Here is a 115,343-nt window from a genome sequence, read left to right as displayed (position 1 = left end):
CGCGGCGGGCCTGAAGGTCGTGCTGGGCACGCCGACGGCGACGCCGCCGAAATGGGTGTGCAAGAAGCATCCGGACATGTTTGCGGTGGATGAGAACGGCCATGTGCGGGGCTATGGCTCGCGTCGGCACTATTGCTTTTCCCATCAGGGATTTCTGGAAGAGAGCTGCAAGATCGTGCGCGCAATGGCGGAGCGCTATGGACGCGATCCTCATGTGGCCGCGTGGCAGACCGACAATGAATACGGGTGCCATGACACCGTCCTCAGCTATTCGGATGCCGCCCGCGACGGGTTTCGCGACTGGTTGCGCGCACAATTCCCAGGGGAAGGGAATGACGGCGATATCGACGCGCTGAACGCCGCTTGGGGCAATGTGTTCTGGTCGATGGACTACGATGATTTTGACGAGATTGGCCTGCCCAATCTGACGGTGACCGAAGCCAATCCGGCGCATGTGCATGCGTTTCGGCGGTTTTCATCTGAACAGGTTGTCCTTTTCAACCGGGTGCAGGCTGAGATTATCCGACAGTTTTCCGACGCGCCCATTGCGCATAACTACATGGGCCGCGTGACCGAGTTTGATCATTTCAAGGTCGGCGATGATCTGGATATTGCGTCGTGGGACAGTTATCCGCTGGGCTTTCTCGAGGACCGTGTCGGGGCTGATGCGGCGCACCAGCGCGCCTATGCCCGGCAGGGTGATCCGGATTTTCAGGCGTTTCACCATGATCTGTACCGTGCCGTTGGCAAGGGCCGGTGGTGGATCATGGAGCAGCAGCCGGGCCCGGTGAATTGGGCGCCCTACAACCCGTCGCCGTTGCCCGGCATGGTGCGCCTATGGTCGTGGGAAGCCTTTGCGCATGGGGCCGAGGCCGTGTGCTATTTCCGCTGGCGGCAGGCACCCTTTGCCCAAGAGCAGATGCATGCAGGGCTATTGCGCCCGGATTCGGTCGAGGCGGAAGCCTTTGGCGAGGCGGCTGAGGTGATGGCGGAATTGGCCGAAGCACCGGAGGTGTCGCCGGTGCAGGCGCCTGTGGCCATTGTCTTCGATTACGATGCGGATTGGGCCTGGTCGGTGCAGCCGCATGGGGCGGGCCTGAGCTATTTCGGGTTGGTTTTTGACTGGTATCGGGCCTGTCGCAAACTGGGGTTGTCCGTTGATATTCTGCCGCCTGACGCGCGCGACTTTGCGGGCTATGCGCTGGTGTTGGCGCCCGGCATGATGCACATGCCGGACGAGTTGAAGAGTGCCCTTCAAAACGCTGACGCAGAAGTGATTTTCGGACCGCGCGCAGCGGCGCGGGATGTCGATTTCAACATTCCGACGCCTCTGCCCCCGGCCTGGCCAGGCAGCGATCTGACGGTCGCGCGGGTGCAGTCCATGCGCCCTGACCTGCCCGTACCGGTCCAAGGTGGCGGGGCGGTGTCCCGATACCTCGAGCAGTTGGAAGGTGGCGGCGATGTGGTGATGACAACCGATGACGGTGCGCCCATCGCCGTGCGCTGCGCACCGCACGTTACTTATGTCGGTGGCTGGGGTGACGACGCCGTTCATATGCGGTTGATCGAGACCCTCGTACCGGCCCTCGAGGTTGATCGGATGCCCGAAGGCGTCCGCCGCCGCGACACAGCGACCGAGCGGTTCTGGTTCAACTATTCGGACCGGCCCATGCAGGTGGGAGGACGGGACATGCCCCCCGCAGGTGTTTCGCGGCAGACGCTTTAGACGTATTGCCTCCGGTCAAACGCCTTGTCATATATATTTCATGGAATCGTGAAATAGGCATGTGCCATGCTGCTCGACCAACTCTCGACCCTGAGCCATCCGGAGCGGATGCGCGTGTTTCGCCTGCTGATGCGGCGCTGTCCGGATGCTGTTCCGGCCGGTGAGGTGGCGCAGGTGCTGGGGTTCAAGCCCTCGACCACATCCGTTTATCTATCCGCGCTGCACAAGGTCGGTTTGATCGGCCAGACCCGCGACGGGACATCGTTGCGCTATGCGGTTGATCTGGGTGGCGCCCGCGAGATGGTGGCGCAGCTGTTTCTGGACTGTTGCAATGGGCGGCCCGATCTGTGCCCGCTTGCAATGGTCGATCCCAGCACGAGGATTGCGCCCATGTCTGACCAAAAGCACACCGTCCTTTTCATCTGTACGGGCAACTCCGCCCGCTCCATCTTTGCCGAGGCAATCATGCGGAACGAGGCGGGGGACCGTTTCAATGTACACTCGGCGGGCACGAAGCCGACGTCGGAACTGAACCCGTTTGCAGTCGAGATGCTGCAGCAGAAGGGTATAGATCCGGGCGACCTGCGTGCTAAGAATGTTTCGGAGTTTCAAGGCCCGGATGCGCCGCATCTGGATTTCGTGTTCACGGTTTGCGATCTGGCCGCGAACGAGGAATGCGCGCCCTGGGAAGGGCAGCCCATCAGCGCTCATTGGGGGCTGCCCGATCCTGTGAAGGCCGAGGGGACGGACGCGGAAAAAAGGCTGGCATTCCAACAGACCTTTGGCGCGATGCGTAACCGTATCCTGGCCTTTGCCGCGCTGCCGCTCGGCACGCTCAGCCGGACATCATTGCAACACGAGGTCGATCAGATCGGCCGCACCAAGGAAGACTAGATGACGACATATGCCCTGAACGGCTTGGGCCGCATTGGAAAACTGGCCTTGAAGCCGCTGCTGGATCGGGGGTGCGAGATCGCCTTTGTCAACGATGCGGTGGGCGATCCCGCGATGCATGCGCATCTGTTGGAGTTTGACACGGTCCACGGGCGCTGGGATGCGAAGTTTGCTGCGGATGACAGCAGCATCACTATCGACGGCACGCGCATTCCCGCGCTGTCGGTGTCGCAGATTGAGACGCTACCGCTAAACGGGGTCGATGTGGTCATTGACTGCACGGGTGTGTTCAAGACTGAGGGGAAGCTGGCCCCGTATTTTGCAGCTGGTGTAAAGAAGGTGGTCGTGTCGGCGCCCGTCAAAGATGGGGACGCCGCGAACATCGTCTTTGGGGTCAATGATGACGCCTATACCGGGCAGTCCATCGTGACGGCGGCATCCTGCACAACCAATTGCCTGGCCCCTGTCGTGAAGGTGATACACGAGGGCTTGGGGATCAAGCACGGGTCCATAACGACCATTCATGATGTCACCAACACGCAGACCATTGTGGACCGTCCAGCCAAAGATTGGCGGCGTGCGCGGTCGGCCTTGAACTCACTGATTCCGACGACCACCGGCTCAGCCACGGCGATCACGCTGATTTACCCGGAACTGACGGGCAAGTTGAACGGGCACGCTGTGCGGGTGCCTTTGCTGAATGCGTCGCTCACCGATTGCGTCTTCGAGGTTGAGCGGGAAACCACCGTTGAAGAGGTGAATGGCATGTTCGAGGCGGCGGCGAACGGGCCGTTGAAGGGTATTTTGGGCTATGAAACCCGTCCGCTCGTATCCACGGACTACACCAATGACCCCCGGTCGAGCATTGTGGATGCGCCCTCGACCATGGTGGTGAACGGGACGCAGGTGAAGGTCTATGCCTGGTACGACAACGAGTGGGGCTATGCTCACCGCCTTGTCGATGTGGCGCAGATGGTGGGCGCCAGCCTGTGAGCCGACCAGAGGGGTTCGCGGCTTACGTCGCTGTGACGGCGGCCTATTGGGCGTTCATGCTGACGGATGGTGCCCTGCGCATGTTGGTGCTGTTGCACTTCAACACGCTGGGCTTTTCACCGGTGCAGTTGGCGTATCTCTTTGTTTTATATGAGATCGCGGGCGTCGTCACGAACCTGAGCGCGGGATGGATCGCGGCGCGGTTCGGTCTGACCTCGACCTTGTATGTCGGCCTTGGCTTGCAGGTGGTCGCCCTGCTGGCGCTCGCGCAGCTTGATCCTGCGTGGTCTGTGGCGGCGTCGGTTGTGTTTGTGATGGCGGTGCAAGGGCTGTCAGGTGTGGCCAAGGATCTGGCCAAGATGTCGTCAAAGTCTGCCGTTAAACTGCTCGCCCCGACCGAGGGCGACGGGCTGTTTCGCTGGGTCGCGCTGCTGACGGGATCGAAAAACGCCGTGAAGGGTTTTGGCTTTTTGCTGGGGGCCGCGGCGCTGGCGCTGTTTGGATTTGTGCCGTCCGTGCTGGGCATGGCCGCGATCCTGGCGCTGATCCTGCTGGTTGTCCTGCTGCGGATGCCTGCGGGTCTGCCTGGCGGGCGCAAGGATGCGAAGTTCAAAGAGGTGTTTTCGAAGAACCCGCGCGTGAATTGGCTGAGTGCGGCGCGTGTGTTCCTGTTCGGCGCGCGGGACGTGTGGTTCGTCGTGGGCATCCCGATCTATTTCTATTCCGTGCTGAGCGACGGCACGCCCGATGGGCAGCGCGCGGCGTTCTTCATGATCGGCATCTTCATGGCGGTTTGGGTGATCCTGTACGGCGCCGTGCAGGCGAAGGCGCCGACCCTGTTGCGCAGCGCGCAGCGGTCCGAGGCAGATCTGTCAGGGGCGGCGCGGTTCTGGGTTGGTACGCTGTTTTTTGTGCCTGCCGTTTTAGCTTTTGCCGTCTGGGCCGTGGGCACACCGACCTTGTGGTTGACCGGGTTTGTCGTAGTGGGTCTGTTGGCGTTTGGCGTGCTCTTTGCCGTGAACTCATCGCTGCATTCCTACCTGATCCTGGCCTTTACGGATGCCAAGCGGGTCACGATGGATGTAGGATTTTACTACATGGCCAACGCCGCTGGGCGCTTGATTGGCACGGTGCTGTCAGGCCTCACCTATCAGTTGGGCGGCGTTCCTTTGTGTCTGGCAACCGCGGCGGTGATGATCCTGCTGAGCTGGCTGTCAATCGGGCGCATCAACCAAAGCGTTGCATCCAACCCAGCGTAGCATCGGTGTCGCTGCCTGGTTTGTATTCCGCTCCGAGCGGGCTTGGCCAGTCGGTGAGTGCGCCTAAGATCGTGGCGTAGTCAAGTTCTCCGTGATCCGGGGCGCCGCGATCGGGGACGGACGCAAACTGGATGTGGCCGATGATGTCGTTCAGATCCTTCAGGCGGGTCAGGATGTCCCCTTCGGTTCGGCCCACGTGGTAGCAGTCGAACATGAGTTTGATGTTGGGCCCGCCGACGTCCGCGATGATCGCGCGGGCTTGATCGGTGGTTTGCAGGAAGTAACCGGGCGCGTCGTGGCGATTGAGCGGCTCAATCAGGATCGTGCGCTGGGTTGCGGCGCAGGCATGGCGAAGGTTGTCGATAAACGTCGTATGCGCGTCGGAACCGCTGGCGAAGCCGCACATGACGTGGATGGCGCCTGCATCGACGATGGCGGCATAGGCTATGGCTTGGTCGATCGCGGCGCGGGCGTCGCGGGTGCGGTTGGGCAGTGCAGCGAGGCCGTTTTCTCCGGCGCTGACATCGCCGCGCGAGGTGTTGAGACCGAGCATCGGCAGGCCTGTCGCATCGAGCGCTGCGCGCACGTCTTCGGCAGGTGTGTCGTAGGGCCAGTGGCATTCGACGGCATCGAAGCCTGCTGCTTTTGCGGCGTGGATTGCGTCAGGCAGCGGCCGGTCAGCCCAGAGAAATCCGAGATTGGCGGAGAATTTCATGTGTCTTCTCCGGGCAGCGTGAGGCCTGCGTTTCGAGCGTATACCTTGGCCACCGCGGCATCATCCTCGGCCCCGAGCCCCATGCCGGCAGCGGCGATGAATTGCTGCAGAGCAGTTGCCGTAATGGGGGCGGAGAAGCTGGCGGATTTGGCGATGTCGAGGACGATACCAAGATCCTTGGGCCAGATATTGACGGATGAATGGGGTGTATAATCGCCCTGCACGATGTGCGGCGCGCGATTCTCGAGCATCCAAGACGAGCCGGCGCATTTCGAGATCACGTCGAGGAATTGGTCGGGCGTGACGCCTTGGGTCATGCCGAAAGTCAGCGCCTCGGCCATGGTGGCGATGTGAACGCCTGCGAGCAGTTGGTTGACGGCTTTCATGGCGGAGCCGGGGCCAGCTTTGTCGCCGAGTTCGAAGACGGTTTCGGCCATCGCGTCGAGGGCGGGGCGTGCAGCGCTGAACGCGTCGGGCGTGCCTGCGGCCATGATGGACAGCGCGCCTTGAGCCGCTTTGATGGATCCACCGGAGATTGGGGCGTCGAGGTAGTGGACGCCGTGGGTGGCGCAGCGGGCTTCCATGTCGCGGGCGAAGTCCGGAGGAACGGTGGCGCAGGCCATGACAACCGCGCCGGGCTTGAGGTGCGGGACGATGCCTGCGTCACCAAAGAGCACGCTTTCGGTTTGCGCGGCGTTCAGCACGACGACCACGACCGTGTCCACGGTGCCAGCAATATCGGCCAAGTCTCCGGGCGCGCCGCCTTCCGCACGGAAGCGTTCGGTTTGTGCAGGGTTAAGGTCGAAGCCGTGGGTGATGTGCCCGGCGGCAAGGCAGGATTGCGCCATGCCGTAGCCCATTGAGCCAAGGCCGATGACGGCGGTTGTGTGGGGCATTTGGCTCTCCTGTCCTTGGTGTTGGCGCCATCATGAGCATCGCGCGCAGAAGGGCAAGGGAGCGGTCCCCGGCGCAGACGCCGGGGACGTTGGGTCAGACGAAGGACACGCCGTTGTCGTCCATGGGCAGCGTTGCCACATGCATGTCGCTTGCCGCAGCGATGGCGTTGGCAAGGGCAGGGGCCGCAGGCGGTGTGCCGGGTTCGCCCACGCCTGTAGGCGCTTCGGCAGAGGGCAGGATATGCACTTCGATTGCGCCGATATCGCTGATGCGCAGTGGTTCGTAGTCAGGAAAGTTGTACTGGTCCACGACGCCGCCCGTCAGTGTGATCTGGTCGCGCATGTTGTGGCCGATGCCATAGCCAATGCCGCCCTCCATCTGCGCCTTGATGATGTCGGGGTTCACGGCGATCCCGCAATCGACGGCACAGGTGACCTTTTCGATCTTTATGCCGTCCTCTGCCGTGCCGGAGATTTCCACGACCTCGGCCACGTAGGAGCCGAAGGATTTGTGCACCGCGATACCCTGGCTGCGTCCGGCAGGCGGGTTGCCCCAATTCGCCTTTTCGGCGGCCAGCTTCAGGACCCCGGCTTTGCGCGTCTGATCCGCGCCATTGCCGGTGAGGTAGGCGAGACGGAAGTCGACCGGGTCGATGCCTGCAGCCTTGGCGGTCATGTCCATCATCACCTCCATCACATACGCCGTGTGGGTGTGACCCACGGCCCGCCACCATAGCGTGCTTGTCGCTTTTTCAGTATCCGTGAGGCCGAAGGCGGCGGTCGGGATCTGATAGGGGCTGTCGGCGGTGCCCTCGACCGAGGAGTGATCGACGCCGTCCTGGATGGTGAAGGCTTCGAAGGGCGTGCCCTTCATGATGGATTGACCAGCGATCCGGTGTTCCCACCCGACGATGCCGCCGTTGGCATCCAGTCCAACGCGGACCTTGTGGCCGAAGGCAGGGCGATAATAGCCCGAGCGCAGGTCATCTTCGCGCGACCAGACAAGGTGTACAGGGCGCGACCGATCAGTGAGCGAGAAGGCCAGCGCCGCCTCGACTTGGTAGTCAGCTTGCGGCGTGGCGCGGCGACCGAAGGAGCCACCAGCGAGGACTGTTTTAATCTGCACCTTTTCGAACGGAATGCCGAAGATTTCAGCGATGGCGCCGTGCGGGATCGTCGGGAATTGGCAACCATCGTGCAGCAGAATGCCGCCGTCTTCGGTTTGCTCTATGGTGCAGTTCAGCGGCTCCATGGGGGCGTGGGCGAGGAGGGGGAAATAGAATGTCTCCTCGACAATCGTTTCCGCGCCATCGACCGCGGCCCGCACCGCGCCCAAATCCGCACCGTTCACGTTGTAGGTCGGTTCGGCCTCAAGCGCGGCCCGAATTTCCGCCTCGATCTCGTCGGAGCTGCGGGTTTCCGCAGCGCTTGTGTCCCATTCCACCGAAATGGCATCGCGTGCCTGCATTGCGCCCCATGTCGTTTCGGCAAAGACGGCGACACCCGCCGCATTGGGCAGGATTTGCGCGTCGATGAACCCCTTGATCCCTTCGGCCCCGCTCACATCGACGCTGACGGCGGTGGCGCGTTGCTGTTCAGGACGGGCGATCATGGCGATCATCTGGTTGGGGCGTTGGATGTCCATGGCGAACATGGCGGTGCCATCGCCCTTGGCCGCACTGTCGAGGCGCCGGACATCCGGGTTGCCGATCAGTCGGAATTCGGATGGATCCTTGAGCGGTGGGTCCGCCGGGGCGTCGAGCGTGGCAGCCGCTTCGACGAAGTCTCCCAGCGGGGCAGAGTTGCCTGCACCCGAGATGACGCCGTCTTGCAAGGTCAACGCAGAGGCATCTGCACCCCAGGCTTGGGCTGCAGCTTGCAGTAGCATCTCGCGGGCGGCCGCACCTGCCTGCCGGTACTGCATGAACGAATTGGCCATGGCGGTCGAGCCGCCCGTGCCCTGCATCGGGCCGAAGAGCGTGTTGTTGTAGACTTGCGGGTTCGAGGGCGCGAAGTCATAGCCGATCTGGTCCATCGTCAGGCCCATCTCTTCGGCAATGAGGGTGGTCAGGCCGGTCGAGGGGCCTTGGCCCATCTCGAAATGCTTGACGATGGCGGTGACGGAGCCGTCGCTGCCGATCTGCACGAAGGGCGTCAGCATGGAGGGCGTGCCGGACGCGGCCAGAGCACCATTGGGGCGGATGCCCACGACGAGAACCGCACCGACAGCGGCGGCGGATTTCAGAAACCCGCGGCGGGATGTATCAATGGTCATGATTACGCCTCCAGAATCTCGGACGCGCGCTGGATGCCCGCCCGAATGCGTTGGTAGGTGGCGCAGCGGCAGGCGTTGCCCCACATGTAGTCATCAATCTCTTGCGCTGATGGCGTAGGGTTCTCTGACAACAGGCCCACGGCGGACATAATTTGCCCGGACTGGCAGTAGCCACATTGGACCACGTCCAGTTCGATCCAGGCCTGCTGCACGGCAGCGCCGATGTCGTTTTCGCTCATCGCCTCGATCGTGGTGATGTCCGCGCCTTCGACGTCTTCGATATAGGTTTGGCAAGACCGAACCGGTTCGCCGTTCAAATGCACAGTGCACGCGCCGCAGGATGCGACACCGCAGCCAAACTTTGTGCCGGTCATCTTCAATTCGTCACGGATGACCCACAGCAGCGGTGTGCCGGGCTCCGCCTCGACCGTTTGGTCCTTGCCGTTCAGTTTCAGTGAAATCGCCATGCCTACTCTCCCAGATGGACGTCGGTACCCGAAAGATAGGGCCGCAGTCGCCTGGCGTCACACGGAAAAATAGAATTTCCCTGAGCGGCAAGGTGTTGCCACTGGCCCAAAGCGAGCAGGCTGGGCAGTTGGCAGACGGATTTTAGGCCACATCAATGACCTTGTGTTTGCCCAGTGCAGAGCCAAAGTCATTCAAACGGTCATTCATATTTGCTGTGTTTTCGATCTCGTTGGGAATGCTGACTCGTGCTGCCAGGGATCGGCCCAGAACAGTTTCGCATGTCGTGAAACAATTGGTTTGCTCTTTCGAGCGACCACAGCTGAGAAGGACACCTACGGGAACCTCCAGCTTGGCGAGTGCGACCAGAACACTGCGCAGGGGCGCCGCAGGTTCATCGGCCCACACGGGCCCAGCCGCAACAATCCATGGTCTTTGCGCAGGGACGATGTTTCCCGTGAGCAGTGGCGGCGCTGTCTTGCGCCGGACATCCCAGATTGCGCGCGCAATCCATAGAAAAGGAACCCGGTATCGGTCCACCTCGACGGAAATGATATCGGCGCCGGTATGGTGCGCCAGCGCCCCTGCAACCCGTCGGCTGTGGCCAGACTTTGAAAAACAGTAGATGGCGGGTTGGTGTTTTACTGGCATCGGTCTGGATCCTTCCGGATCAATTCTATGGCGCCCTGTCGCCGCGCTACTTGACCAAAATCAAAATCGGGCGGTGCGGCCCATGGCACTCAACGTGAAGACCCAATGCGCAAGGAACCTGCATATGCTCGACACATTGCCAAAGACGATGAAAGCTGCCGTCGTGACGAAGCTTGGCCAGCCGCTCGATATTCGCGACGTGCCGGTGCCCGAGATCGGCCCGCGCGATGTGCTGGTGCGTGTGAGGGCGTCGGGCGTCTGTCATACCGATCTGCACGCAGCAATGGGCGACTGGCCCGTCAAACCCACGGCTCCGTTCATTCCGGGCCATGAAGGCGTGGGGGAGGTGGCTGCGCTGGGTCGCGATGTTTCGCATCTGAAAGAGGGCGACCGCGTCGGCGTGCCGTGGTTGCACACCGCCTGTGGCCGGTGCGAACACTGTTCCGGCGGGTGGGAGACACTTTGTGAGAGCCAGCAGAACACAGGGTACTCCGTCGATGGAGGCTATGCCGAGTTTGTCCGCGCGGACGCTGATTATGTCGGGCACTTGCCGGGGGCGATGGAGTACGGTCCGGCCTCGCCCGTGCTCTGTGCGGGTGTGACCGTCTACAAGGGCCTGAAAGAGACAGAGGTGCGCCCCGGTCAATGGGTGGCCATCAGTGGCATCGGGGGCCTGGGCCATATGGCTGTCCAATATGCCAAGGCCATGGGCATGCACGTGGTGGCCGTCGATGTGGCCGACGACAAGCTGAGCCTTGCCAAGACGCTCGGGGCGGATGTCGTGGTGAATGCCAGCAAGGTTGATCCGGTCAAGGAGGTGAATGGGCACATTGGCGGCGTTCACGGTGCGCTTGTGACCGCCGTAAGTACCGAAGCCTTTGCCCAAGCCACGGGCATGCTGCGTCGTCATGGCACCATGAGCCTCGTCGGCCTTCCACCGGGAACCTTCCCGTTGCCGATCTTTGACGTCGTTCTCAAACGCTTGACCATCCGCGGGTCCATCGTGGGCACGCGCCTTGATCTGACGGAGGCGCTGAGTCTGGCCGCCGAAAGCCGCGTGACCACCCATTTTGAATGGGACAAGTTGGAGAATATCAACGCTATTTTCGACCGGATGAAAGAGGGACAGATTACGGGGCGGATTGTTCTGGAGATCTGAGGCGGGCTTTTGACGCCACTCTGACCGCAAAGACCAGTGGATTGAGGTATGTCAAAGGGCATCGCGCGATGCGTCGTTAGGTTTGCCGACAACAAAAGAGGCGAGCAAGAAATGATACCCAAAGACGGATTGATCCCGGCGCTTTTGGCTGTGTGCCTTGCAGCTGGGTGTGCCCCGGATCTGCGTGAACCCGATGTGAGTGCGGCGCATGGCGAGCGTTTGTATCTGCAGAAATGCGCGGTGTGCCATGGCAATGATGGGACGGGCGCAGGTGTTGCATCGTTGGGCTTGGGCGGTCCACCGCCTGACCTGACGAGGCTGGCGGCCCGGAATGACGGGGTGTTCCCGGAGACCTTTGTGATGAGCGTCATTGACGGTTTCAACCGCCGTGACCATCCATCCTCCGCCATGCCCGAATTCGGGAACGAAGATCTGGGCCCCATGGTGCAAGTGGAGGAAGACGGCCTGTCGACACCCATCCCATCTGACCTGATTGCACTGTCCGCCTTCCTGGAAAGCATCCAGCAGTAGCACCGCGCCACCGTCAGCATCACACTCTATCGCTTGATACTCCAAGCAGCCAGTAGATTGGGCAGAAGCGGACCAGGGACGTTGCGATCAGGAAACCGCCTACCACCAGAACCAGCGGCGCAAGCGGCATGTCAGGCCATATGGCGGGTATGAGTTCAGTTGCCGACAGCAACAGCAGCACGCCCACGGTGGATCTAAGCAACTGATCCAGATGTCCGAGGTTTGGTTTCATTCGCGTCCTTTTGTGCGGCTAATGCAACACCACCGGATATGCGGGGATCAACGGCGACTGGTGCGTGTGAAACAGTCGGATGCGACCGGTCATGGCGGCAAAAAACAGGTCACGGCAGGCCTTGTGTCGAGCAACGAGGGCCGCGCATGTCTCGTAGCTGAGGGGCAGCACATATAGGTCGTCTTCTGCCGTCGCGCGCGCAGAATCCGTCTCGGATCGAAGAAGAACGGATGGTGCGGCGAGCGTGATTGACGGACCGTGCGCCCGTTCCATGCGCGCCTGGCCCGCCGCGATCAACCCGAGGTCGGCGCGGGACGCAAATTCGATCACCTCGCCCGCGACATATGAGGTCAGTGCGGCATGGCGGGACAGCGTCTGCAGTTCGTCCGGTACGCGCGAGGTCGCGAGGATATCCATTGACCACTCCAAGACTGTGTCAGCCTCAGCTTAGGTCGTGCGCGCCAAGTTATGTTGAGAATTGTCAACCTTTGCACATTGACCCTTGGCCCGTGTCTTTCCACTGTCAGGTGCCTCGGGTTGAGCCATATCAACAAATTCCTCTCCAAAGCGATTAGTCTCAGCCGCGAAAGGACCGTCGCTATGTTTGCCAATGCCCGCACCATCGTGACCCTGTTCGGCTTCAATATTCGGATTGATCCAAGCTGGATATTGATTGCGGGTTTGATCACGTGGAGCTTGGCCACATACAGCTTCCCCGCAGTGCTGCCCGGACGGTCGCAATGGACCTATGCGGGCTTGGCGGTCTTTGGCGCGGCCCTGTTCTTTGTGTCGCTCTTGGCGCATGAGTTGGCCCATGCGCTTGCCGCACGGCGGTTCGGCATCCGCACGCGGAGCATCACGCTTTTTTTGTTCGGTGGCGTTGCCGAACTGGCGCGTGAGCCATCGAAGGCCGTGCATGAATTCTGGATTGCTTTGGCTGGACCCGCGATGAGCTTGGTTCTTGCCGTGGTTTTCGCTCTGCTAGCTGACATGGTGATTACGGCGGTGGGTCAGGTGCCCACCACCGCTTTGTTGCACTATCTGGCGCTTGTGAACGCGGTTCTCGCTGTGTTCAATCTGTTGCCGGCCTTTCCCCTGGACGGCGGCCGCATCTTGCGCGCGTGGTTGTGGTGGCGTCGTGACGACTTGCTGTCGGCAACCGAAACAGCCGCCAACACCGGTCGAATACTGGCTTACGCGTTGATGGCGCTGGGACTTTTGGGCCTGTTCCAAGGCATGATTGTCGCGGGTTTCTGGCAGATTTTGATTGGACTGTTCATTTTGGGTGCCGCGAACACGGCGCTTGAAAACCAGAGGATCAGGGCATTGATGGGCCATCGTCCGGTGCACTCCGTTATGTCCGCGCCGCCGGTGATCACCGCATCGGAGGTGACCCTCGCTGCGCTGGTGAACCAGGTGATGCTTGCGCACCGTGTGAGCTTTGTCCCGGTTGTCGAGGGCGGGCGGGTATTAGGGCATATCGATGCGGACGTTCTGCAAGGCATTGATCGGGAGAATTGGGCCAACACGACGGTCGGCGATGTCTTTGTGGAAGTGGGTGAAACCGTCTGCGTTGCACCCGACATGCCGGTGCTTGAGCTGTTGGAGAGGATCGCAGATACCGGACAGCGGAAGTTTATGGTTTTGGACGAAGGGCATCTCGTCGGCGTGGTCAGCCTGTCTGACCTGACCCGTCAGCTTGGATTGCTGACCCGCATCGGCAAAAACAGGCCAAACACGGCCGAAGTGTACCCGTGAACGTGTCCGCGCTTGACCCGTGCGCGGCCGCTTGGGTCAAAGCGTGCTTACACGTCATTTGAACAAGGTCTTTACCACGTGACGCCTGCCAGTGACCCCGCACTTCTGACCGCCCTGATGGAAGCGGCTGCCGACGCGGTTATAGTTGCGGATCGCAATGGCTGTATTCTGCGCGCGAACCCGGCCACGGCCCGGCTTTTCGGGTATTCCGAGGGAGAACTTGCTGGGCAAAGGATAAACATTCTTATGCCAATGGCCTTGGCCGATTTGCATGACGGGTTCATGGCGCATCACCTTGCTACAGGCGAGCAGCGGATCATCGGGAAAGGACGAAATGTCGAGGGCATGCGCCAAGATGGCACAGTCTTTCCGCTGCACCTGTCCGTCGGTCGGGCCGACATCGACGGTGAGCCCGTGTTCATTGCAATCCTGCACGACCTGACCGAGCGCCACATTGCGGAAGAAGTCCTCGCCCGATCACAGCGTTTGGATGCGGTCGGTCAAATGACCGGTGGTATTGCGCATGATTTCAACAACTTGCTGACGGTCATCATTGGCAATCTCGAACTCCTGCAAATGCGCGGCGCGGACGAACGGCAACGCGGATTGATCGAAGATGCGTTGGCCTCTGCGGAATTGGGGGCTGATTTGACGTCCCGCCTGCTTGTGTTTGCTCGCAAGGGCAACCTGAAGCCCGTTCAGGTGGATTTGCGTGAGCAGTGCCAGGATGCGCTGGCCCTGCTGAGCCGCACGATTGGCGCGCGTTACACGATACGGACGGACTTCGCCACGCGCGTCAGCAAGGTGATGATTGATCCGGTGCAGTTGCAATCGGCGCTGATCAATCTGGCGTTGAACGCGCGCGATGCGATGCCGGACGGGGGCGAGTTCCTGATCTCGGTGGCGGATGTGATCATTGACGATGACTACATGGCGCAGGAAACCGATATCGTTCCGGGTGAGTATGTGCGACTGTTTATCAGCGACGACGGTGCAGGTATGACACTCGAAGCGCAGCGTCGTGCCTTTGAACCCTTTTTTACGACCAAGGCAAATCGGGGAGGCACCGGCCTGGGGCTTGCCATGGTGTACGGCTTTGTGCGGCAATCGGGGGCCACATCACGCTGTACAGCGAGCTGGGCCACGGGACGAGCTTTGGTCTTTACTTCCCGGCCGTCCGAGACGCCAAAGCTGTCAGTGACGGGATCACGGTCGCGACATCAGCCGCCATACCGCGTGGCAGCGCCGAGGTCGTTCTGGTGGTGGAAGACAATCCCCGTGTGCGCAAGCTGTCCATCGAACGCATCCGCGATCTGGGGTACCGGACGCTTGAGGCGGCCAGTGGTGATGACGCGTACGTGCTGTTGCAGTCCGGTGTCGACGTCGACATCGTGTTTTCCGACCTGGTGATGCCCGGAACACTGAACGGGTATGATCTGGCCGCGAAGATACGTGCCGAGTTTCCCACGGTCCGTGTCTTGCTGACCTCCGGTTACGCGAGCGACGTGGTCACAAGCAAGCTAGGGGGGACGTCGGATTACGAAGTATTGCACAAACCCTACAGGCAGTCGGATCTCGCAGAACGTCTTCAGGCGCTTCTGTAATGTGCGTCTTCCAACGGCTTGCGTTCGACCGAGCAGGCAAAAGTGTAGCCGACGCCGCGCACCGTCTTGATCAATCGCGGTTCTGATGGGTTGCGCTCGATCTTCTTGCGCAGGCGGGCCACCTGGTTGTCAACCGTCCGGTCCAGGGGTGACCATGTGGCACCCTGTGTCAGATCCATCAGCTGGTCGCGCGACAAGACCCGCATGGGCCGTTCCAAAAACACCTTGAGCAAATTGAAATCGCCGCTCGTCAGGGCGCAGTCAGCGCCGCAGCGGTCAATGACCTGCATCCGGTCTGGAACGGCAATGACACCGTCGAAATGGAAGGCCGCGGTGTCGGCGTTTGCGTCTGGTGCCAGTTTTGTACGGTGCGCGTCTTCTGCGGCAAACTGGTGGCGTCGCAAGACCGCGCGAATGCGTGCAATGACCTCGCGCACATGAAACGGTTTGGTAATGTAGTCATCCGCCCCGACTTCCAGACCGACGACCCGGTCGATCAGGTCATCCTTGCCCGTGACCATCACCATCGGGACAGTGGACAGCTTGCGGATTTGCCGGGCGAGGTCCAGGCCACTTTCGGCGCCCAGATGGATATCTAAGGTGACAAGGCTCAAGTCCTGCGCCGCGATACACTCCAGCGTTTCTGCGGCAGACGTCGCTTCAATGACGTTGAATCCATCATCCTCAAGCAGGTTGCGCAGCACTGCGCGCACCTTTGGATCGTCTTCAACAATGAGTGTGGACGGTCTTTGGTCCAACTTGCGCTCCAGCATATTGGTGCAGATGCACGAAAGTCCCGCAGACCCGAAGTCCGCTTGGCGAAATTACAAATTGATACAAACCGCACAGGTACAACCATATGTAGGAATACACATGTCGTTCACCAAGACCCTGTGCGCAATCAGGGGGCCAAAGATGTACGTCACGCTGTCTGCGGAAAACCGTCCGGTCCACGGCCCGCTTTCCGCGCGAGGGACCACTTCTGCCGGTTTGCCCACATTGGTCAAGGCTGGCCAGCATCTTTACCGTGAAGGCGACGAGGTTGAACGGTTGTACCAGGTCTCGAACGGTGTCGTCAGACTGACCCGGATGTTGGAGGACGGGCGCCGCCAGGTGATCTCCTTCGGGTATCCTGGCGACATCATTGGTTTCCCAGCGGACGGGCGCCACCACACCGACTGTGACGCCTTGGTAGATACGACTCTTTTCGCTTACAGGCGCACGGCGCTCGACACCGGGGACGGGGACCCGGACCTGCACCTTGCCCTGCTTGAAGCGGCCTTGCGCGAGATCAGCGCGATGCAGGATCACGTTATGATGCTTGGCCGTAAGTCGGCGCTGGAGCGGGTAGCGTCCTTTCTGAACGTGCTGACCATCAGCTACGGAGAGGATATTGACACGCATCGGCGGATTGACCTGCCGATGTCCCGCAGCGATATCGCCGATTTTCTGGGCCTGACGACCGAAACAGTCAGCCGTGCCTTCACCACGTTGCGGAAGGCTGGCGTGATGTCGCTGGACGGGGCGCAAACCATTGTTGTGCGCGATCCTTGCTTGCTTGCTGAGATGGCGGCCGGAGAGGACTAAAGCGCCGTGCGCTTGATTGCCAAAGAGGGTCGGCAAGCCAGTTCGAACGTACTGACGCATGCCACTGTGTTGCGTTCAGCGCACGACAAACGGGTTCGCCACTGATCCGTCAGAGGTGTTGATCCATACGGTCTTTGTGCGCGAGCAGTCATTGATCGCCTCAGTCCCTGCTTCGCATCCATAACCGGACTGATTGTACCCGCCGAATGGGGCGATGGGCGATACGGCGCGGTAGGTGTTGACCCAGCATATGCCTGCCCTGAGACATGCGGATGCGCGATGTTTTCAGTTAAGATACCCGATCCCTGACCAAACGGTGCCGAGTTGGCAAAGGCGATGGCATCGTCTTTGGCATCGAACCGCAGCAGGGACACGACCGGGCCGAACATCTCCGCCTTCAGGGTTTCGGCCTTTCGCTGACAGATGACGGGCGCAGGCTTTTGTGGCAAGTTGACGCTGCACTCGAAACACTTGCGGCTGCTGCCGGGACATTTCAAACTGGGCCCATCTGCCAATCCTTAGACCGTGACGACATCAACCGGCGTCGCGCAATGGCTGATCACGCTCCATCTGCCGTCTTTTGCAGCGCGCTACCCGGAAACCCGAATGCGGCTGTTGAGTGCCGTCTGGCCTGACGCCCTTCACATCTTGCGCGGCGATGTGAAAATCCGCTTTGGATATCAAAGCAGGTGGGCGAGGGGGCGCAGGCGCTTATGCCGAACAGGCTTGTGCCGCAAAAACGCGCCCAATGAAGGGTGGTAAGCATTTGGTTGCAAGCCTGAAGCGGTCCTTGAGGTTGTCAAAACCGTCTGGTGCTTTCGACCGCGCCCGGAGGCTGCTCCCGTTGCGCCAGACACCTCAAAGGAAATCATCGCGCCGCGGGGTAAAGCAATCAATCAAGGTGCCCGGTTCCAAGCACACGCATCCATGCGTCATGCCTGTCGGAACGACAAAGCTGTCGCCCGGACCGACCTCACGTTTTTCATCACCTAGGGTGAACCGAAACCGCCCCTGCTCAACATATGTCGATTGAACATGAGGGTGATCATGGAGCGCGCCAACAGCCCCTTTGTGCTGAAAACGAAAGGCGACGACCATCAGGTCGGGGTGATCCGCGAGAACCTGTCGTGTGACGCCGTCTCCTGTGACGACGATGGGAAATTTGCTCATCCTAACCTGGCCGTTAACGCGTCACGAAAACAGCATGCCGCCGTTGATGTCGATATTGGCACCAGTGATGAATGCCGAGTCGTCACAGGCGAGGAACAGGATCAGATTGGCAGTATCCTCTACGGTCCCCTGCCGTTTGACGGGAACGGCGGCTTCGTACCCGCGGCGTGCTGCATCCGCTGTGTGAACGTTGTGAAAATCGGTGTCGATCATGCCGGGACACACGGCATTCACACGGATGTCCGGGCCAAGCTCCTTGGCTAGGCCGCGGGTCATCGTTGTGAGCGCACCTTTGGACGTGGCATAAGCCACGGCGCCAGCCCCCCCACCATCACGCGCCGCCTGACTTGCCAGGTTCACGATTGCGCCCGTTTTCATGTGCGCAAGGCACGCCTTAGTGATCATGAATACGCTCGTGAGATTCAGATCCATCACGGCATTCCAATGGTCCAATTCCATCTCTGCGATCGTTTTCCGGGCGATCAAGCCGCCCGCGTTGTTCACAAGAATGTTGATGTCACCGAAGGCTTCGACCGTTTTGGCCACGAGGGCCTCGACGTCCTCTTGCCGGGTCAAGTCACCCTGCAAAGCAAAAGCGTCGCCGCCCTGTTCCTTGATCCGGGCAACGGCGGCGTCGGCACCTGTACCGCTTGAGTAGTAGTTGATTGCGACCTTCGCGCCTTCGGATGCAAGTTTGAGCGCTGCGGCAAGGCCGATATCGCGACCGCCCCCCGTCACGATAGCTGTCTGTCCCGCGAGTTTCATGGTCAGTGTCCTTGGTCCGTTCTGTCCGCTGAAGCAGCCGTGACGCGTTGGTGCCAGCGGTTTGCATCCAGATTCGCGTTCACTTTTGGCTGAAACTGGTATACTAGTCAATCAGTGCTGCGGTCACGGCCCTTTGAGTGACCTGAGCAACTGGCTTACAAACTGAGTGTTCGTCATGCAGCAAACGCAGTAGACCGAGCCAAAGACGAAAATGACGGAGGCCGCCACATGGCTCAGGCAACTCAAATAGGTGCGCGGCGCACCAGCGTTGATGATATCTATGCCTATCTTTACGAAGAGATTGCTGCACTGCGCCTGCGTCCCGGCGACAAGATTTCCGAGGCGGACATCGCCACAAAGTTTGGAGTGTCCCGCCAACCTGTGCGGGACGCATTCAACCGGTTGGCGACGCTGGATCTGTTGCTGATCCGCCCGCAACGCGCCACCGAAGTGAAACGCTTTTCCATGCGCGAGATTGTCAAATCGCGGTTTGTTCGGCTGTCGGTTGAGAAAGAGGTTCTGCAGCGGGCTGCCGCGCAGTGTGACGCAGATGATGCCGCACAGCTCGATGCCGCGCTGGAAGAGCAGGAGCGGTCCGTTCGGGATCGCGACGTCGACCGTTTCAATGCGCTGGACTATGAGTTTCACAAACTGATCTGCCAGATTGCGCGGTCCGAATTCGCCTTTGACGTCATCCTGTCGGAAAAATCGAAAGTGGACCGTCTATGCACGCTCAGCCTGTCCAAAGGGGATCGCATGCCTGAACTGGTCGAAGATCATCGCGCCATCGCAACAGCGATCCGAACTCACGACGCGGCCTGCGCGATGAAGGCCGGTGTCCACCACCTGTCGCGGCTGGACGAGACCATCGACCAGATTTGGGAAACGAACGCGGATTATTTTACGCCCGAAGATACCTGATGCCAAAGGATGCAAGATGACCGCTAAGCCACGTGTCGGGGAACCCGTCGCGCCCATGGATTTTCTGACCGTGAATTCCGGTAAGATTTCCATTGGCCAAGCCAAGGACCGCTGGACCATGCTGTTTGTCTATCGCGGTCGGCATTGCCCACGGTGCAAGAGGTTCCTGAACAAGCTCGATAAAATGCTCAGCGACTGGACCGCAATCATGGATGTCGTTGTCGTGTCTGCTGACACAGCGGAAAAGGCGCAGCAGGACAAGGATGAGTTCGGATGGACGTTCGACCTGGCCTACGGTCTGACCGAGGCGCAGATGCGGTCACTTGGGCTCTACGTGTCGGACCCCCTGTCCGAGGCGGAGACATCGGACCGTTTTGCAGAACCGGGTGCCTTCGGCATTCGGCCAGATGGTACGCTGATGCTGGTCGATATCTCCAACGGCCCTGCTGCCCGTCCCGATCTTGCTGAGCTGTTGGACGGGATGGCGTTCAATATCGAAAATGATCGCCCCGTGCGGGGCATAGCGTAACGCTATCCGCAAACGACGCGAAGATGGCTTGCGATTGCTGCAAAACATTTCAGTTGACAAAACTGGTATACTAGTAATCCTTTGAGCCATCAAACGCCAAGCTGTCGTTTCGCGCTTCGGTGATCAGGAGACCCCTGCACCCAAAGCAAGACACGGCAAGACAAGAATTTGGCTCTGGTCACTAGGGAGGACACCATGTTCCAGAATATCACGAAATCATTGGTCGGCGCGGCAGCAGTCGCAGTTATGGCCGTCACCGCAAATGCAGCGGATTGGCGCGGATGGAATATCCATACAGACGGGTATCCAAACACGATTGCGATGGACAAGTTCGCCGAACTTCTAGCGGAAAAAACCGGCGGCGAGGTTACGCTGCAAATGTTCCACGGCGGAACCTTGGGCAGCCAGCCCGACGCCGTTGAGCAGGTGCGCGCCGGTGCGCTTGAGGTGGGCAATTTCAACCTTGGTCCCATCGGCCCGATCGTCGCGGAAGCCAACGTTGTCTCGTTGCCCTTCATTTTCAAGGACGTACCCCACATGTTCCGGGTGCTTGAAAGCGAGGGCGGTGCGGCCATTGCCGAAGGCATGGCTGCCAAGGGGCTAAAGCCGCTGGCCTGGTATGACGCGGGCGCACGGTCATTCTACAACGGTGAAAAGCCGATCAACACACCTGCCGATGTCGAAGGCATGAAGGTCCGGGTCATGAACAACGACCTGTTCACCGGGATGATCGCGGAACTGGGAGGCAATCCGTCACCGATGGCCTTTGCCGAAGTGTATCAAGCGCTGAAAACCGGCGTTGTGGATGGCGCCGAAAACAACTGGCCGTCTTACGAATCCACCGGCCATTTCGAGGTTGCCGGTTACTACTCGCTGTCTCAGCACCTGATCATTCCCGAGTGCATCTGCGTCAACACAGCTGCATTCGACGCTCTGTCTGCTGACATGCAAGCCGCCGTTACCGAGGCCGCACAGGAGTCGGCGATCCTGCAGCGGGAGTTGTGGGCCGCGCGTGAGGCGGCAAGCCGCGAAGCCGTCGAAGCCGGTGGCGTGGTCGTGAACGAAGTCGCGGACAAGGGGCCGTTCCAGGACGCGATGGCACCCGTTTACGAGGCTTACTTCGAGACCAATCCGAGCCTGCGCTCTTTGGTCGAGTTGATCCAGGCAACTGAATAGCCGGTTGCCCAACCACGCTCTGAGAGCCCGGTTCCGCATCGTCGGAGCCGGGTGTCTTTATCTGAGGGGCTTTTGATGAGCGACGTATTGCACAAATCGACACGTTTGCGGCGTATGTCCACGGCGCTCGATGCGATTGCGCTAATATGCAAGATCGTGACAGGCATCGCGCTGGTGGTGCTGACCGTCATTTTCGGGTGGCTTGTGTTCGGCCGTTACGTGCTGAACGCGACACCGACCTGGGTGGAACAGGTGGCGCTTTTGCTGGTCATGCTGATCGCGTTTCTTGGTGCCGCGGTTGGCGTGCACGAGCACACGCATTTGTCGGTGTCCATCCTGCGCAGTTCGGTCCCACGCCGCGTGCGGTCCGTCCTGGTTGTGATGTCGGACATTGCGATGGCGGGATTTGGTGGGCTGATGCTCTGGTATGGGTGGCAGCTGACACTCTTCAAATGGGGATCGCTGATTCCACTCATCCAAGTGCCCGAGGGGTTGCGCTCGTTGCCATTGACGGTCGGGGGCGCCTTGATCCTGCTTTTTTCACTTGGCCATCTCATCCGCCTGTTTCTGGGTGCGGACGAACGCAGCGACAGCATCGAATAGGATCTGATCATGGGAATTGCCGTCCTTCTGGGGGCCTTTGCCTTCTGCGTTGTGATTGGAACGCCTGTTGCCTTCGCGCTTGGCATCTCGGCCATCGTGGCCTTCTGGTTCGAAGGACTGCCGTTGATGATCGGTTTCCAGCGGATCATCAGCGGTATCAACGTGTTCGCGCTCATGGCGATCCCGTTCTTTATCTTTGCGGGAGAGTTGATGTTCCATGGCGGGATCGCCATGCGCCTTGTTCGATTCGCTCAAGCAGCGGTTGGGGCCGTACGGGGCGGTCTGGGCATCGTGAACGTGTTTTCCTCCATGCTGTTTGGCGGCATCTCCGGCTCTGCCATCGCAGACATCTCGGCCCTCGGTTCCATCCTCGTCCCGGTGATGAAGGAAAAGGGGTATGATGCGGACTACGCAGTCAACGTCACTGTGACGTCTTCGATCGCGGGCATCATCATTCCGCCCAGCCACAACATGATCATCTTTGCGATTGCTGCGGGCGGTGGGATTTCAATCTCCAAGCTGTTTCTGGCCGGCGTCGTGCCCGGCATTCTGATGTGCGCGTGCCTTGCAGCGGCGGCTTACGTTGTTGCTGTAAAGCGCGGCTACAGCGCCGAGAAGTTTCCGGGTTGGACGGCCCTTTTCATCGCCTTTCTTGGTGCGATACCGGGGCTTCTGACGGCGGTAATTATTGTTGGTGGGGTCCTGTCGGGCGTGTTCACAGTGACGGAGTCCGGTGCCTTCGGCGCAATCTATGCCTTTGTGGTGACCTTGCTGGTCTACCGGTCCATCACCCTTGACAAGTTCAAGACGGCGGTCGTGCAATCGGTCCGTACGACAGCGATGGTCATGATCCTGATCGCCTGCGCGGGCGCCTTTGCGTATATGCTGACTTTCTACAGCGTTCCCGCCAAGACGGTGGACCTGCTGACGGGGCTGACGGAAAACCCCATTCTCATCCTGTTGATGATCAATCTGGTCCTGCTGATCCTTGGCATGATCATGGACATGGCGGCCCTCATCCTGATCTGTACGCCTATCTTTCTGCCCGTGGCCAACAGCCTTGGCATCGACCCATTGCAATTCGGTATGATCCTACTAGTCAACCTGGGCCTTGGACTGTGCACTCCGCCTGTGGGATCATGTCTGTTCGTTGGATGTGCGGTTGGGAAACTGCCGATGGAGACGGCGGTCAGGACAATCTGGCCGTTCTACATCGCGATCCTTGTTGCTTTGATGCTGATCACATTCGTTCCAGCGATCTCACTGACGTTGCCGTCGCTTATCGGTGGGTAGCTGTCCAAGGCGCTCAGTAGTGGGATGCGGTGCGCCATACCATCGGCTACGCCGGCCTCTGTCTCTCATCGTCGCGTTTGGTGAAGAACCTGATCAAGATTTTCGGGGTCATCCTCGACCGTAAACGGAGCGCATAGGAGTATAATGACGATGGCGGCGCGCAGGTTCGAGATGGGCGCGCCGCTTGTAACCAGCAAACGCCCCGGTGCGTCCGCATGAACCGCCACTGCCATGGCCGGGGCCGCTGTACTGATGCCCCTGAACTGCAGAGCAGGGTGATCCGGCTCGCCGAACACGGCCAGGCGCTCACCCATGCGCACACGCACATAGGAGAGTTCCGCAGCACGGTAGCGTGAATTGTTCCAGTCCGTCAGCCACCGGGTTATCGATTGGCAGTCTTCGGGCAAGGCGGACCAACATGCACTGATCCGGGCACCATAGGCGCTGTCGCCTAAGTCAGCTTCACCGATCTCGTCGTGCTGCACGGCAGTGCCTACGTCCGGGGACATGTGTCAGGGCCCGGACCACGCAGTAGCGCCACCCCCGTGCCGGGGATAGCACCCCAAGGGTTTGCGTTGCTAAAGACGGCCCCGTTGGTGTGATCCATTGGGGCCATGAGTTGGTCGTGGCAGGCAAACGTACCGACTGAAAGGCACAGGCGAAGCACTCTTTCGGGCGCCTTGCCGTACTCGGTCATGGCGCTCTCTAGTTTTGTTGACCCGTGCGGCGTCCATGTCGGTCAACTCTTCGCCGTTTATCTTGACGTGCACGCCGGTCAGGCTGATCACGCAGTCTTCCGTCGTTGTGAGCTTGGACTTCCCGACACGCAACTCATAGATCTTGCCGACGACAATGGATTTGTTGTGGCCCACTTCTTTCAAGGCACAGATGCCGATGGACCGGTTGTGCACGCCGCTCACTATCCCTTGATATCCGCCGCCGACGGTGACCGCCTTATCAGCGCCCACGACTTGGTTTGAACTGACTATCACGGTCTCAGCCGTGTTGTTGCTAGCACCAATAATCAGGTTGCCGCCGATGATACGGCCAGTCGTTTCCTTGAACTGTATCAAGTCGCGATGCGCGGGCGCCGGGTCTGTCAGCCAGCCGCCGCCTGTGCCGGAAGTTTGTTGACGAGCGGGGAAGCGTCGTTCAGCGCGCGCAGCGCTTTTGCGCTGTTGCGCATCGCTGTGGCGTCGACATCTGAACCAAACGGACCCGTCTCGAAGAATGAACGGTCGCGGATCAATTCTCTTGGTAAGTCCTTCAGCTTTACAAGCGTGTCGCTTGCGTCCAGTTCCTTGCCCATAAGTTCGTTGATCCGATCCTCGACCTTGTTGCCGGGATCGCGGTAGACGACGCGTTGGCCTTCTTGAGAGTGTTGCTTGGATGTGTTGCGCGGATAGCTCGGCGATCCAGGAAGGTCCGGGATCCCTGACGACGTCGTCGTGTAGACCGCAATCGCATCCTTCCGCGTGTGGTGGCTGAATTTTGTAACCTCCAGCCGGTCAAATTGCATCAGATAGTCCAGGAACAGAGCGAGTTCAAAGCGCCGACGCATGGTGGCCAGCGTTCCTTCGTCAATTGTTGGCGGCCGTTTCAAGAACGGATGCTTGTCCAGATCATCGGCAAACGCTTTGAGGATGTCTTCGGGGCCGTCACCGGCAATGGCGGCTTCAATTTGCGCTTCCAGATAGGCGTAGGTGTTCTTCACATACGCCGTCATCGCGAGGAGCAGGGAACTCGGGTTCCCGGTTTGAATCTCAAGCCCGGGCACCTCCGTCGTTACTTTTGTTGCCTGCTTTGCCGTCTGTTTGCGCACGTAGCTTGCGACCTCTGAGCGGACGGGGGCCCAGATGGCCTTTACCACGGTTCGATTGGACAATTGGTTGGTCGCGGAATGCAAAGCCCCGCCTTGTGAGACGGCCCATCTTGCCATCTTCGACGTGGCAAGGCCCGATGACGCAACGCGTGCCGAATAGGTCGCCATTGTTTTGCCCACCGCAGTCCCAGCAAGGATCGTCACGGCGCTGCCAGCCGCAATCGGTGCTGCGGCAACAGCGGCGACGATCAGGACCGTCATCGCCAGTTCCATCTTCAGGTCATCGGCGGCCTTCTGTTCGTCCAGTTTCTTGTTGAACGCATCAAACGCATCCGAGTATGCCCCGGCGACCGCCTGAAAGACATGCCCATAATAGTCGGACTTGATCGAACCGAGGCGCCGCGCATGCGCTTCAAGCCTCGTTTTTGCATCGGTGGCCATGATGTGGCGTCCCTCTTTTCGCTGACAACAGGAGTTCGGACGGAAAAGTGAGGCCGATCCCCGAAAACATGGGAATCGGCCAGAGGCGCCTTAAGCAGCCTTGGTCGTGGTCAGATCATAAGATGCGATCATCGGCGACTGCGGGCTGTGGTTCTCGTCGTGTGGGATGTACTTCACTTCCATCTTGGTGAAGTTCAGACGAATGGTTTCGACCGGACGGTCACCCGACGTGTCGACCGAATAGTTTGAGACCAGCGTGTTCGTCAGTTTGTACTCCACATAGGTGTCGCCGGGGTTGCCGGTGGTCACCAGGTGGATCGTGCACAGCTTGCCTGTCCGACCGGTGCAGGCCTCGGCGAACAGTTTGGTTGAGGAGCTGTCCGTGACTTTTGTCAGGACCACTTCACTGACCGTCGGCTCGGACGCTTCGCGGTTCGCGGTGGAACCGGCCTGCGTGTTCATGTTGCGCGCGACGTTCCAGTGCAGTGTTTCGATGTCCATCCACTCTCGATGAGTCTCATGGGTCGCATCACCAGGCACACCGTCGAGTTGCATGTAGATTGGCATTTTGTATTGCTCCTTGGGTCAATTGGTTTCAGTCGTTCGTCGTTCCGATTTCGGCAAGCAGAGCGGCGGCTAGCCTGCCAGACGTCTCCTTTTTCCGAGCGCGGCGACCGTAATTTCGCCACTCTCATCGACGCCCATTTCGACCGCCCGCGGCACAAGTCCGCGCGTGACCGAATCCAAGAAAAGGTCTGCCAGTTGTGGAAGAGCCTTCTGTGAAATCATCGCCTCGATGGCGCGCGCCCCCGTTTCGCTTGACTTTGCGCGGGCGCCGAGTGTGTCGCGGGCGGCATCGGTGATTTTGAGCTGTGCATCGTAGTTCGCGGCCAACCGGTCCGCGATGCGGGTGATCTGCAAATCGACGATGCCCTTCAACGTTTCGGTGTCGAGCGGTTGGTATGGCACGACCGTCAACCGCCCCAGAAAGGCGGGTTTGAACTGCGTCAGAAGCTCCGGTCGGATCAGATCGGGCAGTGAGTCCGGCGAAGGCATCGCATCGGGATCTTCTGCCAGCGTCGCAAGTGTTTCCGTGCCGGAGTTGGCGGTCATCAGGATCGTTGTGTTTCGGAAGTCTACGTCACGGCCTTCGCCGTCCCGCAGCACGCCCTTGTCGAAAACCTGATAAAAAATGTCCTGCACCGCTGGGTGCGCCTTGTCGATCTCATCAAGCAACAGCACGCCGTAGGGTCTGCGCCGCACCGCTTCTGTCAGCACGCCACCCTCGCCATAGCCGACATAGCCCGGCGGTGATCCCATGAGCAGCGAAACCTTATGCTCTTCCTTGAATTCCGACATGTTGATGACGCTCAGCGCTTGCTGGCCGCCGTAAAGCTCATCGGCGAGCGCCAGGGCAGTCTCGGTCTTGCCGACCCCGGACATGCCAGCCAGCAGAAATACGCCTTGCGGCCTGCGCGCGTCACCCAGCTGCGCACGGGCCACACGCATCGCTCTGCAAAGCGCGTCAATCGCGGCATCCTGGCCCAGCACGCGTGCCTTCAGGCGTTGATCAAGCGTGCCGACTGCGTCGATCTGGCTGCGCATCAGGCGACCGGTCGGGACACCTGTCCAACGGCCAATCACTTGTGCGACGGCCTCGGCATCGACGACGCGGTGCACAAGGGGGTCTTCTCCCGCCGCCTTGGCGAGCGCCTTTTCCGCTTCGGCCAGTCTGGGCAGGTCTGCATGTCCTGCGGCGGCGACCGCGTCTGCTTTAGCCGCCAGCGCTCGTTGTCTTTCAAGTTGCACGGCGACGGCTCTTGCGGCGCTTTCCTCCACCGCATGTGCCGTGCGGAGTGACTTTAGGCTGGTGTCTTTCGCGCCTGAGACGGATGGCTCGCCTTCCAGCCGGTCTATCTCGACTGACAAATGCTCCGCTTCGATTCTGTGCCGCTCCAGTGCTTCCGGGGCGACGTCACGGGACAGGCGTACCGCCGCTGCGGCGGTGTCGATAACGCTGACCGCTTTGTCGGGCAATTGGCGTTCCGGCAGATAGCGCGCGGACAACTCGACCGCGGCGCGCAGCGCGCTTTCGCGGATCGAAACGCCGTGGTGCGCCTCGAACTTGCCCGCAACTGCGCGCATCATCCGCACCGCCGTTTCGATGTCCGGCTCGTCAACCTTGATCGGTTGGAACCGACGCGTCAGGGCCGCATCCTTTTCAAAATATTTTTTGTATTCGCCCCAGGTCGTCGCTGCGATGGTGCGCAATTCTCCGCGCGCAAGGGCTGGCTTCAGGATGTTGGCCGCGTCACCCTGACCGGCCTGCCCACCAGCGCCGATCAAACCGTGCGCTTCATCGATGAACAGGATCACCGGGCTGGTGGTTGCCTTGACTTGGTCAAGAATACCTGTGAGCCGCCGCTCAAATTCGCCTTTTACACCGGCACCTGCCTGAAGCAGGTTCAGGTCGAGCATATAAAGCGTCACGTCTTTCAGCGGTCCCGGTGCCAGTCCTTCGGCGATCATCATGGCAAAGGCTTCGACGACTGCTGTTTTGCCCACGCCAGCCTCTCCCAGAAGGATCGGATTGTTCTGTCGCCGCCGCAGCAGGATATCGACCATCTGACGCAGCTCGGAATTGCGCCCGACGATCCGGTCCATCTTTCCCTCGCGGGCCTGTGCCGTCAGATCCTGGGTGTAAAGTGCGATGAAGTCTTCCCCGCGAACGGTTGGCTGGGGGTCGCTTTGCACCGGGGTGTCTGCCGCTGCCGCGATCCGATCTTCAAGAACGGATTTGTTCAATGTCAGTAGGGTCGGTGCAGTGCGCCGCAGGTTTGCACGCAGGGCGGTGTCGTTGGTCAGCACGTGCAACAAGATTTCTGCCGACACTAACCGCTGGGCAAATCGTAGGCTGGCGGCGGTCCAGCTTTCTCGTGCGAGGTCAACGACGGAGCATGCCATCGTCGGCGTTGCTGCAGCTCCGCGGGTCAATGCATCGACTGCGCCCTGCGCCTCGGCTCGGACTTCCGCAGGATTAGCACCAGCAGCTTCGATCGCAGCCGCCGCCATGTTCGAGTTACACAATGCCACGATCCAATGTTCCGGCTCGATGGTTCCGTGACCGTTGCGAACCGCGATTCCCGCTGCGGCTTCCAGCGTTGCGGCGACGTCCGGCGCCAGTCGTGAAATCAGAATGTGCAGATCAATTTCGGGCATCAGTACACATCAATCAAATCAAATCGCTCACTGTTACAGCGCAAGAAATTGCGCATTAAAGCACATCTTTAGGTTGCAAGAAATGACCCCGGAAACAGGCTGATCTGCTCCGCGAAAGTCCGACGCTTTGACGTCGCTCACAACCATAAAGGTTTCAGCCGATCAGTCATTCTTCAAGCATATTATCCATTCGGAATTCCCGAATTGCTCAGGTACGGTTTTATACGAATCGAGAAACGAAATCTATTAACTCTTGGTTTTTATTGAAGAAACGAGATTGGCGGCAGGAGAGAAATACAGTGCCTGATGACAGTAGGCTTCCTCCAATCACCCTCCCGGTTGGCGAGAACCCGCGGGAATCCAGTTCAGCGCTAGCGGATTACCGCCGCCTTCGAGACGCAAGGTCAGCTGCGCGAGCGGAAGAACGCCGACAGGAGGGGGCGGAACCCGCAATACGTGTACTCAAGATCGCTCCCGAGTGGCTGGAAGTTACCGATACGGCAGCGCATTTGCTTGACCACGTTGGGCTGGATATAGAGGTCGCAGTCTGGCTGATCGAGGCGCGCACGCGGCTTGAGGGGTTTGCCGGATTGGCCGAATCGCTTCGGCGGCTCGCGGACATGGTTGAGTCCCACGGAACCGATCTCCATCCACAACCCGAAGACGCACTCGATCGCCCGTTCGACATAATAGGCGCGCTGAACGGGGTGGGCCGGGAAGGCACGCTGATCGCTCCGCTGCGCCTCGTGCCGCTGCCCGCGGACGGGAATTATGGTGAGCATGGAGTGTGGAATGTGACGGATGGCGGGGCAGGCCCTGCTGTTGCAACTGCTCTGGCCCAGGCTGGGCCAGCGGCGATTAGCGCGCAACTCCGCGCAATAGAAACGGCCGGCGCTCAACTTGAGCGATGTGATGGCCTTCTGAGTGATCTGCTCGGCCCAGAGGCCCCGCCATTTAACAAGATCGAAGACGCGTTGGACGAAGCGGCCCGGACCATTCGCAGTCTGGCGGCCGATAGTCTCGTGCAGGATGCGGGCAGTGATGCTTTGCCGGGTGACGGTACTGCTTTGTCAGCGCGCGGATCGCCTGCGGATATGCCCGCCTTAGCAAAAATCACGTCGCGCGAAGACGCTTTTGACCAGATGTTGCGTATCGCGGCGTACTTTCGTCGCGCCGAACCGCATTCACCCATTGCAGATGCCCTCGACACGCTCGTGCGCCGCGGGCGCATGGATTTCGCAACGCTGCTGGCTGAATTGATCCCGGACGATCATGCACGCCGTGCCGTGATGACAACAGCGGGTATCGGTCGGCGACCCGACAACAACCAGAACGGAGAATGACCTGACGCAACTGGCGGCAGCCATGCCGCACGATCACGACCAAATCCGCGAAACGCATTTCAATTGCAGGTGAAAATTCACCTCACGCCAACGCCAGAATTTAAGGAGGCCACACATGGCAAGTATTCACGACAAGCTCGACAAGGTGCGTAAACCGCGCGTCCACATCAAGTACGAGATCGAAACCGAAGGCACGATGGTCGAAAAGGAACTGCCCTTTGTCGTCGGTGTTCTGGGCGATTTTTCGGGTGATCCTACTGAAAAGCTCAAACCGTTTGGCGAGCGCAAGTTCGTTCAGATCGACAAGGACAACTTTGACGATGTGATGGCCAAGATGACACCGGGTCTGAATTTCCGGGTCGAAAACACGCTGAGTGATGCGGATGAGGATATGAAGGTGCAACTGTCCTTTTCCCGTCTCGAAGACTTTGAGCCAGCTCAGGTCGTGAGCCAGGTGCCCGCTCTGAACAGTCTTCTCGAAAGCCGCAATCAGTTGCGCGACCTGTTGTCCAAGGCTGACCGTTCAGAAGAGCTCGAGACGTTGCTTGAGAAGCTGCTGCAAGACGATGCGGCGATCAAGGACGTAGTGGATCAACTCCAAGCGCAAACCGCTGACCAGGGAGACAAGTAATGGGTACTGAATTTCAAGCCGAACCGGGTGCAGCCCAAGCCGTCAAAGACCAGTCGCTGCTCGACAGCGTTATTGGCGCGACGCGGCAGACCGAACCAGACCGCACCAAGGAACTGCTCAAGACACTGACCGATGCTGCACTTGACGGCACCGTCAGCTACAATCGAAACCTGACGATCACGCTGACCAAGGCGATTGAGGCGCTGGACGAGAAGATCTCGGTTCAATTGGCGGCGATCATGCAAAGCCCGGAGTTTTCCAAGCTGGAGGGATCGTGGCGCGGTCTGTGGCACCTTGTGCAGAACTCGAACACCTCTGCCAATTTGAAGATCCGGGTGCTGAATGCGTCCAAGACCGAAATTGGGCGGGATCTGGCCAAGGCGGTGGAATTCGACCAGTCGCGTCTGTTCAAGTCGATCTACGAAGACGAGTTCGGCACGCCTGGCGGTGAACCGCTGGGTGCGATGATTGGTGACTTCGAGTTCGACAACAGCTTTGAAGACCTCGAGTGCCTGCAGGGCATCAGCCAGGTTTCGGCCGCCGCCTTCGCTCCGTTCATTTCGGCGGCCGCGCCGCAGCTGTTTGGCTTCGACGACTATACGGAACTGGCTAAGCCGCGAGATTTGTCAAAGATCTTCGACGCGTCCGAGTATTCAAAATGGCGCAACTTCCGCGCATCGGAAGAAAGCCGTTTCGCAACGTTGACCATGCCACGGGTGCTTGCACGTATGCCCTATGGCCCAGACACACGCACGATTGACGAATTCAGCTATGACGAGGCTGCGTCGTTCGAAGGCGACCGCATCCCGCACAACAATTACTGCTGGATGAACGCGGCTTATGCCATGGCGGCCAGTCTGACCGAAGCGTTTAACCAAACCGGTTGGTGCACAGCGATCCGCGGGGCCGAAAACGGCGGCAAGGTCGAGGGACTGCCCATGCATCTGTTTTCGACCGATGGGGGGGATACCGACATCAAGTGTCCCACTGAAATCGCCATCACGGATCGGCGCGATTCAGAACTTGGGGCAATGGGTTTCCTGCCGCTCTGTTACTATAAGAACCACGACTACGCTGTCTTCTTTGGTGCGCAGACAACACACAAACCAGCCAAATACGATCGGCCCGAAGCCACGGCGAATGCAGCGATTTCGGCCCGTCTGCCCTACATGATGGCGACGTCGCGGTTCGCGCATTACCTGAAGGTGATCGGGCGCGACAAAATCGGGTCCTTCATGGAGCCGGAGGATTGCGAAGCCTGGCTGAACCGTTGGATCAACAACTACGTGAACGCCAATGACGACGCGGGCCCTGAGATGCGGGCGGCTTATCCGCTTCGCGATGCACGCGTTTCGGTCGAGGAGATCCCAGGCAAACCGGGCAGCTACAACGCCGTCGCCTGGCTGCGGCCCTGGCTTCAGATGGAAGAGCTGACAACGTCATTGCGGATGGTCGCGCGGATCCCGGAGAAGCAGTGACATGAACACCGTTACCGTCATCGCCCCGCCAAGCGCGGGCGGTGCTGGGGCGGCGTTGTTCGATGAACCGGACCAGGCCGCAGCGCATATTGCCGCTCGGGTTGACAGGCTCATTTCCGCAATCGACGCCGCCCTGACCCGTCAAGTCAACGCGATCCTCGGGGCACCGCAGGTCCGTGCACTGGAAGCGCGCTGGCGCGCTCTTGCACGGCTGGTTGAACAAGCGGGGTCTGACGGGCAAGTCGTCGTGCGTGTGCTCGACGTCGCTTGGCCAGATCTGGTGCGCGATCTGGATCGCGCGGTGGAGTTTGACCAATCCCATCTGCACCGCGTCGTGCATGACAACGAGTTCGGGATGCCCGGTGGGGTGCCCTTTGGTCTGATTGTCGGGGACTATGCTGTGTCTTCGGCCACGGATCGCGCGCGCGGTGATCAGGTCGAAACGCTGGCGCGACTGGCTGCGGTTGGTGCGGCCGCGTTCTGCCCCATTGTGCTGGGTGCTGCGGCGGATCTCTTGGGGGTTGAGTCGCTTGACCGGATCGCCCCGCACACCGATCTGTCTGAGCGTCGGCCAGGGCGGGGAGAGGAAGCGCATGCCATGCGGTGGGCCGCGCTTCGTAGGCGGGAGGATACCCGGTTTTTGGGTCTTGTGGCACCCGACCTTGTTATCCGCGCGCCGCGTGCGCGGCTGGCGCCTGACCGCGCAGACGGGTTCACTTTTGACGAGGAGATGCGTGCCCCGCTGACGGTGATCGGCGCCTTTGGCTTTGCGTCCACTGTGATGGCGGCCTACCTCCGATCCGGCTGGTTTGCCGCAATACGTGGTGCCGACGATGACGGGCAGGGTGGTGGCACGGTTCCGAACTGGCCCGGGCATGATTTGGGTGTGGACCGTCATGGATTGTCGTGTCAGCCGCCCGCGACGTTGCGACTGACCGCCACGCAGGAGGACGCCCTGATCGCACGCGGTGTCATACCGCTCAGCACGCTGCCACTGAGTGGAACGGCCGTCTTCAACGCCAATCCATCGCTGCATCTGCCAACCCATTTCGACAGCGGGGCCGTAACTGAAAACGCGCGCATTTCCGCCATGTTGCAATATGTGCTCTGCACTTCGCGCTTTGCCCATTATCTCAAGGTTTTGATGCGTGACGAGATCGGCTCGATTGCCCCACGAGAAGCGATTGAAAAGGGCCTGAGCGATTGGTTGCGGGCCTATTGTCTTGGCAATGAAGATGCCGATGCGGCGCTTAAGGCAGAGTATCCGCTGCGCGATGCGTCTGTCACGGTCGCGCCCTTGCCGGGCCGCCCCGGCGCGTATGCCGCCACGATCCGGCTGCAACCGCATTTTCAACTCGACGACATCTCGACCAGCTTTCACCTCGTCTCCGAGGCGCCGGCTGGCGTGGAAAGGAACATCGCGTGAGTATTTCAGTTCGTGAACTGTTGCTGCAGGACGCCGTTTCAGAGGCGGTGGATGTCGCCGTTTCAGGTGTTAAATCGACGCCGCAGGATGTTGATTTGCGTATAACGCTGGCGCAACTATTGGCGCTGTCGGGAGACTTGGAACGGGCAGAAACCCATGCCAAGATGGCGCAGCTGCAGGATGTCCAGCGTGCCACGGCATTGTCGGAATTCCGACAATACCTGCGTGCATTGCACGCCCGTGACGCGTGGTGGTCGCATGGGGCCGCTCCAGATTTTCCAGGCGAACCGACGTCCGCTGATGCGATCGCCATGGCGCTGCATGTTGCGCTGCGCGCTGATAACTTGGCCGAAGTGTCCGCATTGGCTGATAGACTAGAAGACGTCCGTACATCCCGTCCGGCCATTTGGGATGACCTTGAGGTCGAAGACCTGCGCGACGTCGATGATCGCCTGCCGCACGCGTTGGAGGCCCTGACATCGGGTGGCTACTACCTTTGGATTGACCTTGCGCGTGTCGCTCTGATTGATCTTAGCCGCATCGCGGCCCCTTTCGATGTGCTGGCACGACCCGCACGCCTTGGTTTGCGCGATGGGTCGACAGCTGATCTGCGATTGGTCGCTATCTATGACGCACCGCGCACAGGGGCGGAGAGGCTTGGTCGGGTCACCGAGTTTTCGCAGTTGGCCCCCGGCGTGACACGCGCCCATGGGCAGCGATCTTATCTGTTGAATGACACACTCGGCGGTCTGCTGGATGCATCGCAGGTGGTGCTCAATGGTTAATCAGATACGACACACAAAGGCGCATAGGGACCGCGCTGCGCCAGCTTTACTTGACCGGTTAATCGACCTTGATCCCGATCTGTCGGAAGACGCCGCAATGACCGAAGCGGACACGATTGCCGGTTTGCGTGCCGCGCTGCGCCGAGATCTGGAAATGCTTTTGAACACCCGCTCCGCCCCGGGCCATCGTCCAAAGCATCTGGCTGAGCTTGGTGACAGCGTGTTGAGTTACGGCACGGGCGATTTTTTTTCCGCGGAACTGGTGACCCAAGCGCAGCGCACGGCATTTTCCGAAGAGATCCGCAAACGGATCGAGACGTTTGAACCGCGGTTGATCAATCTGACCGTGGACCTCGTGTCCGACCCCGTACCGTCTCGTCGTCATCTGCGATTGCGGATCAAGGCGCGCCATGTGGCGCGTCCGGGTCTGCCGCCGGTTGTGTTTGAGACGTCAATGGATCCGATTGCCGGGCGTTTCAGTGTCAGCGATGCCGCAACGGGCGGCGGAGCGGGAAGGGGAGAGCGCCGTGACTGACCGTTTCCTCGATTTCTACAATTCCGAGCTTGATGCACTGCGACGACGTGCGGCGCGATTTGCGGCAGCGCACCCCAAGATTGCCGCCCGGCTGCGCCTGTCCGACGATGCCGCAGATGATCCAAACATCGAGCGGCTTATCCAGTCGTTTTCCTACACCGCTGCGCGTGTCCGCCAGAAACTCGAGGATGGGTTGCCTGAGCTGACAGACGGCTTGCTGGAAACTCTTTACCCGCACTATCTGGCGCCACAGCCCGCATTCACAATCCTGTCCTTGTCCCCAGACCCGGCGCTGGACGGCGCGTTGTCGGTGAAACGGGGGACTGAAGTGGTTTCAGAGCCCATTGATGGCGACCGCGTTCGATTTGCGACGACGCAGAACGTGAATCTGGCGCCCATTCGGCTCACCGACACACGCCTGCGCCCGCGCCCGTTCGAAGCTCCACCTGCACCGGCTGGTGCGGCTGCGTGCTTGCGGCTTACCATTGAAACGACGGGCTCAGTCCCGCTCCGCGATATGGGGCTGGACAGACTTCGGCTGTTCCTTTCGGGACCAACAGCGCAGGCACAGGGGCTGGCGCGTCTGATGCTGCAATCGATTCTGGGGGTGACGCTCGCGGCCCATACGTCAGACCCGTATGCGCGCCGCATGCCCGCCACGTCCGTCAGGCCGGTGGGCTTTGACGCTGAAACGGCTTTGACACCGTGGCCCGAGGGCAGTTTTGCTGGCTATCGCACCCTGGCCGAGTTTGCAGCGCTGCCTGAGAAGTTCCTGTTCTTTGACATCGACCTTGGCCCGCTGCGGGAAACCAACAGGTTGGATGTCTACGTGTTTTTCGATCGCCCGCCGGACGATACCCTGACGCGGGTCGGGGCGGGGTCGATCACATTGCATGCCACGCCTGCCGTAAACCTGTTCCCAGCGCGCGCAGAACCCATCGCGTTGGATGGCAGCCGCACGGCATATCCCCTGGCCGCCGACGCACGCCGCCCCCGGACGCGCACGGTTCATTCCGTAAGACGTGTCACCATCGCCGGGGCGGACGGCAAAACGCAGACTGCCCCGCCTCTGTTTCACCGACTGACGGACCGCAGGGCGGGCGAGGTCTATTGGCACTTGCGTCGCCATGCATCCGAAGATGAAAAGCACCTCGGAAGCACCACACTAGCCTTTGTGGACCGGCGCGGCATCGACGCAACGTCGGAGCCGGGTACAGCTGGTGTCGATATTCTTGCGACAAATGGAATGCTCTCGCGAAAGCTGCCTTTTGGAGGTGGTCAACCCGCGCTTGGCCTGTCGTCGCCGATCGACCACGTCACCGCAGTTACGTGTTTGCGCGCGCCTACCAAACCGCGACCGCCTGCATCAGATGATGACCGCGCCTGGCAGTTGATGTCGCATCTGTCGCTGAACCATCTGTCGCTGCAATCGGGCGGTGCCGCGACGCTGCGCGATATTCTGCGGCTCTACGATCCCGGTGACGGGCCCGACATCACCCAGATGATTGATGCCATCGACAGCGTTGACACCGCCACGGGTCTTGCACGCATCGACGGTGTAAATGTCACCGGGACGGACATCACCCTGACGCTGGATGACAATTGCATCGCGGCTGGGCAAGCGGTTGTCTTTGCTTCTGTTCTGGACCGATTTTTCGGGTGTTACACGACACTGAACACCTTCACCAGATTGCGTGTTCGCCTCAAGAACCGGCTCGATACACTTGCGCATTTCCCGGCGCGTGCTGGCGAGGGAGCATTGATTTGATATGACCGAACCGCGCGCCCTCTTTGATAGCCTGTGTCAGTCCCCCCATGCGTTTGAGCCATTGACGGCGCTCAGACTGGCGCAGATGGAAGCGAAGCAGCGTGGCATTCCGATCCAGATCACTGCCCCCCCAACGGGCACACTGGCGCCGACGGCGATTGCGCGCGTATCCGCAGATGCGACAGCGGTTCGGGTGGAAGCGAATTTTGCCGGACTGGTTGGCCCACTGTCTCCGCTTCCACCCGCATGGACTGAACTCGCGGCTGCGGACCGTCGGCGCCGCGCGGGCGGTTTGAGCGCTTTTCTCGATCTGTTCTCGGCTCGGCTGGCAATACTGTTCGCCCGAGCGGCGGCAAAATATGATCTGCCCGTGCTTTTGCAATGGGCGCCGCGTCGGGCCAACCGTGTGCTGACGGCACTGCACGCTCTGATCGGGCTTGCGACTCCTGGACTTGAGACACGTGCCCCCCTGCGGCAGGACGCGATACTTTTGCATTCAGGTCTGCTTGCAGGGCGCACTCGGTCGTCTGTAGCCGTTGCTGCCATCGCCCGCAGACACCTTGGCTTGCCTGTTCAAATCAAACAATTCCAGCAGAGATGGCGGGAGGTGCCACAAGCAGAGCAAACCCGACTGAATGGCAGCAGAAGTCTGGGATCTGACGCAAGCACAGGATCATGGATACGTGACCGTACGGGGCAGGTCCGGGTGATCATTGGGCCAGTGCGCTACTCGGATTTCCTTTCACTGGAGCCCGGCCAGCCGCGCTTGCGCGACTTTGCGCAGCTTGTCCGGTTTGCGATTGGTCCTGTTTTGGATTTTGACATTCAGGTTGTCCTGGACCGACGCGATATTCCGGAAACCCAGCTGGGCGGTGATGGTCCGCAGCCACGGCTGGGTTGGAACAGCTGGGCGCGCGATGCGGAGGCGGCCGACGACAGTTTCGAAGCGATCATCGACGGCAAAAAGGCGATGTGTGCATGACGCTGGTTCTCGAACATCTTGAAGCGGGCGACAGGCGGATCGTGCAAGCCGGGCAGCCCTTTACGCTTGGCACCTTCCCTGACGCGACTTGGTCGCTGGCGCATAGCGGAAAGGATGGTGGAGGAGAGCTGCGCGTGACGGCAGATGGTGGTGGCGCAAGCGTTGTGCTGGTGCGTGGCACGGCCCATCTGGACCAACGGGCACTGCCAGCAGGAGAGGCGCGCGCGGTTTCGGATGGCGCGGTGATCGGTCTTGGCGCGCATCGCATCGCTGCGCGCTTTCGCACTGACTTGACCGACGCCCGCGCGACAACCGCACCAACGATCAGCGCGATCCTTGCTGATGTCGCGCCGGGCGGCATCACGGCGGAAAGCCCGGTCCCTGCGCGGTCTGACGACGACTGGATTGCCAGATTGACCGGCGAAAGAAAAACCAAGCGCCCTGACTGGGACCGACTGGGCAGTTTTGAACACCGTTCTGAAGTGACTGCGGAGAAAGGCGAACGCGACGTGTCGCTTGACACCTTGCGCTCCGGCGGGGCGTTCCTACCGGACGATTGGGATATGGAAGCATCCGAAGGCGCGGTATCGGACGCGGATGCGCGCGCCAGCCAGTCGCGCGCGACCGGTCATGTGGTCCCGGCCAAAGCGCTGAGCCAAAAGAACGTGCAGGTGGACCGCCGCGTAGGACCCGACGGATTGGCCTTTCTGCGTGGTGCCGGGCTGTCAATCAACGAACTCGACGATCTTACGCAGGATGCGATGTATGCGCTCGGTGCGATGTTGCGGACTGCGCTCGACGGAGTTGTCGACATGGAACGCGCCGCCTTGAGCCGTGCCGCGGATCATGGCGATGAGGCGGCGAACTTAGTGCCTGGCGACTCGATCCGAATGATTTTGGGCGCGGTGCAAGCTGGCGGCGAAGCGTCGGCGGATTTGGATGCGCGGTTGGATGCCCTGGCGCGCACCCACGCAGCCACCCATAGTGGTGCATATGCCTTTGCCGCAGCGGCACGCGTGTTGCTTGATCCCGACAGCCTGCGCGCGAATGCCACCAATGCGCTTCGGGTAGGCACAGCCACGCGCGCATGGGCGCTTTATGAACAGCGCTTTGCCGGGGGCGGTGACGTCCCGCCGCTTTCGGACCGTGCCCTCAACGCCGCAATCCGCGCGAGCTATCTTGAAACGGAAGAGAACGGGACGGCCGACGAAGTCGCTTCCCCGCTGCCGACACCCGGTGGCCTACCGCGCAAATGACAGGAGAAGACGTTTCGTGAAGACTGACAACCGTGTCGCCTGGACTGAGGGTATGTTCCTCAAAGTACAGCATTTTCAGCAGGCTGACCGATGGACCGAACGGATGCTGCGCGACCGCACTGCGGCGATGCGTCCCTACTCGTGGGGCTTTACCCGTTTGGAGATCGACCGCTCGGCTCTGGGCGTCGGACGCGTGGCCTTGTCGGCGCTCTCATGCGTGTTGCCGGATGGCACGCCTGTTTCCGCCCCGGACATGGCCGACTTGCCCGCGCCAGTTCAGTTCGCGGAAGGATCAGGATCGACAACCGTCTATCTGGCGGTACGGATGGCAAGAGGCGGACAGGATGAGTACGGCCCGGTCGGTGATGGCACGGCGAGGCACAAGCGTGTTGAATACGAAGCCGAGGACTCGAATGCTGACACGTCGTTCACCGCGGCGATTGAAGTTGGCCGGTTCGAACTGTCCCTTAAAACCGACAGGGACGAACGCGAGGGCTTTGAGTGCCTACCGGTTGCGCGCGTGATCGAAACGGGTGCTGACCTCTCCGTCATTCTGGATGAGACCATGATTCCGCCAACAATGCTTGTTGGTGCAACGCCACGTCTGAAGGGGTATCTGACGGAACTTGTGGGCCTTCTTCAGCATCGGTCGGCTGCGATTGCACGTCGGATTGGTGATCCTTCGATCCGTGGCGCTGCCGAAATCGGTGACTACATGATGCTTCAAACCCTGAACCGGGCCACGCCGCATATGGCCCATCTGGACGCGCAGGCCGGTCAGATTCACCCGGAACGGATGTTTGCCACGCTTGTTGGTCTCGCCGGGGAACTGGCGACGTTCACGGCGGCAGACAGCCTCGCGCCCGATTTTCCGCCCTATGGTCACATGGAACCCGAAGCGACATTTGCGCCGGTGATGGATGAGCTGCGGCGGGCTCTCTCGGCCGTCTTGGACCAATCGGCGACGCCCATCCCGCTTGAGACGCGCCGCCACGGCGTGCGGGTCGGTATGCTGGCAGATGCGGGGCTGAAATCCGACGCGGCCATGGTGCTCGCTGCGCGGTCGGAACTGCCGGTGGAGCAGCTGCGGCGCACGCTGCCGAACCAGATTAAGATTGGCCCGGTGGAGCGTATCAGCGAGTTGGTGAACGTGGCCCTTCCGGGCATCCCGATCCGTCCCTCTCCGGTGGCGCCGCGGCAGCTGCCGTTCCGCGCCGGGTCCGTCTATTTCGAACTTGAAACGTCTGATGATCTTTGGGCGGCCGCGACGGAAGGGGGCGCGCTTGCAATCCACTTGGCGGCAGACATTCCGGGCATTGACCTTGAGTTGTGGGGGATCAGAGGGTGACCAACGAAGCCCGAAAAAACAAGGATCAGGCGGCGCGTCGTCTGCCGGAGCAGGATGATGAAGCGCCACGTATCATCCTGCCCACGCCGGGAGGCACACGCCCTTCGGAGGAACCGGCGACGCAAGTTGTGGAGGTCGACCCGCCTGCGCCCGCCGCAGAACTTTCTGTCGGAGACATCCTGAATGGCTTTCGGTTCACGGGTGGCGATTTACCGGAAATGGTCGCAAGGGCGGCACCGCTCTTGAACCTGGCTCATGCGCTTCGGGCGGGGCAGAACCCACCATCTGTCGCCGAGTTGCGGCGAGAACTGACCGGAGCCGCGCGCCGGTATGAGGCTGCGCTCGCAGCGGCAGGCACGCTTCCGGATCAGGCACGTGCGGCGCATTACGTTGTGTGTGCGACCCTCGATGACGTGATCCGAAACACCGATTGGGGCAGCGAATGGGCCGTCGAGGGGTTGGTATCGACCTTTCACCATGACGTTCTGGGGGGGGACAAGGTCTTCGCGTTGCTTGACCACTTTCAACAGACCCCGCGCAACAACCGCGATCTGCTGCTCCTGATATACCTGTGCTTGTCGCTCGGCTTCGAAGGCCGCGCGCGCGTGTCCTCGCGGGGACTGGCCGAGCTGGCTCTGGTCCGTGAAAACCTGTTCCGCACCCTGCGCACGCAGTTCGACATCGTCGAGCGTGATCTGTCACCGCAATGGCGGGGTGAGGATGCGGCGCATAGCCCAATTCGCGCGGGCCTCCTTTTTTGGCTCGTGTCCGGGACAGGGGTGCTGGTGCTGCTCACTGTGTTTATCGTTTACACATCCCTCCTCAACCACGCTGCAGACGCGACACTGGCGCGGCTATCGGTGCTGCCGCCTGACGGTCCGCCATCATTGTTCCTGCCGGAGCCTCCAGCGCCGGAACCCGAACCGGAGCAGGTCATTGTGCCAGCGCCAGCGCCGGAAAGCCCGCCACCTACACCGCCCATCGACGAATTTGTCGCATTTCTGCAGCCGGAGGTGGATGAGGGGCTCGTGCGCCTCCTGCGCGCCGAGGATGCCGTTCTTGTCCGCATCGCAAACAACGGGGCATTCGGATCTGGCAGCGCAACCATCGAAGACGCGTTTCTTGATGTGTTCGACCGGATCGGTCAGGCGCTCGCGGCCGAGACATTCGATGTGACCGTGCTTGGCCACACCGACAATGTCGGCATCAGGGCGGCTCCGTTCCCGAACAACTACTTCCTCAGTCAGGCGCGCGCCAGCGCCGTACGCGACCTGCTGCTGCCTTATGTTGAGGAACAGCGGATCAGCATTGATGGCATCGGGCCTGACCGCCCCATTGCCACCAACGACACCGAAGCCGGACGAGAGGCGAACCGGCGCACCGAAATCCTTGTGATTGAGCCTGGGGCGCGCGTGCCGGACAGCCTACTGACCGAAGGACTCCCGAATCCTGACGGACTGCCCGCACCAGTGGAGGCATTACAATGAACCCGCTTGGCATGTGGACCTCGCTCCGGTCCAACATCTCGTCTTATGTCTCCGTTCTTGGGCCGCGTTTCGTGTCACTGGTCTGGGTTGGTGCAATCTGCGTCATCATCTGGATGTTCGGGCCGCGGCTTCCATACGGGGGTGGATATCCACTTGCGCCGGTCCGCACGCGTTTGATCGCAATTGCTGTCGTTGTTGGTATCTGGCTGATCTATGCTGCTGTGATGTGGTTGCGTCAGCGCCGCCGGGCGCGGGCCGAGGATGATGCGATCTCGGAAAGTCCGGAGGCGATTGAAGCGGGCGAAACCCGCGAAGAAATCGCGGCCCTGCGCGACCGCTTGCGCACAGCGCTCAAAACAATGCGCAGGCTGGCCAAACGGCGGTTCGGCGCAGCTTACGAATATCCGTGGTACCTGATGATGGGCGCGCCCGGTGCGGGCAAGACGACGCTCCTCACACGCTCCGGTCTGAAATTCCCATTGGGGGATGCAGAAGGCGCCGATCCGGTCAAAGGGGTCGGCGGAACCCGCAATTGCAACTGGTGGTTCACCGACCGCGCCGTTCTGATCGACACGGCGGGGCGGTACACCACTCAAGAAACGGGCCGCGCGCGTGATCGCGAAGGTTTCCTTGGCTTTCTGGCGATGCTGCGCAAGACCCGCCGCCGCCAGCCGATCAACGGCGCCATTCTGACGCTGTCGCTGACGGATCTTCTGGCGCAGGACCCGGAGGAGCGCCTGCGTGACATCCGTGCAATTCGTCAGCGCCTGACCGAGATGGAAGAGGCACTGGGCGCGCGTGTACCCGTCTACGTTGTGCTGACCAAGGCGGACCGCCTGACGGGCTTTGGCCGTTTCTTTGACGCGCTTGGGCAGGAAGGGCGGCGACAGGTCTGGGGCATCACATTCCCATATGGCGAGGCGGAGGAAACGCGCGGACCCACTGCCAGCGGAAACCTTGCTGACGTCTTTTCGCGCGAATTCCACATCTTGCTTGCCCGTTTAAACACAATGCTGATCGAGCGGCTGCAGCAAGAGACCGACATCTCTGAACGCGGGCGTATCTTTCGCTTTCCGGCGCAAGTGGCCGCCCTGCACGACGCCTTGCGTGAAATCATCGAAGAGCTGTCCTCGGGCACCGGTTCTGTATCCGAACCCCTCTTGCGGGGTATTTATTTTGGCTCGGCCACGCAAGAACGAGCCATGCAGCCCGCATCTGTCCCTGGCGTTCCGCGCACCGCGTCATCAATGAACCGTACCTACTTTGTCGAACGGCTGTTTCGCGACGTGATCCTTGGTGAGGCCGCTCTGGTTGCCCGGGATGAGCGTGTGGGACGGCGCCAACGGATTGCGACGACCGTCGGCACGGCCATTGCCGCCCTGATTGGCGCATTCTTCCTTGCCAGCTGGACCTTCGGCTACATGGCCAACCGACAGGCATTGGCCGCCATCGACACGCGCCTTGCAGAATACGAGACCCTGACCAATACGGTCCCGGTGCGCGATGTCGAGGACCAGGATTTTCTGCGCATTCTACCGGCGCTTGAACGCCTTGCGAGTAGCCCGGATGCCTTTGACACAGTCGAGGTCGGTCCAGTTCCGTTGCAGCGCGCCGGGCTTGGGATGGACCGCCGCCCGCGCATTGAAGGAGGGCATGCCACTGCCTATTCCCGCGCGCTGGGTGCGTATCTTCTGCCGCGCTACATGGTTGCCCTGCAAAACGTCCTGAAGGATCCGGAAACATCCGAGGCGCGCGCCTTTGAGACGTTGAAACACTATTTGTCACTCGCGGGCCTTGGCCCGATCGACCGTGACGGTTTGTTGGCGCAATCCGAGCGCATCTTTGCAGAGCTTTATTCCGGGGCTGGCCGTGAAGCGACGCGCGTGGCTCTTCAGGACCACGTCACCGCAATGCTTGATAAAGGTACGCTGCCCGTTCTCGAGATTGACGATCACCTTGTCGCGGACGTGCGTGAAACCGTGGAAGAGCGCAGTCCGGCGCGTCGGGTGATTGACCTTCTCTCAGTGCGCGAAGCAACACGTAGTCTGAGCGATTGGCGTGCAGCAAGTGTTGCCGGGCCGCAATCTGGCGACGTGTTCGCCAGTGCCATTGCGGGGGTGCGCGTTGACGGCCTCTACACCCAAACGGGATACCGCGAGGTCGTCATTCCGCAGCTTGGTTTTCTTGCCGAAGTCGCTGCGAGCGAAGATTGGGTGCGCGGGCCGGGTGCTGCCACGCGCGCCGACCCTACGGAAATCGCGATGGAAGCGATAGCACTCTACTATAGCGAATTTGAACGCCGCTGGCGCGACGCAATCGCGAATACAACAGTAGCCGAGACCGACAGCTTGGGGGATGCCGCGGACATGATGTCTGCGCTCGCATCCACGTCTGATCCTTTGGGGCGTCTGGTGCGTGACATCGTTGCACAAACGGACCTGACCGGTGTCGCGGATGGCGAAGAACTAAGTCTTGCCGAATTGCCCATTGATCCCACTGCGGCACCTGATCCGTTTGGGCCGCTGCGTCGGTCACTTGAGAGCAAAAACGGTGAAGCAGGCAATGACGTCGACGCGCTTTCGGCTTTGACGCCGCTGTATGACGAAGTATTTCAGCAACTCAATCGACTGGACATGCCTGATCCGGCTGCAGCCCAGGCACTTGCATCCGAAAACGGGCTGCGTGATGCTGCGCAATCGCTCATGGCCGCAGGTCGGCAATTGGATACGCCCGCCGACACTTGGGTTGTCACGATCGCCGCGCGGGTCGCCGAAGCCTCTGTCGGACAGGCGCGTGCCGCAGCCGACCGCCACTGGCGGGCGCGGGGCGCTGCGGCATGCACCCGCGCCGTCAGCGACCGCTATCCATTCAGTGCGGCCGCATCCGCGGAAGTCACCCGTAGTGATTTCATCGCCATGTTTGGACCTACAGGGCTGTTTCAGACTTTTTTCGACGAACATCTTGCGCAGATCGTGGACACAACAACCGATCCGTGGACTTTCAGCGGTGGTCTTTCCGGGCCGACCGCAGATGTCACTGCATTGCAGCAATTCCAGCGCGCGGCCGCAATTCGGACTGCGTTTTTCCCCAACGGAATTGCCGAACCTCGGATCGAACTTTCGGTTGACCTGATTGACATCGCGCAAGACGCCAACGTGGCCCTTTTCTTCGTGGGCAGCGCGCGCGCCGCGTTTCGCCAAAACCTGTCAGACGGAACGCGACTGGTTTGGCCGCCGGATAAGGGGGGCGATATCGCAAGTGTGATGCTGCTGCCGGGTGACAGGGCCACCGCACCGACCGCGACCGGCGCCTGGGCCCCTTTCCGTTTGTTGGACAAGGCGAAAACGACGCCTGGTAACGACAACAGGTTTAACGCGACATTTACCGTTGATGGGAGATCCGTGACCTTCCGCATCACGTCTGGCAGCGTGAACAATCCGTTCATGTTGCCTGCGCTGTCCACCTTTCGATGCCCGGAGGGGTTTTAGATCATGTCCATTGCCCCGGATCCCGTCCGTACAGGTTGGCGCGGGTTTTTTGGCAAGATACCGCAAGCGGGCGACTTCGTGAGTGCTGGCCTGCCGCGTGATGTTGAGACTACCTTTGACAACTGGCTCCGGGCGGCCATGCGAGAAAGCCAGATGAGGCTTGGCCGGGGGTGGCTGGACGCGTTTCTTGTCACTCCGGTCTGGCGTTTCGTGCTGGAAGCGGGTTCGCGCGGCGCCGACCCGGTATCGGGTGTGATGATGCCGTCGGTTGACCGTGTCGGCCGGTATTTTCCGCTCGTTGTGGCCGCTGCCCGGCCTGATCTGGGGCGGCGTGATCCGCTGGCGCTGACGGAGGATCCGCTGTTCTTTGATGCGGCGGAGGCCTTGGTGATGTCTTGCTTGCGGGCGTCCGATATTCCGGGCGATCTCGCTCACGAAGTTGACGCGCTGCCCTTCGGCTCATTGCCCAATCTTGCCGCACCGGATGCAGCCGATACCGATGCGCCTGCGGCCTATTGGTGGACCGGCACGGATGGCGCGCGTGCACATCTGACGCGCGCGCTGCCCGCGCCAGCGGACTTCGCCGAAATGTTTATGGGGCCGCCAGAAGCGAACGAGGATGCGTCCGATCACCAAGCGCAGTTGAAACTGACAGAGGCCAATGTCGACACCCGAGCGCGTGCGCCTGGTGCGGCGCCTATCCAATTGCTTAGGGCAGAGCATGCGAGCGCGTGCCTGCGCGGCACGCGTAGCGCGACATTGACTGAGGTTGCTGCCGTAAACAAGGACGGACAGGCATTTTCGGTGCTGAGCGGCATCGGTTCGGCGCCATCTTTGGCGTCACAAATCAAGGGTTTGGCGCCGGTCTTTGAGGACATTGCAAACCCGTATTCGATGAGCGACCTGATCGCCGCAGCCAAGGGAAAATTCGGTTCTGCCAACACGCGCCTGGCCGCGCGCGCCGGTATGCGAACAGCCGCCGAAGACCCGGTTGCCGCTGCGGCCGTTGTTCTGCTTGTGCAAGCGCGCCGATATGCGGTGCTTTGGGTTGGTCATTGCAGTGCTTTTCTTTTTCGAGACGGGACCCTTTTTTCGCTAAACCGTCCGCACGTGGATACTCGGTTGCGAGGTGTTGTCACACAAGCGCTTGGCGTTGGCCAAACAATTACACCTTCGATAGGGATCGGACAGGTCGAGCCTGCGGATTGTTTCTTGCTGGCGTCCCCGGGTGTGACCACTGCACTGAGCCACGAAGACATCGCCGAAGCGCTTGGCCATGCGCAGACGCCACAAGCGGCGGTGGCGGAGCTTACGCAAGATGCACTGATTGCAGGCGCGTCTTTGGACGCGAGCGCTTTGTGTGTTTCGCTGCTGCCACGCGATGACGACCTCTGATGTCATCTCGATTGTACAAGCGCCGTTTGTCCTGGACGCAAGATGCGTGGGATGCCCATACTGAAATCGGTCTGTAGTCAACACTGTACGCACTTCGAAGTCCAAAGCCCCTGGTTCTTCCGCCGCCTCTAGGCTGCCGAACAGCCTGCTGCGCCTAACAGTGCCAGATGCGGGGCCGGAACAGATCCTCGGCTCCGATCTATACGATGGGCACAGATTGCGCCGTGGCGGGCGGGTGGGACCGGTTGCCCCGGCACTGATGTGCTGAAGGGAGTGCTTCAAGTCCGGCGGCGGGATCATACAACCGAAACACTCCCGGCTGAGGTGGTTTTGGCGCGGGCCCGCGGGCGATGGCATACTTTACTGCTCCTCATGTGTGGCTTGAAGCACGTTGATCTCTGGCAGATGGAAAAGGAATTGCGTTCGCATTTTATTGAGCGGTTTCGAATGCAGCAGCACAATCAATGCATCAGGCTGCCGGTCTGGTACGCCGTGTAGCGCGACTGGGAGAGGTTGCGCCCAAGCTACGCACTAGGGCGTCAGGGGATGCGTTGAACCTGTTCCTCGCTCGCGATGGTGGCGCTCCCTGCGCTTGGCTCGAAAGGAGCGGCGTGGCGGTTTTTTGCGTCCAAAAAGTGGCAAATCCAACCCCGACCGACATTGAAACCATCCGAACCAATACACGCGGCCACATGCATCACCAACAAACACGCTCTACAGGTAAGATCACACTCATAAGACTGTCGTTCGAAACAGCGGCATGAATGAATGTGTCAACTGACTTTGGCTACGCCCAAAACGCGCCCAGGTAGCGGACCTCACAGAACGGTACCTATGAGTGCGGCAGCATTCCGGGTAAGAGTGCCGAGGGGGATGGTTGCTGTCTGATGTGCTGGGCCACCGCGCTGCGCCTTGAGATATTGAGCTTTGACAGGATGCTGTGCATGTGGTTTTTGATCGTCCCCTCGCTGCAATTCAGTTCCCTCGCGATTTCCTTGTTGGTCAGTCCCTCGCAAACGAGAGAACAGACTTCACCCTCTCGCCGGGTCAGACATCTAGGCATCTGCGTTGCATTCTGAGAGGTGCTGTCACACAGTGCCCGCGCCAGTTCCGCCGCAGCGGAGGGGGAACAACTCAACTCGCCGCGTAGAGCCCGACGCACGAAGGTCACGGTACGCTCTACACTGCTGTCGTAAGGAATGACGCCGAGGCATCCGACCTTCGCGCAGCGCACGATGTCTTGTGGACTGTCACTCACCGACAGACCCAAAAGGACGATGTCGTGGTAAAGTGCCTTGGCGGCGCGTGCGTCATCCCAGGCCTCAGCATTGGACAGGTCGAGGATCGCTGCACAAGGTCTATCCTGCGCCAGTTTCGTTTGAAAGCTGACCGCATCAGTTGCGCTGAGCGCTTGATCAACCGCTACATGCCTGGCCAGACCAGCGGCAAGGCATTCGGCAAAAAGCCGTGTCTTTGAATAGATCAGGATTCGCATACCAACCCTGCGCAATAAATTGAGTCTATCTAATCAGCTTATCACAAGTCGGCGGATTAACGTTGAGGAGTGGCGAAAATCCACCAGTTCAGCACGTTTGGGCCCGTCGCGATCCAAACGGTCTATATCCTTCGGCGGAGATTTGTGGCCGCTGCGACAGAATTGCGCCGGTCACACTGTGCCCTTTGGCAGGACTTTGCCGGTCGCGCCGGCTGGCGACGCAATGTGGCCCTGATATCCCTAGCCCCTTTGGCACAGACCGGTTTTGCCCCGTCCGGCACATAGGCTAAGCGCGCGCCCTTCGACCAAGCTCACGTTACCTGAGGAGGTGCGACATTGCGCGACGTGACCGTGATTATTGGAGATTTTCGGCGCCGTGCCTTTGCTGAAGGGCTTGTGGCCCGTCTCTCTGAACAAAAAGGGTTCGCGGTGCGTGCCGTCGACTCGGACAAGGTTGCACAGACTTTGGCAGAGGTGAGCGGCCCCAAGGTTGTGATCGTCGATGCGGCGGACAACCGTGTGTATTTTGACCAATGCACTGACAAAGATGCGCTGGCTACGATTCGAATTGTCGATGAAGGTGCCCGCGCTGATGTTCAACTCCTCCATTTGGAAACCGCACAGATTATCCGGATCGCAGAGATTGCTTTCGGAACAGAAAGCCGCGTTGCCCCGATAGTGTTGGGGGAGGCGGTAAGCCGGTGGCTTGAGGTTTGGGGAGCACTGCCGGGGCAGTCTCGAGCTTTGACCATGGCAGGCGTGGGGGTCCCATGACTTTTCGTGCGATAAACTCTGTCACCCGTAGCGTCCGCCAGATCCTACAAACACATTTGGCCGAAGACCCCTCTCTCCGCCTGTTTTTTGACAGCGGTGCAGGTGGCAATATGGTGGTGAGTTCTCGCACACCAGAAGAGATGGCGAGTGGAGATCAAAGCGGTCTGTCAGTCTGGCTTTACCGCATCACCCGCGATCCCGACCTCTTGAACCGCCCACCAACGCGCAACGCCTTGGACAGGCTGGAGCCAGAGCCGCTGCCGCTGCGCCTTCACTATCTTATGACGCCGGTTGTCAATGATGATGATGATCAAGGCAATGATCCGGGACTGGAACAGTTCATCATTGGAAAGGTTCTGCAAACCTTCCACGATCATCCCCGCTTGAGCGGCCCCGATCTCGTTGGCGATCTGGAGGGCAGCAATCAGACAGTCAGCCTGCGGTTGGAACCCTTCGGGCTGGAAGAGATCACGCGTGTGTGGGATGCCCTCGGCGCGACGTTCCAGCTTTGTATCTCTTATGAGGTGAGCGTTGTTCTGATCGACTCAGACAAGGTTCCCGCGGCGATCACCCCCGTTGATCAGGTCGCCGTCGATACCGCCCTTGTGACGGAGGTGAGTGGCTGATGACGACACTTACCGTCACCTCCGGTCAGCAGACCTACACGATCGCCCCGATCCCGGCTGGTCCGGTCGCCCATCGCGCCCGCGCTGTGTTGCGGGCGCGCTTGGTGGATGAACTGACGGGGCTAGGCGTGCGTGGCGGGGTCTCTATTGATACTGCGCTGACAGGGCTCAGCGCACGGATGGCGGGGGATGGCATCGTCGGTTTTGTTGCAAATCCCGCGCGACGCTTTACCGATCTGGTCGCCAATGCGGCGACCATTGATTTTGACGTGAGCGCCCGGCGTTTCCTGCCTCGCGCCTTATCGGTCAACTTGGGTCCGTTCAACATAGGGCTCGGTGATCCGGTGGACTTTCCGGATCATTTCGAACCGCTCGATCTGGGTGACATTCCATTGCACCGGAGCCCTGTGCGCATCGCCGGTCATGTAATGAGCGAGGTAGGCGAGACCCGGACACCATTGGTCGGCGTTGATGTTCAGGTCACCGGTATATGGAGCACCGAGCCCGGTCCCGATGTGGAGGCCGAAACGGTTGTGGAAACGCCTGAAATCCTCTCGCTATCCCCGGTCTGTATCGAGACCGGCCGCTTGCGACGACAACAGTACGCGCGCAGGGGATCACGTTGGTTGGGGCGCCCAAGCGGCTGCTGGCCCCTGTGGCGCCGGGTGCAACTGAATTGCGGCTTAGTGATCAGGTCGGGTTGGCTGTTGGCGATTTGCTTAGCCTTGCCGATGCGGATGTGAACGCCGCAGAAGTGATCCAGATCACTGCCATCGATGGGGGCCTCGCGCCGACTGAGGCGGCGATGGTCGCCCTCGCGTATCCGCTGAAGCGTGGTCGCCGGGCAGGAGATGCGGCGCGGGCTGCCAACCTGTCCCCCGGACCCGGACCGCAGGTTGGCCTGTCGCGCAGCGGTTTGATCGGTGATGAAACCTTGCCGCTTGCAGCCTTTCCCGCTGGCCTTCCCGCGGAGGCAATAGTCGAAGTCGCGGGCGATGGGGTGCCCGAATACCATGTGGCGCGCCGCTTTGACACTCAGACCGATGCCAGCGGCGCTTATCGCTTGCCGCCGTTGTCTCGAGTTGCCCGCCTGACAATTACGGCAAATCGCGCCGATTTTTCTGACCCGCTCAACGAAACCATCGCCCCGGCTTACGATCTGGGGGGGCAACAGGTCGATTTTCTGCTGCGCCCATGATCTGGCGCCGCGTCCCTCACCCCGGTGCAACAGACACCGGCCCGATCTCGCGGCGACAGACCCCGTCGCCTTTCAGCAAGGAGTTATCCCATGCCTGAGTATCTGTCCCCCGCTGTTTATGTCGAAGAGGTCAGCGGCGGTGTGCGGCCCATCGAGGGCGTCAGTACCAGCACCGGCGGCATGGTCGGCGTGACCGAGCGCGGCCCTGAAAATGTGCCGGTTCTTTGCACTTCGATCGGCGATTACCGCCGGATCTTTGGTGACCGTTTGAACCTGCGGGACTTCGTTGATCCGACCGGTGTCGCCCATGGCCATACCTTTGATGCGGTCAAGGCCTTCTTTGAGAACCGCGGACGGCGCAACTTTGTCGTGCGTGTCGCCTCGCCAGCGGCGACACGGGCCGAGCGGGGGTTGTTTGACCGTGGTGGTCCCGCCCCGGCCGAGACGTTCTTGCTGCGCGCAGCACCGCAAGACAGCGGCACAGCTATCAACACTCCTTTGGTCTACGGCCTACAATCTGCCCCGGCCTTGGCAGTGAACGACATCATCCGCGTCGGCAATGGCAGCCGATCTGAATACCGCGAGATCACGGCTTTGGGAGCTGAAATCCACGTCGCGCTCAACGCGCCGCTGTCCCGGGCCCATGCGGCTGGGATGGCCGTGGACGAGGTGGACTATACCGTGGATACCAACGCCTATGTCGCCGGGACCTTTGCGCTGGATCAGGCGGTAAATGCCGGCGCGCTGACGGTGGATGTCACCGCGCCGGGTGCCTTGGCCGATGCAGGCACCTTGTTGAGCCTGCCCGGCGATGCCCTGATCGAGATCGGCAATCCGCTGCGCAGCGAGTTCCGCTTTGCCACTGCCGCCGAGGATCTGGGCAGCGGTGTTGTCCGCCTGACCCTCGCTGATGCTTTGGCGATGGACCATGACGCAGGCGTTGATGCGAACGCAATTGAACTGATTGCCCCGAACCTGAGCCAAGTGCTTGGCACCGCCGCGGGCGCGGGCGAGAGCTTGATCTATCTCGACACACTCGCAGGGGGCTTCCCCACTGCAGGGGGCGAAAAGTTGGTTGTACTGGAGCCCGGTACCCCCAATGTCGAGGTGCGCCGGATTGGCGCCCTGGGTGAGATGACCTTCAATCTGCCCGCATATGCCGATTACGGCGCAGGCACGCGTTTTGATCTTGTGACGCTGAATGATGATCGCGATGTCGTGGGCGGCGCCCAGCGTGTGTTTACCGCGACGACGGTCGCCGGGCTGGCCGTGGGTATGGAGATCAGTGTGGATGGCAATCCGGCAGTCGTGATCGACGCGATTGATCCCGACATCAACCAGATCACGACACGCACAGATGCTCTGCCTGCGAACCCCGTCGGGGGAGAACCGATTGTGGCCGCACCCAAAACCCTGACCGCCGATGTCGACGCAGGTACCGTCGTCTTGCCGCTCGACAATCGTCTGGGTCTCGCGCCTGATGATGTGATCCGTATTGGCACGGGCGCGACCACGGAGTTTGCCACGATCGCCGCTGTAATGGGCAACCGGGGCGTTGCCCCAGATGCGGGGAGCGTCATTCTGTCGGCGCCCTTGGCGCGCGATCACGCCGCCGGCACACAAGTTTCTTGGCAGAGCCCGCCGGTCATCGACCCCACCCGTCAGCCCGCTTTTGTCCTGGCCGATGCAGAGGTTGGGGCCAGGGTTGCCTATGCGTCTGATGCCCGCACTTACACCGCGCCTGAGATCGTGATGGTCAACGGTCCGGGCGGTGCGACGTATTTCCATAGCCTTAGCAATGTTGACGTCACCTTGACCGGGATCGAGCTGACGCTTGATGCGGCTCTGGAGCTGAGCCACGACTTGGGTGCTGATCTGGCCCGGAGAGAAGAGATGATCCGCGTTGTCGCGCTGGATCGGGGCGCCTGGGGCAACCGCTTGCGTGTTGCGGTGCGCGATGCGGAAACGCCGCTTGTGCAGGCAAACCTGACCTCGTCTTCTGCGCTGAACCCACTGATTGAGCTCAGCAATTACACCGGCGTCGAACCCGGCACGGTGCTGGAATACTTTGACCCGGCCACCGGGGCAATGGTCGGCGACCTGAGCAAGGTGGTCCGCGTGGACCGCGCCGCAGGCGAGGTAGAACTTGCCGCAGTCCCGGACCCTGCGGTCACCGGTGCGGCGACCCCGCTCTCGGTGCGCTCGCGCGAGTTTGAGATCATCGTCAACCTTCTGCAAGAACCCGACCCGGCCGTGCCCAGCCGCAATAATCGGGTGCAGGATAGTGAGACTTTTCTTGTTTCGATGGATCCGCGTCACAGCATGTATATCCATACAGTGATCGGCACCACTTGGGTGCCTGGTGCGGCAGATGACGACGACGGTAATCCGCTGCGGCCCTGGGACCTGCGATCCGAAGGCGGGTCGGACTACATCCGTGTACGCGATGTTGGGGCGGGCAATATTGCCGTCACCCACACCACCCGCCTGGGGCCAGAACCTTTGCAAGACGTGCTGGTCAATGGGCTGACCCAAGAGGCGATGCTTGCGCTCGCCACCGGAACGGACGCCACCGGGGTGATGAGCCCGGCCATGTATCAAGGCATCGACAGCAACGAACCGCGCGTGCGCACCGGCATTCACGCCCTGCAGAACGAACAGACAATCTCGATTGTCGCGGTCCCGGGGCAGACCAGCTTCGCGGTGCAGCAGGCGCTCATCAACCATTGTGAGCGGGACCGCTACCGCTTTGCCATTCTGGACGGTCCTCCGCCGCCCAATGACACATTGGTCGATGTGCAACTGCTGCGTCAGCAGTTCGATACCAACTATGCGGCGATGTATCATTCGTGGGTGACGATCCCGGACCCACTGCCTGGCAATCTGGCCGCCATTCAGCAGATCGCGCTGCCGCCCTCTGGCCATGTCATGGGGGTCTATGCCCGCACCGACAATGACCGGGGCGTGCACAAGGCTCCGGCCAATGAGCCGGTGAACGGCATCACGGGCCTGTCGCGCACACTCAACCAGCGAGAGCACGACATCCTCAACCCCTTCCCGATCAATATCAACGTGATCCGGGATTTTCGCCGCACCAATCGCGGCATACGGGTCTGGGGTGCGCGCTGCATAACCTCGGACAGTCAGTTCAAATATGTGAACGTGCGGCGCCTGTTTATCTTTGTCTCCGAGTCCATTGAACGCGGTCTGCAATATGCCGTGTTTGAACCGAATGCAGAGCCCCTTTGGGCACAGGTCACCCGTTCTGTCCGCAGCTTTCTGACGGTGGTCTGGCGCAATGGCGCGCTCGAGGGAACGTCGGCCGAGCAGGCGTTCTTCGTGCGCTGTGACCGAACGACGATGACCCAGACCGACATTGATGAGGGGCGCCTGATCATGCTGGTCGGTATCGCACCCGTCAAACCGGCAGAGTTCGTGATCGTCCGTATCAGCCAGAAAACCGCGACGGCGCCGCAATAAGCCTGTCCTTGGATAAGAAAGGAGCGACCACATGACCACTGACAAGCGCATAGATCCGCTTCGCGCGTTCAATTTCCTTGTCGCCGTTGACAGCACGCCTGCTGCTGGCTTCAGCGAGGTGTCAGGCCTCGGTGTAAAGCGCGAGATGGTGGCCTATCGCAACGGCAATGATGTCGAAAACCACGACCGCAAGCTGACCGGTCGCGACAGCTATGACAACATCACGCTGAAGCGAGGCTATACCACCGACGACCTCATGTGGCGCTGGTTTGCCTCGCTTTCTGCGGGCAATGATGACCGGCGCAACGTCACGATCACCCTGCTGGATGAGGCGCGCAGCCCGGTCATGTCCTGGCTGGCGGAGGGTGCCTGGATCCTGAACCTGATGGGCCCAAGCTTCAATGCCACCGGCAACGACGTTGCGATCGAAAGCATCGAACTGGTGATCGAGAAGCTCACCGTTGAGGTGGAGGCCGCTGGCGCATGACCGTCCACCGCCGACCCGGCGCCTATTTCGAGCGCACAGACAGGGCGGCTGCGCAGGGGGTCACCCTGCGCAGCGATGTCGCCTGTTTTGTCGGGATCACTCGGCAAGGGCCGCTTGATACGCCGGTTGCGGTGGAATCCTTTCGCCAATTTCAGTCTCAGTTCGGTGGCTTCACCGGCGCGGGCTATCTGGCCTACAGCGTCAAAGCCTTCTTTGAGAATGGCGGCGAACGTTGTTGGATCGTGCGGGTGGCCTCGAAACGCACGGATCGCGGCGCCTTGCCCGCTGGCCTCGATATTGGGCCGCCAGGGGCGGGCTGGAACCTTGTGGCGTCAAGCGCAGGCGTTTGGGGTGATGAGCTGGCTGTGCGTCTGCGCCGGGAGCGCCGCGTGGAAACCGCGCTGGATGTAGCGGCCTCTGGCAATGGAGTGCTGGTGCCCGAAAGCGTGGCTGGATTGGACCGCTATGCCCATCTAGAGATCACGCAGCCCGGCCAGTCCGCGCAGTACATGGTCGCGGCTGTGGTGGATCCGGTACGGCGCCGCGTCAGTCTGCTCGATGAGGCGCGCCGCTTTGCCTACCCATTCCAGCGCGTTATCCTGGATCCTGCATCGCCTGCGATCCTCACCAGAGTCAGCTACGCTTTGGACATCTATCGCCAGGGGCGCCTGATCGCGCATGTTCCAGGGCTGAGCCAGGTGCCTGAAAACCCGGACTTTGGGCCCGTCGTGTTGCGCCAGCCCAACTACATGGCTGCGATCCGCGAAGGACAACCGGCGGAGGTCGCACCCCCCGTTATCATCACGGATCAACGCGGCCCGGACGGGCGGGCGCCAGAGCCGTTGACCACGGGGGCAGAGACGCGCCAGGCTTTGACCGGGGGCCGCGATGGTTTGGCGGTGCTGACCCCGGATGATTTCACGGGCGCCGGGTTTTCCAGCCGCGATGATGATGCGGCGGCCGTGTCCAAGCTGCGCGGGGTGCGGACGCTGGAGCTTGTGGACGAGATCTCCATTGTTGCCGTGCCCGATATTGTCATCCAGCCTGATCCGGACCCGGTCTATGAGCCGGAACCTACACCGCCCGGCAACCCGTGTCTGACCTGCCCGCCCCCGGCCGAGCCCCGGCGCCCGATCAACAGCGGGGCCGCGGTCAGTGAATTACCCCCGGTCTTTACCGATGATCAGGTGTTTCAGGTGCAATCCCGCCTGATCAGCCATTGCGAGGCAAAGGGCGACCGTTTTGCCGTGCTCGACCCGCCATTTGGGGCCAGTCAGGATGACGCTGCGGGGATCAGTGCAATCATGGCCTGGCGGTCCCGTTTTGAAAGCGCTTACGCTGCCCTCTATTACCCTTGGGTGCGCACGTTTGAGCCTCGTGGCACCGATGTAATGCGCAATGTCCCACCCAGTGGCCATGTGGTGGGCAAGTATGCTTTCCATGATCGGCGCACCGGGGTGCACCGCGCGCCTGCGAATACACGATTGCGATGGATCCAGGACCTGCTTGTCCCCACCAGTTTCGGTGAGCAAGAGATCCTGAATGATATGTCGGTCAATGTCCTGCGTTCAGAAGCCGCGCGGGGCCTGAGGATCATGGGCGCGCGCACCTTGTCCTCGGACCGTGCGGCGCGGTTTGTGAACATTCGCCGCTTGATCCTCTTGATGAAACGGGCCGTCGATCTGCTGTCACAGTGGGTGGTCTTTGAACCCAACAACGACGCCACCCGCACCCGTTACACCTCAGTTTTGCAGAACTTTCTGGAAGCACTTTGGGCCAGGGGCGCCTTTGCCGGGGCGACGGTGGAAGAGTCCTTTTTCGTCAAATGCGACGCCGATAACAACACGCAGGCGGACCGCGACAATGGTCGATTGATCGCCGAGATCGGGATCGCCCCGTCCTATCCGCTGGAATTCATCGTCATGCGCGTGGGTCGACAGGGCAATGAACTCTCCGTCGCCGAAACCCGCCTTGTAACAGGAGCGATGTGATGGCGATCGGCGACAGAGACGACCCTGTGAATGGCTTCAACTTTGCCATCAGCTTAATGGAGTCATCCTCCCCCGCCGCTGGGGTCACGACGCTCGTTCTCAATACTCTGACCGACAATATCGAGGGCGGCTTCAACGAATGCAGCGGGCTCGACGTGATGCTGGAGGTGGAAGAGTTCAAGCCGGGCGGCGTCAACGACCGGGTTCTGAAATTCCCGACGCGGGTGTCCTACGGCAAACTGGTCTTGAAGAAAGGGTTGGTCAAAGACCAGGCGCTGATGAAGTGGATCGCCGGATTTGCCGAGGGTAAGGTCAAACGCCGCGATGGCCTGATCACTCTACTGGATGCCAAGCGCGAGACGCACACAGTCTGGAAATTCAAACGCGGACTGCCTGTCAAATACACCGGGCCCCGTCTGAACGCGACAGACAACTCCGTCGCCTTTGAAAGCATCGAAATTGAACATGAGGGGCTTGAGCTGATGAGCGGCGCAAGCGGGTTGACCCGCGCCATTCGCAGCGCTGCCGATGGCATCGCCAGTCTCTTTTGACGTCCAACGAAAAGGAACCGCCCATGCAGGTCATCATCGAAGAAGTGGTCAGCCGCATCAAGGCAACCAACAGCGAGGCCGCCCTGTCGCCGCAGGCCCTGAACACCGTTGTGACAGCCGTGATGGAGGCCATCGCGGCCCAGGACCAGCGCGGCGCCGACCAGGAAGAAGAACGATCCTTGCAAAACTATCAGGAGCGTGTGCGCCCGGGCCGCTAGGCCGCCGGGGTCGCGAAGCAGATCATGCAAAACGTCACCCAAGCCACCATATTCGCCGACTGGGGCAATGGCCGCACCGAACCCTATCCGGTGCAGTATAACCCGGCGGAGCTGACCTTTGAAAAGTCGGCCCAATATGGCGCGGTCAACCTGCCTGGTCTTGATGCCCCCTTGCAGCAGTTCGTGCGCAACGAGGCGGAACAGCTGAGCTTTGATCTGTTCTTTGACACCACCGACAAGGGGATGGGCCCCGGGGCAAATTCTGTCACCAGCGAAACGGACAAGATCTTTCGCCTGATCAGGGTCGATGGCACGAGCCACGCGCCCGCAGTCGTCACCTTTTGCTGGAACGACAAATTTCCCGGCAGTGACCTTTCCGCCCCTCAGACCCGGGGCGGCAATGGCGGAAACCTGAACCGCAACAGCTTTCGCGGGGTAATCAAGAATATACGCCAGCGATTTACCTTGTTCAGCAGCGAAGGCATCCCGCTGCGCGCGACGCTTTCGGTCACGATGCTGGAGTTCCGGCCGCTGGAAACGCAGTTGCGTGAATTGGGCCTCAGCTCGCCAGACCGGACCCATGGTCATGTCCTGGAGACGGGCGACACCCTGTCGAGCGTTGCCAACGACTACTACGGCCAGCCCCGCGACTGGCGCGAAGTTGCGTTGGACAACGGTATCGAAGATCCGCGCCGCGTGCCTGTTGGACGCACCATCTCAGTTCCAGCGATCACATGATGGGGGGTGACAGCACATGACCGGCACGCAGACGCCAGAACTGACGCGGGTCGCCGACGTATCAGCCGCGCGCCGGTCGTTCTATGTCCCGGCCTTTGAGCTGAAGATCGCCAATGCCGGTCTGCCCCAGAACGTCCTGAGGGATGTGCAAGAGGTGACCTATACCGACGACGTCGATCAGCTCGACACCTTTTCTATAGTGGTCAGCAATGTCGATGACATCCATCACGCCCTGCCGGTCAGCGAACGCGCCGACCATCAGCAGCGGCGATTCAAGTACATTGGTTCTGAGACCACCCAGGACTTGGAAGGAAGTGAGGCGGTCACCCGCTATAAACTGTTTGAGCCATGTGCCCGCGATGTGCAGCTGTCGATGGGCTATGTCGGCAATCTGGAACTGATGATGACCGGCAATTTTACGACGATGGCGCCGCGCTTTCCGGCCAGCGGAGCATCGACACTGGAGGTGCGCGGCATCAACGCCCTGCACCAGTTGCGCCGCAAGAAATACAGTGACCACTGGCGCGGCAAGAAGCGCAGCGAGGTCGCCGAACTGGTGGGTGAACGCCGACGCCGGGGTAATGACAATACGCGGTTCGAGATCGAGATTTGCCTCAACAACCGTGCGAAGTCGCAGGAAGAGGCGATCCCGCTGATCACCCAGAAGAACGAGTTCGATGTGGATTTCCTTTGGAAGCTCGCGCGTGAGGAAGGCTATGTCGTCGCGATCCGAGAGGCGGTGGGTGACCAGCCTCGGCACCTATATTTCGGCCCCTCCGGTGGTGTCGCCAATTGTGGTGGCGCACAAAGCAACGAGGAACGTCAGGACCCGCTTGTCTATGAGCTCGAATGGGGCAAGTCACTGATCGACTTTACCCCGCGCATCACCTCCGCCAATCAGTTTCGCTCGGTCACCGTTAAGGGTTGGAACCGGCGGCGTCAGCGTGAGATCAGCGAGACCATTGATTTCAGCGACCGGACCCTGCGACGGTTGAACCCCGACCTGCATGACATGATCAGAAATTGTGACCCGCGTGAGGAGTTGGTCGTCGAACGCCCTGTCTTTACTGCGCGAGAGGCCAAGAACATGGCCCGTTCGATCCTGCTGGATCAGCACAAGCAGATGGTCAAGGCACAGGGCACTACCATCGGTCTTCCTCGGCTGCGCGCCGGGCTGTCGATCCAGATCGCGGGCGTCGGAAGTCGTCTGTCGGGCCGCTACTTCGTCACCAAGACGACCCACACCATCAACGACAATGGCTACATCACCAAGTTCGAGGCCCGTCGTGAGAACATCGAGGGGGCCGTCTGATGCGCGAAGCAACCCAAGGCGTTGTGATCGGGCGCGTGACCGATAACCAGGACCCAAACCAAGAGGGCCGGATTCAGGTGGTGTTTCCCTGGCTAGGGGATGACACGCCCCGTTGGTTGCATGTGAGTTCGCCCATGGCGGGGGCAGGGCGGGGCCTGTTCATGATGCCCGAGGTCGATGACGAAGCTTTGGTCGCCTTTCAGCATGGCGATTTCAGCCACGGCTTTATCGTCGGCTTTTTGTGGAATCCCCAGCACGCGCCCCCCACGACGAGCCCGGATGTGCGCGGCCTTTTTTCGCGCGAGGGACACGCGCTGCAACTGATCGATTCCGAAAGCAATGCGGGCAACAAGGGCGCCGTGATCCTGTCTGACGCCCATGGCAATGCGATCACAATGACCAATGGCGTAATGAGTATCGTCAGCCGCGGGCACCTGAACATCAACGCCGCCTCGATCACGATCGGCGGCCGGGTCGTCAATCCGATGGGGCGCGTGATCTGATGGTGGATGCAAGTTTCTCGGAAGACAGCGGCTTTAACGTCCCCATCGAACTGCCGGACGAGATTGCAGCCCTTTTGGCGCAGCCGATTTGCGCGGATATCTCGCTGCCCAAGCCCGCGACAGGCTCGATCACCTTGCCTTTGGGTGGCAGCCTTTCGGCTGTGACCGATGTGACCAAGCAGATCCCCGACAATTGCGCGGTCAACTTCTCGCTCTTGTTGCAGTTGGGGCCGCTGGTCGGTCAGTTGAAATGTATCTTCGCCGTGCTGGGGCTGATTGGTCCGCTGATTGACGTGATCAAGGGTCTTCCGTTTCCGCCGGCCAAGGCCATTGCCGATTTCGTCAAAGCGACCGAACCGGTCCTTGAATGCGTCGCCGCGATTGGCGGGCTTGGACCGCCCTTGTTCATCAAGGATGTGATCTGCCTCGTGATCAGTCTTCTGAATTGCATGATCGACCAGCTGCGCCGCATCTTTGAACTGATGAACGGCCTGTCGATCCAGCTGGAAAGGGCTGACGGCAACGCGCAGCTGACAGCCGCGCTCGAATGCGCCCAGGAAAACGCGCAATGCGCCGCGGAATCCGCAATGACCGCCTTTGAACCCATTGTGGTCATTCTGGAATTGTTGGCTCCGCTGATCGAGCAGTTCGGCGATGGCGCCAGCATCGAAATTCCCAGTATCGGGCCACCCGAAAGTCTGGAGGCGATGGAAAGCACCATCGCGTCGCTGGAAGAGTTTTCCGCCGCCCTGAACCTGATCGCCGACGCATTGGGGGGCTGCGACTGATGCCTGAACCACGTGGATATCTGGGCACGGGATGGAAGTTTCCGCTGCAAGTCACGCCCTCGGGCGCCATTGCGACTGCACGTCATGAGCAGCGGATTGAAGAGTCCATCTATCTGATCCTGTCGACTGCAAGGGGTGAGCGGGTCATGCTGCCTGACTTTGGCTGTGGCATACATGATCGGGTGTTTGAGCCGGCCAATCCCGCGACAATCACCATCATTATCGACAGCATCCGTCAGGCGCTTGTCACCTATGAACCGCGCATTGATGTGTTGAATGTCTCTGCCGAACCCTCTGGCGAGACGCCGAACCTGCTGCTGATCCGTGTGGATTACCGGATCATCAACAACAACGTCTTCGGCAACCTCGTCTACCCGTATTTCATCGAGGAAGGAGGCTGACGCGATGCCCTTGAGTGACAACCTTCCGGTCATCGATGATCGCACCTATGCCGACATCGTAGAAGAAGTCCGCGCCCGTGTGCCGCGCTACACCGATGAGTGGACCGATCTCAACGAAAGTGATCCTGGCATGGCCATGGTGGAACTGTTCGCCTGGCTGTCTGAGATGCAAATCTTTCGCATGGGGCAGGTGCCACTGCTTAACTACCTGAAGTTTTTAGAGCTTGTGGGGATAGAGCTGGATCCGGCCCGCCCGTCCACGTCGCTGGTGACATTTCCAGTCGATCCCGGCTTTGGCCAACCGACCACCATCGTCCCGGCATTGACTCAACTTGCGACAGAGGAACCCGACGCCGACGGCCCGATCCTGTTTGAATTGGACCGCGCCCTTGTCGTCATTCGGGCGCAGCTTGAGGCCGTGCAAAGCTTTGATGGCTTCGTCTTTCGTGATCTGAGCGAAGCGAACGCCGCTGATGGCACTACTGGTTTTTCCCCTTTCGGCACCGCCTTTGGCCCTGACACTGCGTTCTATATTGGCTTTTCCGAACAGCTTCCCGATCAAAGTTTTGATCTGACGGTGTGGGCTGATAACGCCGAAAGCGGTGTGCCCGTCCTACGCTGTGGCGGCTCCGGCGCGTTTGAGCGCAGCCGCCTGAACTGGGAAATCTGGGATGGCCGCGAGTGGCGTGCGGTAACGCTGTTGAAAGACGACACTCAGGCGCTGACCCGCACCGGCCAGGTCTCGCTGAAGGGGCCGGCACAAGGACTGTCGCAGCCGCAGGCCCTTGGCCGGGTCGCGACGCCAATGCACTGGCTGCGCGCCAAGGTCGTTCGCAACGATTATCAAAAGACCCCGCATCTGCGCGCCATCCGCACCAATACGGGCCGCGTCACGCAAGCTGAAACGCTGGAGTTTGAAAGCCTTGGCGGGAGCAATGGTGAAACCAACCAGGTCTTTTCCCTCGCTGATGCGCCGGTTCTGCCGAATTCGCAAGTCATCCAGGTAAATGAGGGGCGCGAGTATGTAGACTGGCAAGAGGTCCCCGATTTCGCAGGTTCTGGCCCGAATGACCCGCATTATGTGCTGAACCGCGCAACTGGCGAAGTCCGCTTTGGCAATGGTCGGAGCGGCCGCATACCGGTCGGAAACCCCCGCACGCCCCGCAACATTCGCGCGCTCAGCTATCAGGTGGGCGGCGGTGCGCGCGGCAATGTGGCGCCCGGCCAGATCAATGCGCTTCAAAGCGCGATTGAGGGGCTGGACGAGGATGGGATTGGCAATCTTTTCGCGGCGGCCGGCGGCACGGACGAAGAAACCTTGCAAGCAGCGATGGAGCGTGCGCCCTCCACGCTCAAAAGCCGCGAACGCGCGGTGGCGGCGGATGACTTTGAGCAGCTCTCCCTACGTGCGGCGAATGTGATCCGGGCGCGCGCCTTGCCGCTTTTTCACCCGGACTATCCCGGCATTGACGTACCTGGCGTCGTGACAATCGTGATCGTTCCCGATGTGGATGAGCCCGCTCCGATGCCAACCGAGGGCACCTTGAACGCCGTATGCGCGATCCTGAACGAACGGCGCCTGCTGACGACGGAGCTTTACGTTACCGGTCCGGTTTACCAAGAGGTGACCGTCACTGCGGAGATTATCGTCGAAGACAATGCTGATCTCGCCGAGGTCAAGGAACAAGCTCTCGACAGCCTCGCCCTGTATTTTGATGCGCGCAAGGGCGGGGAAGGCAGCGATCCCACCTTGCCCGAAGACGACCCGGCGCAGAGTGGCGGTGGCTGGCCCTTTGGCGGCGACATCTACTATTCGCTGCTCTATCGCCGTTTGCTCACTGTCGGGGTTAAGCGCATCCACAGTCTGGAACTGCGTCTGGACAAGGATGATTTTGGCGCCTGTCAAGACGTGCCTGTGCCCCCCGGGGTCTTGCTGGTCAGCGGCGCGCACCAGATTGATGTGCGCTATGACGATGACGCGGCGGAGGCAGGGCGATGATGGCCAGCCACGCAAAGTTCTTACCCGCGGTCCCCGCACCGCCCCATGATCCGCGGCGGTTGCGGCTGGACCACCGAGCCGGGTGGCGAGTGCAAAGCCTCGTTCACGCGCTCATCGGCGTTCCGCGTAACGATGAGCGCGCCGATGGCGCGGTCTTGCGTCTGGCCTTGCACCCCGACGCCGCGCCCGGCTTTGACGCGAGCGACGGCAGTTTCGGCGGTCTGGTCTTGCCTCGAAATGTCGCGCGGGCTGCGGATGGTGGGTTGTTGCTGCTCGATGTTGCATCTGGCGTGATCAAACGCTTTGACGGTTGCACCTGCCGGTTCAACACCATCCCGCATACCGGCGGTTTGGGCGAGGGTGCACGCCAGTTTTCGGCGCCAGACGCAATGGCCACTTGCGGGGAAATGCTGCTGGTGGCGGATGCCGGGCATCGCCGCGTCTCGGTCTTCAGTCAGTTCGGTTATGCCCTGCGCGCCCATTGGACCCCACCGGTAGAGATCGCTTCGAACCCTTGGCAGCCGGTGGACATCGCCGCCATGAAGGGGCGGATCGCCGTCGCTGATCCGGCCAATGGGGCTGTGCATTTCATTAGCCCGCAAGGGCAATGGGTCGGCGTGAAGGAGGGGCTTGGTGCCGTGCGCGGCGTTACCTTTGACCGGCGCGGCGCGCTTTATGTCACAACCGATGGCGTGGACGGGGTCAGGGTCATTGAATGGGGTACTGGGACACTTACAACCACAGTTGCGCGTCCGGATCTGGTTCGGGATGCATTTGCCGCGCGGGCCGCGGGTCCCGCACCTATTGGTGTTCTGAACCTCACCGGTTGGTGTCACGGGGCCGAAGGGCTGTTTGATTTGACCGGAGCGAAGTTGTCTGCAAGCGCGGGTAACTTCGGGGCCGTCTTTGAAAGAACCGGACAATATCTGTCGGACCCATTGGACAGCCGGCTTTACCGTTGCCATTGGGACCGCGTGCTTTTGACGCTCGTCACGCCACCGGGCACATCGGTGCGGGTTTTGACATATACCGCCGAGGTGGCGAAATCTCAGGCGGACATTGCTGCGCTTCCGCCCGACGCGTGGGCCGCCACGCCACCTGCCATGGCGGGATCCGTTGCAAAAGGGGAGTGGGACGCGCTGATCCGGTCCGAGCCGGGGCGCTTTCTTTGGCTGCGTCTCGATCTCTCCGGCGATGGAGAGGTCACGCCCGAAGTGCGGGCGGTCGAGATTGATTTCCCGCGCATTTCACTGCGCCGCTATCTGCCCGCGGTATTTGGGGAAGAACCGCTTGCCGCAGATTTCACTGACAGGTTCCTGGCCAATTTCGACCGGGGGCTGCGCAGCATTGAAAAAAACATAGACGGTGGTGCGGATTTTTACGACCCGCTTTCAGCGCCCGCCGAACCGGGCCGGCGCGACTTTCTGTCATGGCTGGCCGGTTGGGTCGGTGTGACGCTGGACCGGCAACTGCCACTTGCAAGGCGACGCCATATCCTGAAGTCGATCGGCAAGTTGTTCCCGCTACGCGGCACGAAGAGGGGGTTGCGCGAGACACTTTACCTCTACCTCGGGCTCGATCAGCAAGGGTGCCCTACGCACGTGCCCCGCTGCGGGCCTTGCACCACCAAAATGCCGCATCCTTGGGCGCCACCGGAACTGATCCTGGAACACTTTTCGTTGCGCCGCTGGTTGTTCGTCGGAATCGGGCGGCTGGGCAATGATGCCAAGCTTTGGGGAGAGCGGATCGTGAATCGCAGCCGCCTGTCGGGCAATGTCTCCGGGCTGGAAAACGGGGCGCAACTGGGAGTGACCCAGTTGAATACGGTGCCCGATCCTAACAGGGACCCGTTTCATGTCTATGCGCATCGCTTCTCGGTGTTTCTGCCCGCTTGGATTGGGCGGCTGCCGGGCCAGCGGCGGATGATTGAACGGCTGGTGCGGGCGGAAAGTCCGGCACACAGCCTGCCACAGATTGAATGGGTCGCGCCGCGCTTTCGCATCGGCGTGCAGGCAATGATCGGCTTTGACGCCGTAATCGGCTGCTACCCGCAACAGATTGAACTTGGAAAGGACCGGCTTGGCCGGGCCACCGTGCTGCCATCCGCGGACGGACGGTCCACACCGCCACGCGTTGGCAAACGCGGGCGGATCGGATCGGGCGTGCTGTAGCGATGCGCAACCGAAGAAAGGAGCTCTATGATGGGCGTTCATGATCGGGACTGTACCTGTGTCGCTTGCGAGGCAGAGGCGTATACACGGAACAACTATTTCACCGGTAAGCTCATGGTGGAGCGTGATTTCACCGATGAGCAGACATATTTCCGGGAAAAATTGCGTATTCATCACCAGCGCCTGCACGGCACCGGTATCGTCTGCGGCTTAAACATCCGCGCCCACGAACCACCTTGCGAGGATCGCTATGTGATCCTGGAGCCGGGCAGCGCCGTAGATTGCTGTGGCCAGGATATTCTAGTTGTCACCGAAGAGGTGATCGACCTGCAAGCCTTCCCGGCCATGCAGGAACTCCTACAGGAGTTTGAGGATCCAGATACCCCGGCTGATCGCACCTGGGATTTGCAGCTGTGCATCAGCTACACCGAATGCCCGACCGAAGAAGTGCCTGTTATATATGATGAATGTGGTTGTGACGACAGCCGTTGCGCCCCAAACCGCATTCTGGAAAGCTACTGTATTGACCTCACGGTAAACCCGGAGATCGTCGACACGCCGCTTATGTCACCGGGCCTCGACTGGGTGGCGACCGTGGGCATCGACGCCCCGCGCGCCATCGCCCTGCATGATGCCTCTGGTCGTCTGTTCGCGATGACCGAGGGTCCCACCAGTGCGATCTATCAGGTCGACACTGCGACCCTTTCCATCGAAGCGGTCTTCTCACTGGGGCGCGAAGGCTTGGCGTTGTTGCCAAGTGCTTCTGGCGACGCGCTATATGTCGTCGCTGCCAATGCAGGCGGTGTGGCTGCGGGGGATGCCACGCTTTTGGTCTTCGACTTGGCGGGTGCCGGCCTGGGCGCCGGTCCGGATCGCAGCGAGCCTGTCGCAGGAAGCCAGGGCGCAGGTGTCTACCTGACGGATCTACCGGATGGCCGTTTGCTGGCCTTGCTTGAAAGCGGGGGCGGAATGCGCTTGTGGGACGCCACGGTTACCGGCGCACCTGATGATTTGGGCGACCTGGCTGCAGGGCAGGACTTTGCCCAACCTTTGATCCTTGGTGATGGTCACACGCTCGTCACGGCCGAGGTGGGTACGCCCAGATTGCACATGGTTGATCTGAACTCTGCCGGGCCGACCGTGGATACGATTACCATGGCCAACGGGGCCGCCGATGCGCTTGCGCTGGTGACAAGCACGGGTCCCGACCTTTTGGCGATTGCGGACCGCGCCGCGGGTGAGATGCACCTTCTTGATCCAGCCGCGGGTGGCGTGATAGCGGCAACCGTCGCGCTGGACCACGCCCCGGCAGATATCGTCGTCACCGGCGGCGGTCTTTGGGCCTATGTCCTGGTGCGCGACGGCGATGACAGCTTTGTGCAGAGCGTCAACATCAACCGGATGCGACAGGGCGATGCTGTTACACCCGGCCTGCCTGTGCCTGTGGGGGACCGAGCCACTGCGCTTGCCCTGTCCGAGACGGGCACCCGGCTGTGGGTCAGCTATCGTGGCCCGGATGATGACGCGGGTGTCGGCGGAATTGCCGTGCTTGAGATCACGGAGACCGATTGCGCCGGATTACTGGATGCCGACAGTTGCCCCGATTGCGAAGGGAGCGATTGCCTGGTCTTGGCGACGATCCGCGGCTACCGGCCCGGGGATCGCATCCTGGATATGCCTGACCCTGTTACGGATCCTGCCGACGGTACGGTTCAAATCGACAATAGACTTGGGCGCCTGCGTCTGCCGTCGACACAGGCGATTGCCGAGGCTTTGCGTTGCGTGCTGGAAAACTGTTGCCATGGCGGCGGGGCAGGGGGCGAGGGAGAGCAAGGGCCACCTGGACCCACTGGCCCAGCCGGACCCGCCGGGGAACAGGGCGAGCAGGGCGAGCCGGGAGAGCCTGGCGCGCAAGGCCTTCAGGGAGAGGTCGGGCCACCAGGGCCGCAAGGCATTCAAGGGCCTGCTGGCCCCCAAGGCCCTGCAGGGCCGCCAGGTGAAATGCAAGAGGTTACGCGCATCTGCGGTATCAGTTGGGATCATCTCGGCCTTTACGATGTGGAAAGCTTTCCACGCATCGCCATCGATTTTAACGGCAACAATGAACCCGTGCAGGTGCCCGGCTTTGCCATCGCCTTTACCCGGCAAAGCCACTATTTCGCATCAATACCCCGAGCGATCCGAGAGTCTGGACAGTCAGAGCAGATCCTGCGTTACGCGCTGCGGCTGGTTCAGGTACGTGTCCGGCTTTTGGCGGATTCACTGTCACCCGTGGACGCGCCGGACTATGGGCTGGTCGCGGACGTGCCCGCCATCGCCATGCCGGCAGAGCTTAGGCTGTCGCCCGATAATTCAGAGGCAGGTACCTGCCTCATCGAACGGGTGGATCGGCTGATCCCCATGGACGAGGATTCAGTTGCCAGCGGTGCCTTGGAAAACGGGCTCGTGATCCTGCCCACGGTCAACATCACCACTCCCGGGCTACAGGCGCTGTTCTATCGGCAGTGGCTGAACGGCGGTTCTGTGCCCGTACCTAATGCAGGCGTGCCCGCTTATCAGTTCGAAATCCGCTTTGACGGGAACGCCTTGATTGATGTGGAGCGGCTGCCCATCGACGCCGAACACGTAGCGCCCTTTCTGCCAGATCGCCTAAGCGGGAATGGCCGGGCGGGCAGCGTCTTTGAAAGCGCGTTTTACTTCAATCAGCCACCCAGGGCCGAACCTTTGGCGCTTCAGGACAATAGCAACCTGCCCGTCAACGTGAACACCGCGTCCGTTGATGAACTGACCAACCTGCCGGGGGTCGGACCAAGCACCGCCAACCGCATCATCGAGGCGCGCCCGTTTGATGGCTTGGCCGAACTCGCCGCGGTCCCCGGGGTAAGCGCTGCGCTCATCAACCAGCTTTCGCCCCTTATCACGTTCCGCCAAGGAGGCACGTCATGACCGTTGTTTCTCGCACCATATCGGCCTGCGGGTCCGGCACATCCGATTGCCGCTGCCCGACCTGCGGCGGGTTGGAATGCCTTTGCCGCCCGCGTTTTTTCGCCGGACAGCTTTTGACCGAGGAGGACCTAAACCGCCTCGACCACTACATTCGGGCGCGCTTTCGTACCCATAACCTATCGGTGCACGGTACCGGAGTAGTTGGCGGGCTCAAGGTGTTATGCGATCCCTGCGGGGCGGTGAAAGTCACGGTGGGGCATGCGATCAGCCCGTGCGGTGACGAAATCATCGTCTGCGACGATACCAGCGTGCCGATTTGTGATCTGATCCGAAAATGCAAGATGGCAGAGCGTAGGTCGCATGACTGTGACCCGCCCCGCCGGATGCCCGGATCCACTTGCGAGGATCTTGAAGAAGAATGGGTTCTCGCGATCAAGTATGACGAAAAGCCGACGCGCGGGGTGCTGCCTCTGCGGAGCGGCACCTGTTCGTCCTGTGGCGCGGGCGGATCGACCTGCGTTTGTGGCGGAAGCTGCGAATGCGAGGCCTGCTGCGAGACGCCGCTGCACACACCGACGCCCAAGCCACGTACCGCGCCCGACACGTGCGAACCCACAGTGATTTGCGAGGGATTTCGGTTCTGCGTTTACCGCAAGCCGGAGGAGGAACCTGACAGCCCCAATGATGACCGCCGGGTGGGGTTGTTTGATGATGATTCCGACCTGATGAAGCAGCTGGAATGCTGCTTTGACCTGCTGTTGGACGCCGTGCCGACCATGGTGGATCTGGGCCAAACCACGCAACTGACCTTTGCACAGCGCCAGCAGTTGACCGCTTTTTGCTGCCGGTTGCAGAAGAACCTGACCAACTATTTTATGCGCTATCCACACACGTCTTGCGAGGTGCTGGATATTCTTGCGCAACTGCGTTGTCCCGATGCAGCGAATGCCGATGGCTACGCCAATGCCTGGATCCAGTCGTTCCTGACCCTGCTTGCAATCTGGCTTGATGCGATCAGGCAGTGCTTCTGCCTCGCCCTTTTGCCGCCAGCCCCGGCACCAGCCTGTGAAGATCGCATTCCCCTTGCCACTGTGCGAGTGACGGCTCAAGACTGCCGGATCTTGTCCGTCTGCAACTGGACCACGGAACGTAAGATACTCGTGAGCTGGACCGCGGTCACCTATTGGCTCGGCAGCTTGTCGATTTGGGGCCTGCTGCGCGAGGCTTTGGACACTGTCTGCTGTGGCAGCTTCATCGGCATATTCGATGACGCCTTTGACGACACCGTCGGGCGTACAACTTCCAACAACACCGCCACGGAGGAAGAAATCGATCTGGTCGAACAGCCAAACGTCCCGGATGTTTCATTCCAACGCCTGTCTACGGGGCTGAATGAGGGGTTCGCCAACATCGCACCGGCCATGGGCCTTGTCTCCAATGGGCAGAACCTGTCTGGCTTCGCCCGCGAGATTGCGTTGAACTTCAACGAACCAGCCGGGCTTAGCCGTATTCTGAACAAGGCCAGCCCTCGCTTCCGTTTTCCCGATGCGGGACGGCCCCTGGGCAAATTGGAGCAGGCGAACCTGCCCGAGTTGATCACTATGGAACTGGTCGGCAAACCGGTCATCGCCAGCTTCTTTGGGATTGCCGATCAGGTTGCCGCACCCGACGGATCCGACACGTTTGAGCAGCGCTATCAGACCAAGCAGAAGGGGGAAGACGTCGCAGCGCTGGCCGCCGAGGTCGAGCGGCAAAAGATCGACATCGCTCTGCTCAAGCAGGCCATCGCCGAGAGGGGGGACTAAGCCATGGTCTCTGTTTCATCTGTGCAACCGAGCTTTTTTGAGGGACAATACCTTGGGGCTGCTGACCTTGGCGCCATCGTTGACTACTTCCGTACGGCAGAGGCGCGTCATGCGCTGAGTTCCCATTCCTGGGGCGTCGCGGCGGGCCTGCAACTGGTGGCCAGTGAGATTGGGCCGGGCGAGTTTCAGGTCTCGGTCACACCGGGTGTCGCCATTGACGGATATGGTCGCCTCATCGTGGTGACGACGCCAACCGAAGTGCCAACTGACAAGCTGCAAGGGATCAACACCGGTCCGGTGCAGGTCTGGATCCGATATGACCAGACCCCAATTCGGGGTGCCCGGCCGGGCTTTAACACCTGTGACGCCGAAGATGCTTTTGAGCGGATCGAAGAAAGCTTTGCCATCGAGGTTGGTCAGCGCCCCAATGTTGTTGATCGGCAAAGCGGTGTCTCGATCGCCGGGGCCATCGTCGGCGATGCCCGCGAGGCAGCCAATGCGACCGACCCTGATGCCCCGCTGCACTGCGACGGCAGCGTGCCGTTTCAAGAATTTCCGATTGATGACGAAGACAGCATCTGGCTGGTGCCGCTCGGCATGGTGTCCTGGGACGCGGTCACCAATAGTTTTCGCCAGCCTGCGGATGATCTCCTGGTGGCTGGCCGCATCTTTCGCCGTCAATTCGGGACGATCGCCCAAGATATTTTTGCGGCCAATGGGCTGATCCGGTTGCGGGATCGGGCGACACCTTTCGATGCGAACATCAGCGAAGCCTGCACGGCCCGCACCGAAGTACCCAGCGACTATACGATCTGTGACGATGTACTTTCCGCGCGGGAGTTGATCTGGCTTGAGGGCGACACCCGCCTCACTGGCGACCTGCGCGTCTTTGGCAAGCAGGTCGAGTTTCGCGACGAACGCGGGCGCGACTACGTCTCCAATCTCGCCGGGGGCGTCGCCATTGAACCGATTGACCCGCTGTTGCTGGAACGGGCCGCCAACCCCAAGAACGGGGATGATCTGCGCGTCCTTCTCGGGCCAGCAACCGATGGGCACAACCGCTTTACCATTGGGCCCGCGTCCGTGTCGGGAACTACCATCTGCGATCAGACGGTGACGGGGCAGGCGCATTTTGTCGTTCAGGATGACGGCAAGGTTGGTGTAGGTACGGCACAGGTGCCCGACAGCGACCTGGTCGCGCCTTTTACCGTGCGTGGGCTCGAAGGCACCACACCTGTCTTTGATCCGGAAACGGACAGCACCACTGATGAACCGATCTGGCATGTGTTCCGGATCGAAGACGTTGGCGGTGCCGGGCAGTGGGAGATGGCGCTGTGGCTGGATGGCGAGAGCCTTAGTTTCAACAAGCTGGGGGAGGAGCCTGGCGCCCTTTACCTTGACGCGTCAGGCCGCGTGGGTATTGCCAATACTGCCCCTCGGGCCAAGCTGGAGGTGTCGGATGTGCCGGTTGGAGCCAGTTCTGGCCTCGGTGACCGCATGTGGATGCGGGTTGGCGATGGTGGGGATGAGGGCGACGCGGGCCGGTTCTGGATCGAATACGGTGAACAGAGCGCGCCCTTGGTCGTGATCTCGGACCAGAATGATCCACCTCGGATGCAATTTCAGCAAACCGGCAATGGCGGGGATGAGTTTAACCCCAATCACACGACCTGGATCGGTCATCTGACCGGGGGCGACAACAACTTTGGCATCATCGGAGACGGCCAAATAGGGTTGCGAACAGAGGACCCCTATACCGATGTTACCATCGACGGGACCATCGGGTTCAAACCCGGTTCTGACCCCCTGGTCTTTATGTTCGAGGCCAATATTAACAATGTAGATCGCATGGTGCTGGCCCACAGCCCGGCGTCGCCTGAGTGGGGACTTCAATACAGGGACGTGGGCGACCGTTTCGTTTTCCAGACCGGAGCTGGCACGCCAGCCCTGTCCATCGACGTTAATGGACGAGAAGTGGGAATTGGGACTGATGCCCCGACAGAGGCGCTGGATGTGCGTGGCAACGTCAAGCTGGGCGATACGGGTGAGTTCTTTGCCGTTGGCACGACGCCTAACATGCGCATGCTGGGGGGAGAGATCAGCCCCGGTGGCACCGTGGCGCGCGGGCAGGGGTTTTCCGCAGTGCAGGTGGAAACCGGGGTGTATCGGATCACCTTCAACCCAGCGTTTGCTGCCGCGCCTTTCGTCACTGCAACCACAATTAGCGACATAGACAATCTGATTTCGGTGCAAAATGTCAGTGCCACGCAAGTCACCTTGCGTTGCTATGACACGGTCGATGAGAACGGGGCGCCCCTTGGGGAAACTGACACGCGGTTCATGTTCATCGCGCTGGGCGAAAGGTAGGTCAGCGTGGCAGAGGACCTGCTGACCATTCAGCGGCTGCGGCTCGATTGCAGCACCAGCGCCCAAGCCCAGCCGGACCAGGTCCGGGGCAGTCTGGAGCGGACTGCGAAGACCGCGCTGAGCGCAGCAACGCAGCAAGCTCTGGATCAGGCCATGCCGGGAGACTGGCGCGGGTCGGAAAGCATCATCCATCTTCAAAGGCTGGAGGTCACTCTGGAGATCGACACAAGCATAAATCGGGATACCATCGCACGGGTTTGGGGGCAGCGTCTTGCGGTGGAAGTGCTGCGTGCCATCGCCCGCCCGGATGTCTTGCGTTTTGACGATGAACCAACCCGGCTCGCCGCCTTTCTCGCGGATCTGGTGCAGGGGCGCGCCTGGCACTCCGGCCTTTGGTTCGACTTTGACGGGTTGAAACCGCTTGATCATTCGGTGGCAATCCGCACGGCTTTGCTGCGGGACATCCCGCAGGGGCTGGCGGCCTGCAATGCTTTACGACCCTCCGACCTGAACCGCTGCCTAGAGGCATTGCGCAGCCAGGATGCGCAATGCGTGCTGGACGCCTTTCTTGCACCCCCCCCAACGCATCCGGTTCCCCGTGCTTTGCACAGCTTGGCGCGGGCCGCCGTCTCGCAGGTGCAATACCTGCCATTCTCTGCGCGGCAAAGCCACGATCATTTCGTGCTGGCCCTGCTGGCCACAAGACCAGATGCGGTTGCACCGATGCTGACCCTTGGCCCAATGCGGGTCCGTGCGCTGGCCGCCTTGGTCCTGGATCACGTCGCCAAGGGCGCAAGTCAAGCGAAGTCGCAGTCTTTCACAGAGATCTTGCCGGACACTGGTTGGGCAAGCGCTGACCGGTCCCGAACGCTAGACCCGACAGAGACGCGTGCCATCTCGGCTGCTGTGGCGAAGGCAGCAGGCATGGCGGAGGCAGAAGTCAAAGACACCTCTTTGCAGGAGCGGGCAACCCCGTTTGGCGGCGCATTCCTGCTGTGGCCGCAGATCCGTGCGCTGCCTTGGAACCGTTTGTTTCCCGATACGGATCTACGCGTGATCTGTGCCGCGCAAGAGGCCGTCCTCGCCCGCATATTGGGGGCCGAACTGTCACACTTGCACCATGACCCCACGCTTGCGGTTCTGTTCGAGGCGGATCCAGCCGCGCAGGACACGGTGCCCGAGATCAGCGCGGACCGATTGGCGCAAATCTTGCACCCCTGGTTCCTTGCCGAAGGCGCTAAAAAAGTGCGTTGGAGAAAAGCCGCCCCCCTTTGGTACCTGACCTGTGGCAACCACGGTTATTGGATGGAGGTAACGGATCACCCACCTGAAACCTCTGCCAACCAAAATGACGCAGAGAGTGCAACCACCGCAGCCGACGCAGAAACACTCGCGCTCACCATCGATACTCCGCAGATCCCCTGGCTCGCCCAGATCGTATGCAAGCGGCTCGCATACCGCTTGCCCGGCTTCGCGGATGCAACCGTCGGCTTTCTACGACAGAACATTCTGCCCATGGGGGCCAGCGTGCTTGTGGACGGGGAAAGCGCGGTGAATGTCACCCTCGATCATGCGCCCCTCGGTATCATGCTCAACCTCACCGGTCTGGCGCGGCAGCGCTACGAAGTGGTGCCGGGCAAATTTGTGCAACTGGCGCAAGGGGAGTGAGGATGACCGACGAGGGCCCCTTTGTCTACGCGCTAAAGTGCCTCGATCTGATGGTGCACCGGGCAGCCTTGCGCCTGCGGGCGCGATTTGAGCTTTCGGCAGACGAGTTTCGCGGACTTTACATATCCGATGCACAGGTTGATGCGCTGCTGAAGGCAAGGCAGGAGACCGCTGCTGCAAGCCCTTTATGCGCACAACTCGCCACGCAATGGCCTGTTGCGATGGCAACGCTGGCCCGTCAAGACCGCTGGAAAGGTCTAGTGCGGCGGCTCGGACTGACAGTGGGCGAGGAGCAGGTGTTGCTCATCGCGCTCGCCCCGCATCTCGACGCGAAGTACGCACCACTTTTTGCGTATCTCAATGACAATATCGGACGGCCCTATCTGACGGTGGATCTCATTATGCGCCTGTTGGATTGGGGCGCGACAAACCCGGCGCGCTGGATGCTCGGGGCCAAGGGCAAGCTGCGTAGGTTCGGTCTGCTGGGGCACGTACCCGATAGCGCGCCTGAGGGGTTTGCGCTGGAGGACGGGCTGGCAGCATATCTCATGGGGGCGCCGCTGAGCTATGCGGTTGCTGTGGAGGGTGTTCAAGTGCATGAGGCTCCCGCATGCAGAATGCCGAGCCTGCCGCCCCGCGCAGGCTTCACCGACCAGTTGGCAACGGCCTCCGCCCATCTGGGCAAGCAAGTGATCGGGCTGATCGGAGAGGCGGGATCTGGACGCGCCACTTATGCCCGCGACCTACTGAGCCAGCATGTGGCGGCGGTGTTCACTGTCGATGCCCGGCCATTGGCGCGTGGGGAGCGACCGGCTGCGGCGTTGCGTCAGGCAGTAGTTCTGGCCGCCATCTCGGACAGCGCGCTGCTGGTGCAATCCGCTGCAGAGCTGAGCGCAGACTTCTTGCTGCGCGACGCGCTGCAACTTGCGACAGATTTGAACGTACCAACCCTTTTATTGACGGACCAAACCGCCAGCTTGAAACGGCTTTGCCCGACGGCGAGGCCGGTGCCTGTCTCGGCGCTGAGCGTTACAGAGCGTAAAGCCACCTGGGAATTCCACCTGCAAGGCCACGGGCTACACGCAGAGGCCCAAGCGATCTGGAGCACTGCCGACCTTTTCGCCCTGCGCTTTGGCGCAATCGCGGCAGCGGTTGAGGCGCTTTGCCCGCAGGCTGGATCAGACCGCAGATTGACAGCCGATCAATTGAACGCAGCAGCGCGCGATCAATCTAGCGCCGCCTTCAGCGCGGGCGCCGCCCAGGTCGCAGACCGTTACGACTTTGATGATCTCGTGTTGGCCCCGGCGGTGCGGGACCGGATCAACGACTTTATCACTGCAACGCGGCATAGGCGCACGGTCTACGAAACCTGGAACATGCAGCGGCGGCTCGGGCCCGCCCGGGGTCTGGTTGCGATGTTTACCGGTGCCTCTGGCACCGGGAAAAGCATGGCGGCAAGTGTGATTGCCAAAGCACTTGGGCTTGATCTTTACCGCATCGAACTCTCTGCCATTGTCTCAAAGTACATCGGCGAAACGGAAAAAAACCTTGATGCGATCTTCAACGCTGCCCGCGAGGCCAATGCGATCCTTTTCTTTGACGAGGCCGATGCGCTTTTTGGCAAACGCTCCGAGGTCAAAGAGGCGCACGATCGCTATGCCAATATCGAATGTGCCTATCTCCTGCAAAAGATGGAACGACACGACGGGATCGTCATCCTAACGACCAACATGCCCCGTGGGCTGGACGCCGCCTTTTCCCGGCGCATCCAATTCGTGATTGATTTTCCAAGGCCGGACGCGGCTCTGCGCGAAACATTGTGGGCGGGGATGTTCCCGCCTGAGGTGCCGCTCGCCGGGGATGTCGATTTTGCTTTTCTTGCGCGCAATTTCGAAAATACCGGGGGCGAGATCCGGAATATCGCGCTGGACGCCGCCCTTCGAACCGCCGGGCAACCTGGTGCCAAGATTACCATGCAGGCGCTTTTGAAGGCGGTCGAAAGGCAATTGGTCAAGCAAGGCCGCGCCCCGACCGCTGCTGCCTTCAAGCAGCACTTCAAGCTGGTGCAGCAGGCGACAGGGTAGGGGGCGAGCGATGAAAAAGCTTTCCGGCAGATCACCCGACCGGGCGGCCCGCACTATGGGCGGCGCCTTGCGGACCCGGGGCGCAGGGGCACGCAATCAAAGTGCGGGTGGGTCAAGCAATCAAATGCTGCAGGCCGCGCGCCGCGGGGCGGGTTTGACACCGGTCAGCCAAGGCACAGCCAAGGCGAAGGGCGCGATGACGAGCCCGCCCTCGGAACGCAGAGCGCTGACGCCGGGTGGTCCGCGCATTGACGTCTATGACACCCCGGCGTCCCATGCGGCCGCCCGCGACATGGGGATGCTCGGCTTTTCCTATGCCGGACGGGTCTTCTTGGGGGAAGGTCATAAATTGCCCGGCGCGCCCTCCCGGCAAGAGGTTCTGCGCCACGAACTGATCCACGCCGCCCAGTCGGCAATTCCAGGCACGCCGCAATCCCGGGGCGCGCTGGAACGCCAGGCGCACGACTGGGACGGACGCTCAGCGCTTTTGTCCGCGGATCCGGGCGCAGTCTATGGCTGGTTCTGGATCCCGATGGTGATTGCCGGGGGTTACATCCTGCTCAAACCCAACGTGGCCAATGCCCCTGCACCAGGCGACCCTACGGTGGCCAGCATGGACGTGGCCGACTACGGTAAGATGATCGCAGAAGCCGTCGTGCTCGCCTCGGGTGGGATGATTTACAACGGGGTGCGCGCTGCGGGGTTCAGTGTCATGGCGTCATGGGGGGCGACCGGGGCGGCCGGGTCAATGTCATTCCGGGGGATTTCGGATGTGCATGGCGGCGAGTTTTCGGGCGTCGACACATACGTCGTGGACGGGTTCACCGGCGCAACAATCGGGGTCGTCACCGGCGGCACCTTCCGCCTGATTGGCCGTATTCCGGGACCGACGCGGGCACTGTCAAACTGGTTCCGGCAGGGTGCCCAGAACGACGCTGCCTACGGTCAATTACCGATGCGCGAGCGGCTTCTGTACGAGATTGGGCAAAAGACCCTCCCGCAAGGACAGTTTGGCCCCCTTCAGGGGATGACCCCGGTAGAGCGCGGCGCGCATCTGGTCCAACAAAATGGCTGGCTCCGTGCTCTCTTTCCCAGTTCGACGGGCTTTGCCCGGCCCAGCGGCACGCTGCTGACAGGTCCGACGCCGGGCGGACGGGCCGCCATCCGCGGGTTGTTCGGATTCTCGAGCGGGTTTGTCGGCAACGCGGCTTTCGGCGACAGCATCCACGATGCCTACGGTCTGAACGACGGGATGACCCCTGTGCCGGATCAGGACGGTCAAGCGCAAATGGGCGGGGCCGCCAACACGATCATTGTCGTGCCTCAGGGTCGCGAGTTCGAATGGCTGCTGCAGAACAACCAGGTGGGAGATTTCCCCGTGCCGCGCGACGCGCCTGGTATCCAGACCACACCGCCGCCCATTGCCCCGGGCGCTGATGTCGAACCGGTGCGCGGCTCGGGCATCACTCCTGACATCCCGCAACCTGGTGGCGAAACCGCGATGGGCTAGCCCGCGACCTGTGAAAGGATCACCCATGCCGATCAACCCCGACCAAGCCCATGAGGCCGCCACAGAGGCGGTGCTGAATGCCTTGCTTCACGTCTACGACAATGTCGCAGCCGACGATGTGCGGCCCTTCGCCGAAGCCATTGCCGAAGCGACCCGCATCGCCGTCATGCACGTGGCTGCCAATGCCGTTACCGAGATTGGGGGCGAGGGGATCGCATAAGGAGGTTTGTGATGTCTGCGACACCTGCGTCTTCGACAAAGATGGCCGCCAAAGACAGCGGGGCCAAAACCGGCCGCGGCGGGCAGGCGGCCCACGGTACACCCAAGGGCAGACCAGCACGCCTGGCAAACCAGACTGCGCAACGGCTTGGGCTGCCTAGGGCCGCTGGGGCGCCAGTCGGGCGCCATGATGCCCCCGAGGAACGGCGGGCAGAAGTCGTCGCGCAGCATACGAGGAACTGTGCTTGCGGCGGGACTTGCCCGGCTTGCGCTGCGGCGGCGGCTGCAACGGGTGGGCAAAGGCTGGCGCGCGGGGATCAACAGCGTTTTGAAAACCGCTATGGCAGCAATCTTGACAACATCCGCCTTCACACCGGCCCCGCCGCCGCGGCGGCCACAAGAGAGGTCGGGGCCAGCGCCTTTGCCTTTGATAGCTCGATCGTGCTTGGCCCGTCGGTCCGACCTGGGACCCAAAGGGGTGATCGCGTTCTCGCACATGAACTGGCCCATATCGCGCTCGGTGACAGCCATGGTGCCATTCGCCGCGCCCCGCCCGAAAACGAAAGCGAACAGGCGCGCGCGCTGCGCACTGATGCACAGGCCGAAAAGCGGGACCCGGCGGCAGGGGCCACCACCGCAGACCTGCTGGACGAAAACCGGATCTCCATCGCAACGCTGTCCGACAGTGCAGATCATACACGGCGGGTTCTTGCCAGGGTGATCGGGCGGCGCGGTCTGGACGAAACGGGCGTGCTGGTCGGACGCATGGAAGGCGAGGCTGCATCGGATCTGGGCACAGCGGACACACGCACTGTTTCCGGGATCGCGCGGGCGCAATATGACCTTTTGAAAGAAGACTGGGACCGCTTCTCTCTTATGGTGCGCACGCTTGCGGCGATGCGTCTGGAACATAACATCCAGTCGCTGGAACAATGGGCGGGCTACGTGCGCGGAATGCCCGACACACGGGTCAGGGCGGACATGGTTGCCTCCGACCACCTCAACTTTCTCGATCGTGCGATGGAGCGGCCCTATGTCGGCCCGATCAACATGCTCGAACAGGCAGAGGTTTGGGCGACCACGGCGTCGCCTGGCGAGAGAGAGTTTGCAGCGGCGGTGAACAGGGGTGAGGTGCATGGTGGCTGCCAGCACTGTCATTCGGTCAAGGCGATCCCGGATTATGACCGCAGCTTTTCTCCCTTCGCGGAAGAGCGCGTCCCTCTGCACCTCCGCGCCCGTCAGATTGCAGTCGAGGATGTCATGAATGGCGGCTGGGTTCCGCCGGAGATCATGGGCCAGACCCTGACGGGCGAGACGGCGACAGGCCAGATGCGGGACACATTCCAAGGGCCGGGTGTGACTTCCATTATGGATTCCATCGACATGACGCGGCCGCAATTCCGCGCCCTTCAGCAACAGGTCACCGGGCGCGAGGCCCATGAACGCCCTGTGGCAAATGATATGGGCGATCTCATTCGGCAGCTCATGATCGCAAATGTGATCGTTGAGGACACAATCGGCAGCGGCGCGGATGGGGAGCAGATCAGGGGGCGTATCTTGGGCGCAATCAGCTCTCGGCAAGAGCAGATGCGCGACCTCAAGGCCGACGTGAACGAAAGCGACTATGACTTCTTCCTGCTGCAAGAAATGGTGCAGGCGCTGATCGGCGGTGTGGATGCGGATGTCAGGATCATGATGCGCACCAGCCAGGCGACCAAGGCCCAGGAAAAGCAGGACCGGGCCATCCTCGAAGCCATCCTTGGGATTGGGGCCTTGCTGCTGTTGGTTACGCCGCTTGCCCCGCTGGGGGTCGGGATCGGGGTCGGGCTGGCCGTCTCGCAACTGGAACAGGGGATCACCGGGCTGATGGAGGGCACCGACATCATGCGCGGGACCGGCGCTGGTGTGTTCAGCGAAGCGCAGGAACAGGCGGCGGGCAGTATGATTGCAGGCGGGCTCGCCAACATTGCGATGAGCGTGGTGGATCTGGGTTTGACCGGTGTTGGCGCGGTGCATTCCATCCGGGCCGCAGGTGCGGCGCGGGCTGCCGATGCGCCTACAACATCACTTGCGCCAAGGGGTGCGGGCGGGTCATCCGAGGCGCTGCGACCCGACATGATTTGGTCCCGACCACAGGTGGATGACGCGACCGGTACTATGAGGTTTACCGCGCAAAGACTGACAGCAGATGGTGCGGGAGAAAGCATCGAAGTCATGGTTGATATGCAAAACCGGGTCGCGACGGCCCGGGTGCAGACACCGCAAGGGCCTGTCACCGTGCGCTTTGGCCGGAATGGCTCGGTGATCGTCGACCCGCCGGCCGGTGCGGCCGCCAGTACGCCAAACACGACCGGTTCTTATCCGATATTGACAGCAGGCAGCGGCAGTCCCGACCTGCCCGGCCCCCTGCGATTGCCACCGGGCGATCCGCCCCGGCTGGCACTGCCGCCGGGGGAGACGTCTGCACCGGCCTTGCCCCGATCGGAATTTGATTTTTCGGATGTCAGCGGATTCGGAGAGGGGGCAACAGGCCGACAATTCGTCGTGTCGCCCGAAGGTGTTGCGACCCCGGAATTCGCCGGACCACGATGGCTGGTAACCCCGGAAGGCGTCGTTGTTCCGGACTTGCCGCCAGTGCGTTCGGACATTCCGATCTATATGGGCGATCTTGCCCCCGGCCAGGTGCCGCGGATTGATCTTGGCCAGCGGCAGATCGCTGTCGGACCGCTGCCCGAAGGGATGCCAAGCTGGCATGAGGTATTCCTCAATCCCCGACCGGGGGTGACAACTCAGACCGTCAACCAGATGCGTCGTGCGCCCAGCGGAGCCGCCCGACCTGGGCAGGTCCGAGGGGCCCAACTGGAGGACTTTGTGACCGAGGCCGCTGGGCCGCTCGCGCAGCGAGGTGGCAGCGGATTGCGGACGCCCGTTACCGGCCAAATGCGCTTTCCCGATGTGCGACAGCCAATGTTCGGCAATACCTTGTCCTACGAGGCAAAGAACTATTTGCGCTGGATATCTCCGACCGGGGGCGGGACGGCGGCATTGCGTGAGGTACCGTTGTCATCCAGCTTGAGCCAACAGGTCACCAACGACGCGTTCCTGATGAACTTTGGGACAACAAACTACCGGCCGGTCTGGGTCTTCGGCAATGCGCCGCCCTCGGCTGAGTTGGCGAATGCCCTGCGGCAGGCCGGGATTCCCTACATGATGTTCGGCGACCGACTGGTGCCTTGAGGTGCTGGTTTCTCACCCTCGTGATCTTGATCGAAGCGACCGGCTTCAAGTCGTCAATGGGATCACCCAGAACACGGGGAGAAATGAACAGAAATGGGGCTGCTGCATCAGACCAGTATTTTAGCCATCTCTCAGGTGTCTAAAGTCAGCACCAACGGGACGGTTTCGGCTCGTTTCCTAGGGTCAGGACCCGTTGATTTTCACTTAGCGGCGTGGTTCACGGTTCGAAAATCGAGCGGTGAAAATGTCTGATCTTTTTCGGTCGAGCGACGCGCAGATGGCGCGTCTTGGGCCTTTCTTTGCCAAGTCCCACGGCAAGCCGCGCGTTGATGATAGGCGCGTGTTGAGTGGGATGATCTTCTTCAATCGCACTGGCTTAGGGTGGCGCGATACCCCTTCTGCCCGTGGACCGCACAAAACGCTTTGCAACCGTTGGAAACGGTGGAGCGACAAGGGCATCTTCGCACGGATGATGGCCGGTCTGGCCGCCGAGCACGGCGAACAGCAGACAGTCATGATCGACGCGACCTATTTCAAGGCCCACCGAACAGCGACCAGCATGGGGGTCAAAAGGGGATGCGGGCGCCTGATCGGGCGCACAAAAGGTGGGATGAACACCAAGCTGCATGCCATCTGCGACAGCCAAGGACGCCCGCGCAACCTGTTTGTCATCGCCGGTCAGGTCAGCGACGACATCGGCGCGCGGGCGCTTCTGAACAGCGTGCCAAGTGTCTATTGGCGCCTCGGGGATTGAGGTTATGCCGCCGACTGGTTTCGATAAGCTTTGAAAGGCGAGGGGATACGCGCCTGTATCCCGGGCCGAAAGCAGCGCAATGCAACCGTCAGATATGACAAGCGCCGGTACCGGCGGCGCAACCGGATCGGAAGCACGTTCGGCAGGTTGAAGGACTGGCGGCGTGTGGCAACCCGCTACGACCGCTGTCCAAAGGTGTTCTTGTCGGCCATCGCGCTGGCGGCACTCGTCATCTACTGGCTGTGAAACTCAATGAGCCCAGGCGCTAACGCGGGAACTCGACACATCTCTCACCCTCGTTCAGGACGCCGAATGGGATTCCAACGACATCGAGACGTCTAAGGGCACGCCGTCCGCACGCTTTTGATGCGCCACGCCAGCGATGCAGGTCGCTTCTCTACCATCGCTGAGGCTCTCGCTTTGCATGATCCCAGGTTCGCCTGGCTTAGGGCGCGCGGCTACGCACACGTTTTTCATGAAGTTGAGCAGCTTGTCGTCGCCCGAGTTCCGTCACTGGATACGAACCAGTAGACAAAGATGACATGGGTTCTGGTCGCGCTGATCAACCGGGCCGCACTGCAAGTACAGTTTGGTCAAGTCGGCGCACCGACCAATGTTGTCGAGGCACTGGCGGAAGATTTTGGTTCTGCGATTGTTCATCTGACCGGGACGTGGTGGCAGTGATGGACTGGACCCATCTTGGCTTCGCGATTGTGGCCAAAATTGTTGGCCGCACTGCACTGAAAGCCTCTGACGGGTCTTCAAAACTGGGCTCATCGCTTGTGGCTGTAGTCGGATTTATCGTTGCGCTGTACTTTCTCGAAGTGACCCTTCGGACCCTTCAATTGGCTGTCGCCTATGCGATCTGCGCCAGCGCAGGCACCGCTTTGTTGACCATTGTCGGTGTCGTGATCTTTCGTCAATCGCTCGACTTTGCCGGTTGGGTAGGCGTCTTGCAGATCGTCGCCGGAGTTGTTGTGATCAAAACGCTATCAAAGACGGAAATTCACTGAAAAAAAAATACTACCAAGATGTTGACATGTTCATTTTGCGACAAATCCGCTGATCAAACTAGTGCTCTCCTGACCGCGTCGGGGGTGAATGTGTACGATACCTGTATCGCAGTTGGCGTGAGAACGATCGAAACACGGGACGCACTGGAAGAGGCACGGGTGACACTTGAGGAACTCGTGGCAGAAAACCACAAAATCCTGCTGAGCCAAGGGCGGCAACCTCCGAAGTGATCGACAGGCAATCGGCAAGACTGCAAGCACAAGTCGAAGAGATGCGGCGCCGCGGCATCGGCTGGCATGCGTTTGTTACATCAATGGTGTGACAGGGCATATTGCAGAGGCGAGGTTTGGATCATGACAGTTGGTCTCTCCGTGGTCTGCGCTTACGAGACGGTGCAAACCAGGCAGCGTTCGACCATGAAACAGAAAGACCGGCGCTATCTCATGTCCAACATTACGCGCGGCAGTGTCGGCTCAAACAACAATCAAATCGCGACAGACTACCTGCGCAAACTCTGATGGGATCTTGGTCGGACTGTCGGTTCCATGAGTTTGACGCTCTGAATTTGCAAGACCGCGCTACAAGCGTCACCGGGAAAGCCCAGAAGAGTTTGGGTAATGTGACAAATCATGAACGTTGGCACGGATCTGAATCTTTCCACCCGCAGATGGTGCAAGTGTTGGTATCCTTACAATTTACACAGGGTTCGCATTCCCGATACCCGTTCGTCATAATCGCCGTGTATCTCGCCTAAGTTAAATCAATCGGGGACGACCATGATCAAATCTCTTTTTCTCGCCAGCGCAGCGGTTCTTTTCGGCACGGTTGCCCTCGCGGCTGACGTGTCCGGCAAACTGGTTCTGTATACCTCTCAACCGAACGCCGACGCGCAGCAGACAGTCGATGCATTTACGGCCAAATACCCCGAGGTCGAAATCGAGTGGATCCGCGATGGCACAACCAAGGTTATGGCCAAGTTGCGTGCGGAGTTTGAAGCAGGAGCACCGCAACCGGACGTCCTTCTGATCGCGGATATGGTCACCATGGAAGGGTTGGAGGCAGAGGGCCGTCTGATGCCGCATACAGAGGCAGACGTCTCGGCCTATGATCCGTCGCTGATGGATCCCGAGCGGCATTATTTCTCGACCAAACTGATCACCACGGGCATTGTTTACAACACCAATGCGCCCATGGTGCCGACGTCCTACAAGGATCTGCTCAGGCCCGAGGCCAAGGATATGTTGGCGATGCCGTCGCCGCTGACCTCGGGTGCGGCCACGATCCACATGGCTGCGATTACAGGCAACCCTGACCTTGGCTGGGACCTTTATGAAGGGCTTGCCGAGCAGGGGGCGAACCCCCAGGGCGGCAACGGTGGTACGTATCGGGCTATCGCGGGCGGCGAAAAGCTCTATGGGTTTGTCGTCGACTTCCTTCCGATCCGGAACAAGCTCGAAGGCGCGCCTGTTGAGTTTGTGTTTCCAGAGGAAGGCGTCAGCGCCGTGACAGAACCGGTTGCGATTCTGTCGACGGCCCAAAATCCGACTGCCGCCAAGGCGTTCGTCGATTTCCTGATCTCGCCCGAAGGCCAGCAGCTTGCGGCCGACATGGGATATCTGCCCGCGCACCCTGCAATCACACCGCCGGAGGGTTTCCCGGCTCTGTCCGATATCAAACTTCTCGACTTTGACCCGGCCCGCGCATTGGCGGAAGACGCGGCAAACAAAGCGAAGTTTGTTGACATCTTCGGCGGCTGATGCCCCAACATCTTGAACGCGGCGAGGGGGCCACCCTCGCCGTTGTCGTTTGCATTGTTCTGATCCTGTTCGTATTCCCACTGGGGCTTTTGGGGCAGGTCGCCTTTCGCGATGGCGTCGCGCCGATCCTTGCAGCACTGGACACCCGCGCGGTTCCCCGCGCGCTATGGAATTCGCTGGAAAGCTCAGGCTTGTCGGCGCTTTTGGCACTGGTGGCGGGTACGGGCGTGGCGCTCATACTTGGGCTCACCGACGTGCGCGGGAAGGGTACATTTGCCTTTCTGTTCCTGATCCCCATGATGGTTCCGCCCCATGTGACAGCGATTGCCTGGATACAGGCGCTTGGGCCATCCTCTCCATTGCTTCAAACGCTTGGCCTTGCGCCGCCTTTGGGCACGACCCACCCGCTATATTCACGCGAAGGGGTGATCCTGCTTCTTGGGATCCAACATGCTCCGCTCGTCTTTCTTGTCGTTCTTGCCGCCTTGCGGAGCCTGCCGCGGGAGATGTCGGATGCGGCCCGTGTGTCGGGGGCACGGGCGGGCCAGATGCTGCGTCGCATCGTGGTGCCACTTCTGGCGCCGACACTTATTGCGGGCTACGCGCTGGCCTTTGTCTCGGCCCTTGGCAATTTTGGCATTCCGGCACTTTTGGGTATTCCGGCGAGGTACACGACTTTGCCGGTGCTGATATGGCAGCGGCTTGCCAGCTTTGGCCCATCGGTCCTGACGGATATGGCCGTGATCGCCGCTCTTGTTGCTGTCATCGCCGTGGCGGCCGTGGTGTTTCAGCTCTGGCTTTCGTCCCGTCGCCGCAACGCGCTGATTGGCCCGCCACAGCCGTCCCTGGATATTCGACTTGGCCGCGCGAGACCTATTGTTGAGGGTATATTGGCGGCAACCGTTTTAGCGACACTGGTCCTGCCCATCACGGCACTGTTCACGACGGCACTCGTGCCAACCTACGGCGTGCGGCTCAATGCCGAGACGGCGACATTGTCCAACTTTGCTGAAATCCTGTTCCGCCAGTCCGTCACGGCTCGTGCCTTTTTGAATTCAACCTTCATTGCGGCCTGCACCGCTGTCCTGCTGGCAGGTTTTGCGATGCTCGTCGCCCGCTACGCCGCCGCGCGGACGCGGGCCACGCGACGGTTTGGAACTGGCCTGAGTGCTGTTGCTGAAATGACCTATGCCATTCCGGGGCTCGTGATCTCGGTGGCGTTCATTCTGGCGTTTATTAAGCCGCTGCCGCTGATCGGTGTGTCGATCTACAACACGTTGTGGATCATCCTGCTCGCTTATCTCTGCGCTTTCTTCGCCATTGCGCTCAAACCGGTCACCGCGGCCACTCTGCAGCTCGACCCGGCACTTGACGAGGCGGCACGCACTGCGGGTGCCGGTTACATCCGCCGCCTGGTGCGGATTACGTTCCCGCTGGTGTTGCCTGCTGCTGTCTCGGGTGCGATCCTCGTGTTTCTCACCGCCTATAACGAAGTCACCGTCTCAGCCCTCCTGTGGTCCAGCGGGACCGAGACGATTGGGACAACAATCTTCAACTATGAAGACGGCGGCTATACGACGTTGGCGTCAGCGATGTCCGCGGTCACTGTGGTTGCCACAGTGTTCCTGATGGGCGCGCTCGATTGGCTGGGCCGCCATGCGCCGCCGGGCGTGGTGCCGTGGCGGCTCTAGGCCGGCAGCACCCAACCGCCGGTAAAACGCAGGCCGATCTCGTCGCCCACATGGGCCGAGTAAGGGAGGTCGAGCATCACCTCGATCTGCGCTTCGGTGTCGAAGGCGACTGCCTCCCAGTGCCCACCGCGATAGGAAATGGTTCGGATCGTCATCCTCGCGCCGTCTGGATCGGGCGTCACGTTGCGCGGACGTACAAAGACCATGTGCCCGCCCGCCCCCTCAACAGGCACGGTCTGGCCCAAAATTCGCGCTTCGCGACCCGAGACATCCGCCCCGACAATTGCCCCGCGACCAATAAACCGCGCCACGCGCGCGTTCGCTGGACGATCATAGATGTCCTGAGGCGTACCCAGTTGAAGAAACCGGCCGTTCTCCATGACAGCCATAATGTCGGCGAGCGCCATGGCCTCGCGCTGGTCATGCGTGATGAACAGCGTTGTCACGCCAGACCGGTCGTGGAATGCGCGCAACTCTCCCTCCATCGTGTGGCGCAGATGCGGATCGAGATTTGCCAACGGCTCATCCATCAGGATTGTGCGCGTATCGCCTGCGAGACACCGCGCCAACGCCACCCGTTGGCGTTGGCCACCTGACAGGGCGTCGGGCCGGCGATCAGCATAGTCGCTCAAGGCAACCGTCTCCAGATGCTCCGAAGCCAGGCGCAGCGCCTTAGCCCGACCCGTCCCTTTGGCCTCATAGGGAAACGACACGTTGCGAGCCACACTCAGATGCGGCCAGAGGGCGTAGGATTGAAAGACGACGCCCACCTGCCGCTCTTCGGATGGAATGTCAGTGTGTCCGTCGCATACGGTCCTTCCGTCCAGCGCGATGCGCCCCTCATCCGGACTTTCTAACCCGGCAATGGCCCGCAAAAGGGTGCTTTTTCCGCAGCCTGACGGCCCCACGACGCAGAAAAAAGCGTTCTTTGGGACTTCGAACGAGATCCCATCCAACGCCGAGTGCGCTCCAAAGGATTTGCGCAGCGATTCGACCGTTATGCTCATGACTGTCAGGTATCATCTTTAACGAAAGAGTGGCAGAGCGTTGCTCCTCAGATCATAGCATACTGGGGTAAAGAGGGATCAGTCTGCGACCAAGCCTGTGTCGCTGGCCGATGTCCACTCTTGCAAATGCGAAACGGCAGCGGAGTTCACTATTTTTGAAGCCCGTGAGGTGCTTTCAAAAACTCTGCATCCTGAGCCAGATCCGATACGGAAACACTTCTGAGTTCTTGTTCGAATACACTCCTTGCGGTGCTGAGCGCAGTTTGTGTGGCCTTGCTTGCCGCATGCTCAAGAAGACAGGGAGAGGACGGCTCGGGCACCCCGATGGCAAACACGTTCGGCGATCCAAGTGCCGTGTAAACGTCCATCAGGCTGATCTCAGTTGTGGGCCGCTGCAGATGCCAGCCGCCGCCGTGCCCTTTGATAGATGCCACCAATCCATGTTTGCGCAGCCCGCCCATGGTGCGCCGAACCAAAGAGGGATCCATGCCGAACATCTCGCCCATACGGTCAGATGTGACGGGCGCGTCGATCTCATCGAGATGAAGCAATATGTGCAGCACCCTCGGGAGCCGGTTGTCGGTTCTCATACCACATGCTTAGCTGAAACGGTCTCTCGTGACAATTGCAGGCACGAAAGGTTGACAAGCGTTCTCTCGTGACATTTAAGCTCACGAGAAACGCATAGCCCGGAGCTTAGTGATGTCAGTCCTGTCTGCTGAACCAATTTCCGCAAAACGACCGCAATGGGCGGTCGTCTGGGCGCTTCTGCTCGCAGCGTTCGTTTCACTCTTGGATGTCACAGTGGTCAATCTCGCGGTCCCGAGCATCGCAAAGGATCTTGAAGCGACCGGATCCCAATCGCAATGGATCTTGCTGGCCTATCTGGTTCCTCTCGCGGCGTTGCTTCTTCCCCTTGGGCGCTTTGGGGATGTGCTTGGCCGTCGACGTTTGTTCCTGTTTGGCGTGTCCGCCTTTGCAGCAGGCGGGCTGGTGGCTGGAACAGCCGACGGTATCCGCATTCTGATCGTGGCACGGACCCTCCAGGGGATCGGGGCGGCGACGATGATGCCGCAAGTTCTGGCCCTCACACAAGTGATCTTGCCCCCCGAAGAAAGACGGCGCGCCGTTGGCTATTTTGCGATGATCAGCGCATTGGGGGCCGTCGCCGGTCCGATCATCGGCGGAGCTGTCCTGTCGCTAGATCCCTTTGGTCTGGGATGGCGCATTGCGTTCCTGCTGGCGATACCACCTTGTTTGGCGTCGGTGGTGATCGTTGCGCTGTTTCTCCCACGCGACAATCAGAGATCATCGAAATCACTCGATGTGCGGCACGCGATATTGGTCGCATTGGCCGTCACGGGCTTGGTCTTTGGGGTGGCGCAGGGGCGGACACTCGGGTGGCCACTCTGGATCAATGTTCTGATCCCAGCCAGTGTTCTGCTGCTTGCTTACGTCGCTCATGCCCAGTTGCACAAGGTGTCTGATCGGGTCGAGCCGCTGTTGCCGCGCGCCTTGCTGCAGTCCATCCCATTTCTGACGGGGGCCGCGATGATCCTATTGATATTTTGCGGTATCGCCGGTGTTCCTTTTACATTGGCCGTCGCGCTGCAAGCCGGACCGAAGCTCTCGCCCGGCGCAGTAGCAGTTGCTCTTGCCGCGCATCCCGTTTTGGCCGTGGCGGGGGCATCTATTGCGGGACGGGTTACACCATCAAACCCGTGGACCCTTCCAGTCCTCGGATCGCTGCTGGTCTGCGGCGGTATTGTTCTGATCATCCTGGCATTTTGGACCGTTGGAAATGACATCAGCGCCCGCATTCTTGTCCCGCCCTTGTCGCTGATCGGATTGGGTATGGGCTTAGGCAACGTGGCTCTTGTGTCCAATACGTTGGCGCTCGCGCCGAACGATAGCGCAGGCGCAGCGTCGGGCCTTATCCAAACCGGGCAACAGATCGGCATTGCGCTGAGTATCGCCATCGTCGGCAGTCTGTATTTCGGGAGCAGCGTGCAGGAAACAACAGGGCAGGCCGCGGCAACAGCATTGATTTTTCCCGCCATTGTCTTTGCTCTGGCCAGTCTGCTTTGCGTGCTTGGCGCAGTTTTGCACGCACGAAGGGCGACATGATGAAACCAACCCCCGAACCATCCCCGCTGGCGTTTTAGGATGCCAGATATTGCGATGCCAGTTACGGAACGAGTGGTGTGCCATCTGTCATCCTCAAACGCTTTGCGTATGGGCGTTTGCCGGACCTCGCGCTGGACTTGGAATGCGCCAAAGGAGACGATGCAGTCTGGTTAGCACGACAGGGCTAGGATGCCTGCGCAATCGACATTGCGCAGCCTGCCTCGGATACTGGAGGCGTAAACGCCGCGCGGCGCTAAGTCAGAGACAGCATCTCACTTGCGCGTCGCGACCTGACTGCGTCGTTTCCCGCCGGAGCATTTGACCTCATCCAGGCGACGTTTCTGCAAACCCGATTTGATATCCCACAGGCAGAGGTTTTTGCGTGCGTGTTTGATGATCTCAAGCCAGGCGGATTGTTACTTTGTGTCAGTCCTGGCAGCCGGTGTATGCGAAGTATGCGCGGAGCATTCTACGCCAGCTCATTCTAGAGCTGTTCAGATTTCTCAACACGGGCCTTTGCTTTTGCTGCGATCTCTCGCTGCTTGTCTAAAGGGGGGACTGGTACCTCAAGTGTGCGAAGGAAATACGCATCAACACGTTGGTGGCCAGACGAGCCAGTGAAGAGCCTGACCGCGACTTTTCTGACGCGTTTCATTCGCAAGAGGGCACGAAGAAATCCGAGACGCTTCCAAGAGCTTGTCCGCCAGATCACGAAAGGGTACGTTCGCAGTTGCCGCGCACTTGCCAGCCTTAATGGCTTCAGAAAGCTCATCATGAAAGCCTCTGCTTGGTAACGCCGCGGAAATTGCTTGTCCCTTACGTTGCAGTCCCCATCTTTGAATCTGACGATGTACTAGGTAGACCTTTGTCCCTGATGCTGTTTTTGGCGCTTGTTGAGCTTGGCCATAGCTAATCCTCCCACCGAATTGGACTTAGGTGCTTTTTAACAAAGAGACGTCTCTTTGCGTTTATTATCAAAGGCTTAAGCGGGATTCGAAGTAAGAGTTTCTGGCATTTCTTGGCGGGTTTCTATCAGTGAAGATAGAGTGTCACCTAGTCTTACACTGTCCAAAGCACTGTCATCTTGACAGCAGCCGCAAAAGCTGTGGGATCGAAATATCCACCCTACTCAAATCCCAAAATCAGGATGTGATTTTTTTAGAATGTAGCTTGAAGCCAATCAGGATCGACGCATCCGAAGGAAACTTGCAATTCTGCAATTTCCTAAACCACTGGTTTCTTTGAATTTGTTGGAGGCGAGTACCGGAATCGAACCGGTGTACACGGATTTGCAATCCGCTGCGTCACCACTCCGCCAACTCGCCATCCGTGGTGTGATCGGGGCGATAGCTCATTCGAATGGTGCGTGCAAGGCTGTTAAATTCGGACCTACCGGGAATATTGCCGCAAGGCATACCTGCCGCGTTGCCCAAGCGCGCGGACTGTGGCACACCTGTGGAGAAGAATCTGAACCAAAGAGTTTAGCTGTAATGCCCGACTTCTCGACCCGGCGCACAATGATGGTGGACACGCAGGTCCGGCCATCTGACGTCACCAAGTTTCCAATTATTGATGCTATGCTATCCGTAAAGCGCGAAGACTTTGTTCCTGCCGCCTTGCGAGAGACGGCCTATCTGGGTGAGAACCTAGATCTTGATGACGGGCGCGTCATCCTTGAACCTCGGACGTTGGCGAAAATGCTGGATGCTCTGGACATTTCCCCGGATGAGCTGGTGCTCGATGTCGGCGCGGCCCTGGGCTATTCGGCTGCTGTCATCGCGCACATGGCCCAGGCGGTCGTCGCTCTCGAAGACAACGAAACGATGTCGTCCGAGGCGCAAGACGCGCTGATGTCCGCCAGCATCGACAATGTTATCACCCATGTCGAACCCCTCAAGGATGGCGCGGCAGAGCATGGTCCCTACGACGTAATTGTGATTGAGGGTGGCGTGGCTCACGTGCCGGATGCACTCCTTGCGCAACTCAAGGACGGTGGCCGGATTGCGTGCCTCTTCATGGACGGGGCGCTTGGTGAGGTGCGTGTTGGCTACAAAACGGATGGAGCTGTGTCGTGGCGACGCGCCTTCAATGCGGGCGCACCAGTCTTGCCGGGATTTGAGAAACATAACGCATTCACACTTTGACCAAAAAAGGCTTCGGTCGGGCGGATCAACAAGGGGCAGGTGGCAATGAAGACGAATACAGGACGCGGATTTCTGAAAACGACTGCCTGGGCATTGGGACTCGCAACAGCTGTCAGTTTCAGCTTCGGTGGCACACGGGCGACAGCAGATACTCTGGCGGATGCTTTGATCGGGGCATACACGCACAGCGGACTGTTGCAACAGAACCGCGCGCTTCTGCGCGCCGCCGATGAGGATGTTCCGATTGCGCTGGCCGCCCTGCGTCCGATCATCAACTGGTCCAGCGACCTGTCTCAGGTTTTTGGGGACACGACGTCCTCGTCGACCGGCGGATTGACGCGTTCGATCGACACGACGACGATCTCATTGGATTTGACGGCCTCTTGGCAGCTTTACGATTTCGGAGCGGACGCGGCACGGGTCGAAGCGCTTAAGGAGACTGTGCTTGCGACCCGCGCGTCTCTGCTGAACGTCGAGCAGGCGCTATTGCTGCGCGCGGCATCCGCATTTTTCAACGTGGGCCGACAGGAAAACTTTGTCGCGCTCAGCCAAAACAACTTGCGTCTGTTGCAACAGGAATTGCGCGCCGCCAATGACCGCTTCGAGGTGGGGGAAGTGACGCGCACCGACGTGTCGCTTGCAGAAGCCGCTGTTGCCCAGGCCCGCAGCAATCTCGCGGATGCGGAACGAAATCTGATCCAGGCGCAAGCCGAGTATGCGAACGTGGTTGGTCGGCAGCCTGGCCGTCTCGCGGGTTTGCCTGCGCTTCCGCGGACCGAAACCCGGATCGAAGCCGCTCAGGCCGTGGCTGTGCGCAGTCATCCGGAAATGGAAACAGCACGGCGTCAGGTGTCGGTAAACGAGTTGTTGGTCAATGCCGCCTCCAAAGATATGTTGCCGGTCGTTTCGCTGAGCGGAAGCTTGAGTATCGAAGAAGAGATCGGCGGCGAAGACAGCACCGAACAGGGTGTGATTGGCCTCAATGTGACGGGGCCCATCTACCAGGGTGGCCGATTGACGGCCCTCGAACGGCAGGCCATCGCCAACAGGGATGCGGCCCGTGGAAATCTGCACAACGTGCGGCACGACGTGCAACAGGATGTTGTGGACGCAATTTCAGACTACAACGCCGCGCGCGCCAGCCTTGCTGCATCCGAAAGGCAGATCCGCGCAGCACGCGTCGCCTTTCAGGGCGTTCGCGAAGAGGCGACGTTGGGTGCACGCACCACGCTTGATGTACTGGACGCAGAACAGGACCTGCTGGATGCGGAATCGAACCGCATCTCGGCGCAGGCGGACCAGTATATCGCCGCCTATGCCGTGCTCGAAGCCATGGGGTTGTTGACGGCGCAACGCCTGAAGCTGCCTGTGCAGCTGTACGATCCCGCCGCCTACTACAATCTGGTCAAGGACGGACCGGTCAAACGGTCCAGACAAGGCCAGCAATTAGACCGCGTGCTGCGTGCCCTGCAAGTAGACGATTAGACTTTTCAGCACAGTATTGTGCGACTCTCACCCGCGCGGTACAGTTGGCGCGAGGCTAAGAGTGGTACATGAAACATGTCTGATCCAATGACCAACACCGAGGTGGAGGACGTTTTGGCGTCCATTCGCCGTTTGGTGTCTGACGACAACCGTCCGGAACCGGAGAATGAAGCGCCGACGCGCACAGACCGTCTGGTGTTGACGCCCGCGTTGCGTGTCATGGAAGAGGTCGCAGATGAGCAGGCCGAGCCTGACGCAGAACTGCAGCCCGATTTGGACGATGATGATGTGTTTCAAACGGAATATGATGCGTCCGATGCGCCCCCTGAGGCAGAAGTCTTGCAAGCGCCGTGGGAGGATCATCCCGCAGAGGATGCGCAAGACGATGCAGATGATGTGACGCCAACACAGCCTGAGGGCGGTGAAACGTCCATTACGTTGGACACCGTTGACCTTGAGCAGGATACGTTGATGTCCATTCAGGATGCATTCGCTGATGTCGGTGTAGAGGAAGATGAAGTATCAGAACCGGCCAAGATCAGCGCAGGCACTGCTCCGACACCGCTAAGCGATAAGATCGCCGCCCTGGAAACGCTCATTGCTGGGCAGACCGAAGAATTTGAACCGGACATGGCTGGTGATGGCGAGAATGCAGGTACTGAACCGCCAACACTTGAATGGGAAGATGCGGGCGACGTCGCCGAAGCAGCGGAAACACATGAAGCCGATGCAGAACCAGTCGGCAACCATATCGACGAAACCCAGATATTTTCGACGGATGAAGATGTTCTGGATGAAGACGCGCTGCGCGATTTGGTCAGCGACATCGTGCGCGAGGAGCTGCAAGGCGCGCTTGGCGAACGCATCACGCGCAACGTGCGCAAGCTGGTCCGGCGCGAAATTCACCGGGCGCTTGCGGCGCAAGATCTCGAATAGGGCGGGGCGGCATGTGTCGCCTGTCTGAACTTTCGTGAACACACCCGCACATTTGCTGATTGGTGCCGCTGCCTTCGGGAAGAGTGCGGATCAACGCATTCTGGTGGCTGCCTTCGCCGGTGGCCTTATGCCTGATCTGTCACTGTATCTGATGGCCGGCGTATCGCTCTACATCCTTGGGATTCCGCCAAGTGTCGTTTTCAACGACCTCTATTTCTCAGGCGCTTGGCAAACCGTTTTTGCCATCGACAACTCATTTTTCGTTTGGGGTGTGCTGTGCGCCATTGCTGTCTGGCGCAAGTCTGGCTGGGCGATTGCACTGACAGGCGCGGCCCTTGTGCATCTAGCATTGGATTTTCCGCTGCACCACGATGATGGGAGACCGCACTTCTGGCCGTTCAGTTACTGGGTGTTTGAAAGCCCGGTCAGCTACTGGGACAGGAGCCATGGTGCCGCTTTGGTGGCCCCGATCGAGGCGTCCATTGCGACCGTGGCGGCAGTGGTCCTGTGGCGTAGGGCGTTGCCAGTCTGGGGGAGCGGGCTTGTTGTACTTCTGCTGCTCGCCGAGTTCTGGGTTGTCCGGCAATGGCTGTTCTTCTTTGTCGACAGCCCGGGGTAAAAGAAAACGCGCCCCGGAGGGCGCGCTTTCCTTAAGGCAGCAATTGTTTGATCAGGCAGCCTCGGCCTGTTGAGCGGCATTGCGGCGCTCGGACTCTTCGCGGCTCAGCGCGACCGACGTGCGGACACCCTTACCGACAAATTCCATAAGCCCTTCGACCACACGTTCGTTCGGGTCGATACCTGCACAGCTCAGCACTTCACGCCCATCGCGCGACCGTGCCCAGCGGGCAATCTGCTCAGGCCCGTTGCCATATTTCTTGTCATCGGCGATGGCATCGTCGAGTGCAGCCAACACAACGGCTGCGAAAAGTTTGCGTGCACGATTGCCTTGTTCATTGTTAAAGGCCGTGCCGTCAACGAAATCTTTCATTCGTCGTCCTTCCTTTATTCTTGCTCTTGTCTTTTTCGGCGTGGCGCTCGTTATGGACGAACACAGCCGATTCGGATACCCCGTTTCTGCATGGCACCCTTGCAATCAGCGCATAGCCTGCTGCGTATGCAGCACTGCATTTCGTTGTCTTGCCGGGGCATCCCACGCGAGATATAGGGAGCATCAACTTTTCATCAACCTTTCGCCATGGTTTTGCCACATGCCTAAAATTAACGGAAACGAGATCCGCCCCGGAAACGTGCTTGAGCACAATGACGGCCTTTGGGCCGCCGTGAAGGTAGATCATGTCAAACCCGGCAAAGGCGGCGCCTTTGCACAGGTGGAACTGCGCAACCTGCGCAATGGTTCCAAATTGAATGAACGCTTTCGCAGCGCCGACAAGGTCGAGCGCGTGCGTTTGGAGCAGAAAGACCAGCAATTCCTCTATGAAAATGACGGCATGCTGGTGTTTATGGACGCAGACACCTACGAGCAGATCGAACTGCCCGCAGAGCTGCTGGGTGACCGCCGCCCGTTCCTACAGGACGGCATGACCATCGTGGTGGAGTTCTACGACGAAGAGGCGCTGAACGCGACCGTCCCGCAAAAGGTCACCTGCAAGATCGTGGAGACGGAACCGGTGGTCAAAGGACAAACGGCGGCCAATTCGTTTAAGCCTGCGATCCTGGACAACGGGGTCAAGGTCATGGTGCCGCCCTTTGTGGGCCAGGATGAGGATATCGTGGTCAACACCGAGACCATGGAATACGCCGAACGCGCCTGATCAAGCACGCCGCTGTTACGGTCACATCTGAATGACCTCGCTTTGCGTCCTGCGCATGGCGGGGTGTTGCACAGGGACAAGATCAAGGGCGCACGCCGCATCAACCCGGCCAAATGATCCCGCAGACGGGTGCTCAAGACGTCGAACCCCCCCCAAAAAACTGCACATTTGCCCGGGTTAAAACCCTCTCAAATCCCGCTTATTTCTGGAACCTGCACTATCTGGCGACGAAACTGCGCATTTTAGCCCGCAAGGCGCGACCCAACCGGCAAATGCGGTTAATTCGAGAGACATAACATTGCGTCAGTACCCGCGCATCGGTGGTTTTTTGGTCGGGCGCTGTGAATGTCATCGGGCGTGGTGACTGCTACGACAACCGTACAGGATGTGGCTGAGGAGGCTGGTCAATTTGTCCCAAACCGTCCAAGCCTTGCTGGACGCCAGCCCTATCGGTATTGCTGTCATACGCGCGGGATTCAGATCAGGCGGCGGAGATTTTATGTTTACACATGCAGGAAGCCACGAGGCCCGGAACGACTGGGCAACCAAGCCAGAGGGCGCCTGCGCACGTGATGTCAGGCGCGCCGGCAGGCTCGGTTCGCAGACGTTCACGACATCATGGCAATTATGACAATGGTCCGGGCGCAGCCGCCTGACACATCAAGCGGTTTCGCGCGTGGGATGACATGAAAAATGATCAAAGACCCATGAAAATAAGGGCGACGCAGCACTCCGATATCGCCCCCTTGCAGGTGGTTTTGAACGACACCGGGCTTTTCCCGAGTGAGATGCTGCCGGATATGGTGCAAGGGTTCCTGTCACATGACGAGAGCGTTGATATCTGGCTGACATGCGAAGCAGCGGGCAGGCCGGTCGGCTTCTGCTATGCGGTGCCGGAGCCGCTTGCGGATGGGACATGGAACATGCTTGCGATTGCGGTTCTGCCAACAGAGCAGGGGGGCGGTTGTGGCGCGGCGATCACAAAGCGTCTTGAGGCGACGCTCAGGGAGCGGGGGCAGCGTATCCTGATCGCTGACACGTCAGGAACGGATGCGTTTGCGCAGACACGCGCGTTTCATTGCAATAACGGCTATACCGAGGCGGCCCGCATCCGGGATTTCTGGGCGGCGGGAGATGACAAAATCGTCTTCTGGAAGTCGCTTGTATAGACCAACCTCGGTCATGTTGACCTGTCTTCGGACAGGCCAGCTTTGGCACTTTTCCCAGGCCGTGTTGGTCGCGTGTCGCAAGGTGCCATCCTCACAACTCGAGTGCGTTTGCAGTGCCGCAATGGACCCGGGGCGCGGGATGCACTAACCATCACCTGTGACTGCGCCTCCGGGGTGCCAGCCAACAGGATAGCAATATGACCTTGAACAAGACGCTCGTTTTTCCTGCGGGCATGCCGCACTCGCTGGCCTATGCGAAGCAAGCGGAACGAGATGGCCGTGCCGTTGTGGGGGCGTCGTCCCTGAACCACGATCCGGCCAAGCCGCAGTACGGTGCCTGGGCCTTCCTTCCTTACGTGACGGACCCGGACTTTCTGACGTCGCTGCAGGGCGTGGTGGAGGCGCATTCGGTCAGTTCAATCTACACGCCGAACGCGGTTGTCTGGGAAATGCTTGAGGCGGCGCTGCCGCGCGTGCTGCCGGATGTGAGCCTGGTCAACTCTCATCCGATGCGCGAGTTGGAGGACACGTACAAAGCCTCTAATACGTTTGCGCAAAGCCTGTCAGATGTCGACGCCCCTTTGTTTGTTCCGCACGCCCGCGACCTGCCGCCGGTGTTCAAGCTGGCCGCCGTTTATCACCATTTGGAAGCCATTCCGGGCATGTGCGACCACGACAAGACGCGTGCGCTGTTTTCCATTTTTCAGTCCGCCCCGCGCGGTGACGTAGTCGAGATTGGCAGCTGGTGGGGGAAATCCGCATTCCTGCTGGCGCAGCTTGCGCAATTGAATGCCGTTGGCCCGGTTCTGTGTGTCGATCCGTGGGACATGGAAAACATCGTTCAGAACGATGCGGAGGGTCTGGTGGATGCGGTCGATGTTGATCCAGCGAGTGCCTTCGAGATTTTCCTGGTCAACCTGCTGCCCTACGCGCAGGGCCGGTTGAACTATCTCCGCCACGCGTCGGTTGATGCGGCACCGGTCTATGCGGCGTCGCGGCAGATCGAGAGCCCGGAGTTTGGCGCCGTGGACTATTCCGGCGAGATTTCGGTGCTTCATATCGACGGCAATCATAGCGAGGCGGCCGTCAGGGCCGATGTCGATGCCTGGTGTTCCATGGTCAAGCCCGGCGGATGGATTGTGCTGGATGATTATGTCTGGCCCTATGGGGATGGGCCGAAGGTCGTGGGCGACGCGTATTTGAATGCGCGGCAGGACCAGATTGCCACGTCTTTTGTCATGGGGTCGGCGTTGTTTATCAAGCTGGTGGGTTAACGCGGCAGGTTCGCTTCAGTCCGTGCGGGTGACGGTGGCCGCGCCTGCCTGCAAATCGCCCTGTGCCCGGTCGAACCGCAGATAGGCGATGGCCCGGTCGCCGGAGCGTGACAGGAGCGTTCCTGCGGGTTTGTCCCCGGCCTTGAGTTCCGTTCCCGGATTCGCGTCGCCCTCGACCCGTACGGGTGCGAGCCCTTTGCGCAGCGTCGTCTTGTGCTTCATCCGTGCGGTGACTTCCTGGCCCACATAGCAACCCTTGCGGAAATCGACGCCGTTCAACCCTTCGAAATGCGCTTCGAGGATGAAGGTGTCGGGTGTGAGCTCGATCCCGGTTTCGGGGATCATGTGCGTGACGCGCAGCGCGGTCCAGTCGGTGGTATCATCCGTCTGGGGGTGGTCGCGGTAGGCCCGCCAGCCCATCGCGCTGTGCCGTGGGTCGGCGAACCCGTCGGTTGGTGCATCGCCCAGCCCGCGGTGCAGGTGCAGCTGCGTGTCCTCCAGCGTGACTTTGGCGCGCAGTTTGTACATGCTGAGCCGCTGCCGCAGCATGTCGGCCTGATCCCCATGCGCGTCGAGCAGCACCGCGTCCCCGTCCGGCACCAGGAAGAAGTCGGCCATGTATTTGCCCTGCGGTGTCAGGAGTGCGGCATAGACCAGCCCGTCTTTCAGCCCGTCCACATCGTTGGTCACGAGCCCTTGCAGGAAGTCGTGCGTGTCGGGGCCGGAGAGGCGGAAGATATGACGGTGGGTCATGGGAGTTCCTTTCGCGGGCATCCCTTGTCATATAGCAGCCCGAGGACCAACCGAAAGGGGCCTGACGTGCCTGCACCCATCTCTGTCATTGTGCCGACCCTGAATGCCGAAAAGGCGCTTGGCGCGTGTCTTGAGGCGTTGATGGAGGGGGTCGATGCGGGGTTGATCGCGGAGCTGATCGTGAGTGATGGCGGATCGGAGGACGGGACTGTAGCCTTGGCCGATGCGTGGGGGGCGCAGATCGTGACAGGTGCTGCGTCGCGCGGCGGGCAGTTGCGCCGCGGGGCGGCGGCGGCGCGGGCAGAGTGGTTTCTGGTGCTTCACGCCGACACGTGTCTGGCCCACGGCTGGACAGCGGCTGTGGGTGTGCATCTGGGCCGTGGGCAGGCTGCGTATTTCAGGCTGGGCTTTGATCGTGGGGGCAAGTTCGTTGCCGGGTGGGCCAACCTGCGAGCGCGGCTGTTCGGCTTGCCGTATGGCGATCAGGGGCTTTTAATCCGGCGTGATCACTACGCCCGCGTCGGGGGCTATCCGGACATTCCGTTGATGGAGGATGTGGCGATGGCGCGTGCGCTGCGTGGGGACCTTGTGCCCTTGGATGCGGCGGCGGTGACCAGCGCAGAGAAGTACCGCCGGCAGGGCTGGCTGCGCCGCGGGGCGCGCAATTTGTGGACGCTCATGCGCTATTTTGTGGGCGTCAGTCCCGAGAGGCTGGCCGAGAGCTATCGCCGGTAGCCATGTGCCCGTGCCGCGATTGACGCCGCTTCGGGCGGCGCTAGTGTGCGCGGTATTGAACACGGCGGAGAGCATTCCATGACATCATCTGGCAAACAAGTCGGCGGGCGTGAATACTTGGCCATTCCGGGCCCGTCTGTCATGCCGGATGCTGTCTTGCAGGCCATGCACCGGGCCGCGCCCAACATCTATGCGGGCGAGATTGTCGACATTGCCGCCAGCCTTGTGCCGGACCTGCGCCGGGTGGCCCGGACGGAGGGCCATGTGGCCATGTATATCGGCAACGGGCATGCGGCGTGGGAGGCGGCCCTTGCCAATACGGTGGCGGAGGGCGACACTGTTCTGGTGCCTGCCACGGGCCGTTTTGCCCACGGCTGGGCCGAGATGGCCCAGGGGCTGGGTGCGACCCCGCAGATCATGGATCATGGCAAGCGTGAGCCCTGGGACCTCGAGCAGATCGCAGATGCCCTGCGCGCTGATTCCGCGCACCGGATCAAGGCGGTGCTGGCGGTGCATGTGGACACCTCGACCTCTGTCCGCAATGACGTGGCGGCCCTGCGCGCTGTGCTGGACGACGTGGGCCATCCGGCGCTTTTGATGGCGGATTGCATCGCCTCGCTGGGCTGTGACCGCTTCGAGATGGACGGCTGGGGCGTCGATGTGATGGTGGCAGGGTGCCAGAAGGGGCTAATGGTGCCGCCCGGCATGTGTTTCGTGTTTTTCAACGACAAGGCCGATGCGGTACGCCGTGCCATGCCGCGTGTCAGTCGTTATTGGGACTGGGCGCCGCGCGCCAACCCGGACGAGTTTTTCATGTACTGGAACGGGACCGCGCCGACGCACCACCTGTACGGCCTGCGCACGGCGCTCGACATGATCCATGCCGAGGGGATGGAGACGATCTGGACCCGCCACGAGAGGCTGGCGCGCGCCATCTGGGTCGCCTGCCATGCCTGGGGGGCCGAGGGGCCGCTGGAGTTGAACGTGGCGGAGCCTGCGCATCGCAGCTGCGCCGTCACGGCGCTGCGGCTTGAGGCGCCGCAGGCCACCGCGCTGCGTGATTGGACGGAGGCGCGCCTGGGCCTGACCCTGGGCATCGGCCTGGGCATGGCGCCGCCCGGCGATCCGGCCTGGCACGGGTTTTTCCGGCTGGGCCATATGGGTCATGTGAACGGGCAAATGATCATGGGGCTGCTGGGCGGGATCGAGGCCGGTCTGACGGCGCTGGGCGTGCCCCACGGGCGCGATGCGCTTGGAGCCGCTGCAGCGGAGATTGCCAAGGTCTAGGCTCTGCGGCCGATCGGACATCGCATTTGGCCTGATCTCTGCTTCACGCTTCCGACATGGAGGTTTGAAGGCACGAGCTGCGGTTTGTGGTGTCGGACCGTCCGTGGCGGCAGCGTGAGGCACATCTTCCGGGTAAGGTCAGCGAGACGGGGGCCACGACAAGGGGCAATCGTCTGTTGCTGCCCGCCGTGTTCTGGCGCGTGTGTACAGGCGCAGCCGGGCGCGACATGCCGCGCGCCCCCGGGAACGGAACACTCAGGTCCGACGCGTCCGCCGTAGCGCCGAGGCGGGTGTATTCGAGAGCCTTTTCAACGCCATGAGCGATGATCCCGACCTTGAACATGCCTTGATTGATGGCACCGTCATGTCGGTTGACCAGACGGCATCGGGTGCAAAGGGACGGCCTCGGCGTCAGGCCATCGGGCGCGTGGCTGGCGACCGGACAGGCGCATGACACAAAGGGGTGGCGCCCCTGATGAAGGGCGTTTCAATTGACGCGCTGCTCGCGGATACGCCGTTCGGTGCAACTTGGCGGCTTGACGATCCGGACGACTGCGGAGCCGCCGCTGTGATGCCTGCTCACGCCAGGTCCAAAATCCGGCGGGCCGACGACCGGGAGGTCTGCACGTGGCGGTATCTGGTCGAGAACGACCTGACAAAGATCAAAGAGATAGCCACAGGATACAACAAAGCAGATTGCGGTTATGCAAGGTGTTGGAACTTGGTCGCAGAACCCATTGCCTCATGCTGCGTGCCCACAGACCCTCGGTCAGGGCGGTTGCGGCGCCGGGACGTAGCGGCGCAACAGCCGCTCGAGCGTGCCGTCCGCGCGCATCGCGTCGATCGCGGTCAGATAGGCGCGGCGCGTGTCATCGGGCAATGTGGGGCTGGCGACTATGAACACGGGGATGTCTCGGATCGTGTCGCCGATGGACAGCGGCGTTTCCATGTCGAGCATGCCCCAAGTCATGCGCATCATGTCGTCGGTCAAGAGCCACGCATCGGCGCGACCGGTGGCGAGCATGTTGGCGCTGGCCTCGGGCGAGCGGGTGCTGTGGACATTCCCAAATCCAAGCTGAGCCAGAATGTTTTCGGATGTCGTGCCGCGTTCCACGACGATGGAGGGCAGAGCACGCGCGTCGTCCAGCGTGTCGATGCGGCCCGAGATGCTGGCAAAGTTTAGGCTGGTGCGGTGAAACTCGGTCACCCAGAGGATTTGGTCGTCATGCGTCTTGCCCTTGAAGAGCGCGGGCATCAGCGTTGCCTTGCCCGTTAGCACCTCGTGCACGGCGCGCTGGAAGGGCAGGAATTGCAGGTCGATCTGCCGACCGGCGCGACGTGCCGCTTCGCGCAGCACATCCACCGAGTAGCCGGGGCGCGCTTCGTCCCCTTCTATCATAAGCGGGGGATAGTGCGAGGCGACGACCTGGTCGACCGTGGGTTGCTGGGCCAGCAGCTGCGCGGGGGCAAGGACCAAAGCTGTCAGAAGGGCAATCTGAGTAAGCGTTTTCAACCTGTCACCACTGTCATACTTGTAAAGGACGCGGGCCGGAGAGGGATCCGACCTGTTGCAAGACGATCTGAACGCTTTGTTTCGGCAACATTCGAGAATCGTAGAGGGTTCCGGTTTAAGAAGCACTAAGGAACGGGGATTGAGCCCGGCTTTGCGGTCAGAACGGTTTGCCGCGCCGGATCGAAGCCTCTTGTCTCTGGGCGGCCCAGATCCTGCCCCGTTCGATCAGGTGATTGACGCCAAGCCCCAGTAGCATGGCGGCGATCAGCCCCCAGATCGCCCAGATGGCCACAAGGATCCACGTGATGTTGACGCCGAACATCACGATGCAGGCCTTGGTATAATTGGGTGCGGTTCCGGTTGTGTGGTCGTCCATGGCGTACCCTGACAGCGGTGGCTGTTGGCAGATTATAGTCCACCTGTTCGGCCTGTCAGCCCCCGTTTGCGTCTGCCAGCGCATGGGGCAGGGCGGCGGCGAAGGCGTCGAGGTCGTTTTGCGTGCCGCAGCTGATCCGGATGCAGCGGTTTTGCGGGGCGGCAAAGGGCATGCGGGCAAAGATGCCGCGCGCGATCAGGCCGTCGAGCACCGCCTTGGCGAACGCGCCGTCGCGCCCGCAGTCGATGGCGACGAAATTTGTGGCCGAGGGCAGTGTGGTCAGCCCGTTGTCGCGGGCGATCCGGTCGATCCGGGTGCGGGCTGTTGCGATTTGCTCGAGGACGCTTGCGAGGTGCGCCTGATCTTGCAGCGCTGCCAGCGCACCGGCCTGCGCCGCCCGGTTCATGCCGAAATGGTTGCGCACCTTGTTGAATGCGTCGATCAGCGGGGCCGCCCCAATGGCGTAACCGACCCGCGCGCCCGCCATGCCGTAGGCTTTGGAGAAGGTGCGCATCCGGATCACCCGCGGGTCGTCCGGACCGATGTCAGGTGCGGTGCCGGTGGGCGCGGAGTCGATGTAAGCCTCGTCCAGCACGAGGAGGGTGCCCTGGGGCAGATCATCCAGCGCCTTCTTAAGTGTTTCACCGTCGTGCCAGGTGCCCATCGGGTTGTCGGGGTTGGCGAGGTAGACGAGTTTTGCTTGTGTTTCCTTGGCCTTGGCAAACAAGGCAGCGGGGTCTTCGTGGTCGACCGTGTAGGGGACCGTCTCCAGCGTGCCGCCGTAGCCTGCGACGTGGTAGTTGAAGGTCGGGTAGGCGCCCAGCGACGTGACCACGTGGTCGCCCGGTGCCACGAACAGGCGGGCGATGTAGCCCAGCAGGCCGTCGATCCCTTCGCCCACCATGATGTTGGCAGACTTGATTTGGTGATGGGCTGCAAGTGCTTGGCGCAGCTCGTGATTTTCCGGGTCGCCGTATTTCCAGATGTCGGTCTGGACCATCGCCTCGGCCACGCGGGGGGATGGGCCGAAGACGCTTTCATTGGCGCCGAGCCGCGCGTCGAAGGCGCTGTTGCGGGCGCGTTCCTGGGCTTCGGGGCCGACGAAGGGCACGCTGGAGGGCAGGCTGGCGGCAATCGGGGTCAGGCGGGGATCTGTCATGGCGCGAGGGGTAGCGCGGGTCGCGGTGCGGGGCAATGCCCTTACGTTTTGCTGGCCCTTGCCGGTGTGATGCGCTTGGGTGGGGGCATAGAGGAGAGCCCCCATGTCCGACCGCGTGACCATCACCTATGAGAACCAGATCGCCCATGTGCGCCTGACCCGTGCGGACAAGATGAATGCGGTCGATCAGGCGATGATCGACGCCATCATTGTCGCGGGGCAGGAGGTGGCGGACAGCGCGGCGCGGGTCTGCGTGATCTCGGGCGAGGGCAAAGGGTTTTGCGCGGGCATTGATGTGGGCGGTTTGGGGGCGATGATTGGCAAGGATTCCAATGAGTTGCTGATGCCGCGCACCCATGGGGAGGGCACCACGAACCAGTGGCAGGAGGTGGCCATGGTGTGGACCCGCTGCCCCGTGCCGGTGATTGCGGCGGTGCATGGCGTGTGCTTTGGCGCGGGGATGCAGTTGGCGCTGGGTGCCGACATTCGGATTGCCGCGCCGGATGCGCGGTTTGCGGTGATGGAGATGAAGTGGGGGATCGTGCCGGATATGGGCGGCATGGTGCTGTTACCCCGGCTGGTCCGCTCGGATGTTCTGCGCAGGCTGACCTACACGGCCGAGCCGATTTCTGCTGACAAAGCAGAGGCTTGGGGGCTGGTGACAGAGCTGGCCGATGATCCGTTGGCCGCTGCCATGGAACTGGCTCAGGCGCTGACGTTAAAGTCGCCAGGCGCGCTTAGGGCTGCCAAGGCGCTCATCGGATATGCGGAGACTCACGCCCCGGAGGCCGTGCTGCTCGAGGAGAGCCGGGTGCAGGCCGGGTTGATGGGCACGCCGGAACAGATGGAGGTCGTCGCAGCGCAGATCCAGAGGCGGGCACCGGTGTTTGAGGGGTGAGTCGCGGCCCCTGATTAACCTTGTTTTTATGAAGATTGACGGGCTGTGGCGGGGTGTCACCGTGCGTGCAGCACCCGTACACACCCTGTGCACCCCCTGTGCACCCCCAACGTGCGGTGCAGCGATGGTTAATGCAACGTGCGGTGACCTAGAATGACGCCTGACGGCGGCGCGGTTCATTTTTGCTGATGAGGGGCATCGCCATTGTCTCTCGGACCAATGTCGATCTCCTCAAACGCCCCGCCGTATTTTTTAAAGAGAAGAAGGCAGGAGAAAGCCCCTTGTCTTCTTCTCTTTCCAAATACGGACTGTTGACCGGTCAGAGTTCCTTGAGCCGGGTGAGTGCGTCGTTGAGTTTGCCTTCTTCCTCTTCACGCAGAGCGAGGTTGGCTTTGGTTTCCTCGACCACTTCGGCCGGGGCGCTTTCGGCGAATTTGGGGTTTTTCAGCCGTCCGCGCAGCCCGCCCAGTTCCTTGGCCAGTTTGCCCAGGGTTTTTTCGAGCCGTGCGATTTCTGCGCCCACGTCGATGACATCTGCGAGCGGCAGGCCGAAACTGCCGCCGGAGATGGCGAGAGCGACGGTGCCTTTAGGGAAGTCGTCGGCTTCGGTGAGGCTTTCGAGGCGGGCGAAGCGGTGGATGAGGGCCTTGTTCCGGTCATAGGCGGCTTTGGCGTCGGGCTCAAACCCTTTGACCACGCAGGGGACATAGGCGCCCGCGGGGACGTGCATCTGTGCGCGGGCGGAGCGGATGGCTTCGATCAGCTTGATCACCCAGTTGAGCTCGGCGTCGGCCTCTGCGTCCACCAGATCGGTGGTGTAGGTTGGCCAGTCGGCGTGGATGAGCCGTTTGGGGCGCGGTTTCTGCCCCCACAGCTCTTCGGTGATGAAGGGCATGATCGGGTGCAGCAGGATCAGGCATTGATCGAGCGCCCAGGCATAGGTTGCCTTGGTTTCCGCGATTTCTTCGGGCGTGCCTTCGTCGAAGATGGGTTTGGTGAATTCGAGATACCAGTCGCAGAAGGTGTTCCAGGTGAAGGCGTAGAGTGCGCTGGCCGCGTCGTTGAAGCGGTAGTCGGTCAGAGCCTGGTCGACGGTTTCGCGGGCTTTGGCGATCTCGCCTTTGATCCAGCGATTGAGGGGGTGCTTGGTTTCGGGGACCTCGGCGCTGTAGGGCAGGTCGAGTGTGCCCCGCATCTCGCCGTAGCTGGCGGCGTTCCAGAGCTTGGTGCCGAAGTTGCGGTAGCCTGCGATGCGCTGGGTGTCGAGTTTGAGCGTACCGCCAAGCGAGGCCATCGCGGCGGAGGAGAAGCGCAGGGCGTCGGCCCCGTATTCCTCGATCAGGTCGAGCGGGTCCATGACATTGCCGGTGGATTTCGACATCTTCTTGCCCTTGGCGTCGCGGACGAGGCCGTGGAGGTAGACGGTGTCGAAGGGGATTTTGTCCGTCACCGCCAGTTGCATCATCATCATGCGGGCGACCCAGAAGAACAGGATGTCCTGGCCGGTGATGAGGTCGGAGGTGGGGAAGTATTTGGCGAGTTCGGGTGTGTCCTCCGGCCAGCCGAGGGTGCCGATGGGCCAGAGGCCGGAGGAGAACCAGGTGTCGAGGACGTCGGGGTCGCGGTAGAGACAGGCTGAGCGGGCGATGCTGCCCGCCGCTGCGTCTTCCCGCGAAGCAACTTCGCTGATCATTTCCGGTTCGGGCGTTTCTGAAGAGCGGTAGTACTCACGAGCGCTTGCCGCGGCTTCCTCGAAAGTTGCCCCACAGAATGCGACAGGCTTTTCGAAATCGTGGATCAGAAGTCTGGATCCGTTTTCGTCTTCGAAACGTCGGTTTGGCCCATACCAAACCGGAATCTGGTGTCCCCACCACAGCTGGCGTGAAATGCACCAGGGCTCGATATTTTCGAGCCAGTGGAAATAGACCTTTTCGCCGCTCTCGGGCAGGATTTTGACGTCGCCATTCTTCACCGCATCCAGCGCGGGACCGACGATCTTGGCGGTGTCCACGAACCATTGGTCCGTGAGCAGGGGTTCGATGACCACTTTGGAGCGGTCGCCGAAGGGCTGCATGATGGGTTTGTTTTCGACCATGGGGATGGTGGGCAGATTGCCCACCCTACGGTCGGGGTCCGCCTCGGCCTCTGCATCGTAGTCCGGGTTGGGGATCATCACCGCGTTGCCCTCGGCGGTGATGTCTTCGACCACTCGTTTGCGCGCCTCGAACCGGTCGAGGCCGCGATATTCATCAGGGACGAGGTTCATGGCGGCGATCATGGCCTCGTCAAAGTCTTGGTCGCCGTTGGCGATGGCTTGGGCAACGGCGGCCTCTTCGGCGTAGGGTTTGCCGTCGGCGCGCATGTTCGCCTTCGTGTCCATCAGGTTGTACATCGGGATGCCGCCGCGTTTGGCGACCTGATAGTCGTTGAAGTCGTGGGCGCCCGTGATCTTGACCGCGCCCGAGCCGAAGGTGGGGTCGGGGTATTCGTCCGTGATGATCGGGATCAGGCGGCGGTGTTCCTTTGGCCCAACCGGGATTTCGCAGAGTTTTCCAACGATTGGCGCGTAGCGTTCATCTGATGGATGAACGGCGACGGCGCCGTCGCCCAGCATGGTTTCAGGGCGCGTGGTGGCGATGGAGATGTAGTCGCGTTCTTCTGTCAGGCTGACGTTGCCGTCCGCGTCCTTTTCGACATAGGTGTAGGTCTCGCCGCCTGCGAGCGGATATTTGAAGTGCCACATGTGGCCGGCGACTTCGTTGTTTTCGACCTCGACATCGGAAATGGCCGTCTCGAAATGCGGGTCCCAGTTGACCAGCCGCTTGCCGCGGTAGATCAGGCCCTTGTTGTACATCTCGACAAAGACCTTGATGACGGCGTCGTGGAAATTGCCGTCTTCACCCGCAGGCGCACCCGGCGCGCCGGACATGGTGAAGGCTTCGCGCGACCAGTCGCAGGACGCGCCGAGGCGCTTAAGCTGGTCCCGGATGGTGCCGCCGGATTGCGCTTTCCATTCCCAGATTTTCCGGGTGAACGCCTCGCGCCCCAGAGCGGTGCGAGAGGGTTGCTGGGTTTCCATGAGCTGTCGTTCGACGACCATTTGCGTGGCGATGCCCGCGTGGTCGGTGCCGGGCTGCCAGAGCGTGTCGAAGCCGCGCATCCGGTGCCAGCGCACCATGATGTCCTGCAGCGTGTTGTTGAAGGCGTGGCCCATGTGCAGCACGCCGGTGACGTTGGGGGGCGGGATCATCACGCAATAGGTGGCCGCATCCGTGCGCGCGTTGGCGCCGGCCGCAAAACAGCCCGCGGCTTCCCAATCTGCGTAGATGCGGGCTTCGGCCTCGGATGCGTTGAATTTGCCCAGTGCCATGGTGCTGGCCCCCTTGTTGTCATTGCCGCGTGAGATAGCGGGGCGGATGTATGAAGGGAAGGGGGGTTTTGGGTGATCGGCTGGGCCTCCAGTGTTGGACCATGAGGGATTATACACATGGGCCCGCGCCGGGGTTCTTTCGGTTGTGGTGGGGGAACAACGCGCTTTTTCCGATCCTGCTTGCGGTGTCTTTCGGTCTCTTGATGGTGTTTGAGTACCAGGAGGCGGCGTTCGCAGCGGACCTGGACGTGCAGGGTGTTGTCGTTGAAGCGACTGCCGTGGATCGGCGCGAGATATCCGTGCGCCGCTATGGGCAGACGGAGAGAGATTACTACGTGACCTTTCAATACGTGGCGGGTGGCGAGACGCAGATCGTCGAACGCAAGGTCCCGCGCCATGTGTATCGCGCCATGACCCTGGGTGCGGTGCGCGACATCCGCTATGTGCGCGCCAGTCCGCGGCAGATGGAATACACGGTTGGGGGCACGCGGGACACCGGTCAACGGGTGCGGTGGCTTGCGCTGGCGCTTGGGCTGGCGACGTTGGGCGTGTTCTGGTGGACCGCCCGGCCTGCGGTCGAGGCGCTGCGCGCGCGCAGGTTTGGCGCGGCGGAGTGGGCCAGGGTGGTGCGCATCGACGAACGCGTCACGCGCACGAAGAACGGCACCACCAAGCGATATGTTCTGGCGTGGCAGGATCACCGCGGAGAGCGGGGCGAAAGCTTGCCTTCGCTGTCATCGGATCGGTATCTGCGCTACCCATCGGGGTCGGAGATCGAAGTTTATCGCGACAGCCGTGGCAAGACCTGGTGGGTCGGCGATGTCGGACCCAGGGCCGCTGCGCCCCCTGTGCCGGATGTGAGCAAGCCGACGTCGTAACTGGTGCTGGACATGGGCCGCGCACGCGATACGTTCGCGCATGACGAGGCCCCCTTGGCACACAGGAGTTCCCCATGGAAAAGTTTGGCAAGTCTCAACCCGTGAAACGCCGTGAGGACGTGCGGTTTCTGACCGGCGAGGGGCGGTATGTGGATGACATTGCGCCTGCAAATGCGCTCCAGTCCTTTGTGTTCCGGTCGCCTGTGGCCCATGCGGTGATCACGGATCTGGATGTGAGTGATGCGCGGGACGCCGAGGGCGTGCATGCCGTCTATGTCCTCGCCGACCTGGAGGGTGCCGGTCTGAATGTCGCCATGCAGGGTGTGACGGTCAAGAACCGCGATGGATCGGAGGGCGCGGCGCCCGAGCGTCCCATATTGGCGCGGGATCGGTTGCGCTTTGTTGGCGAGCCTGTGGCCGTGATCGTGGCCGAGACGCTGGCGCAGGCGCGGGATGCGGCCGAGATGATCATGCTGGATTATGACGATCTGCCAGCCAAGATGGACATGGCGGCGGGTGGAGAGGCCGTGCATGCCGAGGCGCCCGACAATGTCGCCTACGACTGGCATATGGGGGACGAGGCGGCGACGCAGGTGGCGTTCGACAAGGCGGCCCGTATCGTGTCGCTGGATGTGGGGGACAACCGTATCATCGTCAATTCCATGGAGCCGCGCGGGTGCTATGCAGAGCCCGAGGGTGACCGGGTCCATGTGGCCATCAACGGGCAAGGCGTTTGGGGGCCGAAGGACCAGTTGGCAAAGGCCCTGAACATCCCCGCCGACGATATTCGCGTGACGAACCCCGATACGGGTGGCGGGTTTGGCATGAAGGGGATGATGTACCCCGAGTATTTCGTTGTCGCACATGCGGCGCGTGCATTGGGCCGTCCGGTGCGCTGGATGTCGGAACGGACCGAGGCGATGCTGTCGGACAATGCGGGGCGCGATCTGACCTCGCTGACCGAGCTGGCCTTTGATGCGGATCATCGCATCATCGGCTACCGCGTGTTTACCGAGGCCAATATGGGGGCCTACAACTCGCAATATGCGCAGGCCATTCAGACGCAGCTGTTTTCCCGTGTATTGACCGGCGTTTACGATATGCCCGCCGCCTATCTGCGGTCGGTGGGGTATTTCACCAACACCACGCAGGTGGATGCCTATCGCGGGGCGGGGCGGCCCGAGGCGATCTATATCCTTGAACGTGCCATGGACCGGGCGGCGCGCGAGCTGGGTGTAGACCCGCTGGAGCTGCGCCGCATCAACTTTATCAAGCCGGATCAGTTTCCCTACACGACGCTGGTGGACGAGACCTATGATGTGGGGGATTTTGACAAGGTGCTGACCCGTGCCGAGGCAGAGGCGGATATCCCCGGCTTTGCTGCGCGCAAGGCCGCCGATGCGGCAGAGGGGCGTCTGCGGGGCCTGGGCTTGTGTTACTATATCGAAAGCATTCTGGGCGATCCTGCCGAAAGCGCGAAGGTTGAGTTTACGGAAGAGGGCCGTGTGAACATTTATGTCGGCACCCAATCGAACGGACAGGGGCACGAGACCGTCTATGCCCAGTTCCTGGCCGATCAGTCGGGGATTCCCGTGGACATGATCGACGTCGTGCAGGGCGACAGTGACCGTATCAAGCAGGGCGGCGGGACCGGAGGGTCGCGGTCTGTGACCGTGCAGAACACGGCGACGCTGGCCACGGTGGGCGCGATGACGGAGGCGTTTACCGCTTTCCTGAGTGACGAGACGGGTGTGCCTGCGGCCGATATTTCCTTTGATGACGAGCGGTTCCGGCTGGAGGGATCAAACCTGACCCCTACCATGCTGGAGGTTGCCGACATGGCGCGCGAAAAGGGGCGTGAGGACCTGCTGGTCCATGAACAGCGCACCAAGTTGGAGGCGCGCAGCTTTCCCAATGGCTGTCATGTTACAGAGGTTGTGGTCGATCCCGACACCGGTGTCGTGACCGTGGACCGTTACGCGGTCGTTGATGATTTTGGTAATCTTATCAACCCGATGCTGGCCGAAGGTCAGGTGCATGGCGGTGTTGTGCAGGGCATTGGTCAGGCGCTGACCGAGCATGTTCAATTCGATGAGGACGGCCAACTGCTCACGGCAACGTTCATGGATTATGCCTTGCCCCGCGCGGACGACGTTCCCTACATCGGGTTCACGTCTGAACCGGTGCCGTCCACCGCCAATGTCATGGGCATGAAAGGGTGTGGCGAGGCTGGGACGGTCGGGGCGTTGGCGGCGGTGTCCAACGCGGTGCAGGATGCGCTGTGGGAACATGGTGTGCGGCAGGCGGATATGCCATTCACACCGATGAAGGTTTGGGACTTGATGAAGGATGCTCGGATCGCGGCTGAATAATACCATTGCCCACTGGCTGAAACGTCGGTTCGGGGCAGGGCTGCCGCAGGTCGATCCGCCTGTGCGCGGGCAGACCATTAATGTCATCATCATCGACGGGACCATGTCCACGCTGGAGCCCGGCGACGAGACCAATGCAGGGCTGACCGCGAAGCTGCTGGGCGAGATGGGCACGTCGGTGTCGCTCTATTATGAGCCGGGGCTGCAGTGGTCGCATTGGCGCAAGGCGGGCGATGTCGTCTTTGGCCGTGGCATCAACCGGCAGATCCGGCGGGCCTATGGCTATCTTGCTTCGCGCTACCGGCCCGGGGACAAGGTTTTTTTGCTGGGCTATTCGCGCGGTGCCTATGCGGTGCGGTCGCTGGCGGGGATCATTGACCGGGTGGGGTTGTTGACGCCGGAGGCCGCGACCGAGCGCAACATTCGCGATGTGTACCGCCATTATGAATGCACCCCGGACGGCGATGCGGCCCGTGTGTTTGCACGCAACAATTGCCACGCGTCGGTGGAGATCGAGATGATCGGGGTCTGGGATACGGTGAAATCCCTTGGCCTGAACATGCCGTTTCTGTGGCGCCTGAGCGCGCCGCGCCATGCGTTTCACAACCATCACCTTGGCAAATCGGTGAAGCATGGATTTCACGCCGTGGCCCGGAACGAGACCCGCGTCGCCTATGCCCCGGTGATGTGGGACACGACCGAGGGGTGGGATGGGCATCTGGTGCAGATGTGGTTTCGCGGTGTGCATGGCGATGTGGGCGGGCACCTGTCGGGGCGGCGCGCGTCGCGCCCCCTGGCCAATATCCCGCTGGTGTGGATGCTGGAGCAGGCCGAGCGTTGCGGGCTGCCTTTGCCCGACGGGTGGGCGGCTCGGTTTCCGCAGGATGCGTCTGCCCCGTCAATGGGCACGTTTGTGGGGTTGGGCAAGTGGTTCGTCACCCGCAAGCCGCGCCGCGTCGGTGTGGATCCGTCGGAGCGGGTGCATCCATCGGTGGCGCAGGCCCCGCCGCCGCGGTCCTGGTCGGATTGGGTGGCCGATATGCGGGGGACGGGCGCGGACGCTCTTTAGCCTGCGGCCAAAGTCGCCCCGCCCTCCGTCCCTTAGACCTAAAGTCTGTTAGCGGATTTTCATGATGATGCAGGTGGTGGAACCCGTGGCGTAGAGCTTGCCATCGTCGACGCCGCGAATGTCGCCCGTGGCCACGCCCGTGCTGCGCCCGGCGTGGTCGATGCGGCCGGTGCAGGCGATCTCCATGCCCAGCGGGATGCCCCGGGTGATGTTGATTTTGTATTCAAGCGTTGTGTAGACCGATCCGGCGGGCACCTTTGTCATCACCGCGCAGGCCATGGCGCTGTCGAGAAGCGTGCCGTACCAGCCGCCATGCACCGTGCCCATCGGGTTGGTCACGTCGAATTCGGGCGTGCCGCGAAAGGTCACCGTGCCGTCCTGCACATCGTGGAGCGAGTAGCCCATGGTGTGCGCGATGGGCGGTCCGGGCAGGGTTCCGTTCAGCATGCCGGTCATGAAGTCGAGGCCGGACATGGACAGGAGCTCGTCCTGGCTGATCAGGTCGGCGGGGCTTGTGGCGAGGCGCGGCATCTGGTGTCTCCGACGGTTGTGCCGGGACGGTAATGCGATCAGACCGATTGGTCTAGTGGCAAGTGGGGGAGGGGGCCAGCCCCCGCGGCTGTGCCGCTCCCCCGGGGTCTATCTGGCAGGATGAAGGACCTTAGGCGACGTTGCGCATCTGTGTGGGGCGGACAAGGCCCAGGGCGCGGCAGACTTTCAGGGTCAGGTCGGGGCGGTTGAGCGTGTAGAAGTGCAGCTTGTCCACGCCTTCGCTGATCAGCGTGTCGCAGAGGTCCGCGCAATGGGTGAGGGCGAAGAGATGCGCGCGGTCTTCGCGCTCGGCCCGGTCGAAGGCCGTGGCGGTTGCGACGGGGATGGGCGTGCCGCAGCTTTCGGCGAACTTTTTGGCGCGGGACCAGTTGGCGACGGGGAAGATACCGGGCGTGATGGGGGCGATGATCCCTGCGGCAGCGCAGGCGTCGCGGAAGCGCAGGAAGCTGTCCGGTTCAAAGAAGAATTGCGTGATCGCCTCGGACGCGCCTGCGTCAAGCTTGGCCTTGAGCCAGTCGATGTTTTGTTGCGGCGAGGTCGCGTCCGGGTGGCTGTCGGGGTAGGCGCCGACGCGGATGGTGAACTGGCCCATGTCTGCGAGCGCGCGGATCAGGTCGATGCTGTTGGCAAAGCCGTCGGGATGGGGCGCGAAGCTGCCGCCGCCGGGGGCGTCGCCGCGCAGGGCCACGATGTCCTTGACCCCGCTTTTGGCGTAGCGCTGGGCGGTCGCGAGCACGTCATCGCGGCTTTGGCCCGTGCATGTGAGGTGAGCGGCCACGGGCAGGCCCGAGGTCTTGCGCAGCGTTTGTGCGGCCTCCTGCGTCAGCGATTGCGTGGTGCCGCCTGCGCCATAGGTGACCGAGACAAAGCGCGGGTTCAGTGGGGTCAGCGCCTGCACCGTGTCCCAGAGGTGGAACGACGCGTCGAGGGACTTTGGGGGGAACGTCTCGAACGAGAGGGCAACATCGGGCGTGGGCATGGGGGGCTCCTTTGGGCTTGTTGCAGGATGCCCTGCTGCGTATCTTGAGGCAAATTCATAACTCTCATTATCAACATGAGTTCCGTATGCATATTGAGTTCCGCCACCTGCGCACGATCAAGGCCATTCACGACGCGGGCGGGCTGGCGCGCGCCGCCGATCAGCTGCACATCACGCAATCCGCGCTGAGCCATCAGATCAAGGGGCTGGAGGATCAGGCGGGCGTGGAGCTGTTTGTCCGCCGATCGAAGCCCTTAAAGCTGTCCGCTGCCGGATTGCGGCTGTTGCGACTGGCCGAACAGGTGTTGCCGCAGGTGGAAGCGGCGGTTGCGGAGTTTACCGGCCTGCGTGACGGGTCGTCGGGCCGCTTGCACATTGCCATCGAGTGCCACGCCTGTTTCGAGTGGCTGTTTCCCGTGCTGGAGATGTTTCGCAAATCGTGGCCGGATGTGGATGTGGACATTCGCCCCGGCCTTGCCTTTGACGCGCTGCCTGCGCTGATGAAGGAGGAAGTGGATCTGGTGGTGTCGTCGGATCCGGAGGATCTGGCCGGGGTGACATTCGTGGAACTCTTTGATTACGCGCCGGTTTTCGTGGCGTCCTCGACCCATCCGCTGGCGCAGAAGCCTTATGTCGAGGCGGCGGATTTTCGGGATCAGACGTTGATCACCTACCCGGTGGAGCGGACGCGGCTGGATGTGTTCAGCCAGTTGCTGATCCCGGCGAAGGTGGAGCCCGCTGCCGTGCGGCAGGCGGAGTTGACGGCGGTGATCTTGTTGCTCGTGGCGTCCAATCGCGGGGTGTCCGTGCTGCCCGATTGGGTCGTGCGAGAGGTGAAGTATTCGAGTGATTACGTGACCCGGCCCCTAACCGCGCGGGGGCTGACCCGGCGGCTCTATGCGGCGGTGCGGGATGATGATCTGGGCAAGCCGTATATGGACAAGTTGCTGGATCTGGCGCGGGTTGAGGCGCGGAAATTGCAGGCGGCTTAAGCGCCGGGGGCGGCTCTGTTTGCCTTTGGCAAAGGCGCCCACCCGCCGACCCCATTGCCGCGTTAGATCAGCTTTACGAGCTGTTTGCCGACGTTTTTTCCGT

General features: G+C 61.0%; 99 protein-coding genes, 1 tRNA gene and 3 pseudogenes (2 of these 103 only partly in view). 74 read left to right on the top strand and 29 right to left on the bottom strand.

Annotation, left to right across the window (positions count from 1 at the left end; genetic code table 11):
• From BWR18_RS10360 to arsJ, 4 genes are all read left to right on the top strand, one after another.
• On the top strand, window positions 1-1,726 hold the 3' portion of the coding sequence (locus tag BWR18_RS10360; RefSeq protein ID WP_076628020.1) for a beta-galactosidase. 191 nt of this gene lie to the left of the window's left edge; only the last 1,726 of its 1,917 coding nucleotides appear in the window; its start codon lies beyond the left edge, outside the window; the stop codon is at window positions 1,724-1,726.
• Window positions 1,727-1,792: 66 nt separating this feature from the next.
• Window positions 1,793-2,620, top strand: coding sequence for an arsenate reductase/protein-tyrosine-phosphatase family protein (locus BWR18_RS10355; protein ID WP_076628018.1), 828 nt, complete (start codon window positions 1,793-1,795; stop codon window positions 2,618-2,620).
• A complete protein-coding gene (locus tag BWR18_RS10350; RefSeq protein ID WP_076628016.1) occupies window positions 2,621-3,613 on the top strand; it encodes an ArsJ-associated glyceraldehyde-3-phosphate dehydrogenase in 993 nt (330 codons plus the stop codon).
• Window positions 3,610-4,872: an organoarsenical effux MFS transporter ArsJ gene (arsJ, locus tag BWR18_RS10345; RefSeq protein ID WP_076628014.1), complete on the top strand. Its 1,263-nt coding sequence runs from the start codon at window positions 3,610-3,612 to the stop codon at window positions 4,870-4,872. Before BWR18_RS10350 ends, arsJ begins: the two co-directional genes overlap by 4 nt.
• On the opposite strand, the gene BWR18_RS10340 is transcribed toward arsJ, so the two are convergent.
• The 5 genes from BWR18_RS10340 to BWR18_RS21890 all read right to left on the bottom strand — a co-directional run bounded on the left by BWR18_RS10340 (window position 4,841) and on the right by BWR18_RS21890 (window position 9,631).
• Window positions 4,841-5,587 carry a hydroxypyruvate isomerase family protein gene (locus BWR18_RS10340; RefSeq protein WP_076628012.1) on the bottom strand — a complete coding sequence of 249 codons (747 nt, stop codon included), beginning with the start codon at window positions 5,585-5,587 and terminating at the stop codon, window positions 4,841-4,843. The two genes, arsJ and BWR18_RS10340, sit on opposite strands and share 32 nt — an antisense overlap.
• A complete protein-coding gene (ltnD, locus tag BWR18_RS10335) occupies window positions 5,584-6,483 on the bottom strand; it encodes an L-threonate dehydrogenase (RefSeq protein ID WP_076628011.1) in 900 nt (299 codons plus the stop codon). Before ltnD ends, BWR18_RS10340 begins: the two co-directional genes overlap by 4 nt.
• Before the next feature lie 94 nt (window positions 6,484-6,577).
• Window positions 6,578-8,758, bottom strand: a complete 2,181-nt coding sequence (locus tag BWR18_RS10330) for a xanthine dehydrogenase family protein molybdopterin-binding subunit (RefSeq protein WP_076628009.1) — start codon at window positions 8,756-8,758, stop codon at window positions 6,578-6,580.
• Window positions 8,759-8,760: 2 nt separating this feature from the next.
• A complete protein-coding gene (locus BWR18_RS10325) occupies window positions 8,761-9,225 on the bottom strand; it encodes a (2Fe-2S)-binding protein (RefSeq protein WP_076628007.1) in 465 nt (154 codons plus the stop codon).
• A 142-nt stretch (window positions 9,226-9,367) separates the two neighbouring features.
• Complete coding sequence (locus BWR18_RS21890; RefSeq protein WP_172839374.1) at window positions 9,368-9,631, bottom strand: hypothetical protein; 264 nt, start codon at window positions 9,629-9,631, stop codon at window positions 9,368-9,370.
• Window positions 9,632-9,956: 325 nt separating this feature from the next.
• On the opposite strand from BWR18_RS21890, the gene adhP reads away from it, so the two are divergent.
• Both adhP and BWR18_RS10310 read left to right on the top strand, forming a co-directional pair.
• Window positions 9,957-11,033: an alcohol dehydrogenase AdhP gene (gene adhP, locus BWR18_RS10315; RefSeq protein WP_254684839.1), complete on the top strand. Its 1,077-nt coding sequence runs from the start codon at window positions 9,957-9,959 to the stop codon at window positions 11,031-11,033.
• 111 nt (window positions 11,034-11,144) lie between these two features.
• The gene (locus tag BWR18_RS10310; protein ID WP_076628003.1) at window positions 11,145-11,564 is read left to right on the top strand and encodes a c-type cytochrome; all 420 of its coding nucleotides are present in this window, start codon (window positions 11,145-11,147) and stop codon (window positions 11,562-11,564) included.
• Between the two features lie 19 nt (window positions 11,565-11,583).
• Here the strand turns inward: BWR18_RS10310 and BWR18_RS10305 are convergent, their stop codons facing one another.
• Entirely contained in the window at window positions 11,584-11,796 is a 213-nt protein-coding gene (locus tag BWR18_RS10305) for a YgaP family membrane protein (RefSeq protein WP_076628001.1), read from the bottom strand.
• Between the two features lie 18 nt (window positions 11,797-11,814).
• Window positions 11,815-12,213, bottom strand: a complete 399-nt coding sequence (locus BWR18_RS10300; protein ID WP_076627999.1) for a hypothetical protein — start codon at window positions 12,211-12,213, stop codon at window positions 11,815-11,817.
• 183 nt (window positions 12,214-12,396) lie between these two features.
• Between BWR18_RS10300 and BWR18_RS10295 the strand changes: the two genes are divergently transcribed.
• The 3 genes and pseudogenes from BWR18_RS10295 to BWR18_RS22100 all read left to right on the top strand — a co-directional run bounded on the left by BWR18_RS10295 (window position 12,397) and on the right by BWR18_RS22100 (window position 15,158).
• A complete protein-coding gene (locus BWR18_RS10295) occupies window positions 12,397-13,554 on the top strand; it encodes a site-2 protease family protein (protein ID WP_076627997.1) in 1,158 nt (385 codons plus the stop codon).
• A 117-nt stretch (window positions 13,555-13,671) separates the two neighbouring features.
• A pseudogene (locus tag BWR18_RS22105) lies at window positions 13,672-14,631 on the top strand (two-component system sensor histidine kinase NtrB); the annotation flags it as partial.
• Window positions 14,632-14,813: 182 nt separating this feature from the next.
• Entirely contained in the window at window positions 14,814-15,158 is a 345-nt protein-coding gene (locus BWR18_RS22100; protein ID WP_254684838.1) for a response regulator, read from the top strand.
• Here the strand turns inward: BWR18_RS22100 and BWR18_RS10285 are convergent.
• A complete protein-coding gene (locus BWR18_RS10285; protein ID WP_254684837.1) occupies window positions 15,143-15,916 on the bottom strand; it encodes a response regulator in 774 nt (257 codons plus the stop codon). The genes BWR18_RS22100 and BWR18_RS10285 overlap by 16 nt on opposite strands.
• 115 nt (window positions 15,917-16,031) lie before the next feature.
• On the opposite strand from BWR18_RS10285, the gene BWR18_RS10280 reads away from it, so the two are divergent.
• The gene (locus tag BWR18_RS10280; RefSeq protein WP_254684836.1) at window positions 16,032-16,745 is read left to right on the top strand and encodes a helix-turn-helix domain-containing protein; all 714 of its coding nucleotides are present in this window, start codon (window positions 16,032-16,034) and stop codon (window positions 16,743-16,745) included.
• Between the two features lie 75 nt (window positions 16,746-16,820).
• Here the strand turns inward: BWR18_RS10280 and BWR18_RS21400 are convergent.
• The 3 genes and pseudogenes from BWR18_RS21400 to BWR18_RS10265 form a co-directional block, all read right to left on the bottom strand.
• Window positions 16,821-17,134, bottom strand: a pseudogene (locus BWR18_RS21400) (aldehyde dehydrogenase family protein).
• A gap of 469 nt (window positions 17,135-17,603) precedes the next feature.
• The gene (locus BWR18_RS10270) at window positions 17,604-17,915 is read right to left on the bottom strand and encodes a cupin domain-containing protein (protein ID WP_076627990.1); all 312 of its coding nucleotides are present in this window, start codon (window positions 17,913-17,915) and stop codon (window positions 17,604-17,606) included.
• A 21-nt stretch (window positions 17,916-17,936) separates the two neighbouring features.
• Window positions 17,937-18,680 carry an SDR family NAD(P)-dependent oxidoreductase gene (locus tag BWR18_RS10265; RefSeq protein WP_076627989.1) on the bottom strand — a complete coding sequence of 248 codons (744 nt, stop codon included), beginning with the start codon at window positions 18,678-18,680 and terminating at the stop codon, window positions 17,937-17,939.
• 228 nt (window positions 18,681-18,908) lie between these two features.
• Here BWR18_RS10265 and BWR18_RS10260 point away from each other — a divergent pair, with 228 nt between their 5' ends.
• The 5 genes from BWR18_RS10260 to BWR18_RS10240 all read left to right on the top strand — a co-directional run bounded on the left by BWR18_RS10260 (window position 18,909) and on the right by BWR18_RS10240 (window position 23,202).
• Window positions 18,909-19,601 (top strand): GntR family transcriptional regulator, encoded by a 693-nt coding sequence (locus tag BWR18_RS10260; protein WP_076627987.1) that lies wholly within the window; start codon window positions 18,909-18,911, stop codon window positions 19,599-19,601.
• Window positions 19,602-19,617: 16 nt separating this feature from the next.
• On the top strand, window positions 19,618-20,130 hold the full coding sequence (locus tag BWR18_RS10255; RefSeq protein WP_076627985.1) for a redoxin domain-containing protein: 513 nt from the start codon (window positions 19,618-19,620) through the stop codon (window positions 20,128-20,130).
• A gap of 195 nt (window positions 20,131-20,325) precedes the next feature.
• Window positions 20,326-21,306 carry a TRAP transporter substrate-binding protein gene (locus BWR18_RS10250; RefSeq protein WP_076627984.1) on the top strand — a complete coding sequence of 327 codons (981 nt, stop codon included), beginning with the start codon at window positions 20,326-20,328 and terminating at the stop codon, window positions 21,304-21,306.
• Between the two features lie 75 nt (window positions 21,307-21,381).
• Entirely contained in the window at window positions 21,382-21,909 is a 528-nt protein-coding gene (locus tag BWR18_RS10245) for a TRAP transporter small permease (RefSeq protein WP_076627982.1), read from the top strand.
• A 9-nt stretch (window positions 21,910-21,918) separates the two neighbouring features.
• Entirely contained in the window at window positions 21,919-23,202 is a 1,284-nt protein-coding gene (locus BWR18_RS10240; RefSeq protein WP_076627980.1) for a TRAP transporter large permease, read from the top strand.
• Between the two features lie 65 nt (window positions 23,203-23,267).
• Here BWR18_RS10240 and BWR18_RS10235 read toward each other — a convergent pair whose 3' ends face one another.
• The 5 genes from BWR18_RS10235 to tssH form a co-directional block, all read right to left on the bottom strand.
• Window positions 23,268-23,711, bottom strand: a complete 444-nt coding sequence (locus BWR18_RS10235) for a hypothetical protein (RefSeq protein ID WP_076627978.1) — start codon at window positions 23,709-23,711, stop codon at window positions 23,268-23,270.
• A 69-nt stretch (window positions 23,712-23,780) separates the two neighbouring features.
• A complete protein-coding gene (locus BWR18_RS21640) occupies window positions 23,781-24,275 on the bottom strand; it encodes a hypothetical protein (RefSeq protein ID WP_157598704.1) in 495 nt (164 codons plus the stop codon).
• Window positions 24,276-24,301: 26 nt separating this feature from the next.
• The gene (locus BWR18_RS10225) at window positions 24,302-25,465 is read right to left on the bottom strand and encodes a hypothetical protein (protein ID WP_076627974.1); all 1,164 of its coding nucleotides are present in this window, start codon (window positions 25,463-25,465) and stop codon (window positions 24,302-24,304) included.
• A gap of 90 nt (window positions 25,466-25,555) precedes the next feature.
• On the bottom strand, window positions 25,556-26,032 hold the full coding sequence (locus BWR18_RS10220; RefSeq protein ID WP_076627972.1) for an Hcp family type VI secretion system effector: 477 nt from the start codon (window positions 26,030-26,032) through the stop codon (window positions 25,556-25,558).
• Between the two features lie 69 nt (window positions 26,033-26,101).
• Entirely contained in the window at window positions 26,102-28,684 is a 2,583-nt protein-coding gene (gene tssH / locus BWR18_RS10215; protein ID WP_076627970.1) for a type VI secretion system ATPase TssH, read from the bottom strand.
• Window positions 28,685-28,983: 299 nt separating this feature from the next.
• Here tssH and BWR18_RS10210 point away from each other — a divergent pair, with 299 nt between their 5' ends.
• From BWR18_RS10210 to tagF, 13 genes are all read left to right on the top strand, one after another.
• Complete coding sequence (locus tag BWR18_RS10210) at window positions 28,984-30,027, top strand: ImpA family type VI secretion system protein (RefSeq protein WP_076627969.1); 1,044 nt, start codon at window positions 28,984-28,986, stop codon at window positions 30,025-30,027.
• Window positions 30,028-30,142: 115 nt separating this feature from the next.
• Window positions 30,143-30,658: a type VI secretion system contractile sheath small subunit gene (tssB, locus tag BWR18_RS10205; RefSeq protein WP_076627967.1), complete on the top strand. Its 516-nt coding sequence runs from the start codon at window positions 30,143-30,145 to the stop codon at window positions 30,656-30,658.
• Window positions 30,658-32,136, top strand: a complete 1,479-nt coding sequence (gene tssC, locus BWR18_RS10200; RefSeq protein ID WP_076627965.1) for a type VI secretion system contractile sheath large subunit — start codon at window positions 30,658-30,660, stop codon at window positions 32,134-32,136. The genes tssB and tssC (BWR18_RS10200) overlap by 1 nt, the downstream gene beginning before the upstream one ends.
• A 1-nt stretch (window position 32,137) precedes the next feature.
• Window positions 32,138-33,562: a type VI secretion system contractile sheath large subunit gene (gene tssC / locus BWR18_RS10195; RefSeq protein WP_083957683.1), complete on the top strand. Its 1,425-nt coding sequence runs from the start codon at window positions 32,138-32,140 to the stop codon at window positions 33,560-33,562.
• Window positions 33,559-34,347 carry a type VI secretion system accessory protein TagJ gene (locus BWR18_RS10190; RefSeq protein WP_157598703.1) on the top strand — a complete coding sequence of 263 codons (789 nt, stop codon included), beginning with the start codon at window positions 33,559-33,561 and terminating at the stop codon, window positions 34,345-34,347. Before tssC (BWR18_RS10195) ends, BWR18_RS10190 begins: the two co-directional genes overlap by 4 nt.
• Window positions 34,295-34,882 carry a type VI secretion system baseplate subunit TssE gene (tssE, locus tag BWR18_RS10185; protein ID WP_083957682.1) on the top strand — a complete coding sequence of 196 codons (588 nt, stop codon included), beginning with the start codon at window positions 34,295-34,297 and terminating at the stop codon, window positions 34,880-34,882. Before BWR18_RS10190 ends, tssE begins: the two co-directional genes overlap by 53 nt.
• Complete coding sequence (tssF, locus tag BWR18_RS10180) at window positions 34,875-36,650, top strand: type VI secretion system baseplate subunit TssF (protein ID WP_076630241.1); 1,776 nt, start codon at window positions 34,875-34,877, stop codon at window positions 36,648-36,650. The genes tssE and tssF overlap by 8 nt, the downstream gene beginning before the upstream one ends.
• 1 nt (window position 36,651) lies before the next feature.
• The gene (tssG, locus tag BWR18_RS10175; protein ID WP_076627960.1) at window positions 36,652-37,632 is read left to right on the top strand and encodes a type VI secretion system baseplate subunit TssG; all 981 of its coding nucleotides are present in this window, start codon (window positions 36,652-36,654) and stop codon (window positions 37,630-37,632) included.
• Window positions 37,629-38,888, top strand: a complete 1,260-nt coding sequence (locus tag BWR18_RS10170; protein WP_076627958.1) for a hypothetical protein — start codon at window positions 37,629-37,631, stop codon at window positions 38,886-38,888. The genes tssG and BWR18_RS10170 overlap by 4 nt, the downstream gene beginning before the upstream one ends.
• Entirely contained in the window at window positions 38,869-40,236 is a 1,368-nt protein-coding gene (gene tssK / locus BWR18_RS10165) for a type VI secretion system baseplate subunit TssK (protein WP_368073609.1), read from the top strand. The genes BWR18_RS10170 and tssK overlap by 20 nt, the downstream gene beginning before the upstream one ends.
• A complete protein-coding gene (gene tssL / locus BWR18_RS10160) occupies window positions 40,233-41,723 on the top strand; it encodes a type VI secretion system protein TssL, long form (RefSeq protein ID WP_076627954.1) in 1,491 nt (496 codons plus the stop codon). Before tssK ends, tssL begins: the two co-directional genes overlap by 4 nt.
• A complete protein-coding gene (gene tssM / locus BWR18_RS10155) occupies window positions 41,720-45,211 on the top strand; it encodes a type VI secretion system membrane subunit TssM (protein ID WP_076627952.1) in 3,492 nt (1,163 codons plus the stop codon). The genes tssL and tssM overlap by 4 nt, the downstream gene beginning before the upstream one ends.
• A 3-nt stretch (window positions 45,212-45,214) precedes the next feature.
• A complete protein-coding gene (gene tagF / locus BWR18_RS10150) occupies window positions 45,215-46,606 on the top strand; it encodes a type VI secretion system-associated protein TagF (RefSeq protein ID WP_076627950.1) in 1,392 nt (463 codons plus the stop codon).
• Window positions 46,607-47,438: 832 nt separating this feature from the next.
• Here tagF and BWR18_RS10145 read toward each other — a convergent pair.
• Complete coding sequence (locus BWR18_RS10145) at window positions 47,439-48,101, bottom strand: response regulator transcription factor (protein WP_076627948.1); 663 nt, start codon at window positions 48,099-48,101, stop codon at window positions 47,439-47,441.
• 336 nt (window positions 48,102-48,437) lie between these two features.
• Between BWR18_RS10145 and BWR18_RS10140 the strand changes: the two genes are divergently transcribed.
• The 30 genes and pseudogenes from BWR18_RS10140 to BWR18_RS10000 all read left to right on the top strand — a co-directional run bounded on the left by BWR18_RS10140 (window position 48,438) and on the right by BWR18_RS10000 (window position 86,390).
• On the top strand, window positions 48,438-48,875 hold the full coding sequence (locus BWR18_RS10140; protein ID WP_157598701.1) for a hypothetical protein: 438 nt from the start codon (window positions 48,438-48,440) through the stop codon (window positions 48,873-48,875).
• Entirely contained in the window at window positions 48,872-49,501 is a 630-nt protein-coding gene (locus tag BWR18_RS10135; protein ID WP_076627945.1) for a DUF4255 domain-containing protein, read from the top strand. Before BWR18_RS10140 ends, BWR18_RS10135 begins: the two co-directional genes overlap by 4 nt.
• The gene (locus BWR18_RS10130; protein ID WP_076627943.1) at window positions 49,501-50,244 is read left to right on the top strand and encodes a hypothetical protein; all 744 of its coding nucleotides are present in this window, start codon (window positions 49,501-49,503) and stop codon (window positions 50,242-50,244) included. The genes BWR18_RS10135 and BWR18_RS10130 overlap by 1 nt, the downstream gene beginning before the upstream one ends.
• Window positions 50,241-50,699, top strand: a complete 459-nt coding sequence (locus BWR18_RS10125; RefSeq protein ID WP_076627941.1) for a hypothetical protein — start codon at window positions 50,241-50,243, stop codon at window positions 50,697-50,699. Before BWR18_RS10130 ends, BWR18_RS10125 begins: the two co-directional genes overlap by 4 nt.
• 90 nt (window positions 50,700-50,789) lie before the next feature.
• A complete protein-coding gene (locus BWR18_RS10120) occupies window positions 50,790-54,179 on the top strand; it encodes a phage tail sheath C-terminal domain-containing protein (RefSeq protein ID WP_076627939.1) in 3,390 nt (1,129 codons plus the stop codon).
• Window positions 54,180-54,210: 31 nt separating this feature from the next.
• Window positions 54,211-54,666: a phage tail protein gene (locus BWR18_RS10115; protein WP_076627937.1), complete on the top strand. Its 456-nt coding sequence runs from the start codon at window positions 54,211-54,213 to the stop codon at window positions 54,664-54,666.
• Window positions 54,663-56,657: a phage tail sheath family protein gene (locus BWR18_RS10110; protein ID WP_076627935.1), complete on the top strand. Its 1,995-nt coding sequence runs from the start codon at window positions 54,663-54,665 to the stop codon at window positions 56,655-56,657. Before BWR18_RS10115 ends, BWR18_RS10110 begins: the two co-directional genes overlap by 4 nt.
• Window positions 56,657-57,208 carry a phage tail protein gene (locus BWR18_RS10105; RefSeq protein WP_076627933.1) on the top strand — a complete coding sequence of 184 codons (552 nt, stop codon included), beginning with the start codon at window positions 56,657-56,659 and terminating at the stop codon, window positions 57,206-57,208. Before BWR18_RS10110 ends, BWR18_RS10105 begins: the two co-directional genes overlap by 1 nt.
• A gap of 23 nt (window positions 57,209-57,231) precedes the next feature.
• Entirely contained in the window at window positions 57,232-57,426 is a 195-nt protein-coding gene (locus BWR18_RS10100) for a hypothetical protein (protein WP_157598699.1), read from the top strand.
• A gap of 24 nt (window positions 57,427-57,450) precedes the next feature.
• Entirely contained in the window at window positions 57,451-58,164 is a 714-nt protein-coding gene (locus tag BWR18_RS10095; protein WP_076627929.1) for a CIS tube protein, read from the top strand.
• A 16-nt stretch (window positions 58,165-58,180) separates the two neighbouring features.
• Window positions 58,181-59,476, top strand: coding sequence for a phage late control D family protein (locus tag BWR18_RS10090; RefSeq protein WP_076627927.1), 1,296 nt, complete (start codon window positions 58,181-58,183; stop codon window positions 59,474-59,476).
• Entirely contained in the window at window positions 59,476-59,979 is a 504-nt protein-coding gene (locus BWR18_RS10085; protein WP_076627925.1) for a phage baseplate assembly protein V, read from the top strand. The genes BWR18_RS10090 and BWR18_RS10085 overlap by 1 nt, the downstream gene beginning before the upstream one ends.
• Window positions 59,979-60,767 (top strand): hypothetical protein, encoded by a 789-nt coding sequence (locus BWR18_RS10080; RefSeq protein WP_076627923.1) that lies wholly within the window; start codon window positions 59,979-59,981, stop codon window positions 60,765-60,767. Before BWR18_RS10085 ends, BWR18_RS10080 begins: the two co-directional genes overlap by 1 nt.
• Window positions 60,767-61,168 carry a GPW/gp25 family protein gene (locus BWR18_RS10075; protein WP_076627921.1) on the top strand — a complete coding sequence of 134 codons (402 nt, stop codon included), beginning with the start codon at window positions 60,767-60,769 and terminating at the stop codon, window positions 61,166-61,168. Before BWR18_RS10080 ends, BWR18_RS10075 begins: the two co-directional genes overlap by 1 nt.
• Before the next feature lie 4 nt (window positions 61,169-61,172).
• Window positions 61,173-63,167, top strand: a complete 1,995-nt coding sequence (locus BWR18_RS10070; RefSeq protein ID WP_076627919.1) for a putative baseplate assembly protein — start codon at window positions 61,173-61,175, stop codon at window positions 63,165-63,167.
• 89 nt (window positions 63,168-63,256) lie between these two features.
• Window positions 63,257-65,338, top strand: a complete 2,082-nt coding sequence (locus BWR18_RS10065; protein WP_076627916.1) for a hypothetical protein — start codon at window positions 63,257-63,259, stop codon at window positions 65,336-65,338.
• A gap of 27 nt (window positions 65,339-65,365) precedes the next feature.
• Window positions 65,366-68,284 (top strand): helix-hairpin-helix domain-containing protein, encoded by a 2,919-nt coding sequence (locus tag BWR18_RS22265; RefSeq protein ID WP_172839372.1) that lies wholly within the window; start codon window positions 65,366-65,368, stop codon window positions 68,282-68,284.
• A complete protein-coding gene (locus tag BWR18_RS10055; protein ID WP_157598697.1) occupies window positions 68,281-70,089 on the top strand; it encodes a hypothetical protein in 1,809 nt (602 codons plus the stop codon). The genes BWR18_RS22265 and BWR18_RS10055 overlap by 4 nt, the downstream gene beginning before the upstream one ends.
• 3 nt (window positions 70,090-70,092) lie before the next feature.
• The gene (locus BWR18_RS10050) at window positions 70,093-72,456 is read left to right on the top strand and encodes a hypothetical protein (protein ID WP_157598696.1); all 2,364 of its coding nucleotides are present in this window, start codon (window positions 70,093-70,095) and stop codon (window positions 72,454-72,456) included.
• A 6-nt stretch (window positions 72,457-72,462) separates the two neighbouring features.
• The gene (locus BWR18_RS21885) at window positions 72,463-74,124 is read left to right on the top strand and encodes a hypothetical protein (protein WP_076627908.1); all 1,662 of its coding nucleotides are present in this window, start codon (window positions 72,463-72,465) and stop codon (window positions 74,122-74,124) included.
• Between the two features lie 2 nt (window positions 74,125-74,126).
• Window positions 74,127-76,208 carry an ATP-binding protein gene (locus BWR18_RS10040; RefSeq protein ID WP_076627906.1) on the top strand — a complete coding sequence of 694 codons (2,082 nt, stop codon included), beginning with the start codon at window positions 74,127-74,129 and terminating at the stop codon, window positions 76,206-76,208.
• Between the two features lie 10 nt (window positions 76,209-76,218).
• Window positions 76,219-77,718 carry an eCIS core domain-containing protein gene (locus BWR18_RS10035; RefSeq protein WP_083957678.1) on the top strand — a complete coding sequence of 500 codons (1,500 nt, stop codon included), beginning with the start codon at window positions 76,219-76,221 and terminating at the stop codon, window positions 77,716-77,718.
• Between the two features lie 25 nt (window positions 77,719-77,743).
• On the top strand, window positions 77,744-77,938 hold the full coding sequence (locus tag BWR18_RS10030; RefSeq protein ID WP_076627902.1) for a hypothetical protein: 195 nt from the start codon (window positions 77,744-77,746) through the stop codon (window positions 77,936-77,938).
• An 11-nt stretch (window positions 77,939-77,949) separates the two neighbouring features.
• On the top strand, window positions 77,950-81,174 hold the full coding sequence (locus tag BWR18_RS10025; RefSeq protein WP_083957677.1) for an eCIS core domain-containing protein: 3,225 nt from the start codon (window positions 77,950-77,952) through the stop codon (window positions 81,172-81,174).
• A 244-nt stretch (window positions 81,175-81,418) separates the two neighbouring features.
• Window positions 81,419-82,174: pseudogene (locus tag BWR18_RS10020) on the top strand (IS5 family transposase).
• A 291-nt stretch (window positions 82,175-82,465) separates the two neighbouring features.
• Window positions 82,466-82,612, top strand: a complete 147-nt coding sequence (locus tag BWR18_RS21630; protein WP_157598695.1) for a hypothetical protein — start codon at window positions 82,466-82,468, stop codon at window positions 82,610-82,612.
• Entirely contained in the window at window positions 82,612-82,941 is a 330-nt protein-coding gene (locus BWR18_RS10015; RefSeq protein ID WP_076627899.1) for a DMT family transporter, read from the top strand. Before BWR18_RS21630 ends, BWR18_RS10015 begins: the two co-directional genes overlap by 1 nt.
• A gap of 354 nt (window positions 82,942-83,295) precedes the next feature.
• Window positions 83,296-83,460, top strand: coding sequence for a hypothetical protein (locus BWR18_RS21625; RefSeq protein WP_157598694.1), 165 nt, complete (start codon window positions 83,296-83,298; stop codon window positions 83,458-83,460).
• Between the two features lie 258 nt (window positions 83,461-83,718).
• Window positions 83,719-84,699: an ABC transporter substrate-binding protein gene (locus BWR18_RS10005; protein WP_076627895.1), complete on the top strand. Its 981-nt coding sequence runs from the start codon at window positions 83,719-83,721 to the stop codon at window positions 84,697-84,699.
• Window positions 84,699-86,390 (top strand): ABC transporter permease, encoded by a 1,692-nt coding sequence (locus BWR18_RS10000; RefSeq protein WP_076627893.1) that lies wholly within the window; start codon window positions 84,699-84,701, stop codon window positions 86,388-86,390. The genes BWR18_RS10005 and BWR18_RS10000 overlap by 1 nt, the downstream gene beginning before the upstream one ends.
• Here the strand turns inward: BWR18_RS10000 and BWR18_RS09995 are convergent.
• Both BWR18_RS09995 and BWR18_RS09990 read right to left on the bottom strand, forming a co-directional pair.
• Window positions 86,387-87,397 carry an ABC transporter ATP-binding protein gene (locus BWR18_RS09995; RefSeq protein WP_076627891.1) on the bottom strand — a complete coding sequence of 337 codons (1,011 nt, stop codon included), beginning with the start codon at window positions 87,395-87,397 and terminating at the stop codon, window positions 86,387-86,389. The two genes, BWR18_RS10000 and BWR18_RS09995, sit on opposite strands and share 4 nt — an antisense overlap.
• 149 nt (window positions 87,398-87,546) lie before the next feature.
• On the bottom strand, window positions 87,547-87,987 hold the full coding sequence (locus tag BWR18_RS09990) for an RrF2 family transcriptional regulator (protein WP_076627889.1): 441 nt from the start codon (window positions 87,985-87,987) through the stop codon (window positions 87,547-87,549).
• Window positions 87,988-88,099: 112 nt separating this feature from the next.
• Between BWR18_RS09990 and BWR18_RS09985 the strand changes: the two genes are divergently transcribed.
• On the top strand, window positions 88,100-89,524 hold the full coding sequence (locus BWR18_RS09985) for an MFS transporter (RefSeq protein WP_076627887.1): 1,425 nt from the start codon (window positions 88,100-88,102) through the stop codon (window positions 89,522-89,524).
• A 1,251-nt stretch (window positions 89,525-90,775) separates the two neighbouring features.
• On the opposite strand, the gene BWR18_RS09980 is transcribed toward BWR18_RS09985, so the two are convergent.
• A tRNA-Cys gene (locus BWR18_RS09980) sits at window positions 90,776-90,849 on the bottom strand.
• Window positions 90,850-91,014: 165 nt separating this feature from the next.
• Here BWR18_RS09980 and BWR18_RS09975 point away from each other — a divergent pair.
• The 4 genes from BWR18_RS09975 (at window position 91,015) to BWR18_RS09960 (ending at window position 94,708) form a co-directional block, all read left to right on the top strand.
• Window positions 91,015-91,668, top strand: coding sequence for a protein-L-isoaspartate O-methyltransferase family protein (locus BWR18_RS09975; protein ID WP_076627885.1), 654 nt, complete (start codon window positions 91,015-91,017; stop codon window positions 91,666-91,668).
• 93 nt (window positions 91,669-91,761) lie between these two features.
• The gene (locus BWR18_RS09970; RefSeq protein WP_254684833.1) at window positions 91,762-93,153 is read left to right on the top strand and encodes a TolC family outer membrane protein; all 1,392 of its coding nucleotides are present in this window, start codon (window positions 91,762-91,764) and stop codon (window positions 93,151-93,153) included.
• Between the two features lie 75 nt (window positions 93,154-93,228).
• On the top strand, window positions 93,229-94,089 hold the full coding sequence (locus BWR18_RS09965) for a hypothetical protein (RefSeq protein ID WP_157598693.1): 861 nt from the start codon (window positions 93,229-93,231) through the stop codon (window positions 94,087-94,089).
• A gap of 34 nt (window positions 94,090-94,123) precedes the next feature.
• Window positions 94,124-94,708: a cobalamin biosynthesis protein CobQ gene (locus tag BWR18_RS09960; RefSeq protein ID WP_076627879.1), complete on the top strand. Its 585-nt coding sequence runs from the start codon at window positions 94,124-94,126 to the stop codon at window positions 94,706-94,708.
• 51 nt (window positions 94,709-94,759) lie between these two features.
• Here BWR18_RS09960 and BWR18_RS09955 read toward each other — a convergent pair whose 3' ends face one another.
• Complete coding sequence (locus tag BWR18_RS09955; RefSeq protein WP_039684470.1) at window positions 94,760-95,080, bottom strand: DUF6280 family protein; 321 nt, start codon at window positions 95,078-95,080, stop codon at window positions 94,760-94,762.
• A 220-nt stretch (window positions 95,081-95,300) separates the two neighbouring features.
• Here BWR18_RS09955 and efp point away from each other — a divergent pair, with 220 nt between their 5' ends.
• The 3 genes from efp (at window position 95,301) to BWR18_RS09940 (ending at window position 98,307) form a co-directional block, all read left to right on the top strand.
• A complete protein-coding gene (gene efp / locus BWR18_RS09950; protein ID WP_076627878.1) occupies window positions 95,301-95,864 on the top strand; it encodes an elongation factor P in 564 nt (187 codons plus the stop codon).
• Window positions 95,865-96,571: 707 nt separating this feature from the next.
• Window positions 96,572-97,033: a GNAT family N-acetyltransferase gene (locus BWR18_RS09945; RefSeq protein ID WP_076630240.1), complete on the top strand. Its 462-nt coding sequence runs from the start codon at window positions 96,572-96,574 to the stop codon at window positions 97,031-97,033.
• A 197-nt stretch (window positions 97,034-97,230) separates the two neighbouring features.
• A complete protein-coding gene (locus BWR18_RS09940) occupies window positions 97,231-98,307 on the top strand; it encodes a class I SAM-dependent methyltransferase (protein ID WP_076627876.1) in 1,077 nt (358 codons plus the stop codon).
• Between the two features lie 15 nt (window positions 98,308-98,322).
• Here the strand turns inward: BWR18_RS09940 and ygfZ are convergent, their stop codons facing one another.
• Window positions 98,323-99,060, bottom strand: a complete 738-nt coding sequence (ygfZ, locus tag BWR18_RS09935; RefSeq protein ID WP_076627874.1) for a CAF17-like 4Fe-4S cluster assembly/insertion protein YgfZ — start codon at window positions 99,058-99,060, stop codon at window positions 98,323-98,325.
• 66 nt (window positions 99,061-99,126) lie between these two features.
• On the opposite strand from ygfZ, the gene BWR18_RS09930 reads away from it, so the two are divergent.
• The 3 genes from BWR18_RS09930 to BWR18_RS21620 all read left to right on the top strand — a co-directional run bounded on the left by BWR18_RS09930 (window position 99,127) and on the right by BWR18_RS21620 (window position 101,536).
• Complete coding sequence (locus BWR18_RS09930; protein WP_076627873.1) at window positions 99,127-99,795, top strand: TIGR04283 family arsenosugar biosynthesis glycosyltransferase; 669 nt, start codon at window positions 99,127-99,129, stop codon at window positions 99,793-99,795.
• A 78-nt stretch (window positions 99,796-99,873) separates the two neighbouring features.
• Window positions 99,874-101,082, top strand: coding sequence for a pyridoxal-phosphate-dependent aminotransferase family protein (locus BWR18_RS09925; protein ID WP_076627871.1), 1,209 nt, complete (start codon window positions 99,874-99,876; stop codon window positions 101,080-101,082).
• A 316-nt stretch (window positions 101,083-101,398) separates the two neighbouring features.
• Window positions 101,399-101,536 carry a transporter gene (locus BWR18_RS21620; protein WP_157598692.1) on the top strand — a complete coding sequence of 46 codons (138 nt, stop codon included), beginning with the start codon at window positions 101,399-101,401 and terminating at the stop codon, window positions 101,534-101,536.
• A gap of 315 nt (window positions 101,537-101,851) precedes the next feature.
• On the opposite strand, the gene BWR18_RS09915 is transcribed toward BWR18_RS21620, so the two are convergent.
• The 3 genes from BWR18_RS09915 to BWR18_RS09905 form a co-directional block, all read right to left on the bottom strand.
• On the bottom strand, window positions 101,852-102,559 hold the full coding sequence (locus BWR18_RS09915) for a substrate-binding periplasmic protein (RefSeq protein WP_076627869.1): 708 nt from the start codon (window positions 102,557-102,559) through the stop codon (window positions 101,852-101,854).
• A 193-nt stretch (window positions 102,560-102,752) separates the two neighbouring features.
• Complete coding sequence (locus BWR18_RS09910; protein WP_076627867.1) at window positions 102,753-102,971, bottom strand: hypothetical protein; 219 nt, start codon at window positions 102,969-102,971, stop codon at window positions 102,753-102,755.
• Between the two features lie 55 nt (window positions 102,972-103,026).
• On the bottom strand, window positions 103,027-104,130 hold the full coding sequence (locus tag BWR18_RS09905) for a pyridoxal phosphate-dependent aminotransferase (protein ID WP_076627865.1): 1,104 nt from the start codon (window positions 104,128-104,130) through the stop codon (window positions 103,027-103,029).
• 103 nt (window positions 104,131-104,233) lie between these two features.
• On the opposite strand from BWR18_RS09905, the gene BWR18_RS09900 reads away from it, so the two are divergent.
• A complete protein-coding gene (locus BWR18_RS09900; RefSeq protein WP_076627863.1) occupies window positions 104,234-105,028 on the top strand; it encodes a crotonase/enoyl-CoA hydratase family protein in 795 nt (264 codons plus the stop codon).
• A 319-nt stretch (window positions 105,029-105,347) separates the two neighbouring features.
• Here BWR18_RS09900 and BWR18_RS09895 read toward each other — a convergent pair whose 3' ends face one another.
• Window positions 105,348-108,398, bottom strand: coding sequence for a valine--tRNA ligase (locus BWR18_RS09895; protein WP_076627861.1), 3,051 nt, complete (start codon window positions 108,396-108,398; stop codon window positions 105,348-105,350).
• A gap of 101 nt (window positions 108,399-108,499) precedes the next feature.
• Between BWR18_RS09895 and BWR18_RS09890 the strand changes: the two genes are divergently transcribed.
• The 3 genes from BWR18_RS09890 to BWR18_RS09880 all read left to right on the top strand — a co-directional run bounded on the left by BWR18_RS09890 (window position 108,500) and on the right by BWR18_RS09880 (window position 112,717).
• Window positions 108,500-109,276 (top strand): hypothetical protein, encoded by a 777-nt coding sequence (locus BWR18_RS09890; protein ID WP_076627859.1) that lies wholly within the window; start codon window positions 108,500-108,502, stop codon window positions 109,274-109,276.
• Window positions 109,277-109,350: 74 nt separating this feature from the next.
• Window positions 109,351-111,648 carry a xanthine dehydrogenase family protein molybdopterin-binding subunit gene (locus BWR18_RS09885; RefSeq protein ID WP_076627857.1) on the top strand — a complete coding sequence of 766 codons (2,298 nt, stop codon included), beginning with the start codon at window positions 109,351-109,353 and terminating at the stop codon, window positions 111,646-111,648.
• Window positions 111,626-112,717, top strand: coding sequence for a DUF2235 domain-containing protein (locus BWR18_RS09880; RefSeq protein ID WP_083957674.1), 1,092 nt, complete (start codon window positions 111,626-111,628; stop codon window positions 112,715-112,717). The genes BWR18_RS09885 and BWR18_RS09880 overlap by 23 nt, the downstream gene beginning before the upstream one ends.
• A 48-nt stretch (window positions 112,718-112,765) precedes the next feature.
• On the opposite strand, the gene BWR18_RS09875 is transcribed toward BWR18_RS09880, so the two are convergent.
• Window positions 112,766-113,248, bottom strand: a complete 483-nt coding sequence (locus BWR18_RS09875) for a PaaI family thioesterase (RefSeq protein ID WP_076627855.1) — start codon at window positions 113,246-113,248, stop codon at window positions 112,766-112,768.
• Window positions 113,249-113,378: 130 nt separating this feature from the next.
• Window positions 113,379-114,248, bottom strand: coding sequence for a methylenetetrahydrofolate reductase (locus BWR18_RS09870; protein WP_076627854.1), 870 nt, complete (start codon window positions 114,246-114,248; stop codon window positions 113,379-113,381).
• Window positions 114,249-114,334: 86 nt separating this feature from the next.
• Here BWR18_RS09870 and BWR18_RS09865 point away from each other — a divergent pair, with 86 nt between their 5' ends.
• Entirely contained in the window at window positions 114,335-115,240 is a 906-nt protein-coding gene (locus tag BWR18_RS09865; RefSeq protein WP_076627852.1) for a LysR family transcriptional regulator, read from the top strand.
• 62 nt (window positions 115,241-115,302) lie between these two features.
• Here BWR18_RS09865 and BWR18_RS09860 read toward each other — a convergent pair whose 3' ends face one another.
• Window positions 115,303-115,343: the 3' end of an NADP-dependent oxidoreductase gene (locus BWR18_RS09860; protein ID WP_076627850.1), read on the bottom strand. Its footprint extends 997 nt past the window's final position; 41 of the gene's 1,038 nt are visible here — the last part of the coding sequence; its start codon lies off the right edge, out of view; it ends in the stop codon at window positions 115,303-115,305.

The organism is Tateyamaria omphalii (assembly GCF_001969365.1).
Taxonomy (GTDB): Bacteria; Pseudomonadota; Alphaproteobacteria; order Rhodobacterales; family Rhodobacteraceae; genus Tateyamaria; species Tateyamaria omphalii_A.
This window is presented reverse-complemented; position numbering and strand designations above follow the sequence as displayed.

Coding starts and splice junctions, on each gene's coding strand:
- BWR18_RS10355 (WP_076628018.1), top strand. CDS start 1,793: ATGCTGCTCGACCAACTCTCGACCCTGAGCCATCCGGAGCGGATGCGC.
- BWR18_RS10350 (WP_076628016.1), top strand. CDS start 2,621: ATGACGACATATGCCCTGAACGGCTTGGGCCGCATTGGAAAACTGGCC.
- BWR18_RS10340 (WP_076628012.1), bottom strand. CDS start 5,587: ATGAAATTCTCCGCCAATCTCGGATTTCTCTGGGCTGACCGGCCGCTG.
- ltnD (WP_076628011.1), bottom strand. CDS start 6,483: ATGCCCCACACAACCGCCGTCATCGGCCTTGGCTCAATGGGCTACGGC.
- BWR18_RS10330 (WP_076628009.1), bottom strand. CDS start 8,758: ATGACCATTGATACATCCCGCCGCGGGTTTCTGAAATCCGCCGCCGCT.
- BWR18_RS10325 (WP_076628007.1), bottom strand. CDS start 9,225: ATGGCGATTTCACTGAAACTGAACGGCAAGGACCAAACGGTCGAGGCG.
- adhP (WP_254684839.1), top strand. CDS start 9,957: ATGGCACTCAACGTGAAGACCCAATGCGCAAGGAACCTGCATATGCTC.
- BWR18_RS10310 (WP_076628003.1), top strand. CDS start 11,145: ATGATACCCAAAGACGGATTGATCCCGGCGCTTTTGGCTGTGTGCCTT.
- BWR18_RS10305 (WP_076628001.1), bottom strand. CDS start 11,796: ATGAAACCAAACCTCGGACATCTGGATCAGTTGCTTAGATCCACCGTG.
- BWR18_RS10300 (WP_076627999.1), bottom strand. CDS start 12,213: ATGGATATCCTCGCGACCTCGCGCGTACCGGACGAACTGCAGACGCTG.
- BWR18_RS10295 (WP_076627997.1), top strand. CDS start 12,397: ATGTTTGCCAATGCCCGCACCATCGTGACCCTGTTCGGCTTCAATATT.
- BWR18_RS10280 (WP_254684836.1), top strand. CDS start 16,032: ATGTCGTTCACCAAGACCCTGTGCGCAATCAGGGGGCCAAAGATGTAC.
- BWR18_RS10270 (WP_076627990.1), bottom strand. CDS start 17,915: ATGAGCAAATTTCCCATCGTCGTCACAGGAGACGGCGTCACACGACAG.
- BWR18_RS10265 (WP_076627989.1), bottom strand. CDS start 18,680: ATGAAACTCGCGGGACAGACAGCTATCGTGACGGGGGGCGGTCGCGAT.
- BWR18_RS10260 (WP_076627987.1), top strand. CDS start 18,909: ATGGCTCAGGCAACTCAAATAGGTGCGCGGCGCACCAGCGTTGATGAT.
- BWR18_RS10255 (WP_076627985.1), top strand. CDS start 19,618: ATGACCGCTAAGCCACGTGTCGGGGAACCCGTCGCGCCCATGGATTTT.
- BWR18_RS10250 (WP_076627984.1), top strand. CDS start 20,326: ATGTTCCAGAATATCACGAAATCATTGGTCGGCGCGGCAGCAGTCGCA.
- BWR18_RS10245 (WP_076627982.1), top strand. CDS start 21,382: ATGAGCGACGTATTGCACAAATCGACACGTTTGCGGCGTATGTCCACG.
- BWR18_RS10240 (WP_076627980.1), top strand. CDS start 21,919: ATGGGAATTGCCGTCCTTCTGGGGGCCTTTGCCTTCTGCGTTGTGATT.
- BWR18_RS10235 (WP_076627978.1), bottom strand. CDS start 23,711: ATGTCCCCGGACGTAGGCACTGCCGTGCAGCACGACGAGATCGGTGAA.
- BWR18_RS10225 (WP_076627974.1), bottom strand. CDS start 25,465: ATGGCCACCGATGCAAAAACGAGGCTTGAAGCGCATGCGCGGCGCCTC.
- BWR18_RS10220 (WP_076627972.1), bottom strand. CDS start 26,032: ATGCCAATCTACATGCAACTCGACGGTGTGCCTGGTGATGCGACCCAT.
- tssH (WP_076627970.1), bottom strand. CDS start 28,684: ATGCCCGAAATTGATCTGCACATTCTGATTTCACGACTGGCGCCGGAC.
- tssB (WP_076627967.1), top strand. CDS start 30,143: ATGGCAAGTATTCACGACAAGCTCGACAAGGTGCGTAAACCGCGCGTC.
- tssC (WP_076627965.1), top strand. CDS start 30,658: ATGGGTACTGAATTTCAAGCCGAACCGGGTGCAGCCCAAGCCGTCAAA.
- tssC (WP_083957683.1), top strand. CDS start 32,138: ATGAACACCGTTACCGTCATCGCCCCGCCAAGCGCGGGCGGTGCTGGG.
- tssE (WP_083957682.1), top strand. CDS start 34,295: ATGACACACTCGGCGGTCTGCTGGATGCATCGCAGGTGGTGCTCAATG.
- tssG (WP_076627960.1), top strand. CDS start 36,652: ATGACCGAACCGCGCGCCCTCTTTGATAGCCTGTGTCAGTCCCCCCAT.
- BWR18_RS10170 (WP_076627958.1), top strand. CDS start 37,629: ATGACGCTGGTTCTCGAACATCTTGAAGCGGGCGACAGGCGGATCGTG.
- tssM (WP_076627952.1), top strand. CDS start 41,720: ATGAACCCGCTTGGCATGTGGACCTCGCTCCGGTCCAACATCTCGTCT.
- tagF (WP_076627950.1), top strand. CDS start 45,215: ATGTCCATTGCCCCGGATCCCGTCCGTACAGGTTGGCGCGGGTTTTTT.
- BWR18_RS10145 (WP_076627948.1), bottom strand. CDS start 48,101: ATGCGAATCCTGATCTATTCAAAGACACGGCTTTTTGCCGAATGCCTT.
- BWR18_RS10135 (WP_076627945.1), top strand. CDS start 48,872: ATGACTTTTCGTGCGATAAACTCTGTCACCCGTAGCGTCCGCCAGATC.
- BWR18_RS10130 (WP_076627943.1), top strand. CDS start 49,501: ATGACGACACTTACCGTCACCTCCGGTCAGCAGACCTACACGATCGCC.
- BWR18_RS10120 (WP_076627939.1), top strand. CDS start 50,790: ATGCCTGAGTATCTGTCCCCCGCTGTTTATGTCGAAGAGGTCAGCGGC.
- BWR18_RS10115 (WP_076627937.1), top strand. CDS start 54,211: ATGACCACTGACAAGCGCATAGATCCGCTTCGCGCGTTCAATTTCCTT.
- BWR18_RS10110 (WP_076627935.1), top strand. CDS start 54,663: ATGACCGTCCACCGCCGACCCGGCGCCTATTTCGAGCGCACAGACAGG.
- BWR18_RS10105 (WP_076627933.1), top strand. CDS start 56,657: ATGGCGATCGGCGACAGAGACGACCCTGTGAATGGCTTCAACTTTGCC.
- BWR18_RS10100 (WP_157598699.1), top strand. CDS start 57,232: ATGCAGGTCATCATCGAAGAAGTGGTCAGCCGCATCAAGGCAACCAAC.
- BWR18_RS10095 (WP_076627929.1), top strand. CDS start 57,451: ATGCAAAACGTCACCCAAGCCACCATATTCGCCGACTGGGGCAATGGC.
- BWR18_RS10090 (WP_076627927.1), top strand. CDS start 58,181: ATGACCGGCACGCAGACGCCAGAACTGACGCGGGTCGCCGACGTATCA.
- BWR18_RS10085 (WP_076627925.1), top strand. CDS start 59,476: ATGCGCGAAGCAACCCAAGGCGTTGTGATCGGGCGCGTGACCGATAAC.
- BWR18_RS10080 (WP_076627923.1), top strand. CDS start 59,979: ATGGTGGATGCAAGTTTCTCGGAAGACAGCGGCTTTAACGTCCCCATC.
- BWR18_RS10075 (WP_076627921.1), top strand. CDS start 60,767: ATGCCTGAACCACGTGGATATCTGGGCACGGGATGGAAGTTTCCGCTG.
- BWR18_RS10070 (WP_076627919.1), top strand. CDS start 61,173: ATGCCCTTGAGTGACAACCTTCCGGTCATCGATGATCGCACCTATGCC.
- BWR18_RS22265 (WP_172839372.1), top strand. CDS start 65,366: ATGATGGGCGTTCATGATCGGGACTGTACCTGTGTCGCTTGCGAGGCA.
- BWR18_RS10055 (WP_157598697.1), top strand. CDS start 68,281: ATGACCGTTGTTTCTCGCACCATATCGGCCTGCGGGTCCGGCACATCC.
- BWR18_RS10050 (WP_157598696.1), top strand. CDS start 70,093: ATGGTCTCTGTTTCATCTGTGCAACCGAGCTTTTTTGAGGGACAATAC.
- BWR18_RS10040 (WP_076627906.1), top strand. CDS start 74,127: ATGACCGACGAGGGCCCCTTTGTCTACGCGCTAAAGTGCCTCGATCTG.
- BWR18_RS10035 (WP_083957678.1), top strand. CDS start 76,219: ATGAAAAAGCTTTCCGGCAGATCACCCGACCGGGCGGCCCGCACTATG.
- BWR18_RS10030 (WP_076627902.1), top strand. CDS start 77,744: ATGCCGATCAACCCCGACCAAGCCCATGAGGCCGCCACAGAGGCGGTG.
- BWR18_RS10025 (WP_083957677.1), top strand. CDS start 77,950: ATGTCTGCGACACCTGCGTCTTCGACAAAGATGGCCGCCAAAGACAGC.
- BWR18_RS21630 (WP_157598695.1), top strand. CDS start 82,466: ATGACATGGGTTCTGGTCGCGCTGATCAACCGGGCCGCACTGCAAGTA.
- BWR18_RS10015 (WP_076627899.1), top strand. CDS start 82,612: ATGGACTGGACCCATCTTGGCTTCGCGATTGTGGCCAAAATTGTTGGC.
- BWR18_RS21625 (WP_157598694.1), top strand. CDS start 83,296: ATGACAGTTGGTCTCTCCGTGGTCTGCGCTTACGAGACGGTGCAAACC.
- BWR18_RS10005 (WP_076627895.1), top strand. CDS start 83,719: ATGATCAAATCTCTTTTTCTCGCCAGCGCAGCGGTTCTTTTCGGCACG.
- BWR18_RS10000 (WP_076627893.1), top strand. CDS start 84,699: ATGCCCCAACATCTTGAACGCGGCGAGGGGGCCACCCTCGCCGTTGTC.
- BWR18_RS09995 (WP_076627891.1), bottom strand. CDS start 87,397: ATGAGCATAACGGTCGAATCGCTGCGCAAATCCTTTGGAGCGCACTCG.
- BWR18_RS09990 (WP_076627889.1), bottom strand. CDS start 87,987: ATGAGAACCGACAACCGGCTCCCGAGGGTGCTGCACATATTGCTTCAT.
- BWR18_RS09985 (WP_076627887.1), top strand. CDS start 88,100: ATGTCAGTCCTGTCTGCTGAACCAATTTCCGCAAAACGACCGCAATGG.
- BWR18_RS09975 (WP_076627885.1), top strand. CDS start 91,015: ATGCCCGACTTCTCGACCCGGCGCACAATGATGGTGGACACGCAGGTC.
- BWR18_RS09965 (WP_157598693.1), top strand. CDS start 93,229: ATGTCTGATCCAATGACCAACACCGAGGTGGAGGACGTTTTGGCGTCC.
- BWR18_RS09955 (WP_039684470.1), bottom strand. CDS start 95,080: ATGAAAGATTTCGTTGACGGCACGGCCTTTAACAATGAACAAGGCAAT.
- efp (WP_076627878.1), top strand. CDS start 95,301: ATGCCTAAAATTAACGGAAACGAGATCCGCCCCGGAAACGTGCTTGAG.
- BWR18_RS09945 (WP_076630240.1), top strand. CDS start 96,572: ATGAAAATAAGGGCGACGCAGCACTCCGATATCGCCCCCTTGCAGGTG.
- BWR18_RS09940 (WP_076627876.1), top strand. CDS start 97,231: ATGACCTTGAACAAGACGCTCGTTTTTCCTGCGGGCATGCCGCACTCG.
- ygfZ (WP_076627874.1), bottom strand. CDS start 99,060: ATGACCCACCGTCATATCTTCCGCCTCTCCGGCCCCGACACGCACGAC.
- BWR18_RS09925 (WP_076627871.1), top strand. CDS start 99,874: ATGACATCATCTGGCAAACAAGTCGGCGGGCGTGAATACTTGGCCATT.
- BWR18_RS21620 (WP_157598692.1), top strand. CDS start 101,399: ATGAGCGATGATCCCGACCTTGAACATGCCTTGATTGATGGCACCGTC.
- BWR18_RS09910 (WP_076627867.1), bottom strand. CDS start 102,971: ATGGACGACCACACAACCGGAACCGCACCCAATTATACCAAGGCCTGC.
- BWR18_RS09905 (WP_076627865.1), bottom strand. CDS start 104,130: ATGACAGATCCCCGCCTGACCCCGATTGCCGCCAGCCTGCCCTCCAGC.
- BWR18_RS09900 (WP_076627863.1), top strand. CDS start 104,234: ATGTCCGACCGCGTGACCATCACCTATGAGAACCAGATCGCCCATGTG.
- BWR18_RS09895 (WP_076627861.1), bottom strand. CDS start 108,398: ATGGCACTGGGCAAATTCAACGCATCCGAGGCCGAAGCCCGCATCTAC.
- BWR18_RS09890 (WP_076627859.1), top strand. CDS start 108,500: ATGAGGGATTATACACATGGGCCCGCGCCGGGGTTCTTTCGGTTGTGG.
- BWR18_RS09885 (WP_076627857.1), top strand. CDS start 109,351: ATGGAAAAGTTTGGCAAGTCTCAACCCGTGAAACGCCGTGAGGACGTG.
- BWR18_RS09880 (WP_083957674.1), top strand. CDS start 111,626: ATGCTCGGATCGCGGCTGAATAATACCATTGCCCACTGGCTGAAACGT.
- BWR18_RS09875 (WP_076627855.1), bottom strand. CDS start 113,248: ATGCCGCGCCTCGCCACAAGCCCCGCCGACCTGATCAGCCAGGACGAG.
- BWR18_RS09870 (WP_076627854.1), bottom strand. CDS start 114,248: ATGCCCACGCCCGATGTTGCCCTCTCGTTCGAGACGTTCCCCCCAAAG.
- BWR18_RS09865 (WP_076627852.1), top strand. CDS start 114,335: ATGCATATTGAGTTCCGCCACCTGCGCACGATCAAGGCCATTCACGAC.